96 protein-coding genes, 6 pseudogenes and 2 riboswitches (2 of these 104 cut by a window edge) are annotated in these 115,343 nt (G+C 40.6%); of the genes and pseudogenes, 77 read left to right on the top strand and 25 right to left on the bottom strand.

Going from position 1 to position 115,343, the window contains the following annotated elements; translation table 11 throughout:
* Both BN1356_RS05815 and BN1356_RS05810 read left to right on the top strand, forming a co-directional pair.
* On the top strand, positions 1 to 738 hold the 3' portion of the coding sequence (locus BN1356_RS05815) for an LTA glycolipid anchor biosynthesis glycosyltransferase, IagA/BgsA family (RefSeq protein ID WP_093650448.1). The gene continues 261 nt to the left of window position 1, outside the view; the window shows 738 of its 999 coding nt (coding positions 262-999); its start codon lies off the left edge, out of view; its stop codon occupies positions 736 to 738.
* Positions 739 to 2,085: a glycosyltransferase family 4 protein gene (locus BN1356_RS05810; RefSeq protein ID WP_093650447.1), complete on the top strand. Its 1,347-nt coding sequence runs from the start codon at positions 739 to 741 to the stop codon at positions 2,083 to 2,085.
* A gap of 173 nt (positions 2,086 to 2,258) precedes the next feature.
* Here BN1356_RS05810 and BN1356_RS13090 read toward each other — a convergent pair.
* A pseudogene (locus BN1356_RS13090) lies at positions 2,259 to 2,324 on the bottom strand (GpE family phage tail protein); the annotation flags it as partial.
* 144 nt (positions 2,325 to 2,468) lie between these two features.
* On the opposite strand from BN1356_RS13090, the gene thrS reads away from it, so the two are divergent.
* Positions 2,469 to 4,409, top strand: coding sequence for a threonine--tRNA ligase (thrS, locus tag BN1356_RS05805; RefSeq protein WP_093650446.1), 1,941 nt, complete (start codon positions 2,469 to 2,471; stop codon positions 4,407 to 4,409).
* On the opposite strand, the pseudogene BN1356_RS05800 reads toward thrS, so the two are convergent.
* From BN1356_RS05800 to BN1356_RS05780, 5 genes and pseudogenes are all read right to left on the bottom strand, one after another.
* Positions 4,389 to 5,250, bottom strand: a pseudogene (locus BN1356_RS05800) (transposase). The gene thrS and the pseudogene BN1356_RS05800 overlap by 21 nt on opposite strands.
* A gap of 588 nt (positions 5,251 to 5,838) precedes the next feature.
* Complete coding sequence (locus tag BN1356_RS05795; RefSeq protein ID WP_425423516.1) at positions 5,839 to 6,501, bottom strand: amino acid ABC transporter permease; 663 nt, start codon at positions 6,499 to 6,501, stop codon at positions 5,839 to 5,841.
* A gap of 14 nt (positions 6,502 to 6,515) precedes the next feature.
* Positions 6,516 to 7,202 (bottom strand): amino acid ABC transporter permease, encoded by a 687-nt coding sequence (locus tag BN1356_RS05790; RefSeq protein WP_093650445.1) that lies wholly within the window; start codon positions 7,200 to 7,202, stop codon positions 6,516 to 6,518.
* Between the two features lie 12 nt (positions 7,203 to 7,214).
* Positions 7,215 to 8,054, bottom strand: a complete 840-nt coding sequence (locus tag BN1356_RS05785) for a transporter substrate-binding domain-containing protein (RefSeq protein WP_093650444.1) — start codon at positions 8,052 to 8,054, stop codon at positions 7,215 to 7,217.
* Positions 8,055 to 8,063: 9 nt separating this feature from the next.
* On the bottom strand, positions 8,064 to 8,849 hold the full coding sequence (locus BN1356_RS05780; protein ID WP_093650443.1) for an amino acid ABC transporter ATP-binding protein: 786 nt from the start codon (positions 8,847 to 8,849) through the stop codon (positions 8,064 to 8,066).
* A gap of 247 nt (positions 8,850 to 9,096) precedes the next feature.
* Here BN1356_RS05780 and BN1356_RS05775 point away from each other — a divergent pair, with 247 nt between their 5' ends.
* Positions 9,097 to 10,059, top strand: a complete 963-nt coding sequence (locus tag BN1356_RS05775) for a DUF3114 domain-containing protein (protein ID WP_093650442.1) — start codon at positions 9,097 to 9,099, stop codon at positions 10,057 to 10,059.
* A gap of 10 nt (positions 10,060 to 10,069) precedes the next feature.
* Here the strand turns inward: BN1356_RS05775 and BN1356_RS05770 are convergent, their stop codons facing one another.
* Complete coding sequence (locus BN1356_RS05770; protein WP_093650441.1) at positions 10,070 to 10,744, bottom strand: hypothetical protein; 675 nt, start codon at positions 10,742 to 10,744, stop codon at positions 10,070 to 10,072.
* A gap of 179 nt (positions 10,745 to 10,923) precedes the next feature.
* Here BN1356_RS05770 and yycF point away from each other — a divergent pair, with 179 nt between their 5' ends.
* Genes yycF through BN1356_RS05755 form a run of 3 tightly spaced genes read left to right on the top strand, consistent with a single transcriptional unit; the run spans position 10,924 to position 13,777 of the window.
* Positions 10,924 to 11,628 (top strand): response regulator YycF, encoded by a 705-nt coding sequence (yycF, locus tag BN1356_RS05765; protein ID WP_093650440.1) that lies wholly within the window; start codon positions 10,924 to 10,926, stop codon positions 11,626 to 11,628.
* A complete protein-coding gene (gene vicK, locus BN1356_RS05760; protein WP_093650439.1) occupies positions 11,621 to 12,970 on the top strand; it encodes a cell wall metabolism sensor histidine kinase VicK in 1,350 nt (449 codons plus the stop codon). Before yycF ends, vicK begins: the two co-directional genes overlap by 8 nt.
* A 6-nt stretch (positions 12,971 to 12,976) precedes the next feature.
* Complete coding sequence (locus BN1356_RS05755) at positions 12,977 to 13,777, top strand: MBL fold metallo-hydrolase (protein ID WP_093650438.1); 801 nt, start codon at positions 12,977 to 12,979, stop codon at positions 13,775 to 13,777.
* Between the two features lie 178 nt (positions 13,778 to 13,955).
* Here BN1356_RS05755 and BN1356_RS05750 read toward each other — a convergent pair whose 3' ends face one another.
* Positions 13,956 to 15,212 (bottom strand): ISL3 family transposase, encoded by a 1,257-nt coding sequence (locus tag BN1356_RS05750; protein WP_176694241.1) that lies wholly within the window; start codon positions 15,210 to 15,212, stop codon positions 13,956 to 13,958.
* 473 nt (positions 15,213 to 15,685) lie between these two features.
* Between BN1356_RS05750 and BN1356_RS13085 the strand changes: the two are divergent.
* Positions 15,686 to 15,859: pseudogene (locus tag BN1356_RS13085) on the top strand (ATP-binding cassette domain-containing protein); the annotation flags it as partial.
* A gap of 386 nt (positions 15,860 to 16,245) precedes the next feature.
* On the opposite strand, the pseudogene BN1356_RS05740 reads toward BN1356_RS13085, so the two are convergent.
* Positions 16,246 to 17,493 (bottom strand): annotated as a pseudogene (locus tag BN1356_RS05740) (ISL3 family transposase); the annotation flags it as partial.
* A 473-nt stretch (positions 17,494 to 17,966) separates the two neighbouring features.
* Here BN1356_RS05740 and abc-f point away from each other — a divergent pair.
* The 5 genes from abc-f (at position 17,967) to BN1356_RS05715 (ending at position 25,114) form a co-directional block, all read left to right on the top strand.
* Positions 17,967 to 19,355 carry a ribosomal protection-like ABC-F family protein gene (gene abc-f / locus BN1356_RS05735; RefSeq protein WP_093650435.1) on the top strand — a complete coding sequence of 463 codons (1,389 nt, stop codon included), beginning with the start codon at positions 17,967 to 17,969 and terminating at the stop codon, positions 19,353 to 19,355.
* Between the two features lie 130 nt (positions 19,356 to 19,485).
* A complete protein-coding gene (gene pbp2b / locus BN1356_RS05730; protein WP_245620308.1) occupies positions 19,486 to 21,558 on the top strand; it encodes a penicillin-binding protein PBP2B in 2,073 nt (690 codons plus the stop codon).
* A gap of 10 nt (positions 21,559 to 21,568) precedes the next feature.
* Positions 21,569 to 22,165, top strand: a complete 597-nt coding sequence (gene recR / locus BN1356_RS05725) for a recombination mediator RecR (RefSeq protein ID WP_093650434.1) — start codon at positions 21,569 to 21,571, stop codon at positions 22,163 to 22,165.
* A 210-nt stretch (positions 22,166 to 22,375) separates the two neighbouring features.
* Entirely contained in the window at positions 22,376 to 23,833 is a 1,458-nt protein-coding gene (locus BN1356_RS05720) for a flotillin family protein (protein WP_093650433.1), read from the top strand.
* Between the two features lie 234 nt (positions 23,834 to 24,067).
* A complete protein-coding gene (locus tag BN1356_RS05715) occupies positions 24,068 to 25,114 on the top strand; it encodes a D-alanine--D-alanine ligase (protein WP_093650432.1) in 1,047 nt (348 codons plus the stop codon).
* A gap of 51 nt (positions 25,115 to 25,165) precedes the next feature.
* On the opposite strand, the gene BN1356_RS05710 is transcribed toward BN1356_RS05715, so the two are convergent.
* Positions 25,166 to 25,732, bottom strand: a complete 567-nt coding sequence (locus tag BN1356_RS05710; protein ID WP_093650431.1) for a folate family ECF transporter S component — start codon at positions 25,730 to 25,732, stop codon at positions 25,166 to 25,168.
* Between the two features lie 50 nt (positions 25,733 to 25,782).
* Positions 25,783 to 25,873, bottom strand: a riboswitch (THF riboswitch).
* A gap of 121 nt (positions 25,874 to 25,994) precedes the next feature.
* Between BN1356_RS05710 and BN1356_RS05705 the strand changes: the two genes are divergently transcribed.
* The 5 genes from BN1356_RS05705 (at position 25,995) to cshA (ending at position 33,521) form a co-directional block, all read left to right on the top strand.
* Positions 25,995 to 27,365 carry a UDP-N-acetylmuramoyl-tripeptide--D-alanyl-D-alanine ligase gene (locus tag BN1356_RS05705; protein ID WP_093650430.1) on the top strand — a complete coding sequence of 457 codons (1,371 nt, stop codon included), beginning with the start codon at positions 25,995 to 25,997 and terminating at the stop codon, positions 27,363 to 27,365.
* Positions 27,362 to 28,084, top strand: coding sequence for a YwaF family protein (locus BN1356_RS05700; protein ID WP_093650429.1), 723 nt, complete (start codon positions 27,362 to 27,364; stop codon positions 28,082 to 28,084). The genes BN1356_RS05705 and BN1356_RS05700 overlap by 4 nt, the downstream gene beginning before the upstream one ends.
* A 252-nt stretch (positions 28,085 to 28,336) precedes the next feature.
* A complete protein-coding gene (locus BN1356_RS05695; protein ID WP_093650428.1) occupies positions 28,337 to 29,881 on the top strand; it encodes a peptide chain release factor 3 in 1,545 nt (514 codons plus the stop codon).
* A 242-nt stretch (positions 29,882 to 30,123) separates the two neighbouring features.
* Positions 30,124 to 31,638: a flavocytochrome c gene (locus tag BN1356_RS05690; RefSeq protein ID WP_093650427.1), complete on the top strand. Its 1,515-nt coding sequence runs from the start codon at positions 30,124 to 30,126 to the stop codon at positions 31,636 to 31,638.
* A 275-nt stretch (positions 31,639 to 31,913) separates the two neighbouring features.
* Positions 31,914 to 33,521, top strand: coding sequence for a degradosome RNA helicase CshA (gene cshA / locus BN1356_RS05685; protein ID WP_093650426.1), 1,608 nt, complete (start codon positions 31,914 to 31,916; stop codon positions 33,519 to 33,521).
* A 113-nt stretch (positions 33,522 to 33,634) separates the two neighbouring features.
* Here cshA and BN1356_RS05680 read toward each other — a convergent pair whose 3' ends face one another.
* The gene (locus BN1356_RS05680) at positions 33,635 to 33,898 is read right to left on the bottom strand and encodes a GIY-YIG nuclease family protein (RefSeq protein ID WP_093650524.1); all 264 of its coding nucleotides are present in this window, start codon (positions 33,896 to 33,898) and stop codon (positions 33,635 to 33,637) included.
* On the bottom strand, positions 33,888 to 34,637 hold the full coding sequence (locus tag BN1356_RS05675) for a tRNA1(Val) (adenine(37)-N6)-methyltransferase (protein WP_093650425.1): 750 nt from the start codon (positions 34,635 to 34,637) through the stop codon (positions 33,888 to 33,890). Before BN1356_RS05675 ends, BN1356_RS05680 begins: the two co-directional genes overlap by 11 nt.
* Before the next feature lie 101 nt (positions 34,638 to 34,738).
* On the opposite strand from BN1356_RS05675, the gene BN1356_RS05670 reads away from it, so the two are divergent.
* Complete coding sequence (locus tag BN1356_RS05670) at positions 34,739 to 35,485, top strand: lysophospholipid acyltransferase family protein (RefSeq protein WP_093650424.1); 747 nt, start codon at positions 34,739 to 34,741, stop codon at positions 35,483 to 35,485.
* A 123-nt stretch (positions 35,486 to 35,608) separates the two neighbouring features.
* Positions 35,609 to 36,205, top strand: a pseudogene (locus BN1356_RS05665) (transposase); the annotation flags it as partial.
* A gap of 40 nt (positions 36,206 to 36,245) precedes the next feature.
* On the opposite strand, the pseudogene BN1356_RS05660 reads toward BN1356_RS05665, so the two are convergent.
* From BN1356_RS05660 to BN1356_RS05650, 3 genes and pseudogenes are all read right to left on the bottom strand, one after another.
* Positions 36,246 to 36,632 (bottom strand): annotated as a pseudogene (locus BN1356_RS05660) (transposase); the annotation flags it as partial.
* A 19-nt stretch (positions 36,633 to 36,651) separates the two neighbouring features.
* Positions 36,652 to 37,413, bottom strand: coding sequence for an IS110 family RNA-guided transposase (locus tag BN1356_RS05655; protein WP_093649747.1), 762 nt, complete (start codon positions 37,411 to 37,413; stop codon positions 36,652 to 36,654).
* A gap of 342 nt (positions 37,414 to 37,755) precedes the next feature.
* Entirely contained in the window at positions 37,756 to 38,634 is an 879-nt protein-coding gene (locus tag BN1356_RS05650; RefSeq protein ID WP_093650423.1) for a MurR/RpiR family transcriptional regulator, read from the bottom strand.
* Positions 38,635 to 38,770: 136 nt separating this feature from the next.
* Between BN1356_RS05650 and BN1356_RS05645 the strand changes: the two genes are divergently transcribed.
* The 6 genes from BN1356_RS05645 to BN1356_RS05620 all read left to right on the top strand — a co-directional run bounded on the left by BN1356_RS05645 (position 38,771) and on the right by BN1356_RS05620 (position 44,999).
* Entirely contained in the window at positions 38,771 to 39,178 is a 408-nt protein-coding gene (locus BN1356_RS05645) for a Lin0368 family putative glycerol transporter subunit (RefSeq protein ID WP_245620307.1), read from the top strand.
* Complete coding sequence (locus BN1356_RS05640) at positions 39,175 to 39,513, top strand: Lin0368 family putative glycerol transporter subunit (RefSeq protein ID WP_093650422.1); 339 nt, start codon at positions 39,175 to 39,177, stop codon at positions 39,511 to 39,513. The genes BN1356_RS05645 and BN1356_RS05640 overlap by 4 nt, the downstream gene beginning before the upstream one ends.
* 26 nt (positions 39,514 to 39,539) lie before the next feature.
* Positions 39,540 to 40,973: a 6-phospho-beta-glucosidase gene (locus BN1356_RS05635; RefSeq protein WP_093650421.1), complete on the top strand. Its 1,434-nt coding sequence runs from the start codon at positions 39,540 to 39,542 to the stop codon at positions 40,971 to 40,973.
* A 67-nt stretch (positions 40,974 to 41,040) separates the two neighbouring features.
* Positions 41,041 to 42,063 (top strand): Gfo/Idh/MocA family oxidoreductase, encoded by a 1,023-nt coding sequence (locus BN1356_RS05630; protein WP_093650420.1) that lies wholly within the window; start codon positions 41,041 to 41,043, stop codon positions 42,061 to 42,063.
* A 61-nt stretch (positions 42,064 to 42,124) separates the two neighbouring features.
* Positions 42,125 to 42,778 (top strand): helix-hairpin-helix domain-containing protein, encoded by a 654-nt coding sequence (locus tag BN1356_RS05625; RefSeq protein WP_093650419.1) that lies wholly within the window; start codon positions 42,125 to 42,127, stop codon positions 42,776 to 42,778.
* The gene (locus BN1356_RS05620) at positions 42,762 to 44,999 is read left to right on the top strand and encodes a DNA internalization-related competence protein ComEC/Rec2 (RefSeq protein WP_093650418.1); all 2,238 of its coding nucleotides are present in this window, start codon (positions 42,762 to 42,764) and stop codon (positions 44,997 to 44,999) included. Before BN1356_RS05625 ends, BN1356_RS05620 begins: the two co-directional genes overlap by 17 nt.
* Positions 45,000 to 45,189: 190 nt before the next feature.
* Here BN1356_RS05620 and BN1356_RS05615 read toward each other — a convergent pair whose 3' ends face one another.
* Positions 45,190 to 45,381: a hypothetical protein gene (locus tag BN1356_RS05615; RefSeq protein WP_093650417.1), complete on the bottom strand. Its 192-nt coding sequence runs from the start codon at positions 45,379 to 45,381 to the stop codon at positions 45,190 to 45,192.
* 85 nt (positions 45,382 to 45,466) lie between these two features.
* Positions 45,467 to 45,568: riboswitch (SAM riboswitch) on the bottom strand.
* A gap of 325 nt (positions 45,569 to 45,893) precedes the next feature.
* Complete coding sequence (locus tag BN1356_RS05610; RefSeq protein WP_093650416.1) at positions 45,894 to 46,778, bottom strand: LysR family transcriptional regulator; 885 nt, start codon at positions 46,776 to 46,778, stop codon at positions 45,894 to 45,896.
* A 75-nt stretch (positions 46,779 to 46,853) separates the two neighbouring features.
* Here BN1356_RS05610 and BN1356_RS05605 point away from each other — a divergent pair, with 75 nt between their 5' ends.
* The 29 genes from BN1356_RS05605 to BN1356_RS05465 all read left to right on the top strand — a co-directional run bounded on the left by BN1356_RS05605 (position 46,854) and on the right by BN1356_RS05465 (position 78,046).
* Positions 46,854 to 47,795 (top strand): 2-dehydropantoate 2-reductase, encoded by a 942-nt coding sequence (locus BN1356_RS05605; RefSeq protein ID WP_093650415.1) that lies wholly within the window; start codon positions 46,854 to 46,856, stop codon positions 47,793 to 47,795.
* Between the two features lie 6 nt (positions 47,796 to 47,801).
* Positions 47,802 to 48,848 (top strand): PTS sugar transporter subunit IIC, encoded by a 1,047-nt coding sequence (locus BN1356_RS05600; protein WP_425423520.1) that lies wholly within the window; start codon positions 47,802 to 47,804, stop codon positions 48,846 to 48,848.
* Between the two features lie 162 nt (positions 48,849 to 49,010).
* Positions 49,011 to 49,646, top strand: coding sequence for a Maf family protein (locus BN1356_RS05595; protein ID WP_093650413.1), 636 nt, complete (start codon positions 49,011 to 49,013; stop codon positions 49,644 to 49,646).
* Positions 49,647 to 49,772: 126 nt separating this feature from the next.
* Entirely contained in the window at positions 49,773 to 51,143 is a 1,371-nt protein-coding gene (locus BN1356_RS05590) for a serine hydrolase (protein ID WP_093650522.1), read from the top strand.
* A 62-nt stretch (positions 51,144 to 51,205) separates the two neighbouring features.
* Positions 51,206 to 52,243, top strand: a complete 1,038-nt coding sequence (gene holA, locus BN1356_RS05585) for a DNA polymerase III subunit delta (protein ID WP_093650412.1) — start codon at positions 51,206 to 51,208, stop codon at positions 52,241 to 52,243.
* Between the two features lie 10 nt (positions 52,244 to 52,253).
* On the top strand, positions 52,254 to 52,577 hold the full coding sequence (locus tag BN1356_RS05580; protein ID WP_093650411.1) for a hypothetical protein: 324 nt from the start codon (positions 52,254 to 52,256) through the stop codon (positions 52,575 to 52,577).
* 32 nt (positions 52,578 to 52,609) lie between these two features.
* Positions 52,610 to 53,095, top strand: coding sequence for a hypothetical protein (locus BN1356_RS05575; protein WP_093650410.1), 486 nt, complete (start codon positions 52,610 to 52,612; stop codon positions 53,093 to 53,095).
* 68 nt (positions 53,096 to 53,163) lie between these two features.
* A complete protein-coding gene (gene sodA / locus BN1356_RS05570) occupies positions 53,164 to 53,769 on the top strand; it encodes a superoxide dismutase SodA (RefSeq protein ID WP_093650409.1) in 606 nt (201 codons plus the stop codon).
* A 107-nt stretch (positions 53,770 to 53,876) separates the two neighbouring features.
* Positions 53,877 to 54,980 carry a serine hydrolase gene (locus BN1356_RS05565; protein WP_245620306.1) on the top strand — a complete coding sequence of 368 codons (1,104 nt, stop codon included), beginning with the start codon at positions 53,877 to 53,879 and terminating at the stop codon, positions 54,978 to 54,980.
* A 335-nt stretch (positions 54,981 to 55,315) separates the two neighbouring features.
* A complete protein-coding gene (locus BN1356_RS05560; RefSeq protein ID WP_093650408.1) occupies positions 55,316 to 56,011 on the top strand; it encodes a Crp/Fnr family transcriptional regulator in 696 nt (231 codons plus the stop codon).
* A gap of 391 nt (positions 56,012 to 56,402) precedes the next feature.
* Entirely contained in the window at positions 56,403 to 57,632 is a 1,230-nt protein-coding gene (gene arcA / locus BN1356_RS05555; RefSeq protein WP_093650407.1) for an arginine deiminase, read from the top strand.
* A 5-nt stretch (positions 57,633 to 57,637) separates the two neighbouring features.
* Complete coding sequence (locus BN1356_RS05550; protein WP_093650406.1) at positions 57,638 to 58,099, top strand: GNAT family N-acetyltransferase; 462 nt, start codon at positions 57,638 to 57,640, stop codon at positions 58,097 to 58,099.
* A 45-nt stretch (positions 58,100 to 58,144) separates the two neighbouring features.
* On the top strand, positions 58,145 to 59,158 hold the full coding sequence (argF, locus tag BN1356_RS05545) for an ornithine carbamoyltransferase (protein ID WP_093650405.1): 1,014 nt from the start codon (positions 58,145 to 58,147) through the stop codon (positions 59,156 to 59,158).
* 192 nt (positions 59,159 to 59,350) lie between these two features.
* Complete coding sequence (gene arcC, locus BN1356_RS05540) at positions 59,351 to 60,298, top strand: carbamate kinase (protein ID WP_093650404.1); 948 nt, start codon at positions 59,351 to 59,353, stop codon at positions 60,296 to 60,298.
* 239 nt (positions 60,299 to 60,537) lie between these two features.
* Positions 60,538 to 62,034: a YfcC family protein gene (locus BN1356_RS05535; protein WP_093650403.1), complete on the top strand. Its 1,497-nt coding sequence runs from the start codon at positions 60,538 to 60,540 to the stop codon at positions 62,032 to 62,034.
* Positions 62,035 to 62,047: 13 nt separating this feature from the next.
* The gene (locus BN1356_RS05530; protein ID WP_093650402.1) at positions 62,048 to 63,385 is read left to right on the top strand and encodes a dipeptidase; all 1,338 of its coding nucleotides are present in this window, start codon (positions 62,048 to 62,050) and stop codon (positions 63,383 to 63,385) included.
* Between the two features lie 90 nt (positions 63,386 to 63,475).
* Positions 63,476 to 65,095 (top strand): C69 family dipeptidase, encoded by a 1,620-nt coding sequence (locus BN1356_RS05525; protein ID WP_093650401.1) that lies wholly within the window; start codon positions 63,476 to 63,478, stop codon positions 65,093 to 65,095.
* Between the two features lie 481 nt (positions 65,096 to 65,576).
* Positions 65,577 to 66,023: a GNAT family N-acetyltransferase gene (locus BN1356_RS05520; protein ID WP_093650400.1), complete on the top strand. Its 447-nt coding sequence runs from the start codon at positions 65,577 to 65,579 to the stop codon at positions 66,021 to 66,023.
* A gap of 169 nt (positions 66,024 to 66,192) precedes the next feature.
* Positions 66,193 to 67,176, top strand: coding sequence for a LacI family DNA-binding transcriptional regulator (locus tag BN1356_RS05515; RefSeq protein ID WP_093650399.1), 984 nt, complete (start codon positions 66,193 to 66,195; stop codon positions 67,174 to 67,176).
* Positions 67,169 to 68,080, top strand: a complete 912-nt coding sequence (gene rbsK / locus BN1356_RS05510) for a ribokinase (RefSeq protein ID WP_093650398.1) — start codon at positions 67,169 to 67,171, stop codon at positions 68,078 to 68,080. Before BN1356_RS05515 ends, rbsK begins: the two co-directional genes overlap by 8 nt.
* Positions 68,055 to 68,453: a D-ribose pyranase gene (gene rbsD / locus BN1356_RS05505; RefSeq protein ID WP_093650397.1), complete on the top strand. Its 399-nt coding sequence runs from the start codon at positions 68,055 to 68,057 to the stop codon at positions 68,451 to 68,453. The genes rbsK and rbsD overlap by 26 nt, the downstream gene beginning before the upstream one ends.
* A gap of 14 nt (positions 68,454 to 68,467) precedes the next feature.
* Positions 68,468 to 69,946 (top strand): sugar ABC transporter ATP-binding protein, encoded by a 1,479-nt coding sequence (locus BN1356_RS05500; protein ID WP_093650396.1) that lies wholly within the window; start codon positions 68,468 to 68,470, stop codon positions 69,944 to 69,946.
* 1 nt (position 69,947) lies between these two features.
* Entirely contained in the window at positions 69,948 to 70,895 is a 948-nt protein-coding gene (locus BN1356_RS05495; RefSeq protein ID WP_093650395.1) for an ABC transporter permease subunit, read from the top strand.
* A 31-nt stretch (positions 70,896 to 70,926) separates the two neighbouring features.
* Entirely contained in the window at positions 70,927 to 71,892 is a 966-nt protein-coding gene (locus tag BN1356_RS05490) for a substrate-binding domain-containing protein (protein WP_093650394.1), read from the top strand.
* Positions 71,893 to 72,317: 425 nt separating this feature from the next.
* Positions 72,318 to 73,592 carry an erythromycin esterase family protein gene (locus BN1356_RS05485; RefSeq protein WP_093650393.1) on the top strand — a complete coding sequence of 425 codons (1,275 nt, stop codon included), beginning with the start codon at positions 72,318 to 72,320 and terminating at the stop codon, positions 73,590 to 73,592.
* Between the two features lie 33 nt (positions 73,593 to 73,625).
* Complete coding sequence (locus tag BN1356_RS05480; RefSeq protein ID WP_093650392.1) at positions 73,626 to 74,378, top strand: ABC transporter ATP-binding protein; 753 nt, start codon at positions 73,626 to 73,628, stop codon at positions 74,376 to 74,378.
* A 2-nt stretch (positions 74,379 to 74,380) separates the two neighbouring features.
* Positions 74,381 to 76,393 (top strand): ABC transporter permease, encoded by a 2,013-nt coding sequence (locus BN1356_RS05475; RefSeq protein WP_093650391.1) that lies wholly within the window; start codon positions 74,381 to 74,383, stop codon positions 76,391 to 76,393.
* A gap of 43 nt (positions 76,394 to 76,436) precedes the next feature.
* Entirely contained in the window at positions 76,437 to 77,102 is a 666-nt protein-coding gene (locus tag BN1356_RS05470; RefSeq protein ID WP_093650390.1) for a response regulator transcription factor, read from the top strand.
* Positions 77,099 to 78,046 (top strand): sensor histidine kinase, encoded by a 948-nt coding sequence (locus BN1356_RS05465; RefSeq protein ID WP_093650389.1) that lies wholly within the window; start codon positions 77,099 to 77,101, stop codon positions 78,044 to 78,046. The genes BN1356_RS05470 and BN1356_RS05465 overlap by 4 nt, the downstream gene beginning before the upstream one ends.
* A 54-nt stretch (positions 78,047 to 78,100) precedes the next feature.
* Here BN1356_RS05465 and BN1356_RS05460 read toward each other — a convergent pair whose 3' ends face one another.
* Both BN1356_RS05460 and queA read right to left on the bottom strand, forming a co-directional pair.
* Positions 78,101 to 78,574 carry an arginine repressor gene (locus BN1356_RS05460; RefSeq protein WP_093650388.1) on the bottom strand — a complete coding sequence of 158 codons (474 nt, stop codon included), beginning with the start codon at positions 78,572 to 78,574 and terminating at the stop codon, positions 78,101 to 78,103.
* Positions 78,575 to 78,585: 11 nt separating this feature from the next.
* Entirely contained in the window at positions 78,586 to 79,614 is a 1,029-nt protein-coding gene (gene queA / locus BN1356_RS05455) for a tRNA preQ1(34) S-adenosylmethionine ribosyltransferase-isomerase QueA (RefSeq protein WP_093650387.1), read from the bottom strand.
* Positions 79,615 to 79,899: 285 nt separating this feature from the next.
* On the opposite strand from queA, the gene nagB reads away from it, so the two are divergent.
* Genes nagB through BN1356_RS05435 form a run of 3 tightly spaced genes read left to right on the top strand, consistent with a single transcriptional unit; the run spans position 79,900 to position 81,995 of the window.
* Complete coding sequence (gene nagB, locus BN1356_RS05445; protein ID WP_093650385.1) at positions 79,900 to 80,601, top strand: glucosamine-6-phosphate deaminase; 702 nt, start codon at positions 79,900 to 79,902, stop codon at positions 80,599 to 80,601.
* A gap of 57 nt (positions 80,602 to 80,658) precedes the next feature.
* Complete coding sequence (locus BN1356_RS05440; RefSeq protein WP_093650384.1) at positions 80,659 to 81,378, top strand: pseudouridine synthase; 720 nt, start codon at positions 80,659 to 80,661, stop codon at positions 81,376 to 81,378.
* 35 nt (positions 81,379 to 81,413) lie between these two features.
* Positions 81,414 to 81,995, top strand: a complete 582-nt coding sequence (locus tag BN1356_RS05435) for an ATP-binding protein (RefSeq protein WP_245620305.1) — start codon at positions 81,414 to 81,416, stop codon at positions 81,993 to 81,995.
* Between the two features lie 100 nt (positions 81,996 to 82,095).
* Here BN1356_RS05435 and BN1356_RS05430 read toward each other — a convergent pair whose 3' ends face one another.
* The 5 genes from BN1356_RS05430 to BN1356_RS05410 form a co-directional block, all read right to left on the bottom strand.
* Positions 82,096 to 83,100 (bottom strand): FecCD family ABC transporter permease, encoded by a 1,005-nt coding sequence (locus BN1356_RS05430; RefSeq protein ID WP_093650382.1) that lies wholly within the window; start codon positions 83,098 to 83,100, stop codon positions 82,096 to 82,098.
* A complete protein-coding gene (locus BN1356_RS05425; protein WP_093650381.1) occupies positions 83,097 to 84,122 on the bottom strand; it encodes a FecCD family ABC transporter permease in 1,026 nt (341 codons plus the stop codon). Before BN1356_RS05425 ends, BN1356_RS05430 begins: the two co-directional genes overlap by 4 nt.
* 14 nt (positions 84,123 to 84,136) lie before the next feature.
* Positions 84,137 to 85,069 (bottom strand): ABC transporter substrate-binding protein, encoded by a 933-nt coding sequence (locus BN1356_RS05420; protein ID WP_093650380.1) that lies wholly within the window; start codon positions 85,067 to 85,069, stop codon positions 84,137 to 84,139.
* Between the two features lie 10 nt (positions 85,070 to 85,079).
* The gene (locus tag BN1356_RS05415; protein ID WP_093650379.1) at positions 85,080 to 85,865 is read right to left on the bottom strand and encodes an ABC transporter ATP-binding protein; all 786 of its coding nucleotides are present in this window, start codon (positions 85,863 to 85,865) and stop codon (positions 85,080 to 85,082) included.
* Between the two features lie 108 nt (positions 85,866 to 85,973).
* The gene (locus BN1356_RS05410) at positions 85,974 to 87,407 is read right to left on the bottom strand and encodes a UDP-N-acetylmuramoyl-L-alanyl-D-glutamate--L-lysine ligase (RefSeq protein ID WP_093650520.1); all 1,434 of its coding nucleotides are present in this window, start codon (positions 87,405 to 87,407) and stop codon (positions 85,974 to 85,976) included.
* Between the two features lie 164 nt (positions 87,408 to 87,571).
* On the opposite strand from BN1356_RS05410, the gene BN1356_RS05405 reads away from it, so the two are divergent.
* The 5 genes from BN1356_RS05405 to BN1356_RS05385 all read left to right on the top strand — a co-directional run bounded on the left by BN1356_RS05405 (position 87,572) and on the right by BN1356_RS05385 (position 91,873).
* Positions 87,572 to 88,663 carry a cystathionine gamma-synthase gene (locus tag BN1356_RS05405; RefSeq protein WP_093650378.1) on the top strand — a complete coding sequence of 364 codons (1,092 nt, stop codon included), beginning with the start codon at positions 87,572 to 87,574 and terminating at the stop codon, positions 88,661 to 88,663.
* Between the two features lies 1 nt (position 88,664).
* Positions 88,665 to 89,828, top strand: a complete 1,164-nt coding sequence (locus tag BN1356_RS05400) for a MalY/PatB family protein (RefSeq protein ID WP_093650377.1) — start codon at positions 88,665 to 88,667, stop codon at positions 89,826 to 89,828.
* 62 nt (positions 89,829 to 89,890) lie between these two features.
* Positions 89,891 to 90,439 carry a sugar O-acetyltransferase gene (locus BN1356_RS05395; RefSeq protein ID WP_093650376.1) on the top strand — a complete coding sequence of 183 codons (549 nt, stop codon included), beginning with the start codon at positions 89,891 to 89,893 and terminating at the stop codon, positions 90,437 to 90,439.
* A gap of 95 nt (positions 90,440 to 90,534) precedes the next feature.
* Positions 90,535 to 91,164 carry a uracil phosphoribosyltransferase gene (gene upp, locus BN1356_RS05390; protein ID WP_093650375.1) on the top strand — a complete coding sequence of 210 codons (630 nt, stop codon included), beginning with the start codon at positions 90,535 to 90,537 and terminating at the stop codon, positions 91,162 to 91,164.
* A gap of 118 nt (positions 91,165 to 91,282) precedes the next feature.
* Entirely contained in the window at positions 91,283 to 91,873 is a 591-nt protein-coding gene (locus BN1356_RS05385) for an ATP-dependent Clp protease proteolytic subunit (protein ID WP_093650374.1), read from the top strand.
* Between the two features lie 106 nt (positions 91,874 to 91,979).
* Here BN1356_RS05385 and BN1356_RS05380 read toward each other — a convergent pair whose 3' ends face one another.
* The gene (locus BN1356_RS05380; protein ID WP_093650373.1) at positions 91,980 to 93,107 is read right to left on the bottom strand and encodes an NAD(P)/FAD-dependent oxidoreductase; all 1,128 of its coding nucleotides are present in this window, start codon (positions 93,105 to 93,107) and stop codon (positions 91,980 to 91,982) included.
* A gap of 102 nt (positions 93,108 to 93,209) precedes the next feature.
* On the opposite strand from BN1356_RS05380, the gene BN1356_RS05375 reads away from it, so the two are divergent.
* From BN1356_RS05375 to BN1356_RS05295, 14 genes are all read left to right on the top strand, one after another.
* A complete protein-coding gene (locus BN1356_RS05375) occupies positions 93,210 to 94,253 on the top strand; it encodes an ammonium transporter (protein WP_093650372.1) in 1,044 nt (347 codons plus the stop codon).
* A 423-nt stretch (positions 94,254 to 94,676) separates the two neighbouring features.
* The gene (locus BN1356_RS05365) at positions 94,677 to 95,852 is read left to right on the top strand and encodes an ABC transporter substrate-binding protein (protein ID WP_093650370.1); all 1,176 of its coding nucleotides are present in this window, start codon (positions 94,677 to 94,679) and stop codon (positions 95,850 to 95,852) included.
* 132 nt (positions 95,853 to 95,984) lie between these two features.
* Positions 95,985 to 96,257: a YlbG family protein gene (locus BN1356_RS05360; protein WP_093650369.1), complete on the top strand. Its 273-nt coding sequence runs from the start codon at positions 95,985 to 95,987 to the stop codon at positions 96,255 to 96,257.
* An 84-nt stretch (positions 96,258 to 96,341) separates the two neighbouring features.
* The gene (locus tag BN1356_RS05355; protein ID WP_093650368.1) at positions 96,342 to 97,514 is read left to right on the top strand and encodes an ABC transporter substrate-binding protein; all 1,173 of its coding nucleotides are present in this window, start codon (positions 96,342 to 96,344) and stop codon (positions 97,512 to 97,514) included.
* Between the two features lie 81 nt (positions 97,515 to 97,595).
* Positions 97,596 to 98,465 carry a branched-chain amino acid ABC transporter permease gene (locus BN1356_RS05350; protein WP_093650367.1) on the top strand — a complete coding sequence of 290 codons (870 nt, stop codon included), beginning with the start codon at positions 97,596 to 97,598 and terminating at the stop codon, positions 98,463 to 98,465.
* Positions 98,466 to 98,469: 4 nt separating this feature from the next.
* Positions 98,470 to 99,423, top strand: coding sequence for a branched-chain amino acid ABC transporter permease (locus BN1356_RS05345; protein ID WP_093650366.1), 954 nt, complete (start codon positions 98,470 to 98,472; stop codon positions 99,421 to 99,423).
* Positions 99,423 to 100,187, top strand: a complete 765-nt coding sequence (locus tag BN1356_RS05340) for an ABC transporter ATP-binding protein (RefSeq protein ID WP_093650365.1) — start codon at positions 99,423 to 99,425, stop codon at positions 100,185 to 100,187. Before BN1356_RS05345 ends, BN1356_RS05340 begins: the two co-directional genes overlap by 1 nt.
* 8 nt (positions 100,188 to 100,195) lie before the next feature.
* The gene (locus tag BN1356_RS05335; RefSeq protein ID WP_176694240.1) at positions 100,196 to 100,900 is read left to right on the top strand and encodes an ABC transporter ATP-binding protein; all 705 of its coding nucleotides are present in this window, start codon (positions 100,196 to 100,198) and stop codon (positions 100,898 to 100,900) included.
* A 1,001-nt stretch (positions 100,901 to 101,901) separates the two neighbouring features.
* Entirely contained in the window at positions 101,902 to 102,558 is a 657-nt protein-coding gene (locus BN1356_RS05325; protein ID WP_093650362.1) for a CBS domain-containing protein, read from the top strand.
* 280 nt (positions 102,559 to 102,838) lie between these two features.
* The gene (locus BN1356_RS05320; protein ID WP_245620304.1) at positions 102,839 to 103,519 is read left to right on the top strand and encodes a class B sortase; all 681 of its coding nucleotides are present in this window, start codon (positions 102,839 to 102,841) and stop codon (positions 103,517 to 103,519) included.
* A 2-nt stretch (positions 103,520 to 103,521) separates the two neighbouring features.
* Positions 103,522 to 104,049 carry a hypothetical protein gene (locus BN1356_RS05315; protein ID WP_093650361.1) on the top strand — a complete coding sequence of 176 codons (528 nt, stop codon included), beginning with the start codon at positions 103,522 to 103,524 and terminating at the stop codon, positions 104,047 to 104,049.
* Positions 104,050 to 104,145: 96 nt separating this feature from the next.
* Positions 104,146 to 113,535: a DNRLRE domain-containing protein gene (locus BN1356_RS05310; RefSeq protein WP_093650518.1), complete on the top strand. Its 9,390-nt coding sequence runs from the start codon at positions 104,146 to 104,148 to the stop codon at positions 113,533 to 113,535.
* Positions 113,532 to 114,329 carry a hypothetical protein gene (locus tag BN1356_RS05305; protein ID WP_176694232.1) on the top strand — a complete coding sequence of 266 codons (798 nt, stop codon included), beginning with the start codon at positions 113,532 to 113,534 and terminating at the stop codon, positions 114,327 to 114,329. Before BN1356_RS05310 ends, BN1356_RS05305 begins: the two co-directional genes overlap by 4 nt.
* Positions 114,330 to 114,608: 279 nt before the next feature.
* Positions 114,609 to 115,343, top strand: partial view of a hypothetical protein gene (locus tag BN1356_RS05295; RefSeq protein ID WP_093650358.1) — the 5' portion only. Its footprint extends 69 nt past the window's final position; 735 of the gene's 804 nt are visible here — the first part of the coding sequence; its start codon is at positions 114,609 to 114,611; its stop codon lies beyond the right edge, outside the window.

The raw sequence follows: 115,343 nt of genomic DNA, 5'->3' as shown, positions 1-115,343 counted from the left end.
TCTAACCTCTTGGCCCCCCTTGTCGGGAAATACCTGACTCATATGTATAAAAAAGCTGACTTTATTATCACGCCATCAACTTACTCTAAGAAATTAATTGAATCTTACGGTGTCAAAACACCAATCATTGCGGTTTCAAACGGAATAGACTTAAATAAATACGGTAAAGACGAGAAGAAAGAGGCTGTTTTTCGAGAGTATTTCCAATTGGAAAATGATCAGCCTGTGGTTATTTGTGCTGGCCTTTATTTTCGCCGTAAGGGAATTGAGGATTTTGTCAAGGTAGCTGAACAGATGCCCCATGTCCGCTTTATCTGGTTGGGTTCCATTGCCAAATGGATGATTCCTTCTTCTATTCGAAAGATTGTAAACGGCAATCATCCAGAGAACGTCTCCTTTCCGGGTTTCTTCAAGGGAGCTGTTTTCCAAGGTGCTATGTCAGGTGCTGACGCCTTTTTCTTTCCCTCTTACGAAGAAACAGAAGGTATCGTAGTTTTAGAAGCCTTTGCTAGCCACCAGCATGTCGTCTTGCGGGATATTCCAGTCTATGAAGGTTGGGTGGATGAGACCTGTGCGGAGCTAGGCCAAAATGTAGATGATTTTGTCGCGTCCATCCAGAAAATTTTGGATAAGAAAGTTGATAAGCGGGAGGCTGGTTACCAAGTTGCCCAAAGTCGTTCAATAGACAAGGTATCCCATCAGTTGGCGGATGCCTATCGTCAAGTTATGGAGTTATAGATGAGAATTGCTTTATTTACGGACACCTATTTTCCTCAGGTTTCTGGTGTTGCCACATCCATAAAAACCTTAAAAACAGAATTGGAAAAACTAGGTCATATCGTCTTTATTTTTACGACGACAGATCGAGATGTCGATCGTTATGAGGATTGGGATATCATCCGCCTTCCGTCTGTGCCATTTTTTGCCTTTAAGGATCGCCGCGTTGCCTATGCAGGTTTTTCGGATGCTCTTAAGATTGCTCGTCGCTACCAACTAGATATCATTCATACCCACACAGAATTTTCGATGGGTATATTGGGGGTAGAAATTGCCAATGCCCTGAATATTCCGGTTGTGCATACCTATCACACGCATTATGAAGATTATGTTCGCTATATCGCCAAAGGCCTTCTCATTCGTCCTAAGATGATTAAATACTTCGTTCGAGGTTTCTTTAAGGATGTGGATGGAGTGATTTGTCCTAGTGAGATTGTGGAGAATCTTCTGCAGTCTTATGAAGTGCAGCAGGACTTGCGCGTGATACCAACAGGTATTGATTTAGCTAAGTTTGATCGGCCTGAGATTCAGAAAGAAGATCGTCTCGAATTACGGGAAAAATTGGGAATTGAGCCCCATGAAACCATGTTGCTCAGCTTGTCGCGCATTTCCTATGAAAAAAATATCCAAGCTGTCATTCAGGCCATGCCAACTGTTCTGGCTGAAAATCCTCATGTCAAGCTGGTCATTGCGGGCGGTGGGCCATATGTTTCCGATCTTAAAAAATTGATTGCAGACTTGAAGATTCAAGATGCGGTCATTATGACCGGTATGATTGCCCCTTCTGAAACAGCTCTTTATTACAAGACCGCAGATTTCTTTATTTCAGCTTCCACCAGTGAGACTCAAGGGCTGACTTATTTGGAAAGCCTAGCTTCAGGCACTCCAATTATCGCTCATGGCAATCTCTACCTAGATAATGTTATTGATAAGAAGATGTTTGGTACTCTTTATTACCATGATAAGGAATTGGCAGATGCTATCTTAGATGCTGTTTTAGCGACTCCAGAAATGGATCCCCTCGCTCTTAAAGAGAAACTCTACGAAATTTCTGCAGAGAATTTTGGAAAAAAAGCCTATGAATATTATCTTGATTTGAAAATTGCGAAAGACTTCAATAATGAATATTTGTATGAAGAATCATTACCAATCTATTTAGCTCAAAAAGCAAGTCAAGTTCCCTTTGTCATTGCTAGGACAGCCAGTAATTTACCAAAGAGAATTTTGGTAACCACAACTCAGCAAACTCGTAAGATTGTCAAGCTTTCTGTTTCTAAAATTAAGTCCATACGCAATAATTTGGATTAAATAAGAAATTAGACTTGAAATTCTCATAAAACTTGCTATAATAGCTTTTAGAGACTTATCCCTTGTAGGAAATCTTTGAGAGAGTGCACGCTAGCTGGAAAGTGCATAGAGGATACGAGCGGACACTACTCAGTACTATTTTATGCAAACATAAAAGGGTGGTTCCCTTATCACTATTTCGAGGTCAAGGACATCTTTTTTGTGCTTGATAAATGAAGGTGGAACCACGTTACGACGTCCTTTTAGAGGACGTCGTAATTTTTTTGGCAGTTTCCTATAGCAAGTTTGACTTGCCACGACGGCTCGCAGGGCGAGTCTCACCTGATGTTTTTCACCACGGAGAAAAACATCAAAATAAATAAAACCTTGATAAAGGAGATACTATGATTAACATTACTTTCCCTGATGGCGCTGTTCGTGAATTCGAATCAGGCGTTACTACTTTTGAAATTGCTCAATCCATCAGCAACTCTCTTGCTAAAAAAGCTCTTGCTGGTAAATTTAATGGTGCCTTGATTGACACAACACGTGCCATCACTGAAGACGGAAATCTTGAAATCGTGACGCCTGACCATGAAGATGCCTTTGAGGTACTTCGTCACTCAGCCGCTCACCTCTTTGCCCAAGCCGCAAAGCGTCTTTACCCAAATATTCACTTAGGTGTGGGACCTGCTATTGAAAACGGCTTCTACTACGACACTGATAATGCAGATGGACAAATCTCAAACGAAGATTTGGATGCTATCGAAGCTGAAATGGCAAAAATCGTTAAAGAAAACCACCTTTGTATCCGTCAAGAAGTGACCAAGGAAGGAGCCTTGGAAATCTTTGCGGACGATCCTTACAAGGTCGAGTTGATCAGCGAACATGCTGATGCAGGATTAACAGTTTACCGCCAAGGTGAATTTGTGGACCTTTGCCGTGGCCCACATGTGCCATCAACAGGTCGCATTCAAGTCTTCAAGCTCCTCAATGTAGCAGGTGCCTACTGGCGTGGAAATTCTGACAATGCCATGATGCAGCGGGTATACGGTACAGCTTGGTTTGACAAAAAAGACCTCAAAGCCTACCTTCAAATGCGGGAAGAAGCCAAGGAACGTGACCACCGTAAATTGGGGAAAGAGTTGGATCTCTTCATGATTTCCCAAGAAGTGGGTCAAGGTTTGCCATTCTGGTTACCAAATGGGGCTACTATTCGTCGCGAGTTGGAACGCTATATTGTGGACAAGGAGTTGGCATCAGGCTACCAACATGTTTACACCCCACCGATGGCCTCGGTTGAGCTCTACAAGACATCTGGTCACTGGGAGCATTACCAAGAAGATATGTTCCCGACGATGGATATGGGGGACGGAGAAGAATTCGTGCTTCGTCCAATGAACTGTCCACACCACATCCAAGTCTACAAGCACCATGTCCACTCTTATCGTGAATTGCCTATCCGTATCGCCGAAATCGGTATGATGCACCGCTATGAAAAATCAGGTGCTCTTTCAGGTCTCCAACGTGTGCGTGAAATGTCCCTCAATGATGGTCATCTGTTCGTAATGCCTGAACAAATCAAGGAAGAATTCCAAAAAGCTCTTCAATTGATTATTGATGTTTATGAAGACTTTAACTTGACAGACTACCGTTTCCGTCTCTCTTACCGTGACCCTGAGGACAAGGAAAAGTACTACGATAACGATGCCATGTGGGAAAATGCCCAAAGCATGCTTAAAGCAGCTTTAGATGAAATGGATGCGGAATACTTTGAAGCAGAAGGAGAAGCAGCCTTCTATGGACCAAAACTGGATATCCAAGTGAAGACAGCCCTCGGTAATGAAGAAACCTTATCAACTATCCAGTTGGATTTCCTTCTTCCAGAACGCTTTGACCTTTCTTATATCGGTGCGGATGGCGAAGAGCACCGTCCAGTCATGATTCACCGTGGGGTTATCTCTACAATGGAGCGCTTCACAGCTATCTTGATTGAAAATTACAAGGGTGCCTTCCCAACTTGGTTGGCTCCGCATCAAGTAACAGTGATTCCAATCTCAAACGAAGCCCACATTGACTACGCTTGGGAAGTGGCAAAAGTCCTTAAAGACAAAGGAATTCGTGCTGACGTAGATGACCGTAACGAGAAGATGCAGTACAAGATTCGTGCCTCACAAACCAGTAAGATTCCTTATCAACTAGTGGTTGGGGACAAGGAACAAGAAAACGGTGAAGTCAACGTTCGCCGTTATGGTTCAAAAGCGACCCATACCGAAAAAATTGAAGAATTTGTAGAAAATATTCTAGCCGATATCGCAAGAAAATCAAGACCGGAAGCAGAATAAAAAAATAGAGGCTGGGCAAAAAGTAGCTTCAAATAAAACCACACAGTGATTTCTGTCTTGAAGATGATCAAGATGAAAAAATCACTGTGTGGTTTTTGAGTATTTGAATTTTTAGGGTCGAGATTCTTAGTCAATTTTGTTAGATTCATGCTCATGAATAGGAAGCCGATCTCCGTTTGGACGGCTTGATTGCCTCTGACATGAACCCTGCGCACGCCAAAAACACTCTTCAATCGGCCAAAAACGGGTTCGACATCGATTTTCCGTTTGGCGTAAATACAAGAGCCTTCTTCACTATGTTCACACCTTCTTGAACTAGCTGGTCATAGAGTTCTGAGATTTTTCCGTTCAGTGCCTCTTCGTATTTATCAACAGCCCTTTTCCAAGTAAAAGAGTAGAGATTGGCATCAGCTTCCAATTTAGTGCCATCGATAAAGAGAGCATCGTCTTCAATCATGCCATTTTCACGCATGAGGAGGGTGAAGTAAATAAAAGCAGTCTTAATCAGTTTGTTGGCATGCTTACTGGAACGAAAATTATTGATGGTTTTGTAGCTGACGTAGGTATCCTGGCTCAACCATTTCATGGGAATGACTTCCTCATTCATCTGAACCATTTTGCGACCAGAAAAGACCTGACGAGCGTAGGCGAAGAGCGTCATCTTCATGAGCATAGCCGGATGGAAGGCAGGACGGCCAGTGTGTGATTTATCTTCCAATAAAACATGATTAGGGATACTGTCCACAAAAAGACTGATCAATCTAACCTCGTGATTCATAGGAATATTGTAGGCAAGATTTAGTTCCAAACTCAACTGATTTGTGTTATACTCTTTATACATAGTCATGGCTTTCTAGTTGTTTTGTGGTTATTATAATTATAAACCATGGCATATAAAAACGGGCATCTCCAACTGCGGAAATGCTCGTTTTTTCTATTCTGAAGCTACTTTTTGCCCAGCCTCTATTTTTATACGATAACCAAAGAAAATTAAAAAATGGATAAAGAAAAGTGGAGCAGACATACCTAATGGTAGACAAGAAGCTTTATAGTCATTTGAATAAAAGTTGATACGTCATCATTTTCTACTTGCTCTACTCTAGTTAAAAGAAACTTAGTTCCCTCTATTTCCAACCTCAAACAGTCTATTCTCAGACAGTAAGGTAAACCGCCTATCGTCAGTTTTTATTTCCCGCATCCAACAATCTATTCCGAGACTGTAAGGTAAATCGCCTGTCGTCAGTTTCTATTTCCAACCTCTAAGAGTCACTTCCCTGACTGTTGGAGCAGCCTGCGTCTCAATTCTTAGTCTTAAAGTCAGTTCATTCGTTTCTAATAAAACATCCCTTAGGATTTTAAAAGAGTTTGAGCAGTGAAAAAGCGAAGCCTCGTTAAACAGAACCCGCTTTTCTTTTTTTGAAAATTTAGATCAACTCATTGCTTTTTCCCATTTCTTGCTTAGATAGCGGGAGAATTGGGAGATAGCGAAGTTAATGACAAAGTAAATGAGGGCAATCACCACATAGAGAGTGAAAACTGCTGTGGTTTCAAAGTTGCGTCCCATAAGGATTTGGCTGGCCCCAAATAGTTCTTGTAGGGCAATAACAGAATAAAGGAGACTGGTGTCTTTGATAACCGTTACGAACTGTGAAATGATGGAAGGCAGCATTTTGCGAATAGCCTGTGGCAGGATGATATAGATAAGAATTTGGAAGTGATTAAAGCCTTGTGATAGCCCTGCTTCCGTTTGCCCTGTATCGATAGAGTTGAGGCCACCTCGGATAATTTCAGCTAGTGCAGCGGAAGTAAACACTGTGAAAGCTGTCAGTCCAGCTTGGGTTGACTTGAGTTGGAAGACCAAGAAGATGGTAAAAATCCAGAGCAAGTTGGGTACATTGCGGACAAACTCGATATAGATAGAAGAAATCCAGCGAAAGAGAAGATTTTTTCCATTTCGCATGACGGCAAGGATGGTCCCTAAAATGGTAGACAAGACGATGATAATGGCGGACATATAAAGGGTCAAACCAAGTCCACTAAGCAAGAAAGATAGGTTGGTAGGTGACAAAACATTTAAAATATCTGTTAACATACGAATCTCCTTTCTTAGTAGGCTTCTTTATTCTTAGCTTCCCAACGACGGGCAAAGGTTGCCAAAGGGAAACAAAGGATAAAATAGAGGATAGCTGCTGTCAAGAAGGGTGGAATGTAGTTGGAATGGACAGCAGACCAGTGTTTGGTCATGAACATAATATCCACCCCACCGATGATAGCAACAGTAGAGGTATTTTTAATGAGATTAACAACCTGGTTGGCCATTGGAGGGAGGATCGTTCGGATAGCTTGTGGTAGAACGATTAACCGCATGGTTTCAATATAGGTAAAACCTTGTGAAAGGGCCGCTTCAGTCTGACCAACTGGTACTGCCTCAATACCAGTCCGAATAACCTCAGCGATGTAGGCACCGTGGTAGAGTCCAACACAGATGACTGCCGTCCAGTAGATAGAAGGCATGAGAACAAAGTTGGAAATCAAAGGTAATCCATAGTAAATGATGACAAATTGCACCAAGAGGGGTGTGTTTTGGTAAAATTCGACATAGACACGAGCAATAAATCGCAAGAGTTTGCTTTTTGTCGTAGAGATGGCACCGAAGACTATTCCAAGAAAGAGGGCAGTAACTAATGCACCGATGGAAATGAGGAGGCTGAAGAGGAAACCGTGAGCAAACTGCTCCCAGTCCTGAAAGAAAGTTGCCCAAAGATCAGCGTTAAATATTTGTGTAAAATCCATAGTGGCTCCTTTCTAATCGCTAATTTCTGTTACAGGGGTCAAGCCAAATTTATTATAAATAGTTTGTAAAGAACCATCTTTGTTCCAGTTTTGAACAAGTTGATCCAAATAGTTGGCTAACTCAGTATTGGACTTTTTGGTTACGATTCCGTATTCAGATGGTTTGTACTGGATGTCCAAAAGTTGGTTTGATTTGCCTAAGAAGGCTGAGAGGATAGATTGGTCAATGGAGAAGGCATCAACACGTCGAGCTGCCAAGGCTACAACGACTTCAGAGTTGGAACCCAATTCACGGAAGTTGAAATGAATGCCTTTTTCAGCAGCGATTTCTTCTAGCAAGCCCCACTGAATAGAACCTTGAGTGACACCAATAGTCATGCCATCCAGTGCTTCCCAATTAGATGCGATTTTACTATCCTTGCGAACGAGGAAACCAACAGCATCTGTATAGTAGGGTGTTGTGAAATTATAGAGTTCTTTGCGCTCATCGGTAATGGTAAAGGTAGCGATGACCATATCTAGCTGACCATTATCTAAGAGTGCCCCACGGGTCTGAGCAGTAACAGGTGTAAATTCGATTTTAACACCCAACTCTGCGGCTACTTTTTTTGCAATCTCAATTTCCATACCGGTGTATTGCATATTTTCTGGGTCGCGGTAACCAAAGTTTGGCAGGTCCTGTTTCACACCCACTCGCAAAACACCACGATCTACGATATCTTGTACACCCGCTGCTAATGGAGCGGATGACTTACTGCTAGTCGTTGCACCTGCCTGTCCTAAAAATGATATAGCTAGCAAGAGCAGAAGCAGGGGTAGCAATACAAGTGCTAAATATTTTTTCTTGAACATAGTATCCTCCTAATCTTCATCAACTAGGTCATCGGTTTCTGAGACCAATTCACTGGTATGGTTGAGGATTTTGCTGAGGAATTGTTGAGCACGTGGCTCGGTTGGATTATCAAAGAATCCATTGACATCAGTTGTGTCAACCAAAATTTGACCCTCAGCCATAAAAACGACACGGTCAGCAACTTCTCGAGCAAAGCCCATCTCATGAGTCACGACAACCATGTTCATGCCACGTTTGGCCAGTTTGTTCATAACAGTTAGAACATCACCAATCGTTTCTGGGTCTAGAGCAGAAGTAGGCTCATCAAAAAGCAGGAGCTCAGGCCTCATAGCAAGTCCACGGGCGATAGCGATACGTTGTTTTTGTCCACCTGATAACATGGCTGGATACGAGTCTTTGCGGTCCCACATGTTAACATAGGATAGGTATTTTTCAGCTCGTTTTTCAGCTTCTTGTTTAGAAAGTCCCAAAACTTTCATGGGAGCAAGTGTAATATTTTCTAACACTGTCTTGTGAGGGTATAGATTAAAGTGTTGGAAGACCATTCCTACTTCTTTGCGGAGGTCAACTAAATCCTTGTTACTGGCAGTTTCAACATGGTGACCGTTAACAACTAAAACACCACTGTCAATGCTTTCGAGTGCATTGATGGTACGGATGAGGGTCGATTTACCAGAACCAGAAGGGCCTAAAAGGACAACAACTTGTCCCGCTTCTAGGGAGAGATTAATATCACGCAAGGCATGATAATCTCCATAATATTTATTGACGTCTTTAAATTCAACTAAAGCCATAGTGTACTCCTTTTCTTATCTCTAATAATATGTCATAAAATGTAACACGCAGTAAATAGTATACAAGAAAAATTAAAAAATGTCAAATTTTCTGAATATTTAGCACTGGTCAATTATGACAAATCATTTCTGTTGGACAGATCTTTTTACAACTGTATTCCCCGTTTTTACAAGAAAAAGACCTTTCCAATGCTATGAAGAGCTAGAAATACTACCTTTCTGAGATCTTTTTTGCTATAATCTCCTTATGATAATTGCTGATAAAGATTTTTGGATTTTTTGGGAAGAATCCAGGAAAAAATTAAAGAAGGACAAGGCTAGACAAGTCTTAGAGGAATTGATGGAGATTGCTCAGATGCCAGATGATTTATCTGGAGATTTGAGCGAAAATCAGTACTTAGTCAAAAGGATTGCTCCCGATTTACCGCCTCATCATGTCTTTTGGCGGGACTTATCCAAACTTGTCAATCTAGCTTTTCCACAGAATAGTTTGAGCCAGCCAGGGACACTGCAAAGGCAGGTACACCAATTTCGTTATGTCATCTCTAGCCAACAGGCCCAGTATATTCGCCGTTATTATAAGAAAAGTCATATGACAGATGGTCAGGCTCTGGCCTCCTATCTTAAGGAAAGAAGGATTTTTTCTTACTATCTCAATGAACCCTCTCGTTTCCATAATAAAGTAGCGATTTCAGATGGAAGTCTCCATTATCCTGGAGGCAAAGAATCTTATAATATCAAAGTTTTATCCAATCAATTTCATAGCGAATTTATCCTATCTAGTCATGGGAGTTTTCTCAACGAGGTGGATGCAGAAGTAGTAACAGAGGAAGGTATTGTCAATGGGGCTAGCTTTAATTATGGTCGTTTCAGTCGCCACTGGCAGTTAGATGTTGATCCGGTTGGCCCACATGATCCTATTTTTCGAAAGAAAATGAGCAAAGGTTTTCAAAGTCCCAAAAATTCAAAAAAGAGATTTGGATGCAAATTGGCTGATGATTATGAACGAAGTTATTTTAATCCAACGGGCCTTTATGCAAAGGATGGAGCTAGCCATTTTAAGTGGGTTCGGAAAGAAAGTAAGAGCTTCAAAGGCCAAATCAAATCTCTGGGCAGAGACGGAAATCAACAAAGAAGTGTTTTATCTATTTTTCGCAAAATAATGGCTCCTATTTTCCGCATCAGCCAGCGAATTTTTCCAAAGAAATAGAAAAGGAAGTTCACCAGACGAACTTCTCTTTTTTAATATAAACAATCACTAAGTACATGATTCCGTAAGCTAAACCAATATAAAGGAATGTGAGCCAGCTGAGATAACCATGTCCAGTAAAAGCATAAATTAGTTGAAAAACAAGGGCAGTTACTAAGGGGCTGTAACGATTACTAGGATAGAGGTAAGTGATGAGGCCCTGACAGCCGATAAAGATGAAAGGTAAGAAGATATAAGTGCAGAGATGGGCCAAGAGACTATTGGCATTCTGTGACATATACTGAATAGTTACTACGTAAACAAGGACAGTACTAGAAATACAATGAATCGGAAGTAACCACCTTTGCTTGGGGTCAGCAAATTTAAGATGAAAAAAACCTATTAGATAGCCAATCACAGTCGGTATCAGTATGGTTCCAAAAGCTAAGGGAATTAGACTGAAATCGAGCGGCCATGTCCAAGAAAGAATCAACAAAAAGAGGCTATAAACTAAGCTGACACCTAAGGGATAATAGAAGAGATAGCCGTAACGTTTAATTACCAAGATGGGAAGGATAGTATAAACTAGAGGCACAAAGAGAATTTGACCAAAAAAAGGTGAAAATAAAAGGTAAATGAGAGGGATGACTAGAAAAGAGACTGCGACGATAAAGGTTTCTAACTTCCAATGTCTGCTAGTTTTCATACTTACTCCTTAAAAAAGAAAGCTTTTTTACTAGTATATGAAAAAAATCACAAAATAAAAAGAAAAATCTTGTATTTTTGAAGAAATAAGTGTGACATCTGGAAGAAGCATATCTAAAAAATGAAAAAAACGCAAAGATTTGCTATAATAGCTTAAGAAAACCAAAGGAACAGAGACTCATGAAGAAAATTCTTATCGTTGATGATGAAAAACCAATCTCGGACATTATCAAGTTTAATATGACCCGAGAAGGCTATGAGGTTGTGACCGCTTTTGATGGTCGTCAGGCCTTGGAAATTTTTGAAGCAGAAATACCAGATATTGTCATCTTAGACTGGATGTTGCCGGAGATTGATGGACTAGAAGTGGCTCGCAATATCCGCAAAACAAGTAATGTTCCTATTCTTATGCTTTCAGCAAAGGATAGTGAATTTGATAAGGTTATTGGATTGGAAATCGGTGCAGATGATTATGTCACCAAGCCATTTTCAAATCGCGAACTACAGGCTCGGGTTAAGGCACTCTTGCGCCGCAGTGAGTTGTCTGAGACACAAGTAGATTTAGAAGTTCCTGGTGGTGCAGAGCTGGTTATTGGTGATTTAGTCATCTTACCGGATGCCTTTGTTGCTAAAAAACATGGGAAGGAATTGGATTTGACCCACCGTGAATTTGAATTGCTCCACCATTTGGCCAATCATTTGGGCCAAGTCATGACCCGTGACCATCTTTTGGAAACAGTCTGGGGTTACGATTATTTTGGAGATGTTCGGACAGTTGATGTGACGATTCGTCGACTGCGTGAGAAAATTGAGGACATTCCAAGCCGGCCAGAATATATTCTGACTAGACGGGGTGTCGGGTATTATATAAAGGCAAATGATTAATCAATTACGTTATTTATTGACGACCGCTGAATTTTGGTTTATCGTCATCATTATTGGCTTTGTGATAGCCCTAGCCTTTATGGTTCTTGAAAACCATCGGGATAATAAGCAGATTAAGGTCCTCAATCAAAAGGTCAAGGAATTGATAGCTGGTGATTATTCGGATATCTTGGATATGCGTGGTAGTCCAGAAATCACAGATATGACCAACTCTCTCAATGATTTGTCTGAAGTGATTCGCTTGACTCATGATAATTTGGAGCAAGAGAAGACGAGGTTAAGTTCCATTCTATCCTATATGAGCGATGGAGTGATTGCCACAGACCGTATGGGTCGGATTATCATGATCAATGATATGGCTCAGAAGCAACTAAGTATTACGGCAAAATCAGCTGAACAGATCAAATTGCTTGATTTATTGGATATAGAGGAAGACTATAGTTTCCGTGATCTCTTGGCTCAGACGCCTGAGGTGGTCATTGATCATGCCGACGATCATGGAGAGTACACGCATCTACGGGCCAATTTTGCGACCATTCGGAGTGAGAGTGGTCTTATTTCTGGTTTGGTTATGGTCTTGCATGACATGACAGAGCAGGCAAAGGAAGAGCGGGAGCGTCGTCTTTTTGTCTCCAATGTCAGTCACGAACTTCGCACTCCCTTAACCTCTGTTAAATCCTATCTAGAGGCCCTGGACGAGGGCGCTTTGACAGAGCCGGTTGCCCCAAGTTTTGTTAAGGTTTCCCTGGATGAAACCAACCGTATGATGCGCATGATTTCAGACTTGCTCAGTCTCACGCGTTTTGATAATCAAGTTAAGACCATGGAGTTTGAACTGATTAACTTTACAGCTTTTGTCACCTTTATTCTTAACCGCTTTGACCAGATGAAAAGTCAAAATATGGACAAGAAATACAACATTATCCGCGATTATAAAATTGCGCCTGTCTGGGTAGAAATTGATACGGATAATATGACGCAGGTCTTTGATAACATTTTAAATAATGCCATTAAGTATTCACCAGATGGTGGCAAGATTACTTTTAGTATGAAAACAACGGAAACACAGCTTATCATTTCTATTTCAGATGAGGGTCTGGGAATTCCTAAAGAAGATTTACCAAAGATTTTTGACCGTTTTTATCGAGTAGATAAGGCACGGTCCCGTGCTCAAGGTGGCACCGGATTAGGTTTAGCCATCGCCAAGGAAATTGTCAAACAGCACAAAGGCTTTATCTGGGCTAAGAGTGAATATGGGCATGGTTCAACTTTTACCATTGTCCTACCATATGCCAAGGATGTGACAGTAGAAGATTGGGAAGAAGTAGCAGAGGAAGAATAGGAGCAGATGAGAAAAGGATTTCAATATAGTATATTAGCATCTGGATCCAGTGGGAATTCCTTCTACTTGGAAACAGATCAGAAAAAAATTTTAGTGGATGCTGGACTTTCTGGGAAAAAAATTACCAGTCTCTTAGCAGAAATCGATCGAAAACCAGAAGACTTAGATGCTATCTTGGTGACGCATGAGCATAGCGACCATATTCACGGTATCGGAGTCTTAGCCCGAAAGTATCACTTGGATGTCTATGCCAATGAGGCTACCTGGCAGGCTATGGATGCCAAATTAGGTAAGATAGATGTGGCTCAAAAACATATTTTTGAACGCGAGAAAGTGATGACCTTTGGTGATTTAGATATTGAGTCTTTTGGTGTGAGCCACGATGCAGCTGACCCTCAATTTTATCGCTTTATGAAGGATGATAAGAGTTTTGTCATGCTGACAGATACAGGCTATGTCAGTGATCGTTTGGCAGCTATTGTGGAAAATGCGGATGCTTATCTGATTGAGTCCAATCATGATATAGAGATTTTACGAGCTGGTTCCTATTCTTGGAATTTGAAGCAACGGATTCTATCTGATAAAGGACACCTGTGCAATGAAGACGGAGCAGAAGCCATGATTCGTAGCATGGGAAATCGGACCAAGAAAATCTATCTTGGTCATCTCTCTAAAGAGAACAACATTAGAGAGCTGGCCCATATGACCATGACTAATGAATTGGCTCAGGCTGATTTGGGAGTTGGCATAGATTTTAAGATTTATGATACCTCGCCAGATTCAGCGACTAAGCTGACCAGGATTTAGTTGAAATTTGGCGTCAAATTTGCTAAAATAAGGATAAATACATAAGATATGGAGGCAAGTCGTCATCATGAACAATAACTAAACCGAGTTGTTATCGGAACCTTTCAAAAAAAGAAGGGGGAAGACTGCACTGATTGGTTTAGAGGCTCTTTGTCAACTGTAGTGGGTTGCTGAAAAGTCATAACCTGGAGAGGACCAACTTGGTTCTCTTCTTTTTGATGTTCAAAGCGATGAGAATTCTTAATTTAAAGTTGTCAAAGTTCCGGAAACCAAAGGCATTACGCTTAATGACTTTGATGAGGTTGTTAGTAGCGTCTAGTTTGGCGTTTGAATAGGGGAGTTCTAATGCGTTAATGATCTTGTCCTTATCCTTCAAAAAGGTTTTAAAAATAGTTTGAAAGATGGGATTTACGCTGGGAAGCAGCTCCTCAATGAGGTCAAAGAAATGTTCAGCTTGCTTCTTTTGAAAATGAAAAAGCAATAGTTGGTAAAGTTCATAGTGTTCTCGAAGTTCCTGCGAGTAAGAAAGTAGTTTTTTAAGAATCTCTTTGTTGGTTAAATGCATCCGAAAAGTAGGGCGATAAAAGCGTTTATCGCTGAGTTTACGGCTATCCTGTTGAATGAGTTTCCAGTAGCTTTTTAGCGCCTTGTATTCATGAGATTTTCTGTCAAACTGCTTCATGATTTGGATGCGCAGATGGTTCATGGCCCGACTCATATGTTGGACGATATGAAAGCGATCGAGGACAATTTTAGCGTTTGGAAATAATTTTTTAGCGATATCGTAGTAAGGACTAAACATGTCCATAGTGATGACTTTGACTCGGTTTCTCACCTGTCTGGAATAGCGGAGGAAGTGATTGCGAATGGTCGTTTGTGTTCGTCCATCTAGAATAGCTAAGATAGTAAGCGAGTCAAAATCTTGTGCGATGAAGCTCATTTTGCCCTTCTTGAAACTATATTCATCCCAGCTCATGTGAGCTGGGAGCCAAGTTAGGTCAGTCTTGAATTGGAACTCCTTGAGTTTGCGAATGACTGTTGAAGTGGATACGGCCAAGCATTCAGCGATGTCTGTCATAGAACCTTTCTCAATCAGCTTTTGAGCAATCTTATGGTTAACAATAGCTGGTATTTGATGATTCTTCTTGACCAGAGAAGTTTCTGCGACAGCTATTTTTCCGCAATCCTGACAACGAAAACGACGTTTCCTTAAACGAATTAAGGTCTTATATCCAGCACATTCCAGATAGGGGATTTTAGATTCTTTTTGGAGGTCATATTTAGCCATCTGACCATGACAGTTGTGGCATTTAGGAGCCGGATAGTCAAGTTTAGCGATGACTTCTTTATGAGTTCCAGCGTCCACATAATCTGAAATGGTGATATTAGGGTCTTTTATTCCAAGTAAGTTTGTGATAAAATCAAATTGTTCCATATGAGTCTTTCTAAAATGATGGTTTTGTCGCTTTTCATTATAGGTCATATGGGACTTTTTGTATACACTCAAAAAGGCTCCATAACCTCCATAGTGGTCTGACCCACTACAGAAATTATAGAGCCGAGTTCATGGGGAGCTTGTCTTTTTTTGCTACCTGAAAATCAATGCGGATAGTTGCTGTTTATATAGTCGAATGAATTAGCTTTAGGATTGGGAACTGAGGTGCAGGCAGCTCCAACAGTCAGAGGAGTGACTGTTGGAGGTTGGAAATAGAAGGAACTCAGTTTCTCTCAACTGGAGTACGGCAAGCTGATAGTGACAACGTTTTGAAGTTAATTCAAAAGACTATAACTTTCTTTTGCAAATGTGATTTCAGGTAATGCTTTTTTACAATCTCCAACCATGTTTTCAGACTTTAGAGGCATGGTTTTTGTATTTCTAAACCTCGTTTTACAGAAAAAGAGGTTATTATGAAGGTCTTAGAAGGGCATCAAATTGAAAAAGAAGTGGTGGGTACCAAACTCTTTAGCATTCCACAACTTCAATTACATACAGGACAAAAAATAGGTTTGATTGGAAATAATGGTGTGGGGAAGACGACACTCTTAAAGATGATCATTGGAGAAGATAACGAATATTTAGGGAATATCCGTTTGTTGGCTGATATTGCCTATCTTGCGCAAGTGAAGGAGCAGGAGGCTTTGTCAGGAGGTGAGCAGGTCTTGCAGGCTCTAAAAGTGGCCTTATCACAAGGTCCAGCTTTCTTGCTTTTGGATGAACCTACGGCAAATTTAGATAGGGGAAATCAGGAGTGGCTGTTGCATCAATTGAAAGGGTATCGGGGCTGTTTATTGGTAGTCAGTCATGATAGGGCCTTTCTCAACCGGCTGGTAGATGAAATATGGGTATTGGAAAACCAATCTTTGCTCACTTACAAGGGAAATTATGACCAAGTAGAAGAAATTAGAAAAAGAGAACGAGAAGGACAGTTCCATGAGTTCATAGAATATAAGGAAAAGGTGCGAAAATTAGAGAGGACCAACTTGGTTCTCTTCTTTTTGATGTTCAAAGCGATGAGAATTCTTAATTTAAAGTTGTCAAAGTTCCGGAAACCAAAGGCATTACGCTTAATGACTTTGATGAGGTTGTTAGTAGCGTCTAGTTTGGCGTTTGAATAGGGGAGTTCTAATGCGTTAATGATCTTGTCCTTATCCTTCAAAAAGGTTTTAAAAATAGTTTGAAAGATGGGATTTACGCTGGGAAGCAGCTCCTCAATGAGGTCAAAGAAATGTTCAGCTTGCTTCTTTTGAAAATGAAAAAGCAATAGTTGGTAAAGTTCATAGTGTTCTCGAAGTTCCTGCGAGTAAGAAAGTAGTTTTTTAAGAATCTCTTTGTTGGTTAAATGCATCCGAAAAGTAGGGCGATAAAAGCGTTTATCGCTGAGTTTACGGCTATCCTGTTGAATGAGTTTCCAGTAGCTTTTTAGCGCCTTGTATTCATGAGATTTTCTGTCAAACTGCTTCATGATTTGGATGCGCAGATGGTTCATGGCCCGACTCATATGTTGGACGATATGAAAGCGATCGAGGACAATTTTAGCGTTCGGAAATAATTTTTTAGCGATATCGTAGTAAGGACTAAACATGTCCATAGTGATGACTTTGACTCGGTTTCTCACCTGTCTGGAATAGCGGAGGAAGTGATTGCGAATGGTCGTTTGTGTTCGTCCATCTAGAATAGCTAAGATAGTAAGCGAGTCAAAATCTTGTGCGATGAAGCTCATTTTGCCCTTCTTGAAACTATATTCATCCCAGCTCATGTGAGCTGGGAGCCAAGTTAGGTCAGTCTTGAATTGGAACTCCTTGAGTTTGCGAATGACTGTTGAAGTGGATACGGCCAAGCATTCAGCGATGTCTGTCATAGAAGCTTTCTCAATCAGCTTTTGAGCAATCTTATGGTTAACAATAGCTGGTATTTGATGATTCTTCTTGACCAGAGAAGTTTCTGCGACAGCTATTTTTCCGCAATCCTGACAACGAAAACGACGTTTCCTTAAACGAATTAAGGTCTTATATCCAGCACATTCCAGATAGGGGATTTTAGATTCTTTTTGGAGGTCATATTTAGCCATCTGACCATGACAGTTGTGGCATTTAGGAGCCGGATAGTCAAGTTTAGCGATGACTTCTTTATGAGTTCCAGCGTCCACATAATCTGAAATGGTGATATTAGGGTCTTTTATTCCAAGTAAGTTTGTGATAAAATCAAATTGTTCCATATGAGTCTTTCTAAAATGATGGTTTTGTCGCTTTTCATTATAGGTCATATGGGACTTTTTGTATACACTCAAAAAGGCTCCATAACCTCCATAGTGGTCTGACCCACTACAGAAATTATAGAGCCGAGTTCATGGGGAGCTTGTCTTTTTTTGCTACCTGAAAATCAATGCGGATAGTTGCTGTTTATATAGTCGAATGAATTAGCTTTAGGATTGGGAACTGAGGTGCAGGCAGCTCCAACAGTCAGAGGAGTGACTGTTGGAGGTTGGAAATAGAAGGAACTCAGTTTCTCTCAACTGGAGTACGGCAAGCTGATAGTGACAACGTTTTGAAGTTAATTCAAAAGACTATAACTTTCTTTTGCAAATGTGATTTCAGGTAATGCTTTTTTACAATCTCCAACCATGTTTTCAGACTTTAGAGGCATGGTTTTTGTATTTCTAAACCTCGTTTTACAGAAAAAGAGGTTATTATGAAGGTCTTAGAAGGGCATCAAATTGAAAAAGAAGTGGTGGGTACCAAACTCTTTAGCATTCCACAACTTCAATTACATACAGGACAAAAAATAGGTTTGATTGGAAATAATGGTGTGGGGAAGACGACACTCTTAAAGATGATCATTGGAGAAGATAACGAATATTTAGGGAATATCCGTTTGTTGGCTGATATTGCCTATCTTGCGCAAGTGAAGGAGCAGGAGGCTTTGTCAGGAGGTGAGCAGGTCTTGCAGGCTCTAAAAGTGGCCTTATCACAAGGTCCAGCTTTCTTGCTTTTGGATGAACCTACGGCAAATTTAGATAGGGGAAATCAGGAGTGGCTGTTGCATCAATTGAAAGGGTATCGGGGCTGTTTATTGGTAGTCAGTCATGATAGGGCCTTTCTCAACCGGCTGGTAGATGAAATATGGGTATTGGAAAACCAATCTTTGCTCACTTACAAGGGAAATTATGACCAAGTAGAAGAAATTAGAAAAAGAGAACGAGAAGGACAGTTCCATGAGTTCATAGAATATAAGGAAAAGGTGCGAAAATTAGAGAGGGTTGTACAGGAAAAGAAGGTCAAAGCCAAGAAAATGACCAAAAAGAAGAAAACAGTCAGTCGGTCTGATTGGAAGGTCAATTCGCGATTGGGAGCTTATGACGGTAAGGAAAAGGCCTTGGGCAAGTCAGCAAAGGCGATTGAAAAACGGATTGAATCCCTGGTTAAGGTGGAGAAACCACAAAAAGAAGCCTGGGTAAAGTTAGAAACAAAGGGGCAATTGGTCAGATCTGCTCACCGCTTGCTTCGTCTAGAAGAGGGGACGGTCTGGCGGGATGGAAATTTCTTGTTTTCACATGATCGTTTTTCTGTGGCATTTGGTGAAAAGATAGGTCTTTTGGGAAGGAATGGAAGTGGTAAGACAAGCTTTGTCCAGCAGATCTTGATGCAAAAATTGCCAGGCTACTATTCACAAGACCTTAAAATCGCTTATTTTTCTCAAAATTTACAGGAGTTAGATCCGAGTAAAACAGTCTTTGAAAATGCGCGTCTAGATTCTCTTCAAGATAGGGTGACCATTTTAAATCTTCTAGCTATGCTAGGTCTACGTTATGACAAGGCCCAAAAGAAAGTTTCTCAGCTTTCTGGAGGTGAGATGGTACGTCTATTCTTGGCGAAAGTCTTGCTGGCTGATGCCAATCTGTTGGTATTGGATGAACCAACAAATTTCTTGGATTTGACAAGTATTCTAGCTTTAGAAAGCTTTTTACAGCAGTATCCTGGGAGTTTGATCCTGATTTCCCATGACGAAATCTTTTTGAAAAAATGTGCGTCAACATGCATGAAAATCGAGAATGGTCAGCTTAGAATAGTGGATGATTGATGTCATTTAACTGATCCAATTGTTTGAGAGAATCCGAAAGAATGGCTTCCAAAATTTGACAGAAACTTTGGGAGAAAAATCTAGTTCTGTGATATAATAGATAGGAATTTTTCTAGAATGAGGTTGTCAAGTGACTAAGAACAAGAATTCGCGTTTGGGAAAAAGAAATAATTTCATCCCCAGTCGATTGAATATTTTATTTTCCATTGTTATTTTATTGTTTTCCATCTTACTTGTTCGTCTGGCTTATATGCAGATTATCAACACGAAGTTTTATAGTGACAAACTAGAAACAGCCAGCCAAAAAACAATTACCAGGAGCTCTGTTCGTGGTCAAATTTATGATGCAAAAGGCCGACCTCTGGTTGATAATAAGGTTGTGCAGGTAGTCTCGTTTACACGTAGCAATCGGATTACTGCCACTGAAATGAAGTCAATTGCTCAAAAATTAGTAGAATTTGTAGCTGTTTCAGAAGTCAATGTTTCCCGTCGTGATAAGGCTGATTATTACTTGGCGGATAGTGCTGTTTATAGTGAAGTTGTCAAGGCTTTGCCGCGTGAGCAACGTTTTGATACAGATGGAAATTTATTGCCAGAAGCGACAGTCTATAGCAATGCTGTGGATAGTTTAAAAGAAGAACAGTTGCAGTTTTCTGAAGAGGAAAATAAGGCTGTTGAGCTCTTTAGCCAGATGAATGCAGCCGCTTATTTCGAGACAGTCAATTTAGCTACGGAGCCCTTGTCAGCCCAGCAAATTGCTTTTATTGCAGCCAACGAAGACAAACTTCCAGGTGTATCAACAAATAGTAACTGGAATCGTGTGGTCTTGCCCACCTCTCTTTCGTCAATTATCGGTACGGTAACTTCTGAGCAAGCAGGTATTCCAGAAGAGGAAGCTGAGGCTTATTTGTCCAAGGGATATTCTCTCAAAGACAGGGTAGGGACGGCTTACCTGGAAAAACAATATGAAGACAAACTACAAGGTCAGCGAGAAATTAAGCATATTAACTTGGATCGACATGGAAATGTGGAGACTATTGAGACGACACAAGAAGGTAGCAAGGGCGATAACATCAAACTGACCATTGATTTAGAGTTTCAGGATAAGGTCAATGAAATTTTGAAAGGTCACTTTGAGAGTGAGCTGTCAAGGGGGAGTGCTCTGTATTCTGATGGAATTTATGCAGTCATTCTCAATCCACACACTGGTGCTGTCCTTGCCATGGCTGGCTATAAGCATGAAAAAGGCACTCAAAATATCCAAGCAAATACATTGGGAACTGTGACAGATACTTTTGTTCCAGGTTCCATTGTAAAAGGTGCTACCATCTCGACAGGATGGGAAACAGGGGTCATTCAGGGTAATCAAGTCCTGAGAGATCAGCCCATTCAATTTGCAGGTTCTGCTCCCATTAATTCTTGGTTTACTGTCTATGGGAACCGAAATATTAATGCTGTCGAGGCTCTCCAGTATTCCTCTAATACTTATATGGTACAGATTGCTCTTAAAATGTTGGGACAGCCCTATGTTCCCAATATGGTCCTAAACCAAACAGATCAGTTAGCGGTAGCTATGGAAGAAATGCGGTCTGGTTTTGGTCAGTATGGCTTGGGTGTGGCAACAGGCATTGATTTGCCTCTAGAGTCAACAGGCTATATCACAGAAGATTTTACAATCGGCAATTACTTGACTAATGCCTTCGGTCAATTCGATAACTACACTCCAATGCAGATGGCCCAGTATGCGGCAACCGTCGCAAATGGTGGAAGTCGGATTTCTCCTCATCTAGTAGAAGGCATCTATGGCAATAAGGAAGATGGTTCTATGGGTGATAAGATTGAGGAGGTCAAAGGTCAGGTTCTCAACCAAGTCAATATTTCTCCAGAAAACATGGGTATCATTCAAGAAGGATTTTATCAGGTTGTTCATGGTGCCAGTGGTTTTTCAACTGGTACCTCCATGGCTAATTCGAGTCTATCCATCAGTGCCAAAACGGGTACTGCTGAAACATTTGTCACCAATAAAGATGGTCAGGTTCAAAGTGCAGTCAACACTAATATTGTAGCTTATGCACCAAGTCATGATCCCAAGATTGCTGTGGCTGTGGTTCTCCCAAATCTAACAGATTTGCAGTCCAAAACTAGTCAAGCAATCATGACCGATATTGTCAACCTTTATAACTCGCTCTATCCCATGAATTAAGGAAAAACATATGCTCTACCCTACCCCAATTGCTAAATTGATTGAATCCTACTCTAAATTACCCGGAATCGGTGTTAAAACGGCCACTCGTTTGGCCTTTTACACCATTGGTATGGAAGATGAAGTGGTCAATGAATTTGCTAAAAATTTACTGGCTGCCAAACGGGAACTTTCCTACTGTTCTATTTGCGGTAATCTGACTGATCAAGATCCTTGTGCCATTTGCCAAGATGAAACAAGAGATCAGTCTATCATTCTGATTGTGGAAGATAGTCGCGATGTTTCCGCTATGGAAAATATCCAAGAATACCACGGTCTTTATCACGTCTTGCATGGTCTGATTTCGCCAATGAATGGCATCGGTCCAGATGACATTAATCTCAAGACACTCTTGACACGCCTCATGGAAAATGAGGTGGAAGAGGTGATCGTGGCCACTAATGCCACGGCAGATGGCGAAGCTACTTCTATGTATATCTCTCGCGTTCTCAAGCCTGCTGGCATCAAAGTGACGCGATTGGCTCGAGGTTTGGCAGTAGGAGCGGATATCGAGTATGCGGATGAAGTCACCTTACTTCGAGCTATTGAAAATCGAACAGAATTGTAACCATAATGAAACCCTTGAGGAAATTATGGTTTTTTTCAACCTTTTTTATAAAATATGATAGAATAAAAGTGTAAAAAAATAGTTCCAATACTCAAAGAAACTCAAAAGTAGATGAGGCAAAGCGACGCAGACATACCTAGTGGTAGGCAAGGAGTTTTAACAAAATCTAATGTTGGTTTTCAAAGAGTATAAAAAATAAAGGAGAACAATATGTATTTAGCTTCATTCATTCCCATTATTATTGTCGGGGTCGTCATCTTAGTCGCATTGGTTATTTTTTTTGCTGGCTTTGTTTCAGCTTCCCCGGGAGAAATCAAGGTTATCTCCGGCCCTCGTGGTCAACGGGTCATTCAAGGGAAGACCGGCTGGAAGATGCCCATTATCGAACGTGTGGATACTATGACGGCTGGTATGATCTCAGTTGATGCTAAAACAACTGATTTTGTTCCAACCAATGACTATATTAATGTTAAAGTAGACGCAGCTGTTAAGGTAAAAATTGGCACAGAGCGACCAGAACTTTTCCAATCGGCTACTCGAAATTTCTTATACAAGAAACAAGAAGATATCGCGGATGAGGTTCGGGATACTTTAGAAGGTCACCTCCGGGCTATCATTGGTCAAATGAAGTTGGAAGCCATTGTAACCAACCGCGCTTCATTTTCTGAGAAAGTTCAGGAAAATGCAACCAAAGATTTGGAAGAAATGGGTCTGGAAATCGTAGCCTTTAACATCCAAGGCTTAATTGATGAAAAGGGCGTAATTGAAAATCTAGGGATTGATAATACCGAGCAAATTCGAAAAGAAGCTGCTAAGGCTAAAGCCCGTGCTCAACAAGAAATTGCAGAACAACAAGCTGCTTCAGATAAATTGGCCAATGATGCTCGTGTAGCAGCGGATTTGGAAATTGCTCAGAAGCAAAATGATTTGGCTAAACGTCAAGCTGCCCTCAAAGCTGAAGCCGATACTGAGACTGCCAAAGCTGATGCAGCTTACTCAATCCAACAACAGATTCAGCGAAAAGATATTGAGCGAGAAACAGCCGAAGCCAATATCGTCAAGCAAGAACAAGAAGCGCTGGTTAAGGAACAAGAAGTTAAGGTACGTCGTCAATCCCTTGAAGCTGAAGTCAAAGCTCAAGCAGATGCAGAACGCTATGCCCAAGAACAAAAAGCTCAAGCAGACTTTTTCAAACGTCAGAAGGAAGTGGAAGCCGAAGCTTACGAGCGGACTCAACAAGCCCAGGCGGATAAAGAAGCCATGTTAGCTGAAGCGGATGGTATCCGTGCCAAAGGGGAAGCTGAAGCAGCTGCTATCGAGGCTAAATTGTTAGCAGAAGCGCAAGGTCTTGAGAAGAAAGCAGAAGCTATGGCTAAGATGAATCAGGCGGCCGTCCTTGAAATGTACTTTAATGCTCTGCCCGATGTTGCCAGAGCCATCGCAGAACCACTGACTAAGATTGACTCCATTACCATGTATGGCGAAGGAAATTCTGCTAAGATGGTAGAAGATATTACCAAATCTATGACCCAGGTCCAATCGGGTCTCAATGATTCTGTTGGTATCGATGTCAAACAATTGATTAATACACTGGTTGGTATCAAGACAAGTAGCCCAATCATCGAGCATGCAGTAGAAAAAGGCATGACAGATGCCTTAGAAAAATAAACGAAATTTTGTGAAAAGGATCTTTCATCCATATCAAAAAAAAAATGAAGATTTTCTTTGTGAAAAAGGCTTACAAGCAATTTTTTCAGAATCTTGCTTGTAAGCCTTTTGCTTTTTTAACCTTTTCTACATAGTCCACCTTTTATAAAGTAATGAGATATTTTCCTTTTTGAATCTTACCGTAAATTATGATATGATAAGCGGTGACGAGAAATTTCTACAAGGAAGAACAAGATGAAAAAACAAAACTTGATTTTATTATATGGAGGTCGTTCTGCCGAGCGCGAGGTATCGGTCCTTTCAGCTCAGAGTGTCATGAGAGCGGTCAACTATGATAAGTTTTTTGTGAAAACTTATTTTATTAGTCAAAGCGGTGATTTTATTAAAACCCAGGAATTTGGCAGTAAACCATCTGATGATGAAAAACTCATGACCAATGAAACGATTGTGATGAGGCAGAAAATCAAAGCCAGTGATATCTATGAAGAGAATGCGGTTGTCTTTCCGGTCCTCCATGGGCCTATGGGAGAAGATGGATCTATCCAAGGTTTCTTAGAAGTTCTTAAAATGCCTTATGTGGGCACAAACGTCCTGGCTTCAAGTGCTGCGATGGACAAGATTACCACTAAGCATATTTTAGAATCAGTTGGTGTTCCCCAGGTGGCTTATTCAGTTTATATTGAAGGGGAAGATTTGGAAGAAAAAGTAGCGGAAACGACTGCTAAGCTGACCTTCCCAGTCTTTGTCAAACCAGCCAATATGGGATCATCAGTCGGTATATCAAAGGCTGAAAATGAAGACCAATTGCGAGAAGCCATCCAACTGGCTCTCAAATACGATAGCCGAATTTTGATTGAGCAAGGAGTTCATGCTCGTGAAATTGAAGTGGGTATCCTTGGCAACCAGGATGTTAAAACAAGCTTGCCTGGTGAAGTGGTTAAAGATGTGGAATTTTATGATTATCAAGCCAAGTATATTGATAACAAAATAAGCATGGATATTCCTGCCAAGATGAATGAGTCAGACATGGAAACGATGCGAAACTATGCTAACCAAGCCTTTCGTGCACTGGGTGGTTGCGGTTTGGCTCGGTGTGACTTCTTCTATACGGAGGAAGGTCATATTTACCTTAATGAACTCAATACCATGCCAGGCTTCACCCAGTGGTCTATGTATCCTCTTCTTTGGGAAAATATGGGCTTAGCTTATTCTGATTTGATTGAAGAATTGGTCCGCTTAGGTCAAGAAATGTTTGACAAACGTGAAAGCCATTTGATTTAAAAAGGAAATATAAAAATCGGAAGATGGATGTGAGTCTTCCGATTTTTTATGCTATTTCTTAAGTCCCATTAACTTACGAAGTTCTGGAATACGTTGAACTTGAGGTAAGATTACCATGAGAACAAAGATACGCACTGGGATTTCAAAAATTTTAATCCAACGACCCGCGATGAATTGGGCCATAATAGGTGTTTTGAAATAGGTTTGAATCAAGAGCGGTGTCAAAATCAAGGAACCCAAGATGGTAATGATGCTGACAACTATGGAAACATAGATCCAATCTTTCTTTTGGTTGTATGAGATTTCACGACCATAGAAAAAGAAACCATAGAGTCCAGAAATGAAGGCATCCATAAGAGTCCATAGAGGAATAAAGCTAGCTGCATTTGATGACAAGAGCATAGTCAGAAGATCTTCAATAGCACCTGTCAGAAAAGCATAAATTGGTCCAGTAATAGTACCCATGATGGCATTGACAATGAAGCCAAAACTGATCACTAACTGATTATGAATCAGGGTTAACTTGAATTGATCAACCACATAAGCCAAGGCAATCAGCATGGCAATTGTCACCAAACGCTGGGTGGTCAACTTTGGCATTGGAAAATATTTTTGCATAAAAAGGCTCCTTAAAATAGTCTGGAGCTGTTCGTTCAAGTTTTCTTGACAACAGCGGATGCAATGATTCACCGCGCACTAGGCTTCGTTGTGTGACGACATCCCATTCACACACACTTAACGCGAATCACTTACTCTGTGCAGATTGACTGCTAGTCTATTTTACCACAGAAGACCTTAAAAAAATAGTCCCATTATGTACAAAATATGCTATAATGATATGGATATTTGACTCAGGTCAATCAAAGAAAAAGGAAACAGAATGAAACTAACATTGCATGAAGTCGCCAAAGTAGTTGGTGCTAAAAATACGGTGTCTGAATTAGATGACATTCCCCTGCGACAGGCTGAATTTGACAGCCGAAATATTCAAGTGGGAGATCTCTTTGTACCCCTTAAGGGAGCGCGTGACGGTCATGATTTTATCGAGACTGCTTTTGCCAATGGTGCAGTAGCTACTCTCTCTGAGAGAGAGATTTCCGGACATCCCTATTTGCTCGTGGAAGATTGCCAAGCCGCTTTTCAATTACTAGCTCAGTACTACCTGGATAAATTGGGTGTAGATGTGATTGCAGTCACTGGCTCCAATGGCAAGACAACGACTAAGGACATGATTGCAGCCATTTTGTCCACAACCTATAAAACTTACAAGACACAAGGCAATTACAACAATGAAATTGGTCTGCCATATACCGCTCTCCATATGCCGGACGATACAGAAAAAATCGTCTTGGAGATGGGACAGGATCATATGGGCGATATTCATCTCTTGTCCAAAATTGCCAAACCGCATATTTCTGTAGTGACCTTGATTGGTGAGGCTCATTTAGAGTTTTTTGGTAGCCGAGAAAAGATTGCCCAAGGCAAGATGCAGATTACAGATGGTATGGATTCAGATGGGATTCTGATTGTACCTGATGATCCTATTATTGATGCTTATTTACCAGATAACATGATGGTTATTCCTTTCGGAGATAAGGAAGAAGTCAGTGTTCAAAATTTACAAGAGGAAAAGGATTCGTTAAGTTTCCATACTTCTATTTTAGAGAACCCCATTCACCTACCTTTTCCTGGTAAATACAATGCAACTAATGCACTTGTTGCAGCCTGTATCGGAAAATTATTGGCTGTAGAAGAAGCAGATATTTTAGATGCGCTTGCCAACCTGCAACTGACCCGCAACAGGACCGAATGGAAAAAAGCAGCTAACGGTGCAGATATCTTATCTGATGTCTATAATGCTAACCCGACAGCTATGAAACTGATTTTGGAAACTTTTTCAGCCATCCCAGCTAATGAAGGTGGCAAGAAAATCGCTGTCCTTGCCGATATGAAAGAACTAGGACCGGATTCTGTGCAGATGCATAGTAATATAATCATGAGCCTAGCTCCAGATAAGATTGATACATTGGTACTTTACGGAGAAGATATTGCAGAATTAGCTCAACTAGCCTCTCAAATCTTCCCAATTGGACATGTTTATTATTTCAAAAAAACTGCCAATGAAGACCAATTTGAGGATATGCTGGTTTGTATCAAGGAAATGATGCATTCCAATGATCAAATCTTGCTAAAAGGTTCTAATTCCATGCATTTGGCCAAGATTGTTGACAGCTTGGAGAGTAATAAATGAATAGTCTAGCATATTTTTTCTCAAATCAAGAGAGTCATGCTCCAGTGATGACTCTTCCCTTCTACGCTATTTTGATGGGTCTATTGATTTTCTTCGCTTATACTACGATACGCTACTACAAAAATGAAAGTTACCGTCGATTCTTTCAAGTTTTACAAATGACTCAATTGCTCTTGATTTACGGATGGTATGCTCTCATGATTGGCAATTTTAAGGAAAGTTTACCTCTTTACCATTGCCGTTTAGCTATGTTAATGGTGCTCTTTTTACCAGATAAACATAGTTGGAAGCGATACTTTGCCTTAATCGGAATCTTCGGTCCAATTTTAGCTTTTGCCTATCCCGTTATGGACAATTATTCACTTTTTCATGTCACTATTTTTAGTTTTATCGTTGGACATTATGCTCTTTTCGTTAATTCCTTGCTTTATCTCTTGCGTTTTCCTAGAAAAAATCTCTTGGATAAACCAAAAGTTATTATAGGAATGCTGTCTTTCAGTAGTCTTTTGTTACTGGTCAATCAGATAACAGGTGGAAACTACGGTTTCCTACGAGAGACACCTCTAATTGGAGGAGCTAGTGCACCTTTTCGTTTTCTAGCTGTGTCAATGGTTTTTATCTTCTTAATTCTCACCTTTGACTTTTTTTTCTGGAAATATGGAAAAGTTTTGGTTAGGGATCAGGAACAATATAAAGAGCTTGCAAATGACTCTCTCTAATCATTGAAAAAAGCGAAGATTTCAGCTATAATGAAGGAGTTGTTTCGATACAGCTCTTTTTTGCTGTCACAAAAAACAAGGAAGTCAGTCCCATGTAGAATACGAAGTATATTGATAATTAATACTCAAAGAAAATCAGAAATAGATGAGACAAAGCGACGCAGGCATACCGAGTGGTAGATAAGGAGTTTTAACAAAATCTAATGTTGATTTTCAAAGAGTATAAAATAGATAGAAAAGAAAGAGAAAAGTATGACCATTCAAGATGAAATTAAAAAACGCCGCACTTTTGCCATCATCTCCCACCCGGATGCTGGTAAAACGACTATTACAGAGCAGTTGCTCTACTTTGGGGGTGAACTCCGTGAAGCGGGGACAGTAAAAGGGAAAAAGACGGGTAACTTTGCCAAGTCCGACTGGATGGATATTGAGAAACAACGTGGAATCTCAGTAACCTCATCTGTCATGCAATTTGACTATGCAGGAAAGCGTGTCAATATCCTGGACACACCAGGCCACGAGGATTTTTCTGAAGATACCTATCGTACCCTCATGGCTGTGGATGCAGCTGTCATGGTGGTGGATTCTGCCAAGGGTATCGAGGCGCAGACCAAAAAACTCTTTGAAGTTGTCAAACACCGTAACATTCCAGTCTTTACCTTTATTAACAAGTTGGACCGTGATGGTCGTGAGCCTCTTGATTTGTTGGAAGAACTCGAAGATGTCTTGGGGATTGCCAGCTATCCAATGAACTGGCCCATCGGTATGGGGAAATCCTTTGAAGGACTCTATGACCTCCACAATCAGCGCTTAGAATTGTATCGGAGCGAGGAACGGTTTGCGGAGTTAGCCGATGGGGATAAACTGTTTGGGAATAATCCATTCTATGCGCAAGTTTTGGAAGACATCGAACTTTTGCAAGAAGCAGGAAATGAATTTTCTCAGGAAGCTATTTTCAATGGTGAATTGACACCGGTCTTCTTCGGATCAGCCCTTACAAACTTTGGGGTACAGACCTTCCTTGATACCTTCTTAGAATTTGCGCCAGAACCGCATGGGCACAAAACTACAGAAGGTGTGGAAATTGATCCTTTGGATAAAGATTTCTCAGGCTTTGTCTTTAAGATTCAGGCCAATATGGACCCTCGTCATCGTGACCGTATTGCCTTTGTGCGCGTGGTCTCTGGTGAATTTGAACGTGGGATGTCCGTTACTCTACCGCGTACAGGAAAGGGAGCAAAGCTCTCAAATGTGACTCAGTTTATGGCAGAATCGCGTGAGAATGTTGAAAATGCTGTAGCTGGTGATATTATCGGTGTCTACGATACAGGTACCTACCAAGTTGGAGATACCTTGACAGTTGGCAAAAATAAGTTTGAATTTGAACCACTACCAACCTTTACACCAGAAATCTTTATGAAGGTTTCTGCTAAAAACGTCATGAAACAAAAATCGTTCCATAAGGGAATTGAGCAACTCGTGCAAGAAGGAGCTATCCAGCTCTATAAAAACTACCAAACCGGCGAATACATGCTAGGGGCTGTTGGTCAACTCCAGTTTGAAGTCTTCAAACACCGTATGGAAGGCGAGTACAACGCAGAAGTGGTCATGACCCCAATGGGTAAAAAGACCGTTCGCTGGATTAAGCCAGAAGACTTGGATGAGCGCATGTCCTCAAGCCGTAACATCTTGGCCAAAGACCGCTTTGACCAGCCGGTCTTCCTCTTTGAGAATGATTTCGCCCTTCGTTGGTTTGCGGACAAGTATCCAGAAGTCAGCCTAGAAGAGAAGATGTAAGCAAAAATCTTTTCTATGGCTGTAACCTGCTTTTTAGCTTAATATGGAACTTCTTTGAGTTTAAATTCGATTATTGAGCAATTTTTAAAATTGGAAAAGGGGTTATCCCTATAAACGAAGGACATCCAAATGAGATGTCCTCTTTTTTTGTCATTTTTTTCAAAAAATACTTGCTTTAGATTGTGAAATAAAGTACAATAAACTTGTAGCATTCTTCACAAAATAAAAAAAGGAGAAATATGATGAAGAAAAAGAAAATTTGGTTTGCCATTTTGGCAGCCATGTTTGCCCTATTTTTAGTTGCTTGTGGGAAGTCAGACAAGGCAAAAGAGACAGCAACTACCACAACTGAAGAAGAGGTCGTTTCTGGTGCGACTGAGTACCAGTATACTGATCCAAAAGAATTGAAAGACAGCTATGATGTTATCGTTGTCGGTTCTGGTGGTGCTGGTATGTCCGCTGCACTTTCTGCAAAACAAGCTGGTGCAGATGTTGTTATTTTAGAAAAAATGCCAAATATTGGAGGCAATACTTCTAAATCTTCTGGTGGTATGAACGCTTCTGAAACCAAGTTCCAAAAAGAACAAGGTATTGATGACACCAACGATCTTTTCTATGAAGAAAGTCTTAAAGGTGGTAAGGGAACTAACGATCCTGAATTGCTTCGTTACATGGTTGATAATTCAGCAGAAGCGATTGATTGGTTGGACAGCATCGGAATCACCCTCAGTGATGTCAGTTTCTCAGGTGGGTTCTCAAAAGCGCGTATCCATCGTCCAGCAGACGGTTCAGCTGTAGGTGGTTACCTTGTTAATGGCCTTTACAATAACTTGAAAGAAAACGAGATTCCAATCTTTGTTAAAGCAGATGTGACAGAATTTACTGAAAAAGATGGCGCTGTTTCAGGTGTTAAAGTCACTGTTGATGGTAAGAATAAAACCATTGCTGCCAAATCAGTAGTTGATACTGCTGGTGGTTTCGGTGCCAACATGGATATGATTACGAAATTGAAACCTGAATTAAAAGGTTATGTAACGACCAACCACGAAGGAGCAACTGGTGATGGGATTGCCATGGCTGAAAAATTAGGTGCCGCAACCGTTCAATTAGATCAAATCCAAATTCACCCAACTGTTTATCAAGAAAAAGGAAAAGAACCATTCCTAGTTTCGGAAGCTATCCGTGGTGAAGGTGCTATCCTTGTCAACGCTGAAGGAAAACGTTTCTACTCTGAAATGGAAACACGTGACAATGTATCAGCAGCTATCAACGCTCTGCCAGAAAAATATGCCTATGTTGTCTTTGACCAAGGACTTCGTGAACATTCAAAATCAATTGATACTTACGAAGAAAAAGGTATGACAGTCAAAGCTGACACAGTTGAAGAATTGGCAAAAGCTATCGGCGTTTCTGATGAAAACTTGAAAGCAACCGTTGAATCTTGGAATAAGTATGTTGCAGACAAAAATGATACAGAATTTGGCCGTAAAACTGGTATGGACCGTGACATGTCCAAAGGACCATTTTATGCTATCAAGGTATCACCAGGTATCCACCACACAATGGGTGGTTTGAAAATCAATACTAAGACAGAAGTATTGAAAGAAGATGGTAAAGCTATTCCTGGTCTCTACGCAGCAGGTGAGGTAACTGGCGGTGTTCACGGAAGCAACCGTATGGGTGGTAATGCCGTAGCGGATATCGTCATCTTCGGTCGCCAAGCTGGTACTCAAGCAGCTGAGTTCAGTAAAAAATAATAGTCCTCTTGGAAGGACCATGAAAACTCCCTTTTCTAGAAATGAAGAGGGGGTTTTTGCGTCTAGGGAGGCTATAACAGCAAATGTACATAGATATTAATTTGTATTTAGCTTATCTGATATAGTAAATTCAGGGATGAAAACGTATTATTTCTTTCTTTAAGGGTAATTCCTATCTATTTATTTTCATTGTGTTATAATAGATAAGTTGTCAAAGCAACAAAATAAAGCGTGATAAGGCAGCTTCGCACTGTCTTTTTAGAAAAGAGAGACATTTGAAATTTACAGAATTTAATTTATCGGAAGATATCCTCTCCACAGTTGTTACTGCTGGATTTGAAACACCTTCGCCTATTCAGGAATTGACCATTCCATTGGCACTTGAAGGTAAGGATGTCATTGGTCAAGCCCAGACTGGTACTGGTAAAACAGCAGCCTTCGGTTTGCCAACATTGAATAAAATTGACACAAATAACAATAGGATTCAAGCCCTCGTCATTGCTCCAACGCGTGAGTTAGCTGTTCAAAGTCAGGAAGAACTCTTCCGTTTTGGTCGTGACAAGGGTGTTAAGGTTCGCTCAGTTTATGGCGGATCAAGCATTGACAAACAAATCAAGGCTCTTCGTTCAGGCGCTCACGTCGTTGTGGGAACACCTGGTCGTCTTCTTGATTTGATTAAGCGTAAGGCTCTTCGTTTGGATCATGTGGAAACATTGATTCTTGATGAAGCCGATGAAATGCTCAACATGGGCTTCTTAGAAGATATCGAAGCCATCATCAGCCGTGTACCTGAAGAACGTCAAACCCTTCTCTTCTCAGCAACCATGCCAGAGCCAATCAAACAAATTGGTATCAAGTTCATGAAAGATTCTGAACATGTCAAGATTAAGGCGACAGAATTAACAAATGTCAACGTTGAACAATTTTTCATTCGTGTAAAAGAAGGTGAAAAGTTTGACACCATGACTCGTCTTATGGATGTGGATCAACCTGAACTCTCCATCGTCTTCGGTCGTACAAAACGCCGTGTGGATGAATTGACCCGTGGTTTGAAATTACGTGGTTTCCGCGCAGAAGGGATTCATGGGGACTTGGACCAAGGCAAACGCCTACGTGTGATCCGTGACTTCAAGAATGATCATATTGATATCTTGGTGGCAACAGACGTAGCAGCGCGTGGTTTGGACATCTCTGGTGTGACCCACGTTTACAACTATGATATTCCACAAGATCCAGAAAGCTATGTTCACCGTATCGGTCGTACAGGTCGTGCTGGTAAATCTGGTCAGTCTATCACCTTTGTATCTCCAAACGAAATGGGTTACTTGGGGATCATCGAGAACTTGACTAAAAAACGCATGACAGGAATGAAACCTGCGACTGCAAATGAAGCTTTTGAAGCTAAGAAAAAAGTAGCTCTTAAGAAGATTGAACGAGACTTTGCCGATTCAGAATTGCGTGCTCGTTTTGACAAATTTAAGGCTGACGCCGTTAAATTAGCAGCTGAATTCACTCCTGAAGAGTTGGCCCTCTATGTCCTCAACTTAACAGTACAAGATCCAGAAGATATGCCAAAAGTGGAAATCGCCAATGAAAAACCATTGCCATTCAAGCCAGCTGGTGGTGGCTTCGGCGGTAAAGGCAAAGGCGGTGGACGTGGTCGAAACGACCGTAATCGTCGTAATGACCGGGATGGAGATCGCCGTGGTGGCTACCGTGGGGATCGTCGTCGTGACGACCGCGAAGGTGGCCGTCGTGAGGGTAAACGCCACGATGACAAGTTTAAGCGTGATAATCGTCGTCAAGACAACAAAAAACCGCACAAAAATACGTCAAGTGAGAAGAAAACTGGCTTTGTGATCCGTAACAAAGGCGAAAGATAAGCAATGGTGGCTCGCAAGAGTCTCTATTCTATTTCTTACTACCAACTATCTTAAAGATAAAGAGTGGAGGTTGTGAGGGTTAAAGTCTTTCTATAACAAAAGAGCACAGGAATTTAAGAGTTCCTGTGTTCTTTTATATAATCGAGCTTTTCTTGTCTAGTCAGGCGTTTTTTGAAGAGGGCTTCCGCAGACATTGCTTCTCGTTTGCTAGGAAACTCTTCTTGATAAAGTAGATTGACGGGTAGTCGGTTTCGGGTGTATTTGGCACCTTTTCCCCTATTATGGGTCTTGATGCGTCTGTCTACATCCGTTGTATAGCCAGTATAGAGGGTGCCATCTGCACATTGGACGACATACATATAAGCCTTAGTTTCCATAGTAAATCGCTCTAATTTCATCTGTATAGTCGCCATTTTCCTTATGAACATAGAGAGGAGGAAGGATTTTTAATCCGTCTGTGGAGCCATCTTTGATGGCTTCAATCAGAAGCATATTAGCTTCTTTTTCCTGTTTTGGATAGACGAATTGGATGCGTTTTGGGGCAAGTTTATAGTGGCGAAGGGTATCTAAAATATCCAAAAAGCGGTCGGGACGATGGACCATGGACAGTCTTCCATTACTTTTAAGAGTCTGCTGGGCAACCTGACAAATGGCGTCTAAATTGGTCGCAATTTCATGCCTGGCTAAGAGGTAATGCTGGCTTTCGTTGAGGTTGGACTGCTCATCTACCTTAAAATAAGGTGGGTTACAAAGTATGAGGTCTACTTTGGAGCGTCCGATATGCTGTGGAAGATTGGCTAGGTCATCATTGATGATGGAGACTTGCTCTTCCAATTCATTGAGTTGGATGGAGCGTTGGTTCATATCTGCTAATCTTTCTTGAATCTCTACTTGGATAATCTTAGCCTTCGTTTGGCTGGAGGCAAAGAGTCCAACAGCTCCATTTCCGCTACAGAGGTCCACAATCAGTCCCTTTTTTGCAGGAAGTTTGGGAAAGCGAGAGAGGAGAACGCTATCAACTGAGTAACTAAAAACGGCTCGATTTTGAATGATTTGAATATCTGTTGAGAAGAGCTGGTCGATTCTCTCACCAGCTTGTAATAATGATTGAGTCATGTTCTTATTATAGCATAAGCCAGTGTGACAGTGGATAGAAAAATCCTAGGGAGAGGAGGAAAATATGGTATAATATGTCTAATGATTTTTAGGAGAGAGATATGTTTTATACTTATTTAAGAAATTTGTTGTCAGTGCTTTTGTGGGCGATTAATGGCAATATTCATTATCATGACCGTGAAAAAATGCTACCTAAGGAGGAAAATTATATCCTAATTTCTCCTCATAGAACTTTTTGGGATCCTGTTTTTCTAGGATATGCCGCAGCACCCAAGCAATTTATTTTCATGGCTAAGAAAGAACTGTTCAAAGATCGTGGCTTTGGCTGGTGGATCAGTAAATGTGGTGCATTTCCAATTGATCGGGAAAATCCAGGAACAGCGGCTATCAAATATCCTGTGAAAATGTTGAAGAAGAGCGACCGCTCCTTGGTCATGTTTCCTTCTGGTAGCCGTCACTCTAGCGAGGTAAAAGGGGGAGTTGCAGTTATTGCTAAGACAGCTAAAGTTAAACTGATGCCAGCTTCTTATATTGGACCGCTTAAACTGAAAGGACTCTTAGCTGGCGACCGTATTGATGTGGCTTTCGGAGATCCTATCGATATTTCGGATATCAAACGGTTGGATCAGGCTGGTTTAGCTGAGGTGGCTCATCGGATCGAGTCAGAATTTAATCGTTTGGACCAACTCAACCTATCTTTCCAAAAGAAAAAAAGTATCTTTCATTATCTAACCTTGATTTATCGTTTGCCTATTCTCTTAGTAGTGGGATTGGTCTTAATTTTGACCTACCTTTTTAGCTACCTAGCTAGTTTTGTTTGGCAACCAAAGACCGATATTAGTGAATAAGAAAAGGACTTCCAAAAATGGGAGTCCTCAGACTGAAGACAAAGTCCTCGGAATTAGGTTTCTAAGGGCTTTTCTTTGTGAATAGGAGTATAATTAAAGTATCTAGTATGAGGAGGTTTGGCTATGCTTCATAAGGAAAAACCAGATTACAACCGCAATCAATATGGTTTCTATACACTTGATGACCTTGTTCCAATTGATCATTTCCTTCGTCAAGTTGATGAGGTGATTGATTTTAACTTCATTTATGAGTTGGTAGAGGACACCTACTCAACCGATAATGGTCGTCCGAGTTTAGATCCTGTCATGCTGGTTAAAATCCCTCTTATTCAGTGCCTCTATGGTATTCGGTCCATGCGTCAAACTATCAAGGAAATCGAAGTCAATATGGCTTATCGTTGGTTTCTCGGTCTTACTCTCGATGACAGGGTCCCCCACTTCACTACTTATGGGAAGAATTACAGTCGAAGATTCCAAGAAAAAGAGCTCATCTCTGAGATTTTCTCTCGAATTCTCAATCAAGCCTTAAGAGCTGGTTTGATTGACCCTTCTGAAATTTTCGTGGATGGAACTCATATCAAAGCTGCGGCGAATAATCACAAGTACACCAAGCAATTAGTGGAACAACAAGCCAAGTTTATGAGTGACCAACTGGTGAAAATGATGGCTGGGAAGCCTTTTTATTTGAAAAAAACAGTAAAAAAGCGCAAAAAATCACTTCCTATGCTATACTGTAATTGAAATTTTTTAAGTTTTGGTGTTAGAACTGTTGCCTCAGTCCTAACGCCTTTTCTTTTTGATAAGGTTGATGGGTTAAGAGTAGTTTGTATATGGTTCTAAGAATTTTATGGGCACAGGCAATAACAGCTTTCATCTTGCTTCCTCTTTGGGAAATTCTATTATATAAAGATGAAAATGCTGGGTCTTTGGAGTGTGCCGCAATGAGTCCAGACATGGTCAAGGCCTGTTTGATATAGCGATTTCCTTGTGTGATATGCGAGGATTTTTTAATCCCAGCACTTTCATAGGAACCAGGACAAAGTCCCGCCCAAGAAGCTAAGTGTCCATCTGTTTCAAAACTATCTACGTTTGGTCCAATTTCAGCTAAAACAGTGGCTGCACAGGCTTCACTCACACCAGGAATGGTTTGGAGTAATCGATTTTCTTCAGGGAAACTCCTTTGCGATGTAAGTCTGTATTTCGCTGGTCAATTTATCCATAAGTTCTTGATACATCCGATATTCTTCCAAACTCTGATTCAATAGAAAACGATCTTCCAGTGATAACTTCCCATTCATGGCCTCAACTAGTTCCTCAGGACTCGCTTTAACATGCTTGTGAAGGCAAGCTGATACACTATCACAGTCAATGACTTCCCCGTTAATAAAGAGTGTTAGAAGGGATTGGCCTGTCTTGGAGAAGATATCAGAAAGATAGCTGGTTAGTTTAATGTTGGCACGCTGTAAGAGATTATGAATTTCGTTTTTGACTTGTGTTTGACGCTGTTTATAAGAACGTAGCCGACGAGTGAGTAAACGCAATTGCATGACCTCGGGACTGGGAATATAAGATAGCGAAATGAGACCACACCGACCCAGTTGAGCGATCCACTCTGCATCTTTCACATCCGTTTTTCGACCAGGAACATTTTTGATGTGTTGTGGATTAGCTAGAACAAGGACTAAATCGGAATCAGAGAAAATATTAAAAAGAGGGAGCCAATATTGGCCAGTAGACTCAAAGAAGACATGGGTCACACGGTTTTCCTCTAGCCAGGCTAGAGCATTTTGAAGGGCGACTGTCGTTGTCCCGAATTTCTTCTGAATTTTCTTAGGTTTGTTGGTATCTAGTGGACCATCTAGGATACAACAAACAATGGATTTTTGGTGGACATCAATACCGCAGCAGGTTTCAATCATGACTTCCATACGAAAAGCCTCCTATTCTAATCTTGAACAATGGAATAAGAGGCTTCTTGTAATTTTATTTTCACGCTCCAGGCGTATTCGAGTTATCTCATGACTCTTATTCATCCAGTTTTCTGTACAGGCTAGGCAAAGCCCTATTAAAGACCACGGATTTGTATTGTTCATCTTCATTATAAGCTGAACATCTTTTTCTGTCATGAGTTAGCAGGTGGAACCTGCTTAGAGTTTTATTTTGTCCAAATCTGCCAATTTCCACCATATTTCGGCAATATACAAAAAAAGACAAACCTCAAAAATGAAGTTTGTCTACAATCTGAGGACTTCCAAAAATGGGAGTCCTTTTTATTTTTCTTTGAGAATTTCTGAACTTGAGGTTCGTTCGAACTCGATGAATTCGGAGGCATTTTTTCTAAGGGTCATGTTTTTGTTGTAACTCTTCGAAAAGATTCCAGCATAGAGGCACTCTAGAAGAAAGGTAATAGAGGTATCAGTGGAGAAGGTTCCGATTTTAGAATAGAGTTTTTCTCTGGTTGCTAAGCGAAGAATGAGGCTGGCTAGTGGTGTTGAAGTATTGTCGCCAACACTGGTCAGGAGAAGGGTAGGGATGGCCTTACGCTTCAAAAATGTCATGATTTGAAGCAGTTGAGGTGTTTCACCCGAGTAGGAAATAATAATAGCACAAGAGTTTTTCTTGGCTAAATAAGCATTGAACATGACTTCACCTTGAAGCTGATGGATGCGGACGTCCTTTTGAATCCGTGACATTTGCAGGGCAAACTCTTGAGCATTCAGCAGGTTATTGCTAACGGCAAAAATATGAATGGTTTCTGCTTGGTCTAACAAATCAATAGAGGAACGCAAGGTTTCGGCTTTATTGAGAGCAAGGGTATCCTCAATAGCTTCTTTTTTGAGAGTGCTAATGCTTGTCATGATACTGGCAATGTCATCGCTAGCTGAGAAAGGAAGATTAGCATCAATCCCCATTTTTTGGTGATCCAGATAAGTCAGTTCATTCAGGAAAGCTTCTTTGAAATCAACCCAACCTTTAAAATCTAGTTTTTTTGCAAATCGAACGAGGGCAGACTTAGATGAAAAAATGTCATCAGCGATTTCAGCAGTTGATTTGTTTTGTATTTTGTATTTTTGCTCTAAAATATAATCTGCTATGATTTTTTCATTCGGGGAGAAGGGGAAGAGTTCAATTTTTTCTAATAAAAACATGTCAAACCTTTCTGAAACAGCGTTTTAAAAAATCAATTAAAAATAGCTCTTTTATTTAAAATACTAGACCTAAATGGGACTTTTCCTTTATTGTCATTATAACAGATGATACAATTAATTCAACAAGAAGAAAACGATGGAGAAAGAGCTTTTGTTTATTTATTCTCTTATTTTCAAAGAAAAAAGGAATGCCATCTTGTATCTAAGAGCTATTTTTGCCTATGCTTTTGCTGGTCTGATGGTTGGCTTTCTTTGGTCTCGACTGGCATCACCATTTGCTTCTTTTGCTGGTGCGATTGCTGCTCTATTAATTATTGCACCTGTATGGTATGTCTGTCATTATAGGGGTGGAATTCCGCAAAATAAAAATCGGGTAGCCATTGATATGGGGACAGCTATTGCTACGGCTGTTTTAATTAAGGGTGTACTGGCTCATGGTTTTTCTCAGCTTTTCTTGGCTCTTCCAACCTTCTTGTGTTTGTCTCTTGGTGCTGGCTTTGCCGGTTGGCTTTATGCTAAAATAGAAAAAGGAGGAAGGAAATGAGTGCAAGTCAGGTTCTTACCACCATTTTGGGTGGTTTTCTCCTCCCTTTTATCATTCTTCTTCTCTGGGGACGTTTGGTTGACCGATTCGGTGCATGGGGAGGTTGGTTGGCTGCAGTTATTATCATCGGCCCTATCTGGTATCTGAATCATGGCATGAATCATCCACTTATTGTTCAGCAAGGTCCAGTTTTTATCGACATGGGATTTGCTACGGGCCTGGGTGTCCTAACTTACGGACTTTGCAAGGGAATTAGCTTCAAATCCCACCGAGCAAACTTGCTAGCTGCCCTCCTTGGAGGATGTCTAGCTGGTATCATTTTATTTATTTTGTAAAACTATATTCTAAAAGGAGAATACTGATGTCATTTCCAAAGAACTTTTTATGGGGTGGAGCCTTAGCCGCTCACCAATTTGAGGGTGGAGTTTTAGAGACTTCTAAAAGTTTGTCAGTAGCGGATGTTATGACGGCCGGCGAGCATGGGGTTCCTCGTGTCATCACGGACGGTGTGGTGGAAGGAAACTACTATCCAAACCATGTGGGCATTGATTTTTACCACCGTTATAAAGAAGATATTGCCCTGTTTGCAGACCTTGGTTTTAAATGTTTCCGTACTTCCATCGCTTGGTCACGTATTTTCCCAAATGGGGATGAAGTAGAGCCTAACGAAGAAGGACTGCAATTCTACGATGATGTTTTTGACGAGTTGCTTAAATATGGTATTGAGCCAGTCATCACCCTCTCTCACTTTGAAATGCCTTACCATATTGCTAAAGAATATGGGGGATTCATGAGTCGTAAAACCGTTGATTTCTTTGTTAAATTTGCAGAAGTGGTATTTAAACGTTATAAGAACAAAGTTAAGTACTGGATGACCTTCAACGAAATCAACAACCAGATGAACTACCATAATGACATTTTTGGTTGGACCAACTCGGGTGCTCATTTTGGGAACTATGACAATCCAGAAGAAGCCATGTATATCTGTGGTCATCACACCTTACTGGCATCCGCTTTGGCAGTTAAATTGGGTAAAGAAATCAACCCTGAATTCCAAATTGGAAATATGATTGCCATGGTACCAATCTATCCATTTTCTGCTCGTCCTGCTGACCAAGTTTTGGCCCAACAAATGATGCATGACCGTTGGTTCTTCTGTGATGTACAGGTTCGCGGTCACTACCCACGCTACACACTCAAGATGTTTGAGCGCAAAGGCTTTAATATCGGCATTACCGAAGAAGATAAGAAGATCTTGGCGCAAGGGACAGTTGATTATATTGGTTTCTCTTACTACATGTCCAATACGGTTGATTCAACTGCTCATAAGGATGTTTCTAAGGATACCAGTGGCGGCAACGAGCATTCGGTGACCAATCCATTTATCACTGAATCGGATTGGGGTTGGGCTATTGATCCAGAAGGTTTGCGTTATTCCCTTAACGCCTTCTATGAACGATATGAACTGCCACTTTTCATCGTGGAAAATGGTTTTGGTGCCATCGATGTCAAGGAAGAAGATGGTTCTGTCCATGATCCATACCGCATCGACTACCTAGCCAGCCACATCAAGGAAATGGAAAAAGCTATTAACGAAGACGGAGTAGAGCTGTGGGGATACACACCGTGGGGCTGTATCGACTGTGTATCCTTCACAACCGGCGAAATGAAGAAACGTTATGGCTTCATTTATGTGGATCGTAACAATGACGGTTCAGGTACTTTGGAGCGCAGTAAAAAAGACTCCTATGACTGGTACAAAGAAGTTACTGCGTCAAACGGAGAAAATCTTTAATATAATTCGAAAGCCTGTCAGAAAGCAACTGCTGGCTTTCTTTGTCATTTTATAATGGAGGTCAATTATGCTAACTATCGCTTATATCGGCAACGGAAAAAGCACCAACCGTTACCACATGCCCTTTGCTAGGAAAATAAAAGATATCAAGATTAAGAGTATTTATGCACGCTCAGCCAATCAATGGGAGAAAGTAGAAGGCATTACCTACACGGACAAATTAGATGATCTGCTAACGGACCCAGAAATCCAATTGATTGTCCTGTCAGTACCGGTTAATGCGCATTATGATTTAGCCAAAACATGCCTAGAGGCTGGCAAACACGTCCTAGTTGAAAAACCATTTACAGAAACGGCAGCTCAAGCGCGTGAGCTCTTTGCACTGGCCAAAGAAAAGGAACTCTTTATCCAAGCCTATCAAAATCGTCGTTTTGATTCTGATTTTTTAACCAGCCAGAAAGTCATTGACAGTGGTGTTTTGGGAGATCTTTTGGAAGTAGAGATGCACTTTGATTATTTCCGTCCGGAGATACCAGAAAGTGTGCAGGAATTTTCTCTGGATTCTTCTTACTTATATGGGCATGCCTGCCATACCGTCGATCAAGTCATTTCTTATTTCGGTTTTCCAGATAAGATCCATTACGACGTTCGCCAGTTGCTTGGCTCAGGTCGGATGAATGATTACTTTGACTTGGATCTTTATTATACCAATACCAAAGTGTCTGTCAAATCCAGTTATTTCCGTATCAAGGATCGTCCTAGTTTTGTTGTCTACGGCAAGAAAGGGATGTTTGTCAAAGCGAGCAAAGACCGCCAAGAAGAAGATTTGAAGAAATTCTATATGCCAGATAAGGCAGATTTTGGCTTAGATCTACCGGAACACTATGGTATTTTGACCTTTGTGGATGATGAGGGAAGATACCACGAAGAAAAAGTGGTCACTGAAGTCGGTGATTATAGTCGTTTTTACCAAGCTCTGCACGATAGCATCCTCTTGGGCAAAGAAAAGTTGGTTAAAGATGAAGAAACCATCAGACAGATAGAAATTCTGGAAGAAGGCATCCGCCTCATGGAAGAAAATCAACTGTAAATGTTATTGGGACTCCTTTGGGAGTCTTTTTCTTTGCGAATAATCAAGTAGGAGGATGTTTATGTTTGAAGATTATCTTGAAGTATTTAAGAAAAATAAGTTAACGATAGCAGGACTTTGTATTTTGGTATTAGCTGTCGGAGCATTTTTTGTTTTGCAGAAGGCCCCTGAAGAGACTAGTTCTGATTTTCCAGGTCTTGAAAAGCTAGAAGTTGTAGAAGAAAGTCAAGAAAAATTGCCTAGCCAAGACTCTGACCAAGAAATCAGTGATATTTTAGTGGATGTCAAAGGTGCTGTCAAAAAGGAAGGTCTCTACCAATTGTCAAAGACGGCGCGTGTCCATGATGCCATTCAGGCTGCGGGTGGTTTTTCAGAGCAAGCAGATAAGAAATCTGTCAATCTGGCGCAAAAATTGACGGATGAGGCAGTCATTTATGTAGCCGGTCAGGGAGAGGAGATCAGTGTCATCCAGTTACCTACAGCTAGCAGTGATCAATCAGCTTCAACGGGCGGAGATTCGACAAAAGTCAACCTCAATACAGCTAGTCAGGCTGAGTTGACCACCATTTCTGGAATCGGTGAGAAACGAGCACAGGATATTATCGCCTATCGTGACAGCAATGGCGGTTTTAACTCTGTTGATGATCTCAAAAATGTTTCTGGTATTGGTGGAAAAACGTTAGAAAACATTCGGCCTTATGTCACTCTGGATTAAAAGAAGCCCTATTCCAGTCATTCAGCTGGCCATGCTATTTCTGTCAGGCTATTTCATGGTCTATCGATTTTCGACTGTAACAGGGATTCTCTTTCTATTCTTGCTTTTTCGCCTCTTTCAGCAGTATCGAAAAAAAGCTTTGAAAGTCTTGCCTATTATTTTGATATTTCTAGCTATCTTTTCTGGGCATCATTACAAAACCAAGTTAGATGAGCAAAATATGCCGACAGAAATTTTTAAGCTGGATTTGATACCGGATAGTATCCAAATCAATGGAGATTCTCTTTCTTTTCAGGCCAAGTCAGGGGGCAGAAAGTTTCAAGTCTTTCATAAGTTAAGCAGTCAGGAAGAGCAGGCTTATTTTCAGGAGCTGGATGAGTTGGTGGAAGTAACTGTTGAGACAGACATCAGTAAAGAAGATGGTCCACGAAATTTCAACGGTTTTGATTACGGAGATTATTTGCGGACCAAGGAAATCTATGAAATTGTCCAAGTATCAACTATTGTGGATATCCAAGTTCGCCCTAGCTGGAATCCCATGGACTGGCTTCTGTTAGGCAGGCGGAAAGCCCTTTTGCACATTGCGGCTACCTTTCCAACTCCCATGCGTCACTACATGACAGGGCTTCTTTTTGGGGATTTGGACTCGGATTTTGAGGAGATGGAGGATATTTATTCCAATTTAGGAATCATCCATCTCTTTGCTTTATCGGGTATGCAGGTGGGATTTTTCATTGACAAGTTGCGCTATCTCTTGCTGCGATTAGGGATGAAGCGGGAAACGGTAGACAAGATTCAGATTCCATTTTCTGTCATCTATGCGGCTATGACAGGACTGTCCGTCTCGGTTGTTCGCTCTCTAGTTCAGAAGATTTTAGGCAATATGGGCTTGAGAGGCTTGGACAATATGGCCCTAACTCTGGCGGTTTGTTACTTACTAATGCCTCATTTTCTCTTGTCCGCAGGTGGACAACTCAGCTTTGCCTATGCCTTCCTCTTGTCGGTTTTTGACTTTGAAAAACTAATTGGGTTTCAGAAGATTTTGATTGAAAGTTTAGCCATTTCGCTAGGGATTTTGCCCCTCCTTATCTTTTATTTTTACTCTTTTCAACCCTTGTCTATCCTCTTAACCTTTGCCTTTTCCATCATTTTTGATGTGGTTTTACTGCCACTTTTGTCCCTTCTCTTTCTCCTATCGCCATTTGTAGCAATCAGTCAGGTCAATTTTCTTTTTGACTGGCTGGAGAAAGTCATCATTTGGATAGCAGACCATTCTGCCTTTCCGCTAGTATTTGGCAAACCGAACACCATTGTTCTGCTGGTCTTATTCGTTTTCCTGGCACTCATTTATGATTTTTTCCATAAGAAAAAACTGGTTTTAGGCTTGTCCTTTCTTGTTCTGAGTCTGCTCTTTATTACCAAACAACCTCTGACCAATGAAGTGACCATGGTAGATGTGGGACAAGGTGATAGTATTCTTTTACGGGATTGGGCTGGAAAAACGATATTAATTGATGTGGGTGGTCGGATAGATTTTGACAGCAAAGAAAAATGGCAGTCCCGAAAAACGGCTGCCAATGCGACACGAACCCTGATTCCCTATCTAAAAAGTCAAGGGATTGGAAGAATTGATCAACTGGTTTTGACGCACACCGATGCCGATCATATTGGAGATATGGAGGTTTTATCTCAATATATCCAAATTGGGGAAGTCTTAGTTAGTCCTGGCAGTCTGACCGATTCAGGTTTTGTCAGGAGGCTTAAGGTTATGAACGTCAAGGTCAAAGTGGTGCAAGCGGGGGATCAATTGTCTATCATGAACAGTCAGCTTCATGTCCTCTATCCTTTTGAAACTGGGGATGGTGGCAATAATGATTCCATTGTGCTTTATGGAAAGCTGTTGAACAAGCATTTTCTTTTTACTGGGGATTTGGAAGCAGAAGGGGAGCAAAGACTCGTTGAGGCCTATCCTCATTTGCCAGTTGATGTTTACAAGGCAGGTCATCATGGCTCCAAAGGCTCCTCATCGGAAGCCTTTCTCGACCATATCCAAGCAGATTTGGCTTTGGTATCTGCTGGTCAAAACAACCGCTTCAAACATCCCCATCAGGAAACTCTGGACCGTTTTGAAGAGCGGGAGATGACTAGTCTGAGGACGGACCAGCAAGGAGCCATTCGCTTTAAAGGTTGGAAGAAGTGGAGGCTGGAGACGGTCAAATAAGGAATAGTGAGAATATTTTTATTTATCACTATTCGTTTTCCATAGAAAACTTGAGAATTATTAAAATCTAAACGAATTGATAGGTTTCGACATGTTCTTACTAGGGATAATAATTAATGAGAATAATAAACCTGTAATATTTTAAAAAAGGGATAGCTAAATTGGTTCAATAGCTACCCCTTTTTAAAATTTATACAAACAGTAAGCCTAATTTAGCCAGGTGTTGTTTTAGTTCTTCTTCAGTTTGAGGCGCTAAATCAGCAACCACTTGAAGTTTTTCTTTTGGGCAATGGACTAAAAAAAGTCGTATTGTCCCGCCATTTGGTTTTTTAGCGTATTCAGCTAATTTTCCATAAACTGCATCAACTGTATCGTATGCCATTGTGTTTCTCCTTTTGAGTAAAAATTTGGGAATAGAAAAGCCATACTCATAGAGTAAGGCTGGAGATTTCGGATATGGATATTATCACTTATCTGCCAAGCCATGCTTGTTGGATGTAGCACCGTGCCAAAAGGTCGGTTGCTGAAGCTTCATCGGGCCAATTCCCTCTGCTTACTCTGAATAAGTTCTGTATTTTCTGTTGATAGTATAGCATAGGCTAATCTTTTTGACAAGTCATACTATTGTTATAGAAATAAGATAATATGCTTTGATTCATTGTCAATTAAGGTTTCTATATGATTACTTAATAGCCATTTATGTGACAAAAAGTATAGAGAAATATAAGATTCCAGGTAAGTGGCTCTTCATTATTTTTACATTTTCATACTCAGAAAAACTAATGATTGAGTCATTTTGAAGGAAGAAAGAGCCCTATAGGCAAAACCTTTGAGACAATAGAAAAAGACAATTTGCCTAAGTTTGTGAAACAATGTACAATATCCTTGTAAGCGTTAAGATTCTTTGATTGCTTCAATCAGATCCAATAATTCTTGGGAATAATCTCTTTTGTCACTAGTGGCAATACCGATAGGATGGAAACTTTTCTTATCTATTAGTGGAATCCAGACCAGTTCTTCGTCATTAGAATAGGCTTCTTGCTCGCTGGCTAAGATACAGATAGATTGGAAGGTTTTGAGACTAGAGAGAAGGACCACCCAGTTGTCGTCACTGTAGACAATATCAGGTGAAAAACCTAATTCTTTCGCTCGTTCATGCAATAGGGCCCCTAGTATATAATTGGGTGTTAAACTTGAAAATTTTTGATGACGGATATCATCAAAGGTCAGGTTCTTGGCTTGGCTAATTGGATTCGATTGATGGGCGACGACACAGGCATGATATCCCTTGTTGCCACGTTCAAGTGGAAGGATGGAAATATTGGGCAGGTGGATGGGATAGGAGATAATTCCTAAATCAAGATCTCCTCCGACCAATTTTTCTTGCAGTTCTCTAGAACCACCTTGAACTAGAGTTAGATCAACATTGGGATGTCGTAAAAGATACTCTGAAAAAATTGTCATATATTGCATGGCAAAGAGAGTTGGAATCCCCAAACGAATAACGGTCTTGTCTGGTTTTTCTAAATTTTGCACATTTGCTACCAGTTTTTCAAAATCGTCTACCAAAGGACGACCATGATCGTATAAATATTGACCAGCACATGTTGGGACAATACCTGTAATGGTTTGACTGTAGAGACGAACTCCCAATTCTTGTTCCATTTTTTTTAATGCTTGGGAAAGGGATGGTTGAGTGATGAATAAACTCTTGGCAGCGTTTGAAAAACTACCGTGGTCTATTAAATTGATAAAGTAATTTAGCTGTTTGATGTCCATATTTTTAACCTGACTCTTTTATTGAGTCAATTATACCATAGAAACAAATTTTAACCTTATAAAGGAGAAGTCGTAATGAATATTACAATTGCTGGCGCAGGCGCTATGGGAAGTCGTTTTGGTCTCATGTTACATGAGGCAGGAAACCAGGTGGTTTTTGTCGATGGTTGGAAAGATCATGTAGATGCTATTAACAAAAATGGTCTTCAAGTTAACCATGATGGAGTCGAAAAAGTTGTGAAGATTCCTGCTTATTTACAAGATCAAGTACCTTCAGATTTCAAGAGTGATTTGATTATTCTTTTCACAAAATCATTGGGCTTGGAAGGCATGCTCCACTCACTGAAAGATACCATCGATAAAGATACACGAGTTCTTTGTCTCCTGAATGGTTTTGGTCACGATGAGAAAATCAAAAAGTATGTACCTGAAGAGAATATCTATATCGGCAATACCATGTGGACATCAGATCTTGAAGGTCCTGGTAAGGTCAAACTCATGGGCTGGGGCACGGTTAACTTTAAAAACTGGGTTCCAGGTCATGAAGAAAGTGCTCATGAAATCGCCAAAGTTTTAAGTGATGCTGGTCTCGGTGCGGAATACACAGAGAATATTCTGGAAGTGATGTACAAGAAAATCTGTTTGAATGCTACTCTCAACTGTATGTGTGCGCTCTTGGAGTGTAATGCAGCTGATTTTGGTGATACCTCAACAGCCCATACGATCTTGACCGATATCATTACAGAATTTGCAGCAGTTGCCAAAGCTGAAGGGGTGAACTTAGATGCCCAAGAAGCGATTCACTTTATCGAGACAAAAGCCTATAACCGGGAAACATTGGGACTTCACTATCCATCCATGCACCAAGATTTGATTCAAAACAATCGGTTAACGGAGATTGATAGTATCAATGGAGCTATTGCTAAAAAGGGAAGAAAATATGGTATTCCAACACCTTATTCTAACCTGGTTACAAATCTCATTCATGCAAAAGAAGAACTTAGAAAAGCGAAATAGGAGATAATCATGACACAAACGAGTATTAAACCTTCAGAATATTTTAGCAAGGTCCTGACAGGAACGGCTATGGGCGTTATCATTGGTGTGGCTCCCAACGCTGTTTTATCCGCTATTTTACGTGCACTTCCACAGGTTCCAGTAACGATTAGTTTACTGCAAATCGTTTCTATTTTCCAGATGGCGACACCATTTTTAGTTGGGGCGATTGTAGCTTTTCAATTTGGTTTTAAACCTTTAACTCAAATGGTCGTTGCAGCCTCTAGCTTTATCGCCTCAGGCGTCCTCAAATTTGATGATAGTATCGGTAAATTTGCTGGAGCTGGGACAGGGGATTTGATTAATACCATGATTACAGCTGCCATTGCGGTTGGGATGATTCTCTTGATAAAAGACAAGTTTGGTTCCATGGAAATCATCGCTATGCCTGTCGTAATCGGTGTTCTTGCCTCTTTTATCGGGTTGACCTTACTGCCTATCGTTTCTGGCATCACCCTCTCTATCGGAGCTGTTATCAATAGTTTCACAAGTCTGCAACCGATTTTGATGTCCATCTTGATAGCCGTTTCCTTCGCTGCTCTTTTGACGACACCAGTTTCAGCTATTGCTGTTGGTTTAGCCATCCAGCTTAGCGGTGTTGCTTCAGGTGCTGCAGCGATGGGGGTTGCGGCAACGACTCTAACATTGGTCGTTCATTCCTTCAAGGTAAACAAGCCAGGTATTACCATTGCTGTTGGAACTGGTGGTATGAAATTAATGATGCCAAACTTGTTCAAGTATCCGATTGTCCTCTTGCCTTATGTGACAACGGCAGCTATTTCAGCTATACCAGTCTATCTCTTTTCAATTAGCGGCACACCGCAAACAGCAGGCTTTGGTGTTGTTGGCTTAGTTAGTCCTCTTGCATCCATCGATGCGGGCTTATCCATTCCTTTGGCCGTTTTGTCTTGGTTAGTTGTACCAGTAGCTGCTGCCATGCTTTCCCAATTTGTCTACGACAAAGTTCTTCATATCTATGATTCTAAAGTCGTCTTTAAATATCTAGGACAATAAGACAATACTCAAAGAAAATCAAAAATAGATGAGGCAAACACACCCAGTGGTAGGCAAAGAGTTTTAACTCATCCAAAGAAAGGACCCATCCTGCTTATTTAGAGGCTGGGTCTTTTTGTGGTATACTGTAGATAAATTGAGAAGAAAGTTAACGGAAATCATATGCAAACTGTTTTTGACTATGAAAAAGTTGGTAAAAGAGGGAAAATAGACTCCTTTGTCCTCCTATCCACTTCGCCAAGGCGTAAAGATTTATTGTCTTTTTTGAATCCCAAAATTGAGTCGGTCGAAGTTGATGAGCGTGCTCTGGAGAATCATTATATGGAGCATTTTAAGCAGGATGATTTTCTGACCAGATCTGCTAAGGTCTGCTGTGAGATTTCTAAGGCCAAGTCGGATAAGGAGTTGGAAGCAGATACACTGTATCTCTCAGCCGATACCATTGTGGTGGCAGATGGGCAAATTTTTAACAAGCCAAGGGATTTGGCAGAGGCCAATGCCATGTTTCGGTCTTATTTTGGTAAAAGCCATCATGTGGTGACTTCTGTTTGCTTGCGCATGAAAGGCTATCTGGAAGTCTTCTACACAGTCGCAAAGATTGAATTTGTAAACTTTTATCCTGCATTGGAACAGGTTGTGACGGATTATATCTCTCTCAAACAGCCTTTGGATAAGGCGGGGGCTTATGGTTTCCAGGAATTAGATCCTCGCTCTGTCAAATCCGTCACTGGAGATATTCATACCATTATTGGTTTACCAGTTGCAGAAGTTTCTGAGCGTATTTTTAAGGAAGTATGAGGTGAAATAGCTAGAATTTCTGGCTTTTTTTCTTTCTAGGAATGGAGTAATAGTCATGGAAATAATTTTTTCAAATATCATTCTTATGATATAATAGTCAGGACAATGTGAAAAAAGGATGGTATGATGAAAAAAAATCTATTAGTTTTAGTGGGGATGATCCTATCTTTAGTAGCTTGGGCTATGCCAGTAGTGGCTCAAGAACAAGAAGATTTGTTGACCATGACTCAAAAAGCAGGCTACCCTGCAACAGCAGAAATGTTGCCAAAGGCATCCATCGTTTTGGATGCAGAATCTGGTCAAGTGCTTTGGGGTGATAATATCGACTTAAAGTGGGACCCAGCCTCTACAACCAAGACAATGGTTATTTATCTCACTTTTGAGGCTATTTCTCAAGGAAAAATTAGCTTGGATACACCAGTTATTGCGACGGAAACAGACCAAGCTATCGCAGGTATTTATGCTCTCTCTAACAATAAAATTGTAGCGGGTGAAACCTATACTGTGCGCGAACTGTTGACGACTACTCTTGTACCATCCTCAAATGTTACAACACTTATGTTGGCACATTTGATTCACGATGGAGATGATGCCTCTTTCTTGCAGCTGATGAATGATACAGCTAAGGAGTTAGGCATGACCAATACTCACTTTTATAATGCTACCGGTGCAGTTTCTGGTGCTTTCCAAGGCTACTATGCACCGATTGGTTCGGAACCAACCGCTAGTAATGAGGTTACAGCGAAAGATTTGGCAATTTTAGCCTATCACCTTATTAAAAAGCATCCTGATGTTCTGGAATATACCAATAGCACGAGTGTGTCCATTAAATCCGGTACACCATTAGCAGAGACTTTTGAAGCTTATAATTATTCTCTTCCTGGTGCCAAATATGGCATAGAAGGTGTGGATGGGCTGAAGACAGGATCGAGTCCACAGGCTGGTTTTAACTCAATTGTTACAGCTAAACGTGGTGATACTCGTTTGATTACGGTGGTATTGGGCGTTGGAAATTGGGCTGATCAAGATGGCGAGTACTATCGTCATTACTTCGTCAATACTTTATTAGAGCATACCTTTGCTACTTATAAGCGTCAAATAGTGGCACCAGCTGGTCAACAAGAAGTCAATGGACAACAGTATATGACTGATCAAGATCTCTATGCTATGGTTAAAGAAAATGAAGATCCACAGTTGCTAGTGGCCAATGATCATTTGCAAGTTGCTGGTTCTCTTGATCCCATGAGTGGAGTTGCCGTTAAATCTGTAGATACGAAAGTAACAGACAAAAAAACAGGTCTCTTGCTTCCAAAGGGTTCAGAGAAGAAAGAAGGATCTATTTTTGCAGGAATTCCTATGCTGGTCTATCTGCTCCTTCCAGTTCTTCTAATAGTAGTTATCGTGGGAGTGCTGTTAAGCCGTGGTGGACGTAGAAGAAAAAAAGTTCATGTAGAAAGTAGTAGAAGCTACAGTCGTAGAAATCGCCGCCGTAGATAAGATAGGAAACTGTTAGAAAATTTCTAGCAGTTTTTCTCTTCTAAACATGGTATAATATCCCTATGTTAGTAATGGAAGAAATTCAAAAAATTAAAAAAGAAAAACTGGGTCTGCTCACTGTTTTATCTGGTGAGGATACGGGTCAATATCAGACTGCTAAGGAGGCACTTCTGCATCAAATTGGCTTTCATTCAGCAGATTTGAGTTTTGCCTATTTTGATATGTCGGAAGCAGATTATAATCAGGTAGCTCTGGATTTAGTGTCTCTACCCTTTTTTTCAGATGAAAAACTGGTGATTTTAGATTATTTTTCTGATCTTTCGACGGATAAAAAACGCTATTTGTCAGACGATGAGCTGAAGCAGTTTGAAGACTATTTGGCAAACCCTTGTGAGACCACTCGTTTGATCGTCTTCGTGCCAGGAAAATTAGACAGTAAGCGACGCTTAGTCAAAATCCTCAAACGGGATGCTCTCAATTTGGAAGCTCATTCTCTCAAAGAAGTAGAAGTCCGTAGCTATTTTAAGAAAGTCATGGGTCAAGAAGGTCTACAAATCTCCGACCCTGTTTATGAGCAACTTTTGGTCAAATCGAGCTTTGATTTTTCTGAAATGACTAAAAATTTAGCTTTTCTTAAAGCTTATAAATCTGACGGGATGATAACAAGTCAAGACATAGATGTAGCTATTCCAAAAACCTTACAAGATAATGTTTTTGATTTGTCCAAGTTTATTCTGAATGGACAGATAGATGCTGCTAGAAATCTGGTTCGCGATTTGCGGTTGCAAGGAGAGGATGAAATAAAATTGATTGCCATTCTTTTAACCCAGTTTCGTATGTTTTTACAGGTCACAATTTTGCAACAGCAAGGACGATCAGAAAGTCAAATTGTAGCAGATTTATCTGAATATTTAGGACGGAAAATCAATCCTTATCAGGTTAAGTTTGCCTTGCGAGATTCTAGAAAACTATCACTTTCCTTTCTCAAGAAAACACTTGTATCTTTGATTGAAACAGATTATCAGATCAAGACTGGTCAATTAGAGAAAGACTACCTCTTTGACCTTTCCCTACTAAAAATTGCTAGTGAAAAAAACTAGGAGAATCATTTTGAAAAAGAAACTTTCTTTATTTCTTGTTTTACTCTTTGCCCTTACTTTGTCTGCTTGTGTTTTTAATCAGTCAGTGGGTGATGAAAAAGAACGAGTAGCAGCAGAGGAGGAACTGATTCAACTTTTTAAGGATTATGGTTTCAAAGGTAAGGTTTCAGTTGAAAATGCAACAGGGAAGACATTTGAAACCAGTATCTATAGTGCAAATGTTACCTATGTTGAGGATCTGAATGGACAGGAACTTTCTTTTGGTCAAACTTTGGGTTATGGTGAAAAGCCTAAGACAAGAGCCCGGAGGCCATTGCCTCTGTTGAAGGTTTAGTTGAAACATTTTATAGTATCGCAGATGAGGCTATGTGGAGACAGCCTGAGGGGGTAAAAATAAGTCAAGCGGTAGATGCGTCTGTTGAAAAATTTCACCTTGATAACCTAATTTATGAAGGTTTTCGAGGCCAGATTGATACTACCTCTTCTCAGATAGTAGAGTTCTATACACTTGTTGATGGAAATCGAAAAAAAGATAAGCCACTTCAAGGTTTGTATGATATTTCCATAAAAGACATGATGAGCAAAGAAGTTGTAATCGGACAAATTGATTTCCATTTGGAGAAGGCTTCTGATGAGATCAGTGACCAAATGACTCAGAAGAATGATGCTAAGCAGGCTCTGATGACCTATGTCCAAAACGCCGATTTGTCACAATTTCCAGATGGAAAGTATGGAATTGGATTTGACCTGACGACTGAATCGGGTACCTATTATACTAGTGTTAGTGATTATTTTTTCTTTTTTGTAAAAGATAGTCACTTTATTAGCATTGATAAAGATTACCATTACTAGGCAAATTCTTTGAAAGCTCTGTCATTTTACGATAAAATAAAAGAAATAAAGGAAAAGAGGACAGACAAATGGCAATTATTTTACCAGAACTTCCCTACGCTTACGACGCTCTTGAACCACATATTGATGCAGAAACAATGACTCTTCACCATGACAAGCACCATGCGACCTATGTTGCAAATGCCAATGCTACTCTTGAAAAACACCCTGAAATCGGTGAAGATCTGGAAGCACTCTTGTCAAATGTTGAATCAATTCCAGCTGACATTCGTCAAGCATTGATTAATAATGGTGGTGGTCATCTAAATCATGCTCTCTTCTGGGAGTTGCTTTCTACAGAAAAATCAGAAATCTCAGCTGAATTAGCAGCAGATATTGATGCAACTTTTGGTTCATATGAAGAATTCCAAGCAGCATTTACAACAGCAGCAACAACTCGTTTTGGTTCTGGTTGGGCTTGGCTCGTTGTCAACAAAGAAGGTAAACTGGAAGTTATCTCAACTGCTAACCAAGATTCTCCTATTATGCAAGGTTTAAAACCAATCTTAGCATTGGATGTTTGGGAGCATGCCTACTATCTCAATTACCGTAACGTTCGTCCAAATTATATCAAAGCATTCTTTGACATTATCAATTGGACAAAAGTAAACGAACTTTATGCAGCCGCAAAATAATTTATAGAGAGTCTGATTGGTTCAGGCTCTTTTTTCAACAGTAAAATAGCATGGCAAAAGAACATAAGATTACTTGAGTTTTTTTGTAAATAATGTAAAATAGTTGTATGCGGAGATTAGATAAGAAGAAATACGATAAAGGATTGCTATGGAATTTAGGAATACTTGCTTTACTAACGCTTCCTTTTTTCGTCTACTTTGGAGCAAGGGCCCGCTATGGTGGACAGTCTCTTGAAAGTAAAAGTAAGGGTCCAAACTCTTCTCAAGTTGGAAAAACTGAAAAAATAAACACATCAACTAGTCAAAAAGAAGTAGAGCCAATCAAAGAATTGCTTAAATCACCAGAAGCTAAACAGGCTGTTATGGAAGCTGATCGTGTGTCTATGGAAAGTATGGGTTTGGCTTATGATTATGCGAATATGAGTCTGGTCCAAGTGGTTCAGGCTTACTTAGCAGATGCGGGCATTGATCCCTCTCAAGTGGCATTTAGCTATAAAAATCCTGCCAGCGGCCATACATTCTCCATGAATGAAAAGGAGCCTATGACTGCAGGATCTACCTATAAACTGCCCCTCAACATGTTGGTAGTAGATGCGGTGAAAGAGGGCAAATTTACCTTAGTGGAACGCTTTGATATCACCAACACGGCTTATGAGTATAAATTTGAACATGATGCTTATGTTGGACAGTTTGCAGGTGCCATGTCTATTCCTGATATGCAGGAGTATTCATTGGTTTACTCAGAAAATACTCCAGCCTATGCTTTGGCAGATCGGTTAGGGGGGATGGATGCAGCCTTTGCTATGATGACCAAATATGGAAGATCAAAGGGAGAAATACCAGCCATCAGACGGGAGGATAACAAGACCACAACAGATTATTATATTCAGGTGTTGGAACATCTCTATCGACACCAAGAAAAATACGCAGATATCATCTATTTCATGGACATTTCCTTCCCTAATCAGTATTATGAGACGTATTTATCCCATCTGCGGATTGTGCAAAAACCTGGGTACGTTGGCGAGGCCCTCAATGTGGATGCCATGGTATTTGAAGAGAGTCCCTATTTGATTGCTCTCTATAGTCGTTATTTGGGTGGATCCACAGAAGATAGTTCAGAGGTTAATGGTTATGGCTATATGCAGTTGGCTGCTATTACCTATGTCATCAATCAATGGCATCGAGTCAATGAAAATGGACTGGCTTAATTGAATAAGAAGAAATTCCTAGGCTCCGGCTTGGGGATTTTTGCCTTTAGAAATAGAGGTTTTAGAAGTCAATCTTTTATTGACAGGTGGTCATTTTTTCTTATACTTAATAAAATTAAAAATGGTAAAGTAAAGCGAAAAGGGAGGAACTCAAGTCCATTTAGCTGCTTTAACACAGTATATTTTGAAGTGTATAATAAGGTATGGTAAAAAGGAGAATTTCACTTTTTAAGGCTTCTAGTGACCCCGTAGCAATAGAATATTTTGGGAATTGTTTTCACGGAAATTTTTTTATGGTATAATAGATTAAATGGAATCAGGAGAAAGAGTGGGGTATGATTAGTAAAGAGCAGTATTTCTTTTTAAAAGGTCAAGCAGCTTTTAAACACTTTACAATTGAAGAATTTGATCAGCTTGCTCAAGCGGCTCGTTTTCGAACCATTCCAAGAGATCAGTTCTTTTTCTTTGCAGGTGATGAGCGAAACTACCTTTTTGTCTTACAAAAAGGCTATGCTCGCATTGAACAATTTGACCAAACGGATACCTATTCCTATTTGGACTATATCCGTGAAGGAGGAGCTTTTCCTTTTGGTGGTCTCTTTGTTGATCCCTATTATCACTATTCAGCCATTGCAGTAACTGATTTATCCTACATTATGGTTCCTATGGACTTGTACGAGTCTCTTTCAAAGAAAAATAATCAGCAGATGCTTTTTCTCAACCAAAAACTATCTCGCATTTTGAAATTTCAAGAATTACGGTTGCGAAATGCGATGATTTCATCAGCTAGCGAGCGGGTCGTGCAAGTTTTGGCTTTGCTTTATTGGGATCTTTGCCAACCGGATCAGTTACTTGAGATTCCTTTTGGTATCCACATTCAAGAACTTTCGCGATTGGCAGCCACTACTAGAGAGACAGCTAGCCATGTCTTAAAAAAATTAAAGGAAGAAAAACGCATTGCTTATTCTCATAAAAAGTTAACATACCTAGACACTGATTATTTCTTAGAAAACTTAACAGAGACCCGATGAGGTCTTTTTCTATGTCTTTAAAGATCATTCAAATGATTTCGTATACTTGTGTGATAAAGATTTGATTTGGAAGAGTAAACCAAATGCAATCATTTTTATATTGAAAATCTGAATCAAGGTCTTATTTCTACTAAACCGACTATTTCACTCATGTTTTTAAGAAAAATATTAAAAAATAAATATTCAATTAATGGTTAAAATAAGGAAAATATTTATAGAAAGCGCTTAAAAAAAGATAAATATTTTTTTGTTGTCTTGAAAATGTGAAATATTTGGCAAAATGTTTGTACATTTTTTCGTGAAAAGGTTTACAAAGAAATGATATACTGAATTCAGTAAAAAACGAGTAAGGTTTCCCTTACTACAATGAAAAAAACGAGGAGGTATTGTGATGTCTACACATCCAATTCATGTCTTTTCAGAAATCGGCAAACTTAAGAAAGTTTTGCTTCACCGCCCAGGCAAGGAAATTGAAAACTTGATGCCTGACTATCTTGAACGTCTTCTTTTCGATGATATCCCATTTCTAGAAGATGCTCAAAAAGAACACGATGCTTTTGCCCAAGCCCTTCGCAACGAAGGCGTTGAAGTACTTTATCTTGAAAAGTTAGCTGCCGAGTCTTTGATTAGTCCAGAAATTCGTGAGCAGTTCATTGATGAATATTTGGAAGAAGCTAACATTCGTGGTCGTGCGACTAAGAAAGCGATTCGCAAGCTTCTCTTAGCCATTGAAGATAGTAAAGAATTAGTTGAAAAAACAATGGCTGGTGTTCAAAAATGCGAATTACCAGCAATCCCAGCTGAAGAAAAAGGTTTGACTGATTTGGTTGAATCTAGTTATCCATTTGCCATTGATCCAATGCCAAACCTTTACTTCACACGCGACCCATTTGCAACGATTGGTAACGGTGTATCCCTTAACCGTATGTATTCAGAAACTCGCAACCGCGAAACAATCTACGGTAAATATATCTTTAGTTATCACCCAGATTATGCAGGAAAAGTGCCAATGGTTTACGATCGCTGCGAAAGCACTCGCATCGAAGGTGGGGACGAGTTGGTTCTTTCAAAAGATGTCTTGGCAGTGGGTATTTCGCAACGTACAGACGCAGCATCTATTGAAAAGCTCTTGGTCAATATCTTTGAAAAGAACATTGGCTTCAAGAAAGTACTGGCTTTTGAATTCGCCAATAATCGTAAATTCATGCACTTAGATACAGTGTTTACAATGGTAGACTATGACAAGTTTACGATCCACCCTGAAATTGAAGGTGACCTTCGTGTCTTCTCAGTCACTTATGAAAACCAAGAACTTCATATTGAAGAAGAACATGGTGATTTGGCAGATCTTCTTGCTGCTAACTTAGGTGTTGAAAAAGTAGAACTCATTCGCTGCGGTGGTGACAATATCGTAGCTGCTGGTCGTGAACAATGGAACGATGGATCAAATACCTTGACAATCGCACCTGGCGTAGTCGTTGTGTACAAACGCAATACCATCACAAATGCAATCCTAGAATCAAAAGGTCTTCGACTCATCAAGATTGATGGTAGTGAATTGGTTCGCGGTCGCGGTGGACCACGTTGTATGTCCATGCCGTTTGAACGTGAAGATTTGTAATTGATATGGGAAGCGTGGTAACCGGTCATCAACCATTTCAGCGGGCTGCTAGTCTATACATTCGCTTTGTAGTCTTTATCTTAGAACATGGTATTGATAGGGCAGATGAGTTTGATGACTATGATGAAAAAGGAACTGTCTACACCGTCGTTTATGAAGGTCAGCAACCTGTTGCGACAGGTCGCTTCCTCCCTTTGGCGGAAGATGAGGCCCGTTTGACACGGATTGCAACTTTGGAAGAGTACCGAGGAAAAGGATATGGTACTCAAGTAGTTGCAGCCTTAGAAGACTATGCGCTAGCACATGGTTACCATCAATTGATTATCCATAGTGAATTACCAGCAAAAACATTTTATCAATCTCTGGGTTATCGCCCGTTTGGTGAGATATATGTAGAAGATGGCATTCCTTGTCAATCTCTTGTTAAGTATTTAGAAGATAAATCGACAGATGAGTTGGCAGAATAAATCAAAAATCGTAAATAGATTATATAGTTAAAAGGAGAAAAACACATGACACAAGTATTTCAAGGACGTAGCTTCCTTGCTGAAAAAGATTTTACACGCGCTGAATTAGAATATCTCATTGACTTCTCAGCTCATTTGAAAGATTTGAAAAAACGTGGTGTGCCTCATCATTACCTAGAAGGCAAAAATATTGCTCTCTTGTTTGAAAAAACATCTACTCGTACTCGCGCAGCCTTCACAACTGCAGCGATTGACCTAGGCGCTCATCCAGAATACCTAGGCGCTAACGACATCCAACTTGGTAAAAAAGAATCAACTGAAGATACAGCCAAAGTTTTGGGTCGTATGTTTGACGGTATCGAGTTCCGTGGTTTCAGCCAACGCATGGTGGAAGAATTGGCAGAATTCTCAGGAGTACCAGTATGGAATGGCTTGACTGACGAATGGCATCCAACTCAAATGTTGGCAGACTACCTCACTGTTAAAGAAAACTTCGGTAAATTAGAAGGTTTGACTTTGGTTTACTGTGGTGATGGCCGTAACAACGTTGCCAACTCACTCTTGGTAACAGGTGCAATCCTTGGTGTTAACGTTCATATCTTCTCACCAAAAGAACTCTTCCCAGCTGAAGAAATCGTTGAATTGGCTCAAGGCTATGCTAAAGAATCTGGTTCTCGTATCCTTATCACAGATAATGCCGATGAAGCAGCTAAAGGTGCGGACGTATTCTACACAGACGTTTGGGTATCTATGGGTGAAGAAGCTATGTTTGAAGAACGTGTGAAAATGTTGACACCGTTCCAAGTAAACATGGATTTGATTAAGAAAGCTGAAAATGAAAACCTCATCTTCTTGCATTGTTTACCTGCCTTCCATGATACCAAGACAGTTTATGGTAAAGATGTCGCTGAAAAATACGGCGTAAGTGAAATGGAAGTAACAGACGAAGTCTTCCGCAGCAAATACGCTCGTCATTTTGACCAAGCAGAAAACCGTATGCACACCATCAAGGCTGTAATGGCTGCAACACTTGGCAATCTCTTCATTCCAAGAGTTTAATTCTAAGAAGAGTTAATTGGCTAGGATTCGCCAACTGTTAGGGATGCCTTTAGCTTGTTGGTGATTGCAGTTAATAGTTCGTTGAATGTAATAGTCGCTCCTTTTATATGTTAGTGAGGGCTGAGCCTGTAAACTTGGCCAGTCCTCCATTTTTTTGAAAAATTATAAGAATAGAATAAGAAGGTAGGAAATATGGCAAATCGTAAGATTGTAGTGGCTTTGGGAGGGAATGCCATCCTTTCATCAGATCCATCTGCAACAGCACAAAAAGCAGCCCTTGTTGAGACTGCAAAACATCTGGTAAAATTAATTAAAAATGGGGATGACCTCATCGTAACACACGGAAATGGTCCACAAGTAGGCAATCTTCTCTTGCAAAACTTGGCAGCTGATTCTGAAAAGAACCCAGCTTTCCCATTGGATACACTAGTAGCCATGACAGAAGGTTCCATCGGTTTCTGGTTGCAAAATGCCCTTGAAAACGAATTGACAAAAGAAGGCATTGAAAAAGAAGTGGCTTCCGTTGTGACACAAGTCGTCGTGGACAAGGCAGACCCAGCTTTTGTAAATCTAAGCAAACCAATCGGTCCATTCTACAGTGAAGAAGAAGCAAAAGTAGAAGCTGAAAAAACAGGTGCGACCTTCAAAGAGGACGCAGGACGTGGTTGGCGTAAAGTGGTTGCCTCACCAAAACCAGTCGGTATCAAAGAAATCGGCACCATCCGTACTCTTATCGAAGCAGGTACAGTGGTTGTAGCTGCTGGTGGTGGCGGTATTCCTGTCATCAAGGAAGAAGATGGCACTTTGACCGGTGTGGAAGCTGTTATCGACAAAGACTTTGCATCACAAACTCTTGCTGAAATGGTAGATGCAGACCTCTTCATCGTCTTGACCGGCGTTGATTATGTCTTTGTGAACTACAACAAACCTGACCAAGCTAAATTGGAAAAAGTAACCATTGCTGAGTTGGAAGAATACATCCAACAAAATCAATTTGCACCAGGCTCAATGTTACCAAAAGTTCAAGCAGCCATGGCCTTTGTTGAAAACAAACCAGAATCAAGAGCTGTAATCACATCTCTTGAAAACTTGGCAGCTCTAATCGAATCAGATAGCGGAACCATTATTGAGAAAGCATAATTTCTTTTCTCATAATGTCCATGACTAGTGGTAGAGATTCAGTATCGTTACTTGCTGATATTTATTAAAAATCAAAACGAAATTTTATTAAAGCATCTTGTCTACCACTAGGCAAGATTGAGTTGCTTTGCTTTATTTACTTTTGATTTTCTTTGGGTATAAGATGCCCACATTATTTCGGAGAAAAGTTTGTTCTGTGGTAGGAAACAGGACAATAATAACATTTAGGAGGTTTTATCATGGACCAAAATACCAAAAAAGGCTTTAAAATGCCTTCATCCTACACCATACTAATGATTGTCATTGCTTTAATGGCAGTGATGACCTGGTTTATACCGGCCGGCTCTTATGAAAAGACAGAAGCTGGTGCTGTTGTTGCTGGAAGCTATCAAGTGGTCGACTCTAACCCACAAGGCTTCTATGATATTATCATGGCGCCTGTAAGAGGGATGTTAGGAACTGACCTAACCACTGGAGCTATTGAAGTCTCCTTCTTCATTCTGATGGTTGGTGCGTTCTTAGGTGTCATCAACCATACAGGTGCACTAGACACTGGGATTGCTTCTGTTGTTCGAAAGAATAAGGGACGAGAAAAAGCCTTGATTTGGATTTTGCTTCCTCTCTTTGCCTTAGGTGGCTCCACCTATGGTATGGGGGAAGAAACCATGGCCTTCTATCCACTTCTGATCCCAGTCATGATTGCTGTTGGCTTTGATACTCTAGTGGCTGTTGCTATTATTCTTATCGGTTCACAAGTTGGCTGTCTGGCCTCTACGGTTAATCCATTTGCGACAGGTGTAGCCTCTGATGCAGCCGGTATCAGTATTGCAGATGGGTTTGCTTGGCGCGGCTTGCAATGGATACTCTTGGTCGGTCTTGCAACTTGGTTTGTTTATAGTTATGCCAGCAAGATTGAAAAAGATCCAAGTAAATCTCTTATTGCTGATAAAATGTCAGAACACAAGCAAATCTTTAAACTACAAGAAAATACTGCTGATTTAAGCAAACGCCAACGCAATGTTCTCTATATTTTTGCCCTTACCTTCATCATCATGGTCTTGAGTCTGATTCCTTGGGAAGGCTTTAAAATTAATATTTTTACAGACTTAAACAATGCCATTACTGGACTTCCAGTCTTGGGTCAACTCTTCGGTAAGTCAGCTGCTGCCCTTGGAACTTGGTACTTCCGAGAAATTACTATGCTCTTCATTGCCATGGCAGTTCTAGTTGCTTTTGTTTACCGTATGTCTGAAGCGGATTTCTTCAAAGCTTTCCTCAATGGAGCAGGTGAATTCCTCAGTGTTGCCATTATCTGTGCTGTTGCCCGTGGTATCCAAGTTATCATGAATGATGGTATGATTACTTCAACCATTCTTCACTGGGGTGAAGTTGGCTTGTCAGGTTTATCATCACAAGTCTTTATCGTCCTTGCCTATATTTTCTATCTGCCAATGTCCTTCTTGATTCCTTCAACATCTGGTTTGGCAGGAGCTACTATGGGGATTATGGCTCCTCTGGGAGAATTCTCAAATGTACCGGCTCACTTGGTTATCACAGCTTTCCAATCAGCTTCAGGTGTCCTCAACATGATTTCTCCAACATCGGCTATCGTAATGGGTGCCTTGGCTATCGGACATGTTGATTTACCTACTTGGTGGAAATTTGTTTCCAAACTAATTGTTATGATTGTGGTTATCAGTGTTCTCCTCTTGGTAGTTGCAACTTTCTTCGGATAGAGGGTGGTGAACGATGCAAACTTTTGTAACAGAAGAACACCATAAGCAATGTATCCAAGCCATCAAGGAACTAGTATCCTATCCGTCTGTTTGCCAAGAAGGGGAAAATGGAACCCCCTTTGGCCAGGCTATCCAAGATGTTTTGGAACATAGTCTCAAATTATGTGAGAAACTTGGATTTTCAACCTACCTTGATCCGGAAGGCTACTATGGTTATGCTGAAATTGGTCAAGGGGATCAACTATTAGCGGTTCTCTGCCACTTGGATGTCGTCCCAGCTGGTGATTTAGCCAACTGGGAGACACCTCCTTTTGAAGCCGTCCTCAAAGATAATCATCTCCATGGTAGAGGAACACAGGATGATAAAGGTCCTTCTATGATGGCTCTCTATGCCCTCAAGGCCCTTCTCGATGTGGGTGTTGTTTTGACGAAACGGATTCGATTTATCTTTGGTACAGATGAGGAAACCCTCTGGCGCTGTATGAATCGTTACAATCATCTAGAAGAAGTTGCTGACATGGGCTTCGCGCCCGATTCTGGTTTTCCTCTGACCTATGCTGAAAAAGGTCTATTACAGGCTAAACTAATCGGACTTGGGGATAAGGATATTCGCTTAGAAGCAGGGCAAGCCTACAATATTGTTCCAGCAAAGGCAAGCTATCAGGGTCCACTTTTGGAAGAAGTAAAGGCAGAATTAGATGCGCTTGATTTTGACTATGAGATAAGCGACACTAACCTGACTGTTTTAGGTGTCTCTCGCCATGCCAAAGATGCGGCTAAGGGAGTGAATGCTATTGTCCGTCTGGCCAAGGCCTTGCGCAAATTCTCTGACCATCCCACTCTTCAATTTATTGCTGATGCCGTTGGAGAAGATGCAACTGGTTCCAGTTTATTTGGTTTGATTACTGATCAAGCTTCTGGTGATCTGAGCTTCAACATCGCTGGTTTAACCCTTACTCAAGAACTATCTGAAATCCGTCTGGATATTCGGATACCTGTTTTAGCAAATAAAGAAGAATTGGTCAAAGTATTGTCTGAAAAAGCGGCAGCTTATGGGCTAGACTATGAAGAATTTGACTATCTAGCTTCTCTTTATGTTCCTTTAGACAGTTCCTTAGTTTCTACTTTGATGAGCGTTTATCAAGAAAAAACAGGAGATAGGACTCCAGCTAAATCATCTGGTGGAGCAACCTTTGCTAGAACCATGCCAAATTGTGTCGCCTTTGGAGCTTGTTTCCCAGATGGTCTTCAAACAGAACATCAGGAAAATGAACGGATCAATCTAGATCATATGTATGAGGCTATGGATATCTATGCAGAAGCATTGTATCGCTTGGCTACTATAGACTAAAATGATGGGCCTGTGAGCAGTCTGAAAGCATACTCAGGCTGTTTTGGGCTCATTTTTATGCTATCATTTCTTTTTATGAGGAGGATTTCTATGAGAAAAAAATGTTTAGCGCTCTTCTTAATCATCTGCACTAGTCTCTTTATTTTACAACCAACTGTCTTAGCTTGTACCGGTTTTATCATAGGAAAAGACTTGACAGAAGATGGTTCTTGGCTTTACGGACGTACAGAAGACTTGGAACCAAACCACAATAAGACATTTGTTGTCTATCCTCGGACAGATAACCCAGCTGGGTCAACTTGGAAGGATCAATCAAATGGCTTTGAATATCCGTTACCTGCTACTTCCAACAAATATACTGCAGTTCCAGATGTGACACCTGAATATGGTGTCTTCGATGAGGCTGGTTTTAATGAGTATGGTCTATCCATTTCAGCCACTGTATCCGCAACTGCCAATGACAAGATTTTAGCAGTAGATCCTTATGTTGAAAATGGTCTTGCAGAGTCATCCATGGCCAGCATCGTTCTACAAAATACCAAGACAGCTAAAGAAGGAGTCGAATTACTGGCAAAAATTGTCACCGAAAAAGGTTCTGCAGAGGGCAATATCGTTGTTCTTGCTGATAAAGAAGGCATCTGGTATATGGAAATTTTGTCTGGTCACCAATATGTGGCCATCAAATTCCCTAGTGATAAATTTGCTGTCTTTCCAAATACTTTCTATCTAGGTCATGTTGATTTTGCGGATAAAAATAATGTTGTGGCATCATCTGCTGTTGTTGATATAGCGAAAAAAGCTGAAAGCTATAAGGAAGTGGATGGTAGCTTCCATATCGCTCAATCCTATAATCCTCCTATGTCAGATGCAAACCGTTCACGCTCTTTCTCAGGGATCAAGGCCCTCAATCCAGATGCTAAGATTACTTATGAAGACCAATACTACGAATTATTGCAAACCAGCAGCAAGAAATATACTGTCAAAGATGCCATGGATTTGCAACGCAATCGTTTTGAAGGAATGGATTTAAAACCTTTGGACCAAATGGAATTGGATGGGAAAGGTAAACCAGATGGTAAAAAAGCTGTGGATGGATATGCTTACCCCATTTCAAACCCAAATGTGATGGAAGCTCATATCTTCCAACTCAAGGATAAGCTACCAAAAGAATTTGGTGGAGGAGTCATGTGGTTAGCAGTAGGTAGTCCACGGAATGCTCCATATCTTCCTTACTATGGCAATATCACAGATACCTACAAAGCCTACAAGGATAAAAGTAGTGACTACAGCCCAGATTCTTGGTATTGGGTTATTTCCCATATCAATGATATGGTCGCTCAGCATCCTCAAGAATTTGGCAATGAAGTTATTGACGAAATCAAGATGTTAGAGGCGGATTGGATAAGCCAACAAGATGCAGTGGATCAGGCAATGCTGACCTTATTTGAAACAGATCCACAAAAGGCTAGCCAAAAAGCTACTGAAGATAGTATGAAACGGGCTGAAGAAACCTTTACTCGCCTCAAAGAAATTGAAAAATCTTTAGAAGAAAGAGTAGAAACTCTACCAAAAGAAAATAAAGACAGTAATGAAACAGAAAAGACGACTTCCTCTACTAATAATCTGCTTATTGTTGGGATAGGGGTAGTGGTTGTCGTCGGTGTAGCAGGTCTGATTTATTTCCAAAAGAAATCAAAGGAAAATAAATAGATCCAGTTTATCCTATTTATTTTGCAATCCAGTAGGAATGAGTTCCTTGCCTAGAGTGTCCTACCCACTCTAGGCTTTGTGCTTTAGTCATTTGAATGAACGTTGATACATCGTCATTTTCTACTTGGGAGTAGGACAGAACGCGACAATTGCAAAAATAGTTCCCCTCATGTTCAATTTTTAGGTTCGGGCTCAAAAAGCCTCTTCCCAGGCTCTTTCACTCCCAACCCCCGCAAGCCTAGTAGCTCTAATAGTCTGGGAGACTGTTAGAGTGTGGAAACAGAGCTGACAAGGTCAGCGTCAATGTCCAAGCTTTAAAAAAGCGAAGGAATCTCCACTAGGCTACTGCGTCTTGAACATATACCGAGCATTATTAAAGAGGTTTGTACTTTTTGCCCAGCCTCCTGCGTCTCAATTCCTAGTCTAAAAGTTCATTCATTCGACTATATAATGGAATCAAAAAAGAAAAAAGGTGATTAAAATGGAGTGGATAATTAAGAAATTTCAAGAATTGGACCTAGAGGAGCTCTATGCTCTGTTAGCAGCTCGTACGGCTGTCTTTGTGGTGGAACAAGAATGTCCCTATCTAGAAGTTGATAACAATGACCAGGTTTGCTATCACTTGCTAGGACAAGAGAATGGCGAATTAGTAGCCTATGCCCGCATCCTTCCAGCTGGCGTTACCTTTCCTCAAGCATCCATCGGGCGTGTTTTGGTGGTGAACTCTCACCGTGGTCAAGGCCTGGCTCAACAGTTGATGGCAAGAGCAATTGCCTTTCTAGTAGAAGAGTTAGGAGAAAAAAGCATCCAAATTTCTGGACAAAGTTACCTAGAAGACTTTTACAGATCATTCGGCTTTCAGCCTGTGTCAGACATGTATCTGGAGGATGGGATTCCGCATAAGGATATGTTGTTAGAGATGGAATAGAACTGTAAAGCAGCTTAAATTTATTTTATTAACAGGAAAAAATCAGTACTGGTAGGCTTCTTACCAATGCTCATTTTTTCTTTTTTTATTTCAAAAAAATGCTTGACAAGTAAAAAGAAAACGATTACAATATGAATTGTGAGAACGGTCCCACAATAGGAGAAAGAGTTTGGTTACAATAAAACAAGTTGCAGAAGAAGCAGGTGTTTCAAAATCTACAGTATCGCGATATATCTCTGAAAAAGGATATGTTAGTGATGAGGCTCGTGAAAAAATTAAGGCTTCTATCCAAAAACTACATTACAGTCCGAACATGATTGCCCAATCCTTAAAAACAAAAAAAAATCAACTGGTTGGTCTCTTGTTGCCAGATATTTCCAATCCATTCTTTCCAAGACTGGCTAGGGGTGCTGAGGAGTATTTAAAGGAAAAAGGCTATCGCATCATGCTGGGGAATTTCTCAGATAGCCAATCTTTGGAAGAAGATTATTTAAAGGTCTTATTACAAAGCAATGCAGCGGGTATTATCACAACTCATGATTTTACCAAAACGCATCCAGAGATTACCATTCCGGTAGTGGTTGTTGACCGGGTGGATAAAGAGACGAAATATGGTGTTTTTTCGGATAATAAGGCTGGTGGGAAACTTTCAGCAGAAACCATTATAAAATCTGGTGGGAAGAACATTCTTTTGATTAAAGGACCGCTGGATAATGCAGAAAATATTGGGCAGCGTTTTGAGGCTAGCTATCATTATTTAAAAGATAAGGAAGTCACTGTAAAGATCTGCACAAGTCAAAGTTTTGACTTTGAGAAGATTCAGCAAGAAGCAAGAACGGCTTTACAAGAGCAAAAAAATATAGATAGTATCATTGCTCCATCGGATATTCATGCCATTGCGTTTATGCATGAGCTTCACTCTCAAGGGAAAAAAATCCCTGAAGATGTGCAGGTCATAGGGTATGATGATATTCTCATGAGTCAGTTAACCTACCCATCTCTATCCACCATTCATCAGTCTTCCTATCAGATGGGCTACAAGGCTGCTGAATTGATTTATAAGATTGCCAATCAATTACCGATTGAAAAAAATCGGATCAAACTTCCTGTCCATTATGTTGACAGAGAAACGATAAGGAGGAAACATGAGTAAAATTGTGATTATTGGAAGTATTTCCATGGACTTGGTGATGGAAACCAGTCGAATTGCTCAAGAGGGAGAAACGGTATTTGGAGATCGTTTTTCGATGGTACCGGGTGGAAAAGGCGCCAACCAAGCGGTTGCAGTGGGGCGTTTGGCCAGCAAAGAGGATCACATTACCATGCTGGGTGCTGTTGGTCAAGACTCCTATGGACCAATCCTATTGCAGAATTTAGAAGAGAATGGTGTTTCTACAGCATTTGTGGGAACGGTACCACAATCTAGCGGCGTTGCTCAGATTACTATTTTTAATCAAGACAATCGAATTATCTATTGTCCTGGTGCCAATGGCACGGTTGATACGGACAAGTGGGACAAGGAGTGGGAAGGGATAGCAGCAGCTGACTTGGTTATCTTGCAGAATGAGATTCCTCATGAGCCCAATCTAGCCATTGCTCAGTTTTGTTCAGAAAAAGGCGTGAAAGTTCTCTATAATCCTGGGCCAGCTCGTTCTACAGATAAGGAAATGATTGACTTTGTTCACTATCTTACTCCAAATGAGCATGAGTGTCAGGAGATCTTTGGACAAGATAATCTGGAACAACTATTAAAACAGTATCCCAATAAACTGATTTGTACCCTTGGGGCAAAAGGCTCGGTTTTCTTTGATGGAACCACTATTCAAGAAATTCCTGCAATTCCAGCCAAGGTTGTGGATACGACTGGAGCAGGAGATACCTTTAATGGCGCTCTTGGTTTGGCTCTAACCAAAAAAATGCCTTTAGAAGAAGCCTTGAAATTTGCCAGCCTAGCCTCACATCTGTCAGTAGAAAAATTTGGTGCCCAAGGCGGCATGCCAAGATTAGAAGAAATGAAGGAGCATCCAGCTTATGAAGAAAAATGGAATCTTAAATAGCAATATTGCTAAATTGGTCGATGACCTAGGACATACCGATCAGGTTTGTATCGGCGATCTAGGTTTACCCGTTCCAAGTCAGGTTGAAAAGATTGACCTAGCCTTGATTCCTGGTAAACCCAATTTTCAAGAAGTCATTGATATGTACTTGGAGAATGTCGTGGTTGAAAAAGTGATATTGGCGGAAGAAATCAAAACGGTTAATCCAGATCAACTTGAAAAACTCTTGAGCAAATTAGATAAAAATGTAACCGTTGAGTTTATCAGTCATGAAGAATTAAAAGAATGCAACCATCAGGTTAAGGCTGTTATTCGAACTGGAGAAAACACCCCATATTCTAATGTGATTCTCCAGTCAGGTGTCACCATATAGAAAGGAAACACTATATGCGTATTGAAATGCGGGATATTTCCAAGGCTTTCGGCAGTAATCAAGTTTTAGAAAAAATTGATTTGGTGATCGAATCTGGTCAAGTTCATGCCCTGATGGGCGAAAATGGTGCTGGAAAATCAACCTTGATGAATATCTTGACAGGACTCTTTCCTGCAACGACCGGGACTATTTATATTGATGGTCAGGAGGTTGCTTTTGCCAATCCCCAACTGGCAGAAGAAGCTGGACTAAGCTTTATTCATCAAGAAATGAATACCTGGCCTGAGATGACCGTTCTGGAAAATTTGTTCTTAGGACGGGAATTGAAAACATCCTTTGGCTTCCTAGATCAGAAGGCGATGAAGACAAAAGCTGAGGCCGTTTTTAAACGATTGGGCATCAGCATTCCCTTAGACACAGTGATTGGACAACTATCCGTTGGACAGCAGCAAATGATTGAAATTGCCAAAAGTCTTTTATCGGAAATTTCGATTCTGATTATGGATGAGCCGACAGCAGCTTTGACGGATCGTGAGACAGAAACTCTCTTTGAGATCATTGCCAGTCTGAAACAACAGGGAGTTGGGATCGTCTATATTTCCCATCGAATGGAAGAAATCTTTAAAATCACCAATCTGGTCACAGTCATGCGTGACGGGATTGTAGTAGACACCCAACCGACTGCCCAAACAAATCCGCAAGAACTGGTCAAGAAAATGGTTGGACGGGAGCTGTCTGATTACTATCCTGAAAAAAATGCTAGGATAGGTGAGGTGGCTTTTGAGGTTGAAAAGTTGACAGGTGAGGGTTTTGAAGAGGCTTCTTTCTACGTGAGAGAAGGAGAAATCTTAGGTTTCTCTGGGCTGATGGGCTCTGGCCGTACCGAACTGATGCGTGCTATTTTTGGCTTAAACAAAAAAACGAGTGGCACTATAAAAATAGCGAGTAACGAAGTTCAGATTACCTCTCCATCACAAGCCATTCAACAAGGCATTGGTTTTTTGACCGAAGATCGCAAGGAAGAAGGCTTGATTTTAGACTTTTCTATTAAGGACAATATGACCTTGCCTAGCACCAAAGATTTTAGCAAGAATGTTTTTTTTGATGAGAAGACCAGCGAGGCATTTGTCCTCAAATTGATTGAACGCTTGCGGGTGAAATCAGGAACTCCTCAATTGGCGGTTAACAAATTATCAGGTGGGAATCAACAAAAGGTTGTTTTGGCCAAATGGATTGGAATTGCACCCAAGATATTGATTCTGGATGAACCTACTCGGGGAGTGGATGTCGGAGCCAAACGGGAAATTTATCAGTTGATGAATGAATTGGCTGAACGGGGTGTCCCAATTATCATGGTATCTTCTGACTTACCAGAGGTACTTGGTGTGAGTGACCGCATCATGGTCATGCATGAAGGTCGCATCATGGGAGAATTGAAGAAAGCTGAAGCTACTCAAGAAAAAGTGATGGAATTAGCTACAGGGGGACATTAAGGTGAAGAATGTAATGAAATATATGTCAGAGCTAACAACTCTGATTGCTCTGATTGGTTTAATGGTGGTCATCACTATGATCAATCCAAACTTTTTAACCACCAATAATCTATTGAATTTGTTGCTACAAGTAACAGCCAACGGATTTATTGCTTTTGGGATGACATTTGTTATCCTCACAGGTGGGATTGACTTATCCGTCGGATCTATCTTGGCACTGTCAAGTGCCTTGACAGCCGGTTTGATTGCTGCTGGTGTACCTGTTCCATTTGCCATTGTCCTAGCCATTTGCTTAGGTGGTATTTTTGGGATGTTAAATGGACTATTGGTTGCATTTGGGAAGTTGGCTCCCTTTATTGTCACTCTAGCTTCTATGACGATTTTCCGTGGGGCGACTCTTGTCTTTACCAACGGAAATCCTCTAACACAAGGCTTGGGAGATAGCTTCTTATTCCAATTTTTAGGTCAAGGTTATATTGTTGGCATACCTTTTCCAGTTATCCTCATGTTCCTTGTCTTCTTGATTCTCTATCTCTTGCTCCACAAAACAGCATTTGGTAAATCCGTTTATGCTCTAGGTGGCAACGAAAAAGCAGCCTACATTTCGGGCGTTAAATTGAACAAGGTCAAAATAATCATCTACACAATCTCTGGTATCATGGCTTCCATTTCCGGCTTGATTATCACATCGCGTCTTAGCTCAGCACAACCAACAGCTGGAGCGAGTTATGAGATGGATGCCATTGCAGCAGTAGTACTAGGTGGAACCTCACTGTCTGGTGGGAAAGGCCGCATCTTAGGAACCTTGATTGGTGCCTTGATTATCGGTGTTTTAAATAATGGTTTAAATATTATTGGTTTATCCGCGTTTTGGCAGCAAGTCGTAAAGGGAGGTGTGATTTTAATTGCTGTCCTATTGGATCGCTTTAAAGTAGCGAAATCTTCATAAAATATCATTTATCTAAAAAGGAGTTTTAACAATGAAACTTGGAAAAAAATTTGGCTTTATCGCTTTACTCATGTCCTTTATTTTTGTACTAGGTGCTTGTGGTCAAACAGGTCTTGGCAATAATAAATCAACTTCAACAGAAGTTACTAAAAAAGATGCGAAAGATCTCAACATTGGTGTATCACTTTCTACCACAAACAACCCTTATTTCGTAGCAATGAAAGACGGTCTGGAAAAATCTGCATCCACTCAAGGTCTGACATTAAAACTATCAGATGCTCAAGATGATGCAGCCCGTCAAGCGAATGATGTTCAAAATTTTATTAGCCAAAAAGTGGATGCTATCTTGATTAACCCAGTTGACTCAGATGCCATTGTTCCTGTTATCAAAGATGCCAATGCTGCAAACATCCCGGTTATCTTGATTGACCGTGGCAGCAATGGTGGTGAAGTATTGACAACTGTTGCATCAGACAACGTTGAAGCTGGTAAAATGGCTGCAGAATTTGCTGTCAAAGAACTTGGCGAAAAGGCCAAAGCATTTGAATTATCAGGTGTCCCAGGGGCTTCCGCAACTGTAGACCGTGGTAAAGGCTTCAATGATATCGCTAAAGCTAAATTATCTGTTCTTTCTAGTCAATCAGCTAATTTTGACCGCGCACAAGCCCTTAACACGACTCAAAACATGATTCAAGCAAATAAAGATGTTCAAGTCATCTTTGCTCAAAATGATGAAATGGCATTGGGTGCAGCCCAAGCTGTTAAATCAGCTGGTTTGACCAATGTAATGATTATCGGTATTGATGGCCAACCAGATGCGCATAAAGCCATCAAAGCTGGAGAAATGACAGCCACTATTGCACAACAACCTGCTAAAATGGGCGAAATCGCTCTTCAAGCAGCCATCGACCACTACCAAGGTAAAACAGTTGAAAAACAAACTGTATCACCAATCTATTTGGTAAATAAAGACAATGCAGACCAATATGAGTGGTAATTCTTAAAATCCATTCGGGAAGAGAGCACGAAACCTGAGATTTTCAATAGGAGAATCTCAGGTTTTTTCTTACAAAACTGTAAGGCGACAGGATTTCTCTGTAAGTTTCAAGCCTTCTTTTTTCGCTATACTAAGACTGTAAATAAACAAGTTATTTTGTAGTAAAAAAGGGAGGATGTTATGAGAACAATCAGGAGTTTCATTTCTATAATAGTTTTAGTTGTCATTGCAATCACTAGTCTCTTCATTTATTTCCTTTCAAGGATCTTTTCAAAAGGAGGTTTTGGTCATGTCAAATCTTGATTTCTATTCTTTCTTAACCATCTTAAGTCTAATAATCATTGGACTGATTAGTCTTTCAGTCTGGTATTGGTCAGGCAGAAGACCTATTAAACACATGAATCGTATTTAGATAGGGGAAAACAATGAAAGTTTTAAAGAAAATAGTGAAATGGTTCTTAGTTCTGATTGTTGGCGCTATATCTATTCTTGTTATTTCGGATGCAGTTTGGGTTTATGGGACGCCAGCTCTAGCTCAAGAGGAAATCTTAGAAGTGGATCATGTAGCACAGAGTGTTTCAGAAATAGATATTTCCAACGATGTAAAAATTATTGGACTTGGAGAAGCCAGTCATGGGAATGTAGAATTTCAAGAGTTGAAATTAACCGTTTTGAAAAAACTAGTTGAAAAAGAAAATGTCCGTTCTTTTGCCTTGGAAACTGATTTTTCAGGAGGACTCATTGTTAATAAATATGTACATGGTGGCGATGGGAATGCTAAGGATATGGTGAAATATCTATCTTTTGACATTTATCAAACCAAGCAAATGCAAGATTTAATTGATTGGATGAGAGAGTATAATTTAGGTAAAATGCCATCCGAACAACTTTCTTTCTATGGGTTTGATATGCAAAATCCAGAAAAAGGAGTTGATTTGGTTTTGGACTATTGCAAAAACCAGAACTTATTGAACGAAGAAAACCTTCAAGTTGTATTAAATCCAATTAAAAATCTCTCAAGAGGTCTTTCTATTGAAGATAGTAAAGTAGCATTTGAGACATTGAAGAAAATCCAGTCTAGGATTAACGTTGCTCCAAAAACAGCTGAGGCTCAACTTGTTTCTCAGGTAATTAGCAATATGTTCCATGCCCTTGAATACTATCAGAATCCTGGGAATGATTATATAGCTGTCAATAATGCGCGTGATGCTTATATGACTGAAAATGTAAGTTGGATTAAGGCCTTCGAAGAGGAAAGGGGCAATGGTCGGATTTTAATTGCAGGTCATAATGGTCATATAGCTTATCAAGATAGATTCTTTACTACAATGGGAAGTCGATTACACCAACAATATTCAAAGGGATACTATGTTATTGGCAGTGACTATTTCTATACGACTGTCAATATTAATTCTAATTCAGGCAGAAGCAATCAATCCTTCAACTCGGCAGATCCACTAGCTGCACAAGCCAAGAGATTTGGTGGCTCGTACTATCTGGATTTTAAAAAGATTAAGGAAGGTGGAGAAATTTTTAATCTTATTTCTAAACCTGTGTCTATGGGAAGTTTAGGAGAGACTTATTCTTTCTTGATGCACTTTTATCCTCCGAGTCATCGCATTCAAGGAAGACCACAGGACTATTATGATGCTATGATATTTGTTTACCAGGCTACTCCCATACAACCTTTTGTAAAATAAAACTTTAAGATATAATATATTTAGGAGAACATCATGTTATTAGAAATCAAACACTTAGAAAAAGTTTACCGCACTCGTTTTTCAAAAGAAGTCACACAAGCCCTGCAGGATGTCGATTTCAAGGTTGACAAGGGGGAATTCATTGCCATCATGGGTGAGTCTGGGTCTGGTAAAACCAGTCTCCTCAATATCCTAGCTACCTTGGATAAACCCAGTAATGGCTCAGTCATTTTGGATGGTAAGGATATTACGAAAATCAAGGAGAGTGAGTTGGCTAGCTTTCGCTTAAGAAACCTCGGCTTTGTTTTTCAAGACTTTAACCTCCTGGATACCTTGACGGTTCGTGATAATATTTTCTTGCCATTGGTACTCGATCGCAAGAACTATAAGGAAATGGAAAGTCGTCTGATAGGTGTGGCTGAAAAACTGCGGATTGATAACTTGTTGAACAAGCGTCCCTTTGAATTGTCAGGCGGTCAAAAGCAACGTGTGGCCATTGCTCGTAGTTTGATTACCAATCCACAAATCCTCTTGGCGGATGAACCAACCGCAGCCCTGGACTATCGTAATTCAGAAGACCTTCTCAATCTCTTTGAGGATATCAATCTAGACGGTCAAACTATCCTTATGGTGACCCATTCAGCCAATGCTGCTAGCCATGCCAAACGAGTCCTCTTCATCAAGGATGGACGGATTTTCCATCAGATCTACCGTGGCAATAAATCCAATTCCGAATTTAGCAAGGAAATTTCCCTCAGTATGTCTGCCTTGTTAGGAGGTGAATAAGCATGTTTTACCTCAAACTAGCCATTAATAACCTCAAGCAGTCCTTTCAGCACTTTGCCCCATTTTTCCTAGTCTCTATCACAACCTTCATATTTACCTCTATTACCCTGCTGATTCTGGCCAGTCCAACAGTCAAAAGTATGGGGACAGGAGTTGTTGCCCTTGAATTAGCTATTGTCGTTCTCGTTATTTTGTCAGCTATTCTTTGTCTATATAGTTTTAATTTTCTCTTGCGGCAACGCAATCAAGAATTTGGGCTCTATAATATTTTAGGTATGAACAAGAAACAGATTATTTGGCTATCTACCCTTGAATTGGGCATAGTCTATTTTCTAACAGTAGTTCTGGGATCCATTCTCAGTGCCATTTTCTCCAAGCTTTTTTATCTGATTTTTGTACATTTGATTAACTATGATCAACTACATTTTTCCGTATCTCCAGTTGCTTTTGTCATTTCGATCTCAGTTTTTGCTGGTATTTTCCTGTTCTTAGAAGTAGTAAATGTCATCAAAATTTCTCGGACATCTGCTCTCAATCTTTTTGGCAATCAAAGTCAAGGTGAAAGAGAACCGCGCGGGAATATTTTTCTTGCTCTTATCGGGGTTTCTGCTCTTGCATTTGGTTATTATCTATCCCTTACAGCTGGCGAAGTGAGTGCACTTGTAGGGATTACACGCTTTTTCCAAGCTATTCTAGCGGTTATCCTAGGAACTTATCTCTTCTTTATTAGTTTTATCAGCTGGTATTTGAAGGCACGACGTAAGAACAAAGGTCATTTTTACAAGCCAGAAAATTTTATTACCGTTTCACAGATGATTTTTCGCATGAAGCAAAATGCTGCTGGTTTGGCGAATATTACACTATTAGCCATCATGGCTTTTGTCACCATTTTTTCGACAGTTGCTCTTTATACCAGCACAGAAAATCTGGTTAAGATGTCTTTTCCAAAGACCGATAAGGTGGAGATTCAGTCCATAAACAATCGTCAAGAAGCTGAATCCATCATGGAAAATCAAATTTATTCTCCTTTAAAAAATGCTGGTGTTGAGGCTCACGACCAATTTTCGACTTACATGAATCTTAGTTTTACAATCCTTTACAACCAGGAAGATAATCTGATTGTGGATGAAAGAGCAACAAACGGTTATCGGGATTTGGCTTCTATTAATCAAGCAGGTATTATGGAGGTCATGAGTCAAGAAGATTTTCGTAAGCTTGGTAACGATCTGCCTCAGTTAGAGAAAGGTCAAGTAGCCTTTGCTAGTTACGATGCTTCAAAAAGTATTAAACCATTTAAAACCCTGACCTGGTTCGGTCAATCGTATGAGAATGTCTATCAGATCAAATCTCTCAAGAACATGCTCCTAATGAATAGCGCTATCCCAGCAGGTGTCCTTGTCGTTTCAGATGATGCTACCATGGAAAGCATGCGTGTTCCTTATGACCAAGTTTCCCGCTTTGATTACAACTATAATTATATAGCTTTTGCCGATTTATCAAAAGAAGAGCGGCTTGTTCTCCAGGATACCTCAGAAAACCGCAACAATTACTTGCCCTATTATGAAGAAGACGGTACAGTTGCCCTCTATGAAAGTCAAGACAACTACCGTAAAGAAAGTTTGCAGATGACAGGTGGTTTCCTCTTTACTGGTTTCTTGCTAGGAATTGCTTTCTTACTAGGAGCAGCTCTCATTATTTACTACAAACAAATTTCAGAAGGAAGCCAAGATAAACGCTCCTATCGGATCTTACAAGAAGTGGGAATGAGCTTCAATCAGGTGAAGAAAACCATCAATTCTCAAATCATTTTAGTTTTCTTCTTGCCACTTGGTATTGCAATCATACACTTTTTAATGGCTCTTCCGATTTTGAAAAAATTACTCCTCTTCTTTGGAGTTCAAGGAGATCAATTCATTTATTCGGTGAGCGCAGTAACAGTGCTTGGTATCTTATTGATTTATTTCTTGATTTACAAGTTGACCAGCAGAAGCTATTACAAAATGATTGAAAGGTAAGTAGAAGTGGCGAATTTTCGTCACTTTTTGCTATAATGGAACTATGAACAAACAAGGAAAAATTTTCATCATTGAGGATGATAAGACCATTGTCGACTTGCTGAAAGGCCATCTAGCTCAGAACTACGATGTTACTGGTGTGTCTAATTTTCGCGATGTAAAAAGCGAGGTCTTGGCCGCCAAACCTGACCTCATTCTCATGGATATTACTTTGCCTTATTTTAATGGATTCTATTGGATGACAGAAATACGCAAATATTTGACCATACCTATTATCTTCATTTCTTCTAGCGATGCTGAAATGGATGCTGTTATGGCTCTCAATATGGGTGGGGATGATTTCATCTCCAAGCCCTTCTCATTGACTATTTTGGATGCTAAAATTGCCGCCTTCTTACGACGAAGTCACCAATTTTCTCAGGATGATTTTCAGCTGGATATCTTTAGCCTTACCCGTGACGGTTTGCTGTCAAATGGCCGAGAAGAAATTACCCTGACACCGACAGAAAATAAGATACTGACCATTCTCTTTTCTCATCTAAACCAAGTAGTGTCTAAGGATGAGTTACTGGAGAAACTCTGGGAGAATGAGAGTTTTATTGACCAAAATACCCTCAGTGTTAATATGACGAGACTCCGTAAGAAGGTCTTACCAATCGGTTTTGACCGCATTCATACAGTGAGAGGAGTGGGATACTTACTCAAATGATTGCAAAATTTTTAAAAGAATATAGCAAGTGGTACCTGCTTTATGCTAGCATGACTGGCCTCTACCTCCTGACTTTTTTCCTCTATCATTTACCAATAACTTTCTTCCTAACGAGCTTTTCGTTTAACCTAACTCTTTTATTCGGCATCAGCATCTGGTTATTCTTGGGTTTTAGAAAAAAAATGAAAACCTTAGAGACATTTCTTTCTGTCGAAGAGTTGGCTGACTTTACCTTGCCCTCAGAAGAGTCTTATCGGGATTTGATTCTTGCAATAAAATCCAGCCAGTCTCAGAGATTGCTGGATGCTAAACATCAACATCAAGGCTTGCAAGATTTGATCAAAATGTGGTCTCATCAGATGAAAGTTCCCCTATCAGCCTTATCTCTTATGGCTCAAACAGATCAATTAGACAAACAAGAAGTCCGCCAACAGTTACTAAGATTGGAAAAATACCTGGATACTCTCCTCAACTATCTCAAATTTTCTGGGAATAAAGATGACTTTCGTTTTGAAATCTGTTCTAGCAGAGAAATTATCATGGATCTGATTAAGAAGTACCGGGTTTCCTTTCTAGCCAAGAATCTTTCGGTGAATATTGAGGGGGATTGGCAGCTCAAATCCGATAAGAAATGGTTGAGTTTTGCACTCTCTCAAGTCTTGGACAATGCGATCAAGTATTCGAAAGATGGTGGTCAAATTGCTGTAAAAATGGATGAAAAAGGTATCACCATTTTGGATACAGGTATGGGCATTTTGTCTGAGGACCTTCCTAGACTCTTTGAGGAAGGTTTTACGGGCTTTAATGGACATGAACATAAGAAAGCAACTGGCCTGGGTCTATATATGACCAAACAGGTTTTAGATCGCCTGGCTTTATCCATTGCTATCGAGAGTCAGGTGGAAATTGGCACTCAGGTTTTTATCGGTAAACAAAAAGTTTGAGATAGAAACCGTGATAATCAAAAAGGAGTTTGAGACAATTTTGTCTCAGACTCCTTATCTTTTACTGAAAAAGAATGGGGGTGTGTATTGTTTGAGTGTTTCAAAACAGTCTAGGGCAGCCTCTCTATCTTCACAGATAATGAGACACACGTCATCACCACAGACCGTTGCGACGACATTGGGAATTTCCATGGCATCTAAGATGGAACCAAAGGATTGGGCTAAGCCCGGTAAACTTTTTAAAACAACCTGATGCTGGACTGGTTTAAGCATGACCAGTGCATCCTCCATGTAGAAGCGCAGACGCTTTTCCCAACGAGAAGGAGCTATGCTGTTGATAACATAGTATGCTGAGCCGGATTCGCTAATCTTAACCAAATTGAGCAGTTTAATATCTCGCGATAGAGTAGACTGGGTAACTTGAACTCCATTGAGCTCCAGCATATCTTGCAGTTCTTGCTGGGTATGGATTTTATTCTCCATAATGAGAGAACGAATGAGTTGGTGTCGGCTGTCGATTTTATTCATAGAAACCTCTATTAAGAAAGAAACATGGCATCGCCAAAGCTGAAGAAGCGGTATTTTTCATGAACGGCATGGCGGTAGGCTTCCAAGACAAAGTCTTTTCCAGCGAAAGCGGAGACCAGCATGACTAGAGTTGATTTTGGAAGATGAAAGTTGGTGGAAAAAGCATCCACTACTTTGAACTGGTAACCTGGCTTGATAAAGATAGAAGTCCAGCCAGAATCTGCTACAAGTTTCCCATCAAATTTGTTGCCGATTGTTTCTAGGGTTCGGATAGATGTCGTACCGACAGCCACCACACGACCACCATTTTCCTTGACCTGATTTAAGGTATCGGCACCTTCTTGACTGAGTTGATAGTATTCGGAGTGCATCTCATGTTCATCAAGATTGTCAACAGATACCGGTCTAAACGTTCCTAGACCAACATGAAGAGTCAGGTAAACTAACTTTACACCCTTGGCTTCAATTTGTTCCAAAAGTTCCTTGGTAAAATGAAGACCGGCGGTTGGCGCTGCGGCTGACCCATTTTCTTTGGCATAGACAGTTTGGTAGCGATCGCGATCCTTCAATTTTTCATGGATATATGGGGGTAGAGGCATTTCGCCCAAACTTTCTAAAACCTCCAGAAAAATCCCATCATAGCTAAATTCGACGATCCGTCCACCGTGCTCCAATTCTTCAAGCACAGTAGCCATGAGGCGACCATCTCCAAAAGAAATTTGTGCCCCTACTCGAAGGCGTTTAGCAGGTTTAGCAAGGACTTCCCACTGGTCAGCTTGGGTATTTTTCAAAAGAAGTAGTTCCACGTGACCATGGGTTTCTGGTTTCTCACCGTATAGGCGAGCAGGAAGGACACGCGTGTTGTTCATGACGAGAGCATCACCAGGCTGAAGTTGGTCCAAAATGCTATCAAAATGACTATCGGTCATGCTTTTATTTTTCCGGTCTAGAATCAATAGACGGGAAGAATCGCGCACTTCTAAGGGAGTCTGAGCAATGAGCTCGTCAGGTAATTCAAAATCAAAATCGTTGGTATTCATAGCTATCCTTAGTTAGAAAAAATAATAGTAAAAAGGTAAATCAGTAGGGCAAAAGGACTGGCCATAAGAAGGCCTCCGATGATCGTTAGCGTCAGTTTGAGACCAGGATGACTGCGGAGAAAAAAGGCAAATAAGCAGAGGAACAGTCCGATAAAAAATAAAATGAGTACGTGAGTTAGCATGTCCATATTATATCATACTTTATCTAAAAATTTTGGAGATAAAAGTTGACAAAAATTGGTATATACCATATAATGGTTATAACCACTTATAAAGGAGCTAAGTATGAAAATTATTAAAGTAGAAGATTCCCTTGAGGGCGGAAAAGTTGCCTTCGATCTCTTGTTTGAAAAGCTTGCTGCTGGAGCTAAAACCTTAGGTCTAGCAACTGGAAGTACACCCATTACTCTCTACCAAGAAATCGTTAAAAGTGATTTGGATTTCTCAGATATGATCAGCATAAACTTGGATGAATATGTTGGCTTGCCAGTAGACAATGACCAGAGTTATGACTACTTTATGCGGGAGCACCTCTTTAATGCCAAACCATTCAATCAGAACTTTTTACCAAATGGTTTAGCTGAGGATTTGGATGCAGAAGTGAAACGCTATGATGCAGTCATTGAAAACCATCCCATCGATGTGCAAGTTTTGGGCATTGGTCGCAACGGTCATATTGGTTTTAATGAACCAGGAACTTCTTTTGATATCACTACTCACCTTGTGGATTTGGCTCAGGATACGATTGAAGCCAATAGCCGTTTCTTTGACAGTATCGAAGATGTGCCTAAGCAAGCCATTTCTATGGGGATTGCCTCCATCATGAAGTCTAAAACCATTTTACTCTTGGCCTTTGGCGAGGGGAAAGCGGATGCTCTGGCACAGATGGTTAATGGACCTGTAACGGAAAATTTACCAGCAAGTATCCTTCAAAACCATCCAGATGTGATTGTTATTGCTGACCAAGCTGCAGCTTCAAAACTATAATTGTATCTTAGTCTGAGAGTTGTTCTCAGACTTTTTTCTTTATGATAAAATGGAACCATGAGATTAGACAATGCAGTAATGGCAGCTGGATTAGTCAGCCGCAACCAATTAAAAAAGTTGATCAAAAGCAAGCAAGTGACGGTAGATGGCCACCTTATTGACAAGGCTGGTTTAATAGTGGATTGTCACCTACAAGATATTCGACTTGCTGGACAAAAAGTAGAGACGGAACAAGAAGTTTACTACATCCTAAACAAACCAGCCGGTATCGTATCCGCTTGTTCAGATATTAAACATAGAACGGTTTTAGAAATGCTTTCTCCAGAAGATAGAAAAGGAGGCATCTACCCCATTGGTCGCTTGGACCGGGATACAGAAGGCTTGATTTTATTAAGCAATAATGGACCACTTGGCTATCGCATGCTTCATCTCAAGCATCATGTTGAAAAAACCTACTATGTAGAGGTCAATGATTCCTTGACCTCTGATGCACCCGATTTTTTCAAAAAGGGTGTAGTCTTCTTAGATGGGACAAGGTGTAAACCTGCCAAGTTGGATATTTTATCCAGTCATGCAGGATACAGTTCGGCTCGTATCACTATTTCAGAAGGGAAATTCCATCAGATTAAGAAAATGTTTCTGGCTTATGGCGTAAAGGTCACCTATCTGAAACGCCTCAGTTTTGGAGGATTTGACTTGGAAGATTCCTTGCCACCGGGTGCTTATCGCACCTTGACACAGGCAGAAACCGAACATTTAAAGACCTATTTTGATTGAGGAGGAGTAACATGATATTATCCCTGCAAGGCTGTATGGCAGTTGGAAAAACAACTGCCATTGAATATCTGAAAGAAGAGGCTGATTATTTCCATATCAGCTATGAGAATAATACAGAAGTTATCCAAGAAATAATGAGGCGCCAACTAGATAAGACAATTTTTGAAGACTACATAGAAATTCAAAAATTATGGATTTCTCAAGAGATAAAACGATGGGAAGAAATCCAAAAGTTTCCCATCACTGTAATGGATTTTGGTGCAGAGGAGATAGAATTTTATACCCTTCATTATCCTGAAACAATAGGAGAAAACTGGCCAGTTGAAAGAGTTTTGAAAGAAGAGTTGAAGCAACTAAGGCAATGCATGCCAGATAGGATCTTATTTTTAGAGGCGTCTGAGCAGACATTACGAGAACACAAAAATGGCGACAATAATCGAACTAGGCATTTCTTTGATTTCTATTTGAACCATTTTTTACCCTTAAAATACGATTGGTTTATTGGACAAGATAAGGTGGATATCTTAAATGTTGATGGGTTAACAAAAAAAGAACTTGGACAAGCTGTTAAAGACTGGTGCAACGACTGTATCTCAAGAGTTAAGTCGAAAAAATAGTTCCTACTCTTTGAAAATCAATATGCTCATTTCACACCCATAAAAAAGTCGAAGCAAGGGAGAAATCTGCTAAAGAAGTTCCCTTTACTCGACTTTTTTGTTAGATATTGCTATGTTTCAAAAGATAGAGGAAGTAAGGTGCGCCAATCAGAGAGACAATGATTCCAGTTGGAATACCAGTTCCGACTAAGAGAACGCGACCGATCGTATCCGCAGAAAGCAAAATAATCGTACCGACCAACATGCTAGCCGGAATGATGATACGGTGGTCGTTGCCTAACCAATGACGGACGATATGGCCAGCAATAAGGCCGACAAAGGTAATATTTCCGACTAAGACGACACTGAGAGCCGCTAAGGCTGTCGCTAAAAAGAGAGTTAGTAAGCGCTCCTTTTGCAAGTTGAGACCCAGAGCCATGGCTGTCTGGTCATTTAGATTCATAATATTGAGTGAGCGACTGCGGCTATAAGTCAAGCACCAGACCAGGAGGAGTGGTGGAGTGTAGGTAGCTAAAGTAGCCCAATCTCCACCGTTAACCTTTCCACTTAGCCATTGAACGATATACTCCATCTTGAAATCGTCCAAACGACTGATGATACTGACCATGACCCCTGATAACATGCCGGATATCCCTACACCTGTGATAATAAGTCGAGTAGGATGAATCCCATAATGCTTTTTCCTTGATATGAAATAAACCAATAAAATGGTCGTTCCGCCACCCAGCATGGCAAAGACAGGCATCAGTGTAAGAAAAGCGGGATGGATACGAGAGGAAAGTCCTACTGTGATAGCCACAACCAAGCCGGCCCCTGTATTGATTCCCAGGATCCCCGAATCAGCCAATGGATTGCGAGTTAAAGTCTGAAGGAGCAGTCCAGCTAGAGCCAGAGAAGCCCCTCCGATAAGAGAAGCTAAAATCCTTGGTAGACGAATACGACTGATAATCAGAAGTGTTGAGTTGTTCGCTCGTCCCATTAGCACATCTAGAACATCTGAAAAGGATGAATTGGCATAGCCGATGCAGAGGGAGAGAAAAAAAATCAGGAGGACAAGTAGAGTAAGGAGAAAAAGACTTCTGTTTAGCTTTTTTTGATGTTTCATAAGTGCTCCTCCTTTCGAATGAGCCATAGGAAGCAGGGCAAACCAAGGATGGAGATGATGGCAGAAATAGGAGTTTCTACCGGTGGATGAATGGTTCTGCTCAGGATGTCTACCCAGAGTAAAAAGCAAGCCCCAGCAAAAGCAGTCAACGGTAGATGAAGCCGGTAATTTTTTCCAGTAAACAGACCGATAAAGTGCGGAATAATCAAACCGATAAAAGATAAGGAGCCCACTAAAGCGACAGCAGCTGCAGACAATGTCAAGACAATTCCAAGAAGAAGTAAGGTCATCAAGAAGGTTCGTTGCCCTAAGTTTTTGGCGATGGCTTCATTGAGACTAAGAATGGTCAATTGATGGGAAAAAAGTTGAGCCAAGATCAGTCCAATGATAATAAATGGAGCAATAATGGAGAGCATCTTCCAGTTGATCTGAACGAGTCCCCCCGCCTGCCAGCCAATGACAGTTGTCAATAGATCAAAATAGATGGTAATAGCTTGGCCAATAGCTGAAAAAAGAAGAGCTACCATGGCACCGGATAAAATCAAACGAAGTTGATTGTAACCTTTTCCAGCTTGATAAGAAAGACCGAAAACCAATAAAGCAGACAAACTAGACCCCAGTAAACAAATCAGTAATATCTGCACATAATGGAGACTACCAAAGATGGCATAGGCCAATATTAAGGCCAAGCCAGCCCCAGCATTGATCCCCAACAAACCGGGGTCTGCAATAGCATTGCGTGTCACTCCTTGCATGATAGCACCGGCCTGAGCCATCGCTGCCCCCACTAAGATGGCTGCTAGCATACGTGGCAAACGCAAATCAATGATGACATCTTGTACAGCAGAATCATGAAATGGTTGACCAATAACCTCCATTAGTTGCCCATGACTATAGGAGATGGCTCCAAAACGTAGCCCACTATAGCAACCTGTCAAAAAGAGAAAACTGATGATGAAAAAAACAAGCCAAATATTCTTTGGCTTATTTGAATGATGAAGAAATGTTTCTTCTTGCTGCATGGTATTATTCCTTTTTAGTTGGCTTCTTTGATCAGGTTCACAAAGGCATCAATCTGCTGCTCCAATGACAGAGGATCTGAGAAGTAGAAAAGGTTATAGTCTACTTGAATAACATGTCCTGTTTGAACAGCTGGAAGATTTTTCCAAATGTCGCTTTCCTTAAGAGAGCCCGCCGCTTGATTGGTCTTATCATTAACATTGACAAGAACATAGTCACCGATATATTCTGGTAGAGCTTCTTGTGAAACACCAAACCAACCATCTTTATGAATGATATCTTCTTGCACCTTAGCTGGAGCCGCAAAGCCAAGAGACTTGTAAATCAACTCACCACCACGGCCGAAATTATTACCATAGAGATAGATGTTTTTATCAAAGAAATCCATAACAGTGAAAGTTGTTTTCTCATCAATCAAGCCTTTAAGCTCTTTTTTAGCGTCTGTAACCTTGTCATCCCACTTATCTAACCAAGCTTGGGCTTCTTTTTCCTTGCCAAAAATGTGTCCCAAATCAGTTAGCATTTGCAAATAATCGCTCTTGCCATAGGTAATTTCAATCACAGGAGCAATCTCTTTCAAGGTTTCCAGATTGTCATCGCCAGCGAAAACCAAAATCAAATCAGGTTTTTGAGCTGCAATGGCTTCGGTATCAGAGCTGGCCAGTTGAAGAGCATCCTTGAGTTGATCTCCGAAAGCAGGACTGTCTTTCTCCAAATCCAAACTATAAGAAGCTGGCTGTAAACCAAGTTCTAAAAGATAACCGGTATAGGAATATGCAAAGTTGACAATTTTTTGAGGATTTTTGGGAATATCACCATAGTAGGTAATCCCTTCAATTTTGGGCATGCTCGAAAGCTCAGCAGTAGTTGCTGGTTGATTGGATGAAGAGCAGGCCACTAGGAAACTTGTAGCAAAAAGTAGACTGAGAAATGACAATATTTTTTTCATAAAAAACTCCTTATTTTAATAAATCGTACGTTAACAAAATAGGATAATCTTGGCCAGGTGCCTGGATTAGATGAACCTCAATAGCAAAAATTTCTTTGAGGATTGAACTGGTCATGATGTCCATTACAGTGCCATGATGCTTGATTTGCCCATCTTTCATGGCAATCATGTGGTCGGAGAAGCGGGCAGATAAGTTGAGATCGTGTAGGACCATGACAATGGTCTTCTCTCGTGTCTCATTTAAGTTTTTCAGCAGTTCCAAAACTTCCAGTTGGTGATTGAGGTCCAGATAAGTGGTTGGCTCGTCTAGGAAAATAGTATCCGTATCTTGAGCTAGGGCCATGGCAATCCAAACCCTCTGTCTCTGACCACCAGATAAATCATCTACTGGCATACGGGCATAAGCAGTGGTTTGGGTCACTTCAAGAGCCCAGTTGATTTTTTCACGGTCTTGATCACTTAAGTAACCTAGACCATTTTGATGGGGAAAGCGACCATAAGAGACCAATTCATAGACAGAAATTCCTTGTGTCGCTTCTAAAACTTGTGGTAGGAGAGCTATTTTTCTAGCTACTTCTTTAGTTGGCAAGTGAGCGATGGATTGGCCGTCTAGGTAAACCGTCCCATCTTGAAGAGGTAAAATACGGGTCAAGGCTTTGAGCAAGGTAGATTTGCCACAACCATTAGCACCGATGATGGTCGTTATTTTACCCCTAGGAATCTCCGCAGATAACCTGTCAATAATCAACTGTTCATCATAAGCAACTTGGATATCCTTAGCATGAATGGACGACACACTCTACCTCCTTTGTGTAAATCTTAACAATAGTATACCAAAATTCTCTAATAAAACAAGAGTTTTCTGACAATTTGACAAAAATTAAAAACCAGAATCGATCTGGTTTTATAAATAAAGGGATGCGATGGGTAGATCCCCGGCATAGGCAAGCTTTTCGTCATTGACGATTTGGTAGGCATCTGCCCCTTTACCAGCAATAATCACAGCATCAGTAGGACCACTGGTCATCGTTAGTGCTTTCTTGATGGCCTCTTCTCGGTCCACGATAATCTCCAGAGGACGGTCCACATAGGAGGCAATTTCTTGAGCAATCTTTTGAGGATCTTCTCTATTTGGATCATCTGCCGTTAAGATGACGTGTAACTCAGGACGATTCTGAATCAGTCGACCAAAGTCAGCTCTGCGACTTTCTGCCTTATTACCTGTAGAACCTAAGATGAGGATATTGAGGCCAGTCTGGTGCTCAGCTACCACGGATAGAAGTTTTTCTAAACTGTCCCCATTGTGGGCATAGTCCACGAAAACCTTGGCCCCATTTCTTTGCGTCAGCACTTCCATACGACCGGGAACCGAAGTCTTGGCAATACCAGCATGGATATCCGTCAAACTCGCCCCCAAACGCAGACAAGCCAAACCGGCTGCAAGGGCATTTTCTTGATTGAAGTGGCCGATTAGTTGTAGATCATACTGCCCAGCTATTTTCCCAGAAGCGGTAAAATCAAAGGCCTGACTGTCCACAATCTGGTTGTCTGAGTTTTTACCATAAAAATCATGGTCTTTATCGGCTACTTGCTTAGCTACCGTGTCAAAGTGGTCCATACCTGCATTGACAATGACAGCTCGGGAATTGTCCATAAGCAGGCGTTTGTGGTAGAAGTAGTCTTCAAAATTTGGGTGTTCAATCGGACCAATATGGTCAGGACTAATATTGAGAAAGACACCGACATCAAAGCTTAAACCGTAGACCCGTTTAACCAAGTAGGCTTGACTAGACACTTCCATAATCAGATGGGTCATACCATTTTTCACAGCTTGAGCCATCATGCTGAAGAGGTCCAAACTTTCGGGTGTGGTTAGGGTTGATTTAAAGAAGTGTGTGCCATCAAGGGTTGTATTCATAGTGGATAACATGGCAGGTTTGTGATTCTCTTTTAGGATATGGTAGGCAAAATAAGCAGCAGTAGTCTTACCCTTGGTTCCTGTAAATGCCAGTAATTTCAATTTCTCTTCCGGATGACCATAAAATTCCATCGCAATGAGGGACATGGCCTGCTTAATATCCTTGACCAGAATAACTGGAATGCCAACCTTGTAATCCACTTGGCTGATATAGGTCTTAAGGCCAGTGTTTATAGCTTTCTCTAAAAATTCTTTCTTGAAGGATAGACCCTTGGCAAAAAAGAGACTAGTTGCAGATACTTCTCGACTATCATAGGTGATTTGGTCAAAAACGAGATTCTTTAAATCTGCTGGGTCAGTTGCTTGCTGCAAGTTTTGATCTTCTTTTAAAATTGTTAATACGGTTTCCATTTTAATCATGAATCTATTGTAAACCGATTGAAGAAGATTGACAAGCAAAAGTAGTCTTTTTTCGTGGACTGATAGTTTTAAACTAAGTCCCACTTTTGAAAATTATATAGGAAAATGAACAAAGATGCTTAGAAAGAAGTGATAAAATAGAAGAAATATCCAGGAGGTTCTCAATGACAGACTATAAATTAGATACGATTTTAGCCCATACTGGCATCAATTCAGATGAAAAAACAGGTGCTCTCATTGCACCCATCTACCTTTCGACGACCTACCAACACCCAGAGTTCGGTCAGTCAACAGGCTTTGATTATACGCGGACTAAAAATCCAACTCGACTGACCCTTGAAAAAACCCTGGCTCAGATTGAAAAGGCTGATTATGCCCTAGTAACCTCATCAGGTATGGCGGCTCTGGTCTTACTCTTTAATAGTTTTCCAGAGCAATCAAAGATTGTCGCGGCGCGTGATCTTTATGGTGGGTCTTTCCGTTGGTTTAACGAGCAAGAGAGCAAGGGACGCTATTTCTTTACCTATACCAACAATCAAGAAGATATGTTAGCGGCTATTACGGAAGAAACGGACTATGTCTTCATTGAGACTCCTACCAATCCTCTCATGGTAGAATTTGATATTGCCCAAATTGCTCAAAAAGCCAAGGCGCATGGGGCCAAAGTTATTGTTGATAATACCTTCTATAGCCCTATCTATCAAAATCCAATTGCACTGGGAGCGGATATTGTCCTGCATTCGGCTACCAAGTACCTATCTGGCCACAATGATGTCTTAGCTGGTGTCCTTGTGACGAGCGATCATACGATCTACAACAAGCTCTTCTATGACCAAAATACGACCGGCCCAACGCTGTCTCCCTTGGATTGTTATCTCCTCATGCGTGGTCTCAAAACCTTGTCTCTTCGGATGGAGAGATCCACTCAGAATGCTCAGCAAATTGTAGACTTTCTCAAGGACCATCCCGCTATTAAAGAGGTTCTCTACACGGGCAAAGGGGGAATGATTTCCTTTAAGGTAGCAGATGAGAGCACCATACCAAGCATTATCAATCAGTTGCAAATCTTCACTTTTGCAGAAAGTCTGGGTGGCGTCGAGTCACTGATTACCTATCCGTCTACCCAGACCCATTTGGATATCCCGGCTGAAGTTCGCCAATCTTATGGTTTAACGGATGATTTGTTGCGCATCTCTATCGGTATAGAAGATGTGACAGATTTGATTGCTGATTTGAAGCAAGCTTTGGAGGTCTAAAATGACAAACTATGATTTTACGACTCGTCCCAATCGCTTGGGCCAAGACAGTGTGAAATGGCATAAGAGTGAAAATGATCCAGACCTCCTACAAATGTGGGTGGCTGATATGGACTTCCTACCGTTACCTCACGTTAAAGAAGCCCTGACAGCTTATGCTCAGCATCATGTTTATGGCTATTCCATGGTTGGCGACAGTCTCTATCAATCCATTGTTGATTGGGAAAAAAATCAGCATGGCTACGCTATAAAAAAAGAAAACATCATCCTAATCGAGGGGGTTGTACCAGCTATTTCCGTTGCCATTCAGGCTCTAACCCAAAAAGAAGATGCGGTCCTCATCAATACCCCGGTCTACCCACCTTTTGCTCGTACAGTCCGCCTGAATCAGCGTCATCTAATCAGCAATTCCTTACAGGAAAAGGATGGTCTCTTTGTCATTGATTTTGAACAGTTGGAAAGGGATATTGTAGACAATGACGTCAAAGTCTACGTTTTGTGCAATCCCCACAATCCAGGCGGCCGTGTTTGGACCAAGGATGAATTGCTAAAAATTGGTCAACTCTGTAAAAAACACAAGGTCATTGTGATTTCAGATGAAATCCATCAGGATCTAGTCCTCTTTGGCCATCAACACCACAGTTTTAACACGGTATCACCTGATTTTAGGGAGTTTTCCATTATTTTATCTTCAGCTACTAAAACCTTTAACATTGCAGGTACAAAAAATAGCTTCGTTCTGATAGAAAATCCAGCGATTCGAAAAGCCTTTACCAAGCAACAATTGGCCAACAATCAGCATGAGATTTCGACAGTTGGACTCATCTCGACAGAAGTGGCTCTGAGACAAGGAGAAAACTGGCTGAAAGAATTAAAATCCGTCTTGGAAGAAAACATCAACTATACTGTAGCCTTCTTGACTAAAAATAGCAAGATTCGAGTCATGAAACCACAAGGGACTTATCTGGTTTGGTTGGATTTTTCTGCTTATGATTTGACCAATGAACAAATTCAGGAAAAACTCATTAAGGAAGCTAAGATTGTTCTCAATGACGGGCTTACTTTCGGAAGTGAAGGCAGATACCATGCCCGCTTTAATACAGCGACCCCACTTGCCACTGTCCAAGAAGCTTGCCAACGTATTGTAACTGTGTTTGGAAAATAAACAAGTAGAGAATCGCGAAAGCGATTCCTTTTTGTTATAATGAAAGAAGTAGGAGGAATGATATGTCAGAAAAAGAAAAAATGTTAGCTGGTCAAATGTATGATGCATCAGATGCAGAATTGTCGGCACTTCGTCACCAAGCTCGTGTCTATCGTCAGCAGGTTAACCAAGAACTAGATAGTAGCAAACGCACCCAAATCATGAAAGAATGGCTTGGGAAAACAGGTGATAAGATATACGTAGAAACACCCGTAACACTGGACTATGGTTGCAACATATTTGTTGGAGATCATTTCTTTGCCAACTTTAATTGGACAGTTTTGGATACCTGCCCAGTTACCATTGGAGATAATGCCATGTTGGGCCCAAATGTTCAATTCTATACAGCTCTCCATCCCCTCAATGCTCAGGAGCGAATAGCAGGACCAGAATATGGGGCTCCCATCACCATTGGCGACAATGTTTGGATTGGCGGAGGGGCTATGATTTTAGCTGGAGTGACATTGGGAGATAATGTGGTCGTTGGAGCAGGCTCTGTTGTGACCAAGTCCTTTGGTAATAATGTTGTTATTGCCGGAAATCCAGCAAGAGTTATCAAAAATATAGACTAAGACCTCAAGTAAAAAACGAATAATTCAGTATTTTCACAAGCATTTTTTCTATAAATCTGGTAAAATAGAAAAAACAAAATAAGAGAGGTTTTACCATGGGAAAATTCCAAGTTATTTCGCATCCACTCATCCAACACAAATTGTCTATTTTGCGTCGTAAAGACACATCAACAAAAGACTTTCGTGAATTGGTGGATGAAATCGCCCTTCTGATGGGCTATGAAGTCTTGCGTGATTTGCCATTAGAAGATGTTGAAATTGAAACACCGATTACCAAGACAGTTCAAAAACAAATTGCTGGTAAAAAATTGGCTATTGTTCCCATCCTTCGTGCAGGTATTGGCTTGGTAGACGGACTCTTAAGTTTGGTGCCATCTGCAAAAGTTGGACATATCGGTATGTACCGTGATGAAGAGACCTTGAAACCAGTCGAATACTTGGTGAAATTACCAGACGATATTGACCGCCGCCATATTTTTGTGGTGGACCCAATGTTGGCGACAGGTGGTTCAGCAATCTTGGCTATTGATTCTCTTAAAAAACGTGGTGCCTCAAATATCAAATTTGTAGCCCTTGTTTCTGCACCAGAAGGCGTAAAAGCTCTACAAGAAGCGCATCCAGATATCGATATTTATACAGCTGCCTTGGATGACTATCTCAACGAACAAGGCTATATTGTTCCAGGTTTGGGCGATGCCGGTGACCGTCTGTTCGGTACAAAATAAGAAGAGAGAAGAGGGGCCGAGGCTTCCTCTTCCTTTTTGATATGAACTTTTTATTTGACCTTTCTTGACCAAAAAATTATAATAGATTCAGTAGAAAAACAAATGAAATGGAGACACTATGATTCCAGTAGTTATTGAACAAACCAGCCGTGGCGAACGCTCCTATGATATTTATTCTCGCCTCCTCAAAGACCGTATTATCATGTTAACAGGTCCAGTTGAAGACAATATGGCCAACTCAATTATTGCCCAATTGCTTTTCTTGGATGCCCAAGATCCAACTAAGGATATCTATCTTTATGTCAACACACCAGGCGGTTCCGTTTCATCTGGATTGGCCATTGTGGACACTATGAACTTTATCAAAGCAGATGTGCAAACCATCGTTATGGGAACAGCAGCCTCCATGGGGACCATCATTGCTTCGTCCGGTGCCAAAGGAAAACGGTTCATGTTGCCAAACGCGGAGTACATGATTCACCAACCGATGGGTGGTACTGGTGGTGGCACACAACAAACCGATATGGCCATCGCAGCTGAGCACTTGCTTAAAACCCGTACAAAATTGGAACAAATCCTAGCAGACAACTCTGGTAAAACGATTAAACAAATTCACAAAGATGCTGAGCGTGATTATTGGATGACTGCAGAAGAAACTTTGGCTTATGGCTTTATCGATAAAATCATGGATCCGACCAGTAAAAAATAAACATGACAAGAGTTCGTAAGAGCTCTTTTTTGATATGAAAGTGAAATAAAAAAAGCTTACCGGATATGTATGGTAAGCGTTTTGAGTATAAGCCAAAAAATTCTGTCTAACAATCACATTCAACACTGCAACAATCCAGATTATCCAAACACATTTGGTTCTCTTTAAAGAATTGAATTTCTTGTGGATTTAAGTCCCAGCCTTCACGCGCTGCAATGTCAAGAATTATTGGGACAAAACGTTGTCGGAATTTATAGATATAGCAGAAAATGGTATTGGATTGGCGAAGACTCGGTCCAATTAAGAAACAATTCGATTGAATGCTTGATTCATCATTGTTCAACACAGTTGGAATACCGTCTGACTGATAGTCCAATAAGGCAATGCCATCAATTAGATGGCTGGTATTTAGAAAACCGGTCGCTAAAATGGGTTTGTGCTTGCTTTGAGCACAGCTCCCATCTGAAAATTCTACTTGGTATTGATCATCTAGTTTACTGATTTTCTTGGCCATTTTTCCCTCTGTAATCTGAACATGGTATTGAGGATTTTCTTGAACATGGCGGAGCCGTTCCTTGGTAATAGGAGACAGTGAAATGCTTGGGTCAGGGGCGCTTTCACTTCTTCCAAAAGTATCCGTATAGAGATGGACCTCATTTCCCATATAGGCAAGATGCGTTAGAGCATCACAGGCACTTTCGTTTCCACCAATAACTATAAAGGGATCCTGTGACTGAACATCAAAGGAATCAATCTGTCCATAATGCATTCCCAGTTCAGCTCCCTCAATACCTCTTGTGTTTGGGTGTTGAAATTCTCCTGTGGCCATAATGAGGTAATCGCAAGAAAACTCTCTTTGACTGGTGTGAATAAGATAGGTATCAGAATTTTTTTCGATTCTAGTAACGGTAGTGTTTTTCTGAATAGGAAGCTGATAGTTTTTTGCAATCAAGGCTAGATAATGGGCATATTCAGCTCCAGATAGGTGTTCTTTCTCAAAAGTGAAGGCAGGAGAAGTATTTGGAACAACCGCATTGATATCAGGAAATCCAAAGCCATTGCTTGTAAAGGATGGGGTAATAAAGTGAGTTGTTTTCGGCCATTTGAGAAAACTATCCCCAATTTCTCCCTTTTCTATGATAAGAAAATCTTCCTGCTCAAACCGTTTTAAAGCTGCACCAAAGCCGATTCCAGCGGCACCAGCACCAATGATAATAATTTTATAGTGTTTCATAAGAATACTCCTTGACAAGTTGATTAAGTTAGCGTAATATACTTAACTAGTTAATTAAATGAGTGTAACAAATAATCAATTGTTTGTAAAGAGAGGACTAGTATGTTTCTGTTAATCTGTATTTTCATGATGTGGCTCATGATTTTTGGAGTAGCCTGTTTTTATTTTGGGAGCTTAAGAAAAGAATTAAGACCACAAATCATCTCCCAATTTACTTTGGCCCTCTTGGTCACAATGGCAGTATGGCTTTTAGGTGGCTATTTTTTAGCTTTTGAAGGAAGATTTCAAATGATTTTAACGATTAAAAATATATCCCTAGATAGAACACTGTCCATTCTTTTTCAACTTTGTTTTTGCCTTTATGCAGTGGTTATGCTGATTGGGTCGATTATTGATCGGGTTAAAACCAGTCGCTTGTTACTTGCTGTTATGGTATGGGTCTTACTTGTCTACTGTCCGCTTGCCTATCTCATCTGGAATCCTGCTGGTTTTCTATTTGCAAACGGGGTAATGGATTTTTCGGGAGGAATGGTGGTCCATTTATCGGCAGGTGTATCCACTTATGTTTTTGCCTATTGCTTGGGAGATAGCCCTCATTTGCACGATCAGATAGAAATCGACTGGCTCTACCTAGGCATGATTTTTGTGACCTTGGGCTGGTTTGGGTTTAATGCTGGCCCTGTCGGTAGCTTAAACGATCAAGCCGGTCAAGTCCTCATCAATACCTTACTGGTCATTGTGATAGGGGGAGGAGTTTGGAGTTTGACCAGTTATTTGGTGGACAGAGAAGAATCGACAGCTACCTTGTTAAATGGGATGATTGTTGGTCTGGTGATTAGCACGGCAGGAGTTGGTTATTTATCTCCTCTTAAAATGGTCCTCCTAACGGCAATTGCCAGTTGCATAACCTATCTCCTCACAGAGTACATAAGAAGGGTCTATCCCATCACGGATGTTGTTGATTCCTTTGGGATGAATGGAATAGGTGGTTTTCTAGGCAGCTTCGGTCTTATTTTCTTTCAGCCACCTATCATCTGGATCCAGCTAGGTGCTCTGTTGATTACCCTGGCCTTATCTTGTTCAATTTCCATGATGATTGGAAAATATATATTAAAAAAGAGTCACATAGATTGCGAAAAAAGATAAAAAAGAAGCAGAACTTAAATGCTTAGATTTAAGGATTTTCTAGGAAAAAAGGGATCACTCGCTCTTCTAAAATCTTTTCCCAGGCTTGGTACACTTGTTTTTAACCAAGAGCAGTATGCAACAGTTTGTTCAAAAAACACAAGGATATTCTTTGAGAATCACCATTCGATGAGTGAAGACTCCTTTCCTTCCACCAAGTACGCCTGCACCGCTTTGCCTCATCTATTTTTTATTTTCTTTGAGTATGAGTTATCTTTCTTTTTAGGGAACGAACTGGTAATTTGATGGTGAAAAAATAGGATTATTCTCTTGTATAATAGCAAAAGTGAAAAAAATGAAAGAAATTGAGCTTTAAGTGTTGACAATTTTCTGACAATTCTGTATATTAGGAATATATTATTTTTAAGTATCAAAGGAGATCACATGAAAAATAAAAAATTTGCTCTCGCAATCGCAACCTTTGCCTCAGCTGCCCTACTTGCAGCCTGTGGTGCAGCTCCAGCTGGTAACACTTCTTCAGCAGGTAATGAAGTGGGAGATACTATCAAATTTGGTTACAATTTGGAGTTGTCTGGTGCAGTAGCAGCATACGGACAGGCTGAAAAAAATGGTGCTGACCTTGCAGTTGAAGAAATTAACGCAACAGGCGGCATTGATGGCAAGAAGATTGAAGTTGTCTCAAAGGATAACAAATCTGATAACTCTGAATCAGCGACCGTTTCAACTAATCTTGGCACAGAAGAAAAAGTGATGGCAATCATCGGACCTGCAACATCAGGTGCTGTGGCAGCCGCTACTCCAAGCGTGACACAAGCAGGGGTCCCATTGATTACACCATCTGGTACACAGGATGATTTGACCGTAAAAGATGGAAAAGTAGAAGAGTTCATCTTCCGTTCAACTTTCCAAGATAGCTTCCAAGGTCAGGTTCTTGCTTCTTATGCAAGTAAAACTTTGTCAGCTAAAAAAGTGATTCTTTACTCAGATAACTCAAGTGACTATGCAAAAGGAATTGCCAAAGCCTTTAAAGAAGCGTATAAAGGCGAAATTGTTGTCGAAGAAACCTATCAATCAGGAGATAAAGATTTCCAAGCAGCATTGACAAAAGTGAAAGACAAAGACTTTGATGCCATTGTTATTCCAGGTTACTACACAGAAGCTGGTTTGATTACAAAACAAGCTCGTGAAATGGGGATTGACAAACCGATTCTTGGTCCTGATGGATTTGCGGATTCGAAATTTATCGAAGGTGCGGGTGAGAAAAATGCAACGAACGTCTACTATGTATCCGGTTATTCAACTAGCGTAGCGCTTTCTGATAAGGCAACTGCTTTCGTGGCTGCTTATACTAAGAAGTACGGTGAAGAACCAAACATGTTCGCAGCCCTTGCTTACGATGCAGTTTACATGGCGGCAGACGCTGCTAAAGATGCGAAAACATCGAAAGATCTTGCAGCAAACCTTGCGAAATTGACTGATTTCGAAGGTGTAACAGGTTCTATCTCTATTGATGAAAACCACAACCCAGTCAAGTCAGCTATCATGGTCAAACTTGAAAATGGAAAAGAAGCTTCAGCCGAGGCAGTTAAACCAGAATAATTTTCAGCAATCATCACATATCTGGGAAGGCGAGACCTTTCCAGATATTATTGTGTTTTTAGCCTCTTTAATAATCGTCCCTTTTCTGCTATAATGATAGGATGAAATAGTCGAAAGTGAAAGGGAATAACTATGTTTGAGAAACAAGAACGTCTCTGTCTAACCATTTATCTTCATTACAACCGTGATGCACGAAAGCTTAATAAATACGGAGATATGATCTACCACTCCCGGAAGATGCGCTATGTTTTGCTCTATGTTAACCATGAAAAGAGTCAAGAATTAATGACCAAGCTCAAGAGTGAACGCTTTGTGAAGAAGTTGATTCCCTCTTATATAAAAGAAATTGATCAAGACTTTGTAGGTAGCCTCTGGCGTGAAACAGATAATAAGGTAAAACTTTAGAAATAATTAGCGTTTTTATTGACAATTTTCTGATAATTCAGTATCTTAATAAAAGAAGATTTTCGTTCATTATAAGGAGAGATTATGAAATCGAAAAAAGTTGGATTAGCTTTTGCTAGTTTTGCCTCAATGATTTTATTGGCTGCTTGTGGTGCAGCTCCCACAAGCAATTCGGCAGCAAGCGGCAATGAAATCGGAGATACTTTCAAAATTGGTTACAATTTGGAACTATCTGGAAATGTTGCTGCTTATGGTCAAGCAGAAAAAAATGGTGCAGATCTAGCTGTTGAAGAAATTAATGCAGCAGGCGGTATCGGTGGCAAGCAGATTGAAGTTATTTCCAAAGACAACAAGTCTGACAATGCTGAGATTGCTTCCATTGCCACAAAGTTGGCGTCTGAGGAGAAAGTAGCCGTTCTATTTGGTCCAGCTACATCTGGTGGTACTGCGGTTGCAACACCAGCAGCCAGCCAAGCCGGTGTACCACTTTTGACGGCAGCAGCAACCCAAGATGATTTAACCGTCAAAGATGGCAAAGTAGAAGACTATATCTTCCGTGCCACATTCCAGGATAGCTACCAAGGTAAGGTTATTTCAAACTTTGCCAATGCTAATATGGGATCAAAAAAAGCCTTTGTCTATTATGACGCTTCAAGCGATTATGGTAAAGGTCTCTATAAAGCCTTTAAAGATACATACAAGGGTGAAATCATCGAAGAAGCTTATCAATCTGGAGATAAAGATTTCCAAGCTGCCTTGACCAAAGTGAAAGGACAAGATTTTGATACCTTTGTCATTCTTGGCTACTATACAGAAGCTGGTTTGATTACCAAACAAGCGCGTGAAATGGGTATTCAACAAGCTATTCTTGGACCAGATGGATTCTCAGATGCTAAGTTTATCGAGGGTGCTGGTCAGAAAAACGCAGATAATGTCTATTATGTTTCTGGCTACTCTAGTAAGGTTGCTTTATCTGATAAAACAACAGACTTCGTGGCAGCTTATCAGAAAAAATTTGGTCAAGAACCAAACATGTTTGCTGCTCTTGCCTATGATTCTATCTACATGATTGCAGAAGCAGGGAAAGAGGCTAAGACTTCCAAAGATTTGACAGAAAGTCTAGCTAAATTAACCGATTTTGAAGGTGTAACGGGTAAGATTTCCATTGATGAAAACCACAATCCAGTGAAATCTGCCATCATGGTGAAACTGGAAAAGGGTCAAGAAGTTTCTGCTGAAGTTGTAACGGCAGACTAAGTTTTATAATTAGATTTGAAGAATCTGGGGAGGCAGATACCTCCCCAGTATTATTATTCTTATAGAAAGTTTGGTGACTACATGCTCCAACAATTGGTGAATGGTCTTATTTTGGGGAGTGTTTATGCTCTTATCGCCCTAGGCTATACCATGGTTTACGGGATTATTAAGTTGATTAACTTTGCCCATGGAGACCTCTATATGATGGGTGCTTTTATTGGCTACTATCTAATCAATAGCTTCCATCTTAATTTTTTTATTGCTCTAATCTTGACCATGGTTCTAACGGCTTGTCTGGGTGTACTGATTGAGTTTTTGGCCTATCGTCCACTTCGCAATTCGACTAAAATTGCAGCCTTAATTACGGCTATCGGGGTATCTTTTTTCCTTGAGTATGGCATGGTTTATCTTTTTGGTGCTAATACTCGTGCCTTCCCTCAGGCTCTTGAAACTGTAAAATATAATTTGGGCCCTATTTCAGTTACCAATGTTCAGTTGACGATTCTAAGTGTATCGATTTTCCTCATGGTCGCTCTCCAGTTCATTGTTCAAAAAACAAAGATGGGTAAAGCTATGCGTGCAGTTTCTGTGGATAGTGATGCAGCGCAATTGATGGGGATCAACGTCAATTCAACCATCAGTTTTACCTTTGCTTTGGGATCGGCCTTGGCTGGTGCAGCGGGTGTTCTCATTGGTCTCTACTATAACTCGGTTGAACCGCTTATGGGGATGGCTCCTGGTATCAAAGCCTTTGTTGCAGCAGTTTTGGGAGGTATTGGTATTATTCCAGGTGCGGCTCTAGGTGGATTTATCATCGGTCTCTTGGAAACATTGGCCATAACAGTTGGTCTATCTAGTTACCGTGATGCGGTTGTCTATGGTATTTTGATTTTGATCCTCTTGGTTAGACCAGCAGGTATTCTTGGTAAAAATGTGAAGGAGAAGGTGTAAGCTTATGAAGAAAAATAGTAAATCGATTCTAGCTTGGCTTGCTCTTGTCCTTGTTATCTTTGCTGTCTTGTCTAGCTTGATCAATTCAGGCATGATTGGTCTCTATTATGTGCAGATCTTGATGGGAATTGGGATTTCCATTATTATGGCCTTGGGGACCAACTTGATTCTTGGTTTTTCTGGTCAATTTTCTCTCGGACAGGCAGGTTTCATGGCAATCGGTGCCTACGCGACTGCTATTATGACTAAGGCCAATCCTACCTATGCTGGCTTCTATATCTCTATCCTTGTAGGGTGTGTTGTTGCGGCTTTGGTTGCCTTGGTAGTTGGCTTGCCAACCCTTCGTCTTAAGGGAGACTACTTGGCAATCGCAACCTTGGGTGTTTCAGAGATTATCCGTATTGCCATTATCAATGGTGGTGATTTAACCAACGGAGCAGCTGGTTTGACAGGTATCTTACCTTACACAAGCTGGATCATTGTTTTCCTTTTTGTGGTTGCAGTAACCATTTTACTACTGAATTTCCTACGTAGTTCATTTGGACGTCAGGTCATTGCCGTCCGGGAAAACGAAATTGCTGCAGAATCAATGGGTGTCAATACCACAAATGTCAAAGTAACAGTTTTTGTTATTGCAGCTATTGTTTCCAGTATTGCAGGCTCCCTCTACGTTGGTTATATCGGGACAGTAGTACCTAAAGATTTCACCATTATGCGTTCAATTGACTATCTTATTATCGCAGTATTGGGTGGACTTGGGTCCATTACAGGAACGGTTTTGGCAGCCATTATTTTAGGCTTCCTTAACATGTTTCTTCAAAGCTTTTCAGAACTGCGCATGATTATCTACTCATTAGCTCTTATTCTAGTTATGGTATTCCGTCCGGGTGGACTCTTGGGTACATGGGAATTGACTTTCTCATCATTCTTTAAGAAAAATAATAAGGAGGGCAAGTAATGGCACTTCTTGATGTAAAAAATCTAACCAAAAACTTTGGCGGTTTGACGGCTGTTGGTGATGTGACTATGGAGTTACATGATGGTGAATTGCTGGGTTTGATTGGCCCCAATGGTGCTGGTAAAACAACTCTTTTCAACCTCTTGACAGGTGTTTACGAACCGAGTGAGGGAACCGTGACTCTGGATGGAAATTTGCTGAACGGCAAGGCTCCTTATAAGATTGCATCCCTAGGTTTGTCTCGAACTTTCCAAAATATCCGCCTCTTTAAAGATATGACTGTTTTGGAAAATGTATTAGTCGGCTTTGCTAATCATCACAAATCTCATCTCTTGTCTTCATTCTTGCGTTTGCCAAAATTCTATCAGAGTGAAGCGGATTTGAAAGAAAAAGCTATGGAACTCTTAGCTATTTTTAACTTGGAAAAAGATGCAGATACTCTAGCTAAAAATCTTCCTTACGGGCAACAACGCCGGTTGGAAATCGTTCGTGCCCTAGCTACTGAACCGAAAATTCTTTTCCTTGATGAGCCTGCTGCAGGGATGAATCCTCAGGAGACGGCTGAATTGACCCAGTTGATTCGCCAAATCAAGGAACAATTCAATATTACCATCATGCTCATTGAGCATGATATGAGTTTGGTAATGGAAGTCACAGAGCGTATCTACGTTTTGGAGTATGGCCGTTTGATTGCCCATGGAACTCCTGAAGAGATTAAGAACAATAAACGTGTTATCGAAGCCTATCTTGGAGGTGAAGCCTAATGACCATCATGTTAAAAGTTGATGATTTATCAGTTCATTACGGTGTTATCCAAGCCGTTAAGAATGTTTCTTTTGAAGTTCATGAAGGAGAAGTCGTTTCTCTGATTGGAGCCAATGGGGCTGGTAAGACCTCTATCCTTCGTACGATTTCTGGCTTGGTTCGCCCAAGTGCTGGGAAGATTGAATTTCTTGGTCAAGAAATTCAAAAAGCACCAGCCCGTAAGATTGTAGCTTCTGGACTTTCACAAGTTCCAGAAGGACGCCATGTCTTCTCTGGTTTAACTGTGATGGAAAACTTAGAGATGGGGGCCTTTCTTCATAAAGACCGTGATGAAAATCAAAAGAATCTTAAAAAGGTCTTTGACCGTTTCCCACGTCTAGAAGAACGGAAGAACCAAGATGCAGCCACCCTTTCAGGTGGTGAGCAGCAGATGTTGGCCATGGGACGTGCTCTGATGAGTAAGCCAAAACTCTTGCTTTTGGACGAACCATCTATGGGACTTGCTCCAATCTTTATTCAAGAAATCTTTGATATCGTCCAAGACATTCAAAAACAAGGAACAACCGTTCTCTTGATTGAACAAAATGCTAACAAAGCTCTCTCCATCGCAGACCGTGGCTACGTACTAGAAACAGGAAAAATCGTCCTCTCAGGAACAGGAAAAGAACTCCTCGAATCAGACGAAGTCAGAAAAGCGTATCTGGGTGGCTAAAACAGTCTGGGAGACTGTTTTAGGTTGGAAATAGGAAAAGCAAAAAGCCGACTGGCTTTTTTGCTTTGTCACAGTCTGGGCTACCCCACATTTTAAGCTGGAAATAGGCAAACCACTAACGTATTTAGTAGTTTTTCTCAGTCCGAGAGACTGTTTTAGGTTGGCAATAGGAAAACCAGTAACGAGGTTAGTGGTTTGTCCTAGCCTAGGGATAGGCTGTTTCAATCTGTGGATAGGAAAAGCAAAAAGCCGACTGGCTTTTTTGCTTTGTCCCAGTCTGGGTTACCCCACATTTTAAGCTGAAAATAGGAACTGCCGAAAGGCAGTTTTCTTCTTATCAAAGTGCGGGAGGCCTTTTCTTCACGAGTCCTAAAATGAAAGAGAGACTAGGTCCAATTTGGGCTTTTCTTCTTACTTTCTAGAAATTTGAGAAAGGAGAATGCTATGATATAGTAGCTTAAAATTTATACCATCGCTTTCCAAGGGAAACATGCATTTTTGTGCTATAATAAAATAAGGTAACTTGACATATATGGAGGATACAATGAGCTTCTTATTAGAATTGTTATTTGATTTTTTAGGGTTTGTTTTTCTAGAAAGTTCATGGGATAACTATGAGGATCTTTCTAGGAAATCACCTACAAAACATTTTTGGATTAAAGCTTTATTTCTTGTCGGATCTATCATTTATTTCTTTACAACTTTTATTATTTTACTCGTCTCTGTTATTACTATTCGTAACATTAAAGATGATGGGTGGACAGTCACTACTGGACTGTTATTGAGTTTGTTCCTTGTATTAATGATTTTCCTATTCAGTAAATTACCTAAAATTTTTATGAATTTAAAGACTATCTTTCTGCATTCAAGTAGGAAGTAGAGATATTTTTTTCTATAACAATTGCTAAAATATAAAAGATTTTTATGGATTTTCATCATTTTTTGGAAGCACTTTCAGAAATATATGGTATAATGAAACTATCGAAAGAGGAGGCAGTTCTATGGCAGTTAGAGATTTTATGACGCGGAAGGTGATTTATATTTCACCAGAGACCACTATTGCACACGCAGCTGATTTGATGCGGGCACAAGATATTCATAGACTACCGGTTATTGAAAATGATCAGTTGGTTGGCTTGGTAACGGAAGGGACGATTGCTGAAGCAAGTCCATCTAAGGCTACCAGTCTCTCCATTTACGAGATGAATTATTTGCTTAACAAAACCAAAGTAAAAGATGTCATGATCAAGGATGTCATTACGGTTTCTCAATTTGCTAGCTTGGAAGATGCTGTTTATCTCATGTTCAAGCACAAGGTGGGGATATTGCCGGTTATGGATAGCGGTGGCATGTCTGGTGTTATTACAGATCGGGATGTTTTCAAAGCCTTTCTCCATATCTCTGGTTATGGTGAAGACGGGGTTCGTATCCGTTGCCAAGTCAAAGATGAAGCTGGCAGGCTCAGTAAAATCCTTGCAATCATCTCTGAGCAAGGTTATAATATTGCTCATACTGTACAAATTGAAACCAGTCCCGGCATGGTCATTATTGAGATTCAAATTGAGGGACAAGTGGATAAAGATCTTCTTCATGAAAAACTAGAAGAAGCAGAAGTTGAAGTAGAAAGCATTCTACCAACTGTTGCGAAGAGAATTTAAAAAATAAGCTTAAATAGATTTTTCCTAACTCTTGATATAAAAAACATTCTGGGAAATACAGGAAAATGAATCAAAACAGGACTATAGGATAATTTATCTAGATAATCCGTTTTACCAACGATTAGCAGTGTGTAAAAGCACTGCTATTTTTTTATATATAAATGAATTCTTATTCAAAAAGTAACTTATTTTTAAAAATTTTAGAGATTCTAACTAAAAAATATGGTAAAATTAAAATAGTAATTTACCAAAGCAAAAATCTACTAGAGTAGGTGGAGATATGAAGAAATTTAGGAAATTATTTGGTCTCATATTGTTAATGGTTTTTCTTCTGGCAAGTTTTTATGCAGTTAAAAAAGTAGAAGACGGCCAATTGGATAATCGTAGTAAGAACGAGCTGGCAAAAAGAAGTCATACCAATCCAGATGTTTATGCATGGGTAAAAGTGGAGGGTACCAATATTGATGATCCAATCGCCCAACATCCAGCTGATGATACCTATTATCTATCTCATGATTTGGAGCACCAGGAAACCTATTATGGCGCTATTTTTACAGAGAGAGTTAACACAAAAACTTTCGAAGATCTTGTAACTATTATCTATGGCCATGCTATACAAGATGGTTCAATGTTTGGAAGTTTAGAAAAATTTTCGGATAGGTCAACTTTTGATCAGTTTAAAACCATTACTATTGAAACAGTCAATAATCACTTTACTTATGATATCATCGCAGCTTACCAAGCTAATGATGATCACCTATTTTATACCTATCAGCTTGGGCAGAAGGTGAAAGTAAAGGATTACATTACACATATTGAAAATCAGGCAAAAAATGAAGATGGTTTTTATAGACAAGTTTCCTTTGATATAGAGAAAGACAAACTACTGATTTTATCGACATGTGATGCTCAATCGGATGAAAAAAGATTCGTTGTACATGCTATAAGGAGAAGTAAATAAAGATGGATGCTATAAAGAAACGCAGGCGATACAGTGAGTTGGTGGTCGGTTTTCTCTCTTTCGGATTGGGACAAAGACTTCTCGTAGTTGGAGTTGTTAAGCCATGGGCAGAGGAAAGGCAAATCGTCCTATTTTTGGCTGTACTTGGATTCATTTTATGGACAGGAGGTATCATTTTACTTATTCGGTTACTGAGCTGGCTATTAAAGAACTACAATCAAAACAATCGAGTTCTCAAAGTACTAGCTATATCACTTGTAGCGTCCGTCACAGCTGGGATTTTAATAGGGTTTGTGGGACAGTTTTTATATGACAAAACGTCTATTTCATACTCTATAGCCAAAACATCTATTTGGGTATTATCTAGTCTGATACAAGCTAGCATAAAAATGACAGCTCTCTACAGTTTGATTACTTTCTACCAAGGAAAAGAACTTTCTTTTAAACAGAAAGAATTTAAGTTCATTCTGTTATTGGCATTACTGATGTTAGGCTTTGCCCATGTGCTCAGTATTTTCCTCCCCAGCTAGCAGAAGTTCTGCTCTTTATGACAGATAGCTTCTTGTTACTAGGAACCGTTTATTATTTTGTGATAAAAGAAAAAGAAAACATTTAGGATGAGAGATATGAAAAAGATAAGAAAAGTATTTTCTTGGATGATGTTGCTGACGATTGTTTTGACCAATAGTCCGCTCATGTATGCCGAGGAAATCCAAAAGGCTATTCAAACGACGCAAGATGAAATGCGTTACCAGAATGCCATTGATGAAGTGGAAGAAGCGGTTGTGGGGAACCAAAACCAAAATAATCCTGAACAAAGAGATCAGACCAAAGTTTCAGATGCAAAGGATAAGGATGGAGGAGATGCCATCCAACAACCAAAACTTCCAGAGAGCGGTGTCAGTGCAGAAGAGGCAGCCCTCCGTGAGAAGTACGGGGAACCAGTCGCTCAAAGTGGACAAGAACAGCTCTACAAGGTCGATGAAACACGTTTTGTAACCTATATCGGTAGCGATGTCAAAACCTATAAGAATCAAGATGGGCAAGAGATTCCTGTTGATTTGGATCTCTATTCTTACCATGCCAATGGAGAACATTACTACCTTCCGAAAGAATCACCGGTTGGGGTTGTTTTGCCAAGTCAAGTAGACAAAGAAAGACCGATTGATGTTTTTAATCAAGATGATAAGATTTCTCTCTATCCCATTGATAAAACGTATGAGAATGCAACTGTCCAAGATAATGCTATCCTTTACAACAACGTAGAAGGTGCAACGGACGTTCAATATACCGTTCAAGCAAACGGGGTAAAAGAAGAAATTGTTCTTGCGAATTGGGAGGGGAAAAACCGCTTTACCTACGGTTTGGATGCAGCTTCCTATGATGTAACCCTTGAAAATAATCAAGTCTTGGTTAAGAAAAAAGGGAAAGATGCGGTTCTCTTTGTCCTGACAGCCCCAGTTATGGTGGATGCTGCAGGAGCTGAAAGCCAAGACATTACATTAGAACTAAATAAGGTTGGCAAAAAATATGAGCTAACAGTTGTGGCCAGTGAAGATTGGCTGAAAGATGCTAATCGTGCTTATCCTGTTCGGATTGATCCAACGGTTACGGTACCAAGAGAAAATCTCTTGGATGTCGTCACTAGTTCTGTCCGCGGTACTTTCCTTGGAAGTGCCTATGGTTTTGTAGGCTATGTTACTGCGGAGAATATGGGGATGCCAGGAGTTGCTGATATTGGTCGTAGTCGGATGTACTTTAAAGTCAATTATGACTTTAAGAAGAACATTCCATCAGAGGCTAAGATTGATAGTGCTAGTCTAAATCTTTACCAATATTCAGATGGTAAGGGGACAGCCAATGCAACTTTTGCGGCTTACCGTGTCAAACAAGATTTTAATATTCAAACCATCACTTGGTTGTCTTCACTCAGTTTAGAAGATGAAATTTCTGGTGAAAGTGCCCTTAGTCCTGCAAAACTAGGTATGCATCATTTTGATATTCGAGAGACAGTGAATGGTTGGGTTCAAGGACTCTATCCAAACTACGGATTGGTCGTGAAAGCTACTAATGAAGGTGATTATGGTGGTGGTTTCTATACAACGGAAGCCAATGTTGCAAATAATGCCCAAGGTGGGTTTACACCAGACAAGGCACCAAGTATTACCATCCAGTGGTCGGTGCCAGATCCAGTAGATGTTAACTATGCCATTGGTAATACCACAATCAACCTCCGTAATATGGTCAAAACTGAGAAATCTGGTAAACTCCAATTTCAAGGTGTTTTTGCAGATGGCTTGACCACCCCTGGAGCAACCGTCACTTATAACCTTAGTGATGCTGGGAAAAAGTATACAGGTCAGGTGCCAGGAAGTTTTTCTTATAAATATCCCGACACATCCAATTTTATATCGGCTTTTGAAAAAGGGACGACTCAGTACAAAGATAAATTATCCAACTGGCAGACCATTGTTCCTTTTACAGAACCAGAATTTAATAAAGTCTATACCATTGATGCGGAGAGCCAAAAAGATGGGCAAACCAGCGGTAAAAAGTCCAGCGATACCTTCGTCATTTATAAGGTCACACAGTACGATACCTTGCCGAAAATTGCGGCTTATTACGGTGTTCCTCTCAAACAAATTGCCTATGATAACCGTATCCAAGACATGCTCTTGGTCAAGAACAATACCCTCTTTATCCGAAATCCAAAGAAAAATGCGACAAAACCATACAACCCACCTAAGTTAAATGATGCGGTGAAGTCGGATGTTGATATGTTACTGATGGGTCGTGGCCTCCATTGTGAGTTTGGATTTGAGCCTATTAACTTAAATACAGGAAATTTCTACCTTGATCGTAGAGATGTTTCCATTCCTGAACTAGGTGGTGATTTCGAAATTGTCCGTTCTTACAATTCAAAAGCTGCTGGGATGAATAGTCTCTTTGGTCGTGGATGGTCCTTTGCCTTTCATGAACAAGTGACCCGTGACGAAGAAGGAAACCTTTACTATACTCGTAGCGATGGCTCTATCCTAACCTTCAAAAAAGATGGTGACAAGTACTTGGCTCCAGAAGGTTATGACTTAAACCTGACTATTAAAGAGGTCGAAAACAAAAAAGCTGACTTTGGCGATGGAGAAGAAGAGTATGCGGTTAAAGAGTACCATATTACAGACACAGACCAGCAGGAAAAAGTCTTTAACTTCCATGGTCTTCTAACGAGTCAGACAGATGAAAAAGGCAATAAAACTAGCCTGACTTACAATGAAGATGCCATCCTAACTCAAATCACCTCTCCAAGTGGTCTCACTTTTAATGTGACCATGAATGAAGAGGGCTATATCGGGGCTGTCGGCTTGCCAAATGGCTCTACCGTAGCTTATGAATACGATGAGAATGGCAACCTGATCACCTATACTGATGCTGCTGGAGTGCCAACTCGTTATGAATACGATGATGCAGGGTTGATGACGGCTTGGTATGATGGAAACGGGACAAAAGTCATTGATAATGTCTATGATGACCAAGGTCGCGTGACCAAACAAACCGATGGTTCAGGTGCGGTATCAACGCTTGCCTATTCTGATGGTCAAACAATCACGACAGATGCCAATGGTAATAGTACCACTTACACTTATGATAAACTCTACCGAACAACCGCTATCGCTTATCCAGATGGGAGTAGTGTGTCCAAAACCTATGACGATGCCAATCGTTTAGCGAGTGAAACCAACGAACTGGGGCAAACGACTAGCTACACTTACGATGAGAATGGCAATGTTCTGAGTGAAACGCGCTTTGATGGGGTGGCTAAGTCCTATACCTACGATGATAAAAACCATCTCTTATCTGAAACAGACTTTGATGGCAATACCACTAGCCATAGCTATGACAAAGAGGGCAACCTGCTTTCTACTGGTCTATCTGATGGTTCGAGCATCACTTATACAGTGGATAAAGAAGGACGCATCTTATCAACCACCGATGCTCTTGGTAACACCACTAGCTTTGCTTACTCTGGAGCTAACCTCGTTAAGATCACCAATGCACTGGGTGGCGTATCCACCTTAACCTATAATGCGCATAACCAGTTGGTTTCTGTGACCAACCCTCGTGGTGGCGTGACCAGCTATACCTATGATGCGGAAGGTCGCAAGACTAGCGAAACCGATCCAGATGGTGTTTCCACTAGCTATAACTTTGATGGTGCTGGACAAGTCACAGGGGTGACCGAAGGAAACGGCAATACTTCTACCTTCAGCTATGATGGTTTTGGTCGTAAGATTGCAGCTTCAAATGGGGAAGGTGGCCAGTACAGCTACACCTATGATGGCGTCGGAAATCAACTGTCTCTGACAGATGCCGAAGGTCATACGACAACTTATACCTATGATAGTCGTGGAAGGCTCTTAACAGAAACTGATGCGGCTGGCAAAACCGTTACCTTTGAACGGGATGCTTTGGGCCGTGTTCTCCATCGGACAAACGAAGGTGGACGGACTAACAGTCTGACCTACGATGAGCGCTTCTCTCAAATCGCTACCATCACAGATGCTCTCGGTCAAGTTACCCAAAATAGCTATGACCCATCTGGTAATCTGACCAAGGTTGCTTATCCAATCGGAACCGTATCAGAGTCTAGCTATGACAAGTTGGGTCGTCTTCTTTCCTATACCGATGAAGCAGGTCAAACAGTCAGCTACACTTACGACGCTTTGGGGCAAAAGTTGACCGAAACAGTCGGAGACCGCACCACTAGCTATGCCTATGATGCGGCTGGTAATGTCACAAACATTACCTATCCAGACCAAAGCAGCGTTTCCTATAGCTATGATGCTATGGGCAATGTCTTGACCTTCACGGATGCCAAAGGAAAAGAAACCAGCTATGACTACACCAGTGGTGGTCGCCTCTTGTCCACAAAAGATCCTCTTGGAAACACCACAAGCATGACGTACGACAAGAACGGGAACCACTCTTCTGTCACCGATGCAGCGGGTTATACAGCCTCAACTCTCTACAACGGTCAAAACCAAGTCAGTCAAGTCACCGATGGTTTGGGCAATAGTACACACTTTGCTTACAATCAAATGGAGCTCTTGACTGAGGTAACCGATGCCTTGGGTGGGAAAACCAAATATCGCTACAACGAACTGGGCTACCCCATCGCTGTAGAAGATGCCAATGGCAATACCACTCAAATCAGCTACAGTGCCACAGCCCAAGTCACTCAAGTGGTCAATCCTGATGGCACGACCATTACCAATGAATACGATGCTCTAGACCGTCTCATCAAGCAGACCCAATCAAGCGGTTTGGTAACGGAGTACAGTTATGATGCGGCCAATCGGATCCTGACAGCGAAAGACAATCAAGACCTAGATGAAAGCTATAGCTATGACAAGGCAGGTAATCGCCTGACTTCTACCAATAGCCTAGGTCAAGTAACGTCTTATAGCTATGACAGTTTCAATCAACTGACCAAAACGACTTTCCCAGATGGAAGTAGTGAAAGCTACACCTATGATAAAGTCGGGAATCTGGCAACCAAAACAGATGTAGAAGGTCATACTACGACCTATCACTATGACAAGAATGGCAATCTGACCAAGACAGTGGACCACCTGGATCGTGAAAGTAGCTACAGCTATGACGCAGTCAACCGTGTGGTGACAGAAACCGATCCGGAAGGTAATGCCATTTCGTATGAATACGATGTCTTAGGAAACCTATCTAAGGTGACAGATGCTAATGGCAATAGTTCAACTTATGGCTATGATGCTAACCAGCATCTGGTCCTCTACAAGGATCCAAAGGGCAAAGAAACAGCCCTCAAGTATGACCCACTTGGTCGCTTGACAGAAACCCTTGCCCCAACAGGAGCTACACAAAGCTTTACTTATGATGCCCTAGGCAATACCCTCACACAGACCTCTGGTGAAGGGAACACCACAAGCTATAGCTATGATGCCATGAGTCGTGTCAGCACCATGACCAAACCAACAGGTGGTGTCACCAGCTACAGCTATGATGCGACAGGTAGTCTGGCTACTGAAACCGATCCAAGTGGTGATGTGACCAGCTATGCCAATGACCTTTATGGTCGTGCTCTAGAGCGGACGCTTCCAAATAAAGCTGTCTTTATCTATGGCTATGATAAACTGGGACGATTGGAAAAACATGGCGCTCCACAAGGACTCTCTAAAGTCTATACCTATGATGTGTCAGGTAACTTGACCAAAGAAACCGACCAATCAGATAGAAGCACCAGCTATACTTATGATGTGGCAGGTCGTCTCCTCAGTGAGAAAAATGCTCTTGATTTGGAAACCAAGTACGCTTACGACAAGGCTGGTAACCTTGCTTCTGTCACGACACCAAGCGGTGCAAAGACCCACTTGGAATACACCAAGTTAGACCAACTCAAGACCATTACTAGTCCAACAGGACGCCAGACCAACCTGGACTATGACCCAGTCGGACAGGTGACCAAGCGAACCATCAATGGTAAACGGGAAGAAACCTATGCCTATGATCCAAATGGTAACCTAGAAAAGATGGTCAATCCACTTGGTCAAAGCCAGACGAGGACCTATGATGCTCTGGATCGCTTAACGGCCGAGACAGACACAGCTGGTCAAACAACACTCTATAGCTATGACAAAGACGACCGCTTGACCAAGGTGACCACAGGATCAGGAGCGACCGCTTCCTACTCTTATGATGGCAATGGTAACCTGACTCAGGTGACCTCTGGTAGTCAGCGTCTCTCTACCTTCACCTATGACAATGAGGATCAGTTGTTAACTGCGACCAAAGGTTCAGGTGAAAAAGCGTCCACCGCTACCTATACTTATGATAGTGTTGGAAATATGACGTCTGTAACCAATGGCAATGGTCAGGTCACAAAATACCGGTATGACCAATTGTCCAACATCGTCGAACGCATGACAGCCCTTGGGGATACAGAAACCTACACCTATGACGTAAACAATCAGCTGTCTCAAATCAAAAAAGCCGATGGTAAGACCATCTCTTATGACTACAACAAGCTGGATCAGTTGCTGACGACTAAGTACTCAGAGAAATCAGAAGGTCAAGTCCTCTACACCTATGATGCGGATGGTCGCAGGGTCTCTATGAGTGACCTAACGGGTAAGACCAACTATGCTTACAATGAAGAAGGTCAAATCACAGGTGTCCGTCAGGGAGATGGTAGTCTCATCACCTACAGCTATGATGATTATGGCAATATTGAAAAACTGACCTACCCTGATGGGAATGAGGTCAAGTATAGCTATGACGAGCTGGATCGCTTGACCAAGGTTACGGACAAGGACGGCAAGGTCACTACCTACGCTTACAATGAAGCAGGCGATATGACCACTGTCAAACGTGGCGATGGTTCAAAGAGCGAGCTGACCTATGACGCCGGTCATCGTGTGACGGCTATCCACCACCTGGATAAGAAGAACAAGGAGATCTCAAGTTACGCCTACGAGTACGACGATGGTAATTTCATCACCAAGGAAACCATCAAGCAAGATGGTCAAACGCTAGTCCAAGCCTATCGTTATGACAGCCTAGGTCAACTGACCAATATGACGGTTTATACGGATGTTAAGGCTCAGAAAGAGTCCAGTAGTGACCAGATTGACGGAAGGAAATTAGCGGAATATCGGTATACCTTTGACCTAGCGGGAAATAAGTTAACCAGCACAGAAGTCGTAGATGGTAAAGAGACCAAATCAGACTTTACTTATGATGCCCATAACCGTCTGACCCAAGCCAATATTGGCGACAAAACCCTGTCTTACACCTACGATCAGAATGGCAACCGCATCCAGTCTACCGGTACAGATGAAACCTTAGACTACATCTACGATACGGAAAATCGTTTGCTTGCTGTCAAGGACAAGGAAGGCATGCTCTTTGCGGCTCTCTATGACGGAGATGATAACCGCGTCTTCACCGCAAGTCGGACAGAAGCGACCAACACCTATCAACTCTTCAAGCGTAAGGAGAAAAAACAATCACCGAAGACAAGTCCAAACGGTGAGGAAAACTCTGTCTTCTGGTATGGCTTCTCCCAAAATGTCCTCCAGTTCCTCTCGAGCTTTGGTTCCAGTCAAGGGTATGATTGGAGAGAGACCTTCGATACTATCTCTGTTGCCTACCATCAGAAGGTCGCCAAGGACAGAGCCACCAAGGAAGGTCTGGTAGTCAATCCGCCAAGTGAAGACAATCTCCCAGGCCAAGACCCCGTGACTTACGCTAGTGAGGTGCAGGATGTTCTCATTCCATACACGACAAAGGAAGACACTTACAACTACTACGAAGTCCGCAACTACATCAACGATGTCAACCAGGAGAATGCCCAAGTCCTTGAAACCTATGATGACCAGATGCAGGCTCGGGAGACCTATACTTATGGTCGTGGTCGAGAAAGCTACCACAACAACCAGACAGGGGAGACCTACAACTATCTGACCTCTGTAACGGGTAGTGTAACTGGTCTGACCAAGGATGGTTCTAGTGTCGCAAGCTCGAGCTACCAGCTCTATGGTTCAACCAAGGAAAGTACGGACCAGACAGGCAATCCATTTGCCTACAATGGGGAAGCCAGAGACATCACCGGGCTTGACTATCTGCGGGCACGGTATTATGATAACAAAGTAGGGACCTTCCTTACTGAAGACTCCTATCAAGGGGATGACCAAGATCCACTCAGTCAAAATCTCTATAGCTATGTCCAAAACAATCCGGTCAACTATACGGATCCGAGCGGGCATAGGCAGATGGGCTTAGTTGGTGGTGGAGGTCGTGCTACGATCAATACCAGCCAGCAACGCAGGTATAGTCAAACGATGATGGACCCTTCAATGTTTGGTCGTTACAATCCAAGTGATAGTAGCGGTTACTACACAGCAGCTAACTATGTTCGCCAGCAAATCCAAACAAATCCAAGCTACCGTGCACCAGCTAGCTATTACTCAGCGTTTGGACCAAATGGGGCCGTATATAGCCCGTCAACCAGTTATGGCTATGCTCAGCAATACCAAAGCCAAACCTTAGTCTTCAATCCCTTGACGGCACTTCAACAGGCTCAAGCCAATGGACAGTCTACCTACAATTGGGGAAGTTCCAAATCCAAAGAAGGGAAAAATATCCACCGAAACTGGACAAAAGCCTTAGAAGAAACGCAGAAACACGTCTGTGATCCAAAGACAATGAAAGGCAAGGATCCAGCCAAAAATACAATAAATAAATCACAGCTATTATCTATTGCTGGTATTGGCTCTGCAGCAATGTTATTATTGGGGATGACATCTGATCCTAAATCTGGTAATAAAAAATCTACTCCTCTATTCGGAATGGGAAGTTATACTATTGAACCACCAAGTATGGATATACCTTTTAATAATGGTTGGTACTCAACTTTTGTTAAAACTTCAAATTCTACAGAAAAACCTTCAGGTGGTATATTTAACCTTAATATTACCAATGGATGGCAACCATCTCTGAATCTGAACATAGCAGGTGGTTCAGGGACAATCGGTTTGTCAGGAGGAAATTTAGTAGTGAGTGGTTCATTAAATATCGGTTCTGTAAAAGGTGTTAAAGTAGCTAATACGGTTAATGCTTCTGTAGGATTTGATGGAATAGATTATAATAATATGACAACATATACTCAAAATGGTAACCTTCTTAGTATAGGCAATGGAGTTAATTTAAATGGTGATCTCCCAAATGGTATCATTGGTGGATATAACATAAGTCAAGTTGGTAGTAATAATAATGGGGTTACTAATTTGACAACAACTCAAGTGGGTTTTAGGACAGGGAATTTACTTCAAGTAGGTGCAATAGCAACAAGCCCAATTTGGGTACCAATTGTTGCAGGTGCTATTTCATCAATTGGAGGTATAGCAGCTGGAACAGGCGCTATTTCATCAATCGGAGGTGCAGTAGTGTCCATAGTTGTCATTATAAAAAATCTGCTTAATGATTGATTGAATTAGAAAGTACAAAAATGACAAGACTAGAAGAAAAAATCTCAAATTTATCCGCTTCTAACCTTTATTTCGCAAGAAATTTTTTAGGGATTATTAATATCGTACTATTTATTATTACACCAGTAGCGGTGTATCATTCGACGATGCCTTTTCAAATTAAAAATATACTTAGTTGGTTTGTTATCTCAATAATATTGTTGTATAATTGGTTTTCGAAAAAAATTGATAAAGTGTTGCTGAATATATTAGTTGAAAAAATTGACTTAGATAAGTATGAAGCCTATTGGAAAAAGCATGTAGACAGTAAATTAGGAATTAAAGCATTTGCTTTTCATGCACTAGGAGTTGTTTCGTTTTTTCGCGGAGATTTTGAAGAATCTTTAAAACATTTTGAACAGTCTCTTCGTGAGAAAAGACAGTCCAAGAAAGTTAGACGATTATTAGAGGATGATAGAGAAATATTTGTCGTTCAATCAACAATTTTTTTGGAGAGAGATGGTGGTAATGATCGGATTGATTTTCACGAAATGATGAGAACTATGTCCAATAAACCCTATTTGAAAGCAATGCTGGATATTATCTATTACAAACAACCTAGTCTCTACTTAAAAAATAATAAGGAAGAAAAGAAAACAAAAACTGGGAAACTGTTGTATCAATATTATAAGGCTGAAAATGCTGTTCTATTAGGCAATATGGAAGAAGCGAAAGCTATGTTCACAACTCTTTCTAAAGAAAATCCGCAACTCTTTATTGTTCAAGAAGCAAAGAGAAAGCTGGCTAAAATGTAGTAGTCAGGGCTATTATATTCTTCAACCAACGTTTGTTTGAATTTTTTGAGCAAGTGCCCATTATGAATCATTTCTTCAAGTGTCCGTAGAAGAAGTTGTCTTTAACATAAGGATAGGCCAAGCAGATGCTCGGACAATGGGTGGCAAACCTATTGGAGCGCTTGTCATAGTTGGAGGTGTTGTGTACGGCGTTGCAACTGTGGGAAAAGATCCTAAAACGACACTTACAATACTTAAATATGGAACTGCTTTATTGCTTATAAAATGAGGGACGATTAAATGAAGAATCTTATAAACTATTTAAAGAAATTATCCAATAAGCAGTTCTTTTGGTTAATGATTTTCGAGATGTATTTCGCAGTTATTTTAACATCTATAGTTGGTATTCTGGCAATAAGTTTTGATTACAAACCAATTTTGGGAAATATGTTGTATGTGTTAATGGTTTTGATTGCTTTTGTCTCGATATTTCTACTTAAAGCAACTGACTTCGCTATAATATCCCTTTTAAATGATGATCTAAATATTGAAAAATTCATAGCATTTGTAAATACTGGTTATAGAGTTGTCAAATCTAATCCATTTTTGAAGAATGCTAAGTCAAATTATTTATTTTTACTGGTAAAATCCTTAGCATTCCAAGGACAATTTGAAGCTTCATTGAAAAAATTAGATGAAATCCATCTTGAACATGTCTTTAAAAAGTTCAGACCAAACATGATTGTCGATATTCTTTGCTTGAAATTACTTTGTAAAGTTCACTTGAATACTGATGTAGATTTAGACTCATTTCGTTCAAGAATAACTGAATTTGCCGAGTGGGGTGAAAAAGATAACCTAATTCAAACTAATCTGGCGATTTACGATTTAATATATTTGAAGAAGCCAAATCCTTATTTTAAAACTGTGAAAAATGGAAATTCAAAATTAGAAAACTTAGTACGTCACTATTATTCTGGTATTAATAGCCTTCTAACGAATGATTTTGAGAGCTTGGAATATCATTTCACAGTC

It is taken from the genome of Streptococcus varani (genome assembly GCF_001375655.1).
Classification (GTDB): domain Bacteria; phylum Bacillota; class Bacilli; order Lactobacillales; family Streptococcaceae; genus Streptococcus; species Streptococcus varani.
The sequence above is the reverse complement of the archived record's forward strand: the minus strand, read 5'-3'. Positions and strand labels throughout refer to the sequence as shown.

Coding starts and splice junctions, on each gene's coding strand:
- BN1356_RS05810 (WP_093650447.1), top strand. CDS start 739: ATGAGAATTGCTTTATTTACGGACACCTATTTTCCTCAGGTTTCTGGT.
- thrS (WP_093650446.1), top strand. CDS start 2,469: ATGATTAACATTACTTTCCCTGATGGCGCTGTTCGTGAATTCGAATCA.
- BN1356_RS05795 (WP_425423516.1), bottom strand. CDS start 6,501: ATGTTAACAGATATTTTAAATGTTTTGTCACCTACCAACCTATCTTTC.
- BN1356_RS05790 (WP_093650445.1), bottom strand. CDS start 7,202: ATGGATTTTACACAAATATTTAACGCTGATCTTTGGGCAACTTTCTTT.
- BN1356_RS05785 (WP_093650444.1), bottom strand. CDS start 8,054: ATGTTCAAGAAAAAATATTTAGCACTTGTATTGCTACCCCTGCTTCTG.
- BN1356_RS05780 (WP_093650443.1), bottom strand. CDS start 8,849: ATGGCTTTAGTTGAATTTAAAGACGTCAATAAATATTATGGAGATTAT.
- BN1356_RS05775 (WP_093650442.1), top strand. CDS start 9,097: ATGATAATTGCTGATAAAGATTTTTGGATTTTTTGGGAAGAATCCAGG.
- BN1356_RS05770 (WP_093650441.1), bottom strand. CDS start 10,744: ATGAAAACTAGCAGACATTGGAAGTTAGAAACCTTTATCGTCGCAGTC.
- yycF (WP_093650440.1), top strand. CDS start 10,924: ATGAAGAAAATTCTTATCGTTGATGATGAAAAACCAATCTCGGACATT.
- vicK (WP_093650439.1), top strand. CDS start 11,621: ATGATTAATCAATTACGTTATTTATTGACGACCGCTGAATTTTGGTTT.
- BN1356_RS05755 (WP_093650438.1), top strand. CDS start 12,977: ATGAGAAAAGGATTTCAATATAGTATATTAGCATCTGGATCCAGTGGG.
- BN1356_RS05750 (WP_176694241.1), bottom strand. CDS start 15,212: ATGGAACAATTTGATTTTATCACAAACTTACTTGGAATAAAAGACCCT.
- abc-f (WP_093650435.1), top strand. CDS start 17,967: ATGAAGGTCTTAGAAGGGCATCAAATTGAAAAAGAAGTGGTGGGTACC.
- recR (WP_093650434.1), top strand. CDS start 21,569: ATGCTCTACCCTACCCCAATTGCTAAATTGATTGAATCCTACTCTAAA.
- BN1356_RS05720 (WP_093650433.1), top strand. CDS start 22,376: ATGTATTTAGCTTCATTCATTCCCATTATTATTGTCGGGGTCGTCATC.
- BN1356_RS05715 (WP_093650432.1), top strand. CDS start 24,068: ATGAAAAAACAAAACTTGATTTTATTATATGGAGGTCGTTCTGCCGAG.
- BN1356_RS05710 (WP_093650431.1), bottom strand. CDS start 25,732: ATGCAAAAATATTTTCCAATGCCAAAGTTGACCACCCAGCGTTTGGTG.
- BN1356_RS05705 (WP_093650430.1), top strand. CDS start 25,995: ATGAAACTAACATTGCATGAAGTCGCCAAAGTAGTTGGTGCTAAAAAT.
- BN1356_RS05700 (WP_093650429.1), top strand. CDS start 27,362: ATGAATAGTCTAGCATATTTTTTCTCAAATCAAGAGAGTCATGCTCCA.
- BN1356_RS05695 (WP_093650428.1), top strand. CDS start 28,337: ATGACCATTCAAGATGAAATTAAAAAACGCCGCACTTTTGCCATCATC.
- BN1356_RS05690 (WP_093650427.1), top strand. CDS start 30,124: ATGAAGAAAAAGAAAATTTGGTTTGCCATTTTGGCAGCCATGTTTGCC.
- BN1356_RS05680 (WP_093650524.1), bottom strand. CDS start 33,898: ATGGAAACTAAGGCTTATATGTATGTCGTCCAATGTGCAGATGGCACC.
- BN1356_RS05675 (WP_093650425.1), bottom strand. CDS start 34,637: ATGACTCAATCATTATTACAAGCTGGTGAGAGAATCGACCAGCTCTTC.
- BN1356_RS05670 (WP_093650424.1), top strand. CDS start 34,739: ATGTTTTATACTTATTTAAGAAATTTGTTGTCAGTGCTTTTGTGGGCG.
- BN1356_RS05655 (WP_093649747.1), bottom strand. CDS start 37,413: ATGGAAGTCATGATTGAAACCTGCTGCGGTATTGATGTCCACCAAAAA.
- BN1356_RS05650 (WP_093650423.1), bottom strand. CDS start 38,634: ATGTTTTTATTAGAAAAAATTGAACTCTTCCCCTTCTCCCCGAATGAA.
- BN1356_RS05645 (WP_245620307.1), top strand. CDS start 38,771: ATGGAGAAAGAGCTTTTGTTTATTTATTCTCTTATTTTCAAAGAAAAA.
- BN1356_RS05640 (WP_093650422.1), top strand. CDS start 39,175: ATGAGTGCAAGTCAGGTTCTTACCACCATTTTGGGTGGTTTTCTCCTC.
- BN1356_RS05635 (WP_093650421.1), top strand. CDS start 39,540: ATGTCATTTCCAAAGAACTTTTTATGGGGTGGAGCCTTAGCCGCTCAC.
- BN1356_RS05630 (WP_093650420.1), top strand. CDS start 41,041: ATGCTAACTATCGCTTATATCGGCAACGGAAAAAGCACCAACCGTTAC.
- BN1356_RS05625 (WP_093650419.1), top strand. CDS start 42,125: ATGTTTGAAGATTATCTTGAAGTATTTAAGAAAAATAAGTTAACGATA.
- BN1356_RS05620 (WP_093650418.1), top strand. CDS start 42,762: ATGTCACTCTGGATTAAAAGAAGCCCTATTCCAGTCATTCAGCTGGCC.
- BN1356_RS05615 (WP_093650417.1), bottom strand. CDS start 45,381: ATGGCATACGATACAGTTGATGCAGTTTATGGAAAATTAGCTGAATAC.
- BN1356_RS05610 (WP_093650416.1), bottom strand. CDS start 46,778: ATGGACATCAAACAGCTAAATTACTTTATCAATTTAATAGACCACGGT.
- BN1356_RS05605 (WP_093650415.1), top strand. CDS start 46,854: ATGAATATTACAATTGCTGGCGCAGGCGCTATGGGAAGTCGTTTTGGT.
- BN1356_RS05595 (WP_093650413.1), top strand. CDS start 49,011: ATGCAAACTGTTTTTGACTATGAAAAAGTTGGTAAAAGAGGGAAAATA.
- BN1356_RS05590 (WP_093650522.1), top strand. CDS start 49,773: ATGAAAAAAAATCTATTAGTTTTAGTGGGGATGATCCTATCTTTAGTA.
- holA (WP_093650412.1), top strand. CDS start 51,206: ATGTTAGTAATGGAAGAAATTCAAAAAATTAAAAAAGAAAAACTGGGT.
- BN1356_RS05575 (WP_093650410.1), top strand. CDS start 52,610: ATGTGGAGACAGCCTGAGGGGGTAAAAATAAGTCAAGCGGTAGATGCG.
- sodA (WP_093650409.1), top strand. CDS start 53,164: ATGGCAATTATTTTACCAGAACTTCCCTACGCTTACGACGCTCTTGAA.
- BN1356_RS05565 (WP_245620306.1), top strand. CDS start 53,877: ATGCGGAGATTAGATAAGAAGAAATACGATAAAGGATTGCTATGGAAT.
- BN1356_RS05560 (WP_093650408.1), top strand. CDS start 55,316: ATGATTAGTAAAGAGCAGTATTTCTTTTTAAAAGGTCAAGCAGCTTTT.
- arcA (WP_093650407.1), top strand. CDS start 56,403: ATGTCTACACATCCAATTCATGTCTTTTCAGAAATCGGCAAACTTAAG.
- BN1356_RS05550 (WP_093650406.1), top strand. CDS start 57,638: ATGGGAAGCGTGGTAACCGGTCATCAACCATTTCAGCGGGCTGCTAGT.
- argF (WP_093650405.1), top strand. CDS start 58,145: ATGACACAAGTATTTCAAGGACGTAGCTTCCTTGCTGAAAAAGATTTT.
- arcC (WP_093650404.1), top strand. CDS start 59,351: ATGGCAAATCGTAAGATTGTAGTGGCTTTGGGAGGGAATGCCATCCTT.
- BN1356_RS05535 (WP_093650403.1), top strand. CDS start 60,538: ATGGACCAAAATACCAAAAAAGGCTTTAAAATGCCTTCATCCTACACC.
- BN1356_RS05530 (WP_093650402.1), top strand. CDS start 62,048: ATGCAAACTTTTGTAACAGAAGAACACCATAAGCAATGTATCCAAGCC.
- BN1356_RS05525 (WP_093650401.1), top strand. CDS start 63,476: ATGAGAAAAAAATGTTTAGCGCTCTTCTTAATCATCTGCACTAGTCTC.
- BN1356_RS05520 (WP_093650400.1), top strand. CDS start 65,577: ATGGAGTGGATAATTAAGAAATTTCAAGAATTGGACCTAGAGGAGCTC.
- rbsK (WP_093650398.1), top strand. CDS start 67,169: ATGAGTAAAATTGTGATTATTGGAAGTATTTCCATGGACTTGGTGATG.
- rbsD (WP_093650397.1), top strand. CDS start 68,055: ATGAAGAAAAATGGAATCTTAAATAGCAATATTGCTAAATTGGTCGAT.
- BN1356_RS05500 (WP_093650396.1), top strand. CDS start 68,468: ATGCGTATTGAAATGCGGGATATTTCCAAGGCTTTCGGCAGTAATCAA.
- BN1356_RS05490 (WP_093650394.1), top strand. CDS start 70,927: ATGAAACTTGGAAAAAAATTTGGCTTTATCGCTTTACTCATGTCCTTT.
- BN1356_RS05485 (WP_093650393.1), top strand. CDS start 72,318: ATGAAAGTTTTAAAGAAAATAGTGAAATGGTTCTTAGTTCTGATTGTT.
- BN1356_RS05480 (WP_093650392.1), top strand. CDS start 73,626: ATGTTATTAGAAATCAAACACTTAGAAAAAGTTTACCGCACTCGTTTT.
- BN1356_RS05475 (WP_093650391.1), top strand. CDS start 74,381: ATGTTTTACCTCAAACTAGCCATTAATAACCTCAAGCAGTCCTTTCAG.
- BN1356_RS05470 (WP_093650390.1), top strand. CDS start 76,437: ATGAACAAACAAGGAAAAATTTTCATCATTGAGGATGATAAGACCATT.
- BN1356_RS05465 (WP_093650389.1), top strand. CDS start 77,099: ATGATTGCAAAATTTTTAAAAGAATATAGCAAGTGGTACCTGCTTTAT.
- BN1356_RS05460 (WP_093650388.1), bottom strand. CDS start 78,574: ATGAATAAAATCGACAGCCGACACCAACTCATTCGTTCTCTCATTATG.
- queA (WP_093650387.1), bottom strand. CDS start 79,614: ATGAATACCAACGATTTTGATTTTGAATTACCTGACGAGCTCATTGCT.
- nagB (WP_093650385.1), top strand. CDS start 79,900: ATGAAAATTATTAAAGTAGAAGATTCCCTTGAGGGCGGAAAAGTTGCC.
- BN1356_RS05440 (WP_093650384.1), top strand. CDS start 80,659: ATGAGATTAGACAATGCAGTAATGGCAGCTGGATTAGTCAGCCGCAAC.
- BN1356_RS05435 (WP_245620305.1), top strand. CDS start 81,414: ATGGCAGTTGGAAAAACAACTGCCATTGAATATCTGAAAGAAGAGGCT.
- BN1356_RS05430 (WP_093650382.1), bottom strand. CDS start 83,100: ATGAAACATCAAAAAAAGCTAAACAGAAGTCTTTTTCTCCTTACTCTA.
- BN1356_RS05425 (WP_093650381.1), bottom strand. CDS start 84,122: ATGCAGCAAGAAGAAACATTTCTTCATCATTCAAATAAGCCAAAGAAT.
- BN1356_RS05420 (WP_093650380.1), bottom strand. CDS start 85,069: ATGAAAAAAATATTGTCATTTCTCAGTCTACTTTTTGCTACAAGTTTC.
- BN1356_RS05410 (WP_093650520.1), bottom strand. CDS start 87,407: ATGATTAAAATGGAAACCGTATTAACAATTTTAAAAGAAGATCAAAAC.
- BN1356_RS05405 (WP_093650378.1), top strand. CDS start 87,572: ATGACAGACTATAAATTAGATACGATTTTAGCCCATACTGGCATCAAT.
- BN1356_RS05400 (WP_093650377.1), top strand. CDS start 88,665: ATGACAAACTATGATTTTACGACTCGTCCCAATCGCTTGGGCCAAGAC.
- BN1356_RS05395 (WP_093650376.1), top strand. CDS start 89,891: ATGTCAGAAAAAGAAAAAATGTTAGCTGGTCAAATGTATGATGCATCA.
- upp (WP_093650375.1), top strand. CDS start 90,535: ATGGGAAAATTCCAAGTTATTTCGCATCCACTCATCCAACACAAATTG.
- BN1356_RS05385 (WP_093650374.1), top strand. CDS start 91,283: ATGATTCCAGTAGTTATTGAACAAACCAGCCGTGGCGAACGCTCCTAT.
- BN1356_RS05380 (WP_093650373.1), bottom strand. CDS start 93,107: ATGAAACACTATAAAATTATTATCATTGGTGCTGGTGCCGCTGGAATC.
- BN1356_RS05375 (WP_093650372.1), top strand. CDS start 93,210: ATGTTTCTGTTAATCTGTATTTTCATGATGTGGCTCATGATTTTTGGA.
- BN1356_RS05365 (WP_093650370.1), top strand. CDS start 94,677: ATGAAAAATAAAAAATTTGCTCTCGCAATCGCAACCTTTGCCTCAGCT.
- BN1356_RS05360 (WP_093650369.1), top strand. CDS start 95,985: ATGTTTGAGAAACAAGAACGTCTCTGTCTAACCATTTATCTTCATTAC.
- BN1356_RS05355 (WP_093650368.1), top strand. CDS start 96,342: ATGAAATCGAAAAAAGTTGGATTAGCTTTTGCTAGTTTTGCCTCAATG.
- BN1356_RS05350 (WP_093650367.1), top strand. CDS start 97,596: ATGCTCCAACAATTGGTGAATGGTCTTATTTTGGGGAGTGTTTATGCT.
- BN1356_RS05345 (WP_093650366.1), top strand. CDS start 98,470: ATGAAGAAAAATAGTAAATCGATTCTAGCTTGGCTTGCTCTTGTCCTT.
- BN1356_RS05340 (WP_093650365.1), top strand. CDS start 99,423: ATGGCACTTCTTGATGTAAAAAATCTAACCAAAAACTTTGGCGGTTTG.
- BN1356_RS05335 (WP_176694240.1), top strand. CDS start 100,196: ATGTTAAAAGTTGATGATTTATCAGTTCATTACGGTGTTATCCAAGCC.
- BN1356_RS05325 (WP_093650362.1), top strand. CDS start 101,902: ATGGCAGTTAGAGATTTTATGACGCGGAAGGTGATTTATATTTCACCA.
- BN1356_RS05320 (WP_245620304.1), top strand. CDS start 102,839: ATGAAGAAATTTAGGAAATTATTTGGTCTCATATTGTTAATGGTTTTT.
- BN1356_RS05315 (WP_093650361.1), top strand. CDS start 103,522: ATGGATGCTATAAAGAAACGCAGGCGATACAGTGAGTTGGTGGTCGGT.
- BN1356_RS05310 (WP_093650518.1), top strand. CDS start 104,146: ATGAAAAAGATAAGAAAAGTATTTTCTTGGATGATGTTGCTGACGATT.